111 protein-coding genes and 2 tRNA genes are annotated in these 112283 nt (G+C 73.7%); 52 read left to right on the plus strand and 61 right to left on the minus strand.

Going from position 1 to position 112283, the window contains the following annotated elements; all coding sequences use genetic code 11:
• Window positions 1–148: 148 nt before the first annotated feature.
• The 6 genes from ABT006_RS00005 to ABT006_RS00030 all read right to left on the minus strand — a co-directional run bounded on the left by ABT006_RS00005 (window position 149) and on the right by ABT006_RS00030 (window position 5668).
• The gene (locus tag ABT006_RS00005) at window positions 149–604 is read right to left on the minus strand and encodes a DUF4383 domain-containing protein (protein ID WP_350701388.1); all 456 of its coding nucleotides are present in this window, start codon (window positions 602–604) and stop codon (window positions 149–151) included.
• A 113-nt stretch (window positions 605–717) separates the two neighbouring features.
• Entirely contained in the window at window positions 718–2523 is a 1806-nt protein-coding gene (locus ABT006_RS00010; RefSeq protein WP_350701390.1) for an ABC-F family ATP-binding cassette domain-containing protein, read from the minus strand.
• Between the two features lie 172 nt (window positions 2524–2695).
• Entirely contained in the window at window positions 2696–3652 is a 957-nt protein-coding gene (locus ABT006_RS00015) for a 4-(cytidine 5'-diphospho)-2-C-methyl-D-erythritol kinase (protein WP_350701392.1), read from the minus strand.
• Complete coding sequence (locus tag ABT006_RS00020) at window positions 3649–3789, minus strand: hypothetical protein (protein ID WP_350701394.1); 141 nt, start codon at window positions 3787–3789, stop codon at window positions 3649–3651. Before ABT006_RS00020 ends, ABT006_RS00015 begins: the two co-directional genes overlap by 4 nt.
• 9 nt (window positions 3790–3798) lie before the next feature.
• Window positions 3799–4668 (minus strand): 16S rRNA (adenine(1518)-N(6)/adenine(1519)-N(6))-dimethyltransferase RsmA, encoded by an 870-nt coding sequence (rsmA, locus tag ABT006_RS00025; protein WP_350701396.1) that lies wholly within the window; start codon window positions 4666–4668, stop codon window positions 3799–3801.
• 64 nt (window positions 4669–4732) lie between these two features.
• Complete coding sequence (locus ABT006_RS00030) at window positions 4733–5668, minus strand: TatD family hydrolase (RefSeq protein ID WP_350701398.1); 936 nt, start codon at window positions 5666–5668, stop codon at window positions 4733–4735.
• 95 nt (window positions 5669–5763) lie between these two features.
• Between ABT006_RS00030 and ABT006_RS00035 the strand changes: the two genes are divergently transcribed.
• Complete coding sequence (locus ABT006_RS00035) at window positions 5764–6993, plus strand: hypothetical protein (protein WP_350701400.1); 1230 nt, start codon at window positions 5764–5766, stop codon at window positions 6991–6993.
• Window positions 6994–7080: 87 nt separating this feature from the next.
• The gene (locus tag ABT006_RS00040; protein ID WP_350701402.1) at window positions 7081–7932 is read left to right on the plus strand and encodes an alpha/beta fold hydrolase; all 852 of its coding nucleotides are present in this window, start codon (window positions 7081–7083) and stop codon (window positions 7930–7932) included.
• A gap of 88 nt (window positions 7933–8020) precedes the next feature.
• Here the strand turns inward: ABT006_RS00040 and metG are convergent, their stop codons facing one another.
• On the minus strand, window positions 8021–9823 hold the full coding sequence (gene metG, locus ABT006_RS00045) for a methionine--tRNA ligase (protein WP_350701404.1): 1803 nt from the start codon (window positions 9821–9823) through the stop codon (window positions 8021–8023).
• Window positions 9824–9972: 149 nt separating this feature from the next.
• Here metG and ABT006_RS00050 point away from each other — a divergent pair, with 149 nt between their 5' ends.
• On the plus strand, window positions 9973–10956 hold the full coding sequence (locus ABT006_RS00050) for a hypothetical protein (RefSeq protein WP_350701405.1): 984 nt from the start codon (window positions 9973–9975) through the stop codon (window positions 10954–10956).
• 13 nt (window positions 10957–10969) lie between these two features.
• Here ABT006_RS00050 and rsmI read toward each other — a convergent pair whose 3' ends face one another.
• Window positions 10970–11809, minus strand: coding sequence for a 16S rRNA (cytidine(1402)-2'-O)-methyltransferase (gene rsmI, locus ABT006_RS00055; RefSeq protein WP_502890840.1), 840 nt, complete (start codon window positions 11807–11809; stop codon window positions 10970–10972).
• A gap of 92 nt (window positions 11810–11901) precedes the next feature.
• Between rsmI and ABT006_RS00060 the strand changes: the two genes are divergently transcribed.
• The 6 genes from ABT006_RS00060 to ABT006_RS00085 all read left to right on the plus strand — a co-directional run bounded on the left by ABT006_RS00060 (window position 11902) and on the right by ABT006_RS00085 (window position 22492).
• Window positions 11902–13587, plus strand: a complete 1686-nt coding sequence (locus tag ABT006_RS00060) for a dolichyl-phosphate-mannose--protein mannosyltransferase (protein ID WP_350701409.1) — start codon at window positions 11902–11904, stop codon at window positions 13585–13587.
• Between the two features lie 1017 nt (window positions 13588–14604).
• The gene (locus ABT006_RS00065) at window positions 14605–18690 is read left to right on the plus strand and encodes a Pls/PosA family non-ribosomal peptide synthetase (protein WP_350701411.1); all 4086 of its coding nucleotides are present in this window, start codon (window positions 14605–14607) and stop codon (window positions 18688–18690) included.
• Window positions 18691–18773: 83 nt separating this feature from the next.
• Window positions 18774–19583: a dimethylarginine dimethylaminohydrolase family protein gene (locus ABT006_RS00070; RefSeq protein WP_350701412.1), complete on the plus strand. Its 810-nt coding sequence runs from the start codon at window positions 18774–18776 to the stop codon at window positions 19581–19583.
• Window positions 19583–20344: a BPL-N domain-containing protein gene (locus ABT006_RS00075; protein ID WP_350701414.1), complete on the plus strand. Its 762-nt coding sequence runs from the start codon at window positions 19583–19585 to the stop codon at window positions 20342–20344. The genes ABT006_RS00070 and ABT006_RS00075 overlap by 1 nt, the downstream gene beginning before the upstream one ends.
• A complete protein-coding gene (locus tag ABT006_RS00080) occupies window positions 20341–21651 on the plus strand; it encodes a heparan-alpha-glucosaminide N-acetyltransferase domain-containing protein (protein ID WP_350701416.1) in 1311 nt (436 codons plus the stop codon). Before ABT006_RS00075 ends, ABT006_RS00080 begins: the two co-directional genes overlap by 4 nt.
• A gap of 16 nt (window positions 21652–21667) precedes the next feature.
• A complete protein-coding gene (locus ABT006_RS00085) occupies window positions 21668–22492 on the plus strand; it encodes a BPL-N domain-containing protein (protein ID WP_350701418.1) in 825 nt (274 codons plus the stop codon).
• Window positions 22493–22505: 13 nt separating this feature from the next.
• Here the strand turns inward: ABT006_RS00085 and ABT006_RS00090 are convergent, their stop codons facing one another.
• Window positions 22506–22742 carry a hypothetical protein gene (locus tag ABT006_RS00090; RefSeq protein WP_350701420.1) on the minus strand — a complete coding sequence of 79 codons (237 nt, stop codon included), beginning with the start codon at window positions 22740–22742 and terminating at the stop codon, window positions 22506–22508.
• Window positions 22743–22917: 175 nt separating this feature from the next.
• On the opposite strand from ABT006_RS00090, the gene ABT006_RS00095 reads away from it, so the two are divergent.
• From ABT006_RS00095 to ABT006_RS00105, 3 genes are all read left to right on the plus strand, one after another.
• Window positions 22918–24030: a DNA glycosylase AlkZ-like family protein gene (locus ABT006_RS00095; protein ID WP_350701422.1), complete on the plus strand. Its 1113-nt coding sequence runs from the start codon at window positions 22918–22920 to the stop codon at window positions 24028–24030.
• Entirely contained in the window at window positions 24023–24679 is a 657-nt protein-coding gene (locus ABT006_RS00100) for a 4'-phosphopantetheinyl transferase family protein (protein WP_350701424.1), read from the plus strand. The genes ABT006_RS00095 and ABT006_RS00100 overlap by 8 nt, the downstream gene beginning before the upstream one ends.
• A 148-nt stretch (window positions 24680–24827) precedes the next feature.
• Entirely contained in the window at window positions 24828–25889 is a 1062-nt protein-coding gene (locus tag ABT006_RS00105) for a DUF4352 domain-containing protein (RefSeq protein WP_350701425.1), read from the plus strand.
• A gap of 90 nt (window positions 25890–25979) precedes the next feature.
• On the opposite strand, the gene ABT006_RS00110 is transcribed toward ABT006_RS00105, so the two are convergent.
• Window positions 25980–26657, minus strand: a complete 678-nt coding sequence (locus ABT006_RS00110; protein WP_350701426.1) for a hypothetical protein — start codon at window positions 26655–26657, stop codon at window positions 25980–25982.
• 244 nt (window positions 26658–26901) lie between these two features.
• Between ABT006_RS00110 and ABT006_RS00115 the strand changes: the two genes are divergently transcribed.
• Window positions 26902–27456, plus strand: coding sequence for a M23 family metallopeptidase (locus tag ABT006_RS00115; protein ID WP_350701427.1), 555 nt, complete (start codon window positions 26902–26904; stop codon window positions 27454–27456).
• Between the two features lie 89 nt (window positions 27457–27545).
• On the opposite strand, the gene ABT006_RS00120 is transcribed toward ABT006_RS00115, so the two are convergent.
• Window positions 27546–28469, minus strand: a complete 924-nt coding sequence (locus tag ABT006_RS00120; RefSeq protein ID WP_350701429.1) for a CPBP family intramembrane glutamic endopeptidase — start codon at window positions 28467–28469, stop codon at window positions 27546–27548.
• A gap of 350 nt (window positions 28470–28819) precedes the next feature.
• Here ABT006_RS00120 and ABT006_RS00125 point away from each other — a divergent pair, with 350 nt between their 5' ends.
• On the plus strand, window positions 28820–29011 hold the full coding sequence (locus ABT006_RS00125; RefSeq protein WP_350701431.1) for a general stress protein CsbD: 192 nt from the start codon (window positions 28820–28822) through the stop codon (window positions 29009–29011).
• 57 nt (window positions 29012–29068) lie between these two features.
• Here the strand turns inward: ABT006_RS00125 and solA are convergent, their stop codons facing one another.
• From solA to ABT006_RS00160, 7 genes are all read right to left on the minus strand, one after another.
• Window positions 29069–30214, minus strand: coding sequence for an N-methyl-L-tryptophan oxidase (solA, locus tag ABT006_RS00130; protein ID WP_350701433.1), 1146 nt, complete (start codon window positions 30212–30214; stop codon window positions 29069–29071).
• Between the two features lie 205 nt (window positions 30215–30419).
• A tRNA-Ala gene (locus ABT006_RS00135) sits at window positions 30420–30493 on the minus strand.
• Window positions 30494–30680: 187 nt separating this feature from the next.
• Window positions 30681–31475: a divisome protein SepX/GlpR gene (gene sepX, locus ABT006_RS00140; RefSeq protein WP_350701435.1), complete on the minus strand. Its 795-nt coding sequence runs from the start codon at window positions 31473–31475 to the stop codon at window positions 30681–30683.
• Between the two features lie 178 nt (window positions 31476–31653).
• On the minus strand, window positions 31654–32262 hold the full coding sequence (locus ABT006_RS00145; protein ID WP_466021992.1) for a GNAT family N-acetyltransferase: 609 nt from the start codon (window positions 32260–32262) through the stop codon (window positions 31654–31656).
• A gap of 131 nt (window positions 32263–32393) precedes the next feature.
• Complete coding sequence (locus ABT006_RS00150) at window positions 32394–33707, minus strand: molybdopterin molybdotransferase MoeA (protein ID WP_350701438.1); 1314 nt, start codon at window positions 33705–33707, stop codon at window positions 32394–32396.
• On the minus strand, window positions 33704–34666 hold the full coding sequence (locus ABT006_RS00155; RefSeq protein ID WP_350701440.1) for a UTP--glucose-1-phosphate uridylyltransferase: 963 nt from the start codon (window positions 34664–34666) through the stop codon (window positions 33704–33706). The genes ABT006_RS00150 and ABT006_RS00155 overlap by 4 nt, the downstream gene beginning before the upstream one ends.
• Window positions 34667–34675: 9 nt before the next feature.
• Window positions 34676–37108 (minus strand): diguanylate cyclase, encoded by a 2433-nt coding sequence (locus ABT006_RS00160; protein WP_350701442.1) that lies wholly within the window; start codon window positions 37106–37108, stop codon window positions 34676–34678.
• 85 nt (window positions 37109–37193) lie between these two features.
• Here ABT006_RS00160 and ABT006_RS00165 point away from each other — a divergent pair, with 85 nt between their 5' ends.
• A complete protein-coding gene (locus ABT006_RS00165; protein ID WP_350701444.1) occupies window positions 37194–37829 on the plus strand; it encodes a 5-formyltetrahydrofolate cyclo-ligase in 636 nt (211 codons plus the stop codon).
• 268 nt (window positions 37830–38097) lie between these two features.
• Here the strand turns inward: ABT006_RS00165 and ABT006_RS00175 are convergent, their stop codons facing one another.
• Together ABT006_RS00175 and ABT006_RS00180 are read right to left on the minus strand one after the other, a co-directional pair.
• On the minus strand, window positions 38098–38325 hold the full coding sequence (locus tag ABT006_RS00175) for a hypothetical protein (RefSeq protein WP_350702739.1): 228 nt from the start codon (window positions 38323–38325) through the stop codon (window positions 38098–38100).
• A gap of 368 nt (window positions 38326–38693) precedes the next feature.
• Window positions 38694–38876 (minus strand): hypothetical protein, encoded by a 183-nt coding sequence (locus ABT006_RS00180; protein ID WP_350701446.1) that lies wholly within the window; start codon window positions 38874–38876, stop codon window positions 38694–38696.
• Between the two features lie 241 nt (window positions 38877–39117).
• On the opposite strand from ABT006_RS00180, the gene ABT006_RS00185 reads away from it, so the two are divergent.
• Entirely contained in the window at window positions 39118–39444 is a 327-nt protein-coding gene (locus ABT006_RS00185; protein WP_350701448.1) for a hypothetical protein, read from the plus strand.
• Window positions 39445–39559: 115 nt separating this feature from the next.
• On the opposite strand, the gene ABT006_RS00190 is transcribed toward ABT006_RS00185, so the two are convergent.
• Window positions 39560–40042 carry a DUF2231 domain-containing protein gene (locus tag ABT006_RS00190; protein WP_350701449.1) on the minus strand — a complete coding sequence of 161 codons (483 nt, stop codon included), beginning with the start codon at window positions 40040–40042 and terminating at the stop codon, window positions 39560–39562.
• 194 nt (window positions 40043–40236) lie between these two features.
• Between ABT006_RS00190 and ABT006_RS00195 the strand changes: the two genes are divergently transcribed.
• Together ABT006_RS00195 and ABT006_RS00200 are read left to right on the plus strand one after the other, a co-directional pair.
• A complete protein-coding gene (locus ABT006_RS00195; protein ID WP_350701451.1) occupies window positions 40237–40665 on the plus strand; it encodes a Fur family transcriptional regulator in 429 nt (142 codons plus the stop codon).
• A gap of 164 nt (window positions 40666–40829) precedes the next feature.
• Window positions 40830–41687 carry an oxygenase MpaB family protein gene (locus ABT006_RS00200; RefSeq protein ID WP_350701452.1) on the plus strand — a complete coding sequence of 286 codons (858 nt, stop codon included), beginning with the start codon at window positions 40830–40832 and terminating at the stop codon, window positions 41685–41687.
• A 5-nt stretch (window positions 41688–41692) separates the two neighbouring features.
• Here ABT006_RS00200 and ABT006_RS00205 read toward each other — a convergent pair whose 3' ends face one another.
• The 11 genes from ABT006_RS00205 to ABT006_RS00255 all read right to left on the minus strand — a co-directional run bounded on the left by ABT006_RS00205 (window position 41693) and on the right by ABT006_RS00255 (window position 50374).
• Entirely contained in the window at window positions 41693–42535 is an 843-nt protein-coding gene (locus ABT006_RS00205) for a RecB family exonuclease (protein ID WP_466021993.1), read from the minus strand.
• A 135-nt stretch (window positions 42536–42670) separates the two neighbouring features.
• Window positions 42671–43285 (minus strand): MarC family protein, encoded by a 615-nt coding sequence (locus ABT006_RS00210; RefSeq protein ID WP_350701455.1) that lies wholly within the window; start codon window positions 43283–43285, stop codon window positions 42671–42673.
• 40 nt (window positions 43286–43325) lie between these two features.
• Window positions 43326–44192, minus strand: coding sequence for a PHP domain-containing protein (locus tag ABT006_RS00215; protein WP_350701456.1), 867 nt, complete (start codon window positions 44190–44192; stop codon window positions 43326–43328).
• Window positions 44193–44239: 47 nt separating this feature from the next.
• On the minus strand, window positions 44240–45466 hold the full coding sequence (locus ABT006_RS00220; RefSeq protein WP_350701458.1) for a hypothetical protein: 1227 nt from the start codon (window positions 45464–45466) through the stop codon (window positions 44240–44242).
• A 56-nt stretch (window positions 45467–45522) separates the two neighbouring features.
• A complete protein-coding gene (locus ABT006_RS00225) occupies window positions 45523–46452 on the minus strand; it encodes a SigE family RNA polymerase sigma factor (protein ID WP_350701460.1) in 930 nt (309 codons plus the stop codon).
• Window positions 46453–46554: 102 nt separating this feature from the next.
• A complete protein-coding gene (locus ABT006_RS00230; RefSeq protein ID WP_350701461.1) occupies window positions 46555–47427 on the minus strand; it encodes a PH domain-containing protein in 873 nt (290 codons plus the stop codon).
• A gap of 6 nt (window positions 47428–47433) precedes the next feature.
• Window positions 47434–47592 (minus strand): hypothetical protein, encoded by a 159-nt coding sequence (locus ABT006_RS00235; RefSeq protein WP_007455302.1) that lies wholly within the window; start codon window positions 47590–47592, stop codon window positions 47434–47436.
• A gap of 133 nt (window positions 47593–47725) precedes the next feature.
• Window positions 47726–48424, minus strand: a complete 699-nt coding sequence (locus tag ABT006_RS00240) for a DUF6758 family protein (protein ID WP_350701463.1) — start codon at window positions 48422–48424, stop codon at window positions 47726–47728.
• A gap of 83 nt (window positions 48425–48507) precedes the next feature.
• Window positions 48508–49131 (minus strand): TrmH family RNA methyltransferase, encoded by a 624-nt coding sequence (locus tag ABT006_RS00245; RefSeq protein WP_350701465.1) that lies wholly within the window; start codon window positions 49129–49131, stop codon window positions 48508–48510.
• Between the two features lie 144 nt (window positions 49132–49275).
• Window positions 49276–49797: a hypothetical protein gene (locus ABT006_RS00250; protein ID WP_350701467.1), complete on the minus strand. Its 522-nt coding sequence runs from the start codon at window positions 49795–49797 to the stop codon at window positions 49276–49278.
• A gap of 61 nt (window positions 49798–49858) precedes the next feature.
• Window positions 49859–50374: a MaoC family dehydratase gene (locus ABT006_RS00255; RefSeq protein WP_091098336.1), complete on the minus strand. Its 516-nt coding sequence runs from the start codon at window positions 50372–50374 to the stop codon at window positions 49859–49861.
• Between the two features lie 548 nt (window positions 50375–50922).
• Here ABT006_RS00255 and trxA point away from each other — a divergent pair.
• The 3 genes from trxA to ABT006_RS00270 all read left to right on the plus strand — a co-directional run bounded on the left by trxA (window position 50923) and on the right by ABT006_RS00270 (window position 52775).
• Window positions 50923–51285, plus strand: a complete 363-nt coding sequence (gene trxA / locus ABT006_RS00260) for a thioredoxin (RefSeq protein ID WP_091098340.1) — start codon at window positions 50923–50925, stop codon at window positions 51283–51285.
• A gap of 135 nt (window positions 51286–51420) precedes the next feature.
• The gene (locus ABT006_RS00265; RefSeq protein ID WP_350701469.1) at window positions 51421–51861 is read left to right on the plus strand and encodes a hypothetical protein; all 441 of its coding nucleotides are present in this window, start codon (window positions 51421–51423) and stop codon (window positions 51859–51861) included.
• Window positions 51858–52775 (plus strand): HTTM domain-containing protein, encoded by a 918-nt coding sequence (locus ABT006_RS00270; protein WP_350701471.1) that lies wholly within the window; start codon window positions 51858–51860, stop codon window positions 52773–52775. Before ABT006_RS00265 ends, ABT006_RS00270 begins: the two co-directional genes overlap by 4 nt.
• Here ABT006_RS00270 and ABT006_RS00275 read toward each other — a convergent pair.
• The gene (locus ABT006_RS00275; RefSeq protein WP_350701473.1) at window positions 52739–53158 is read right to left on the minus strand and encodes a thiol-disulfide oxidoreductase DCC family protein; all 420 of its coding nucleotides are present in this window, start codon (window positions 53156–53158) and stop codon (window positions 52739–52741) included. The two genes, ABT006_RS00270 and ABT006_RS00275, sit on opposite strands and share 37 nt — an antisense overlap.
• A 101-nt stretch (window positions 53159–53259) precedes the next feature.
• Here ABT006_RS00275 and ABT006_RS00280 point away from each other — a divergent pair, with 101 nt between their 5' ends.
• From ABT006_RS00280 to ABT006_RS00295, 4 genes are all read left to right on the plus strand, one after another.
• Window positions 53260–55329, plus strand: a complete 2070-nt coding sequence (locus ABT006_RS00280) for an intein-containing Rv2578c family radical SAM protein (RefSeq protein ID WP_350702654.1) — start codon at window positions 53260–53262, stop codon at window positions 55327–55329.
• Between the two features lie 23 nt (window positions 55330–55352).
• Complete coding sequence (locus ABT006_RS00285; RefSeq protein WP_350701474.1) at window positions 55353–56081, plus strand: hypothetical protein; 729 nt, start codon at window positions 55353–55355, stop codon at window positions 56079–56081.
• Window positions 56082–56103: 22 nt separating this feature from the next.
• Window positions 56104–56511, plus strand: coding sequence for a CoA-binding protein (locus ABT006_RS00290; RefSeq protein ID WP_350701476.1), 408 nt, complete (start codon window positions 56104–56106; stop codon window positions 56509–56511).
• Window positions 56512–56591: 80 nt separating this feature from the next.
• Window positions 56592–57341, plus strand: coding sequence for a hypothetical protein (locus tag ABT006_RS00295; protein ID WP_350701477.1), 750 nt, complete (start codon window positions 56592–56594; stop codon window positions 57339–57341).
• 12 nt (window positions 57342–57353) lie between these two features.
• On the opposite strand, the gene ABT006_RS00300 is transcribed toward ABT006_RS00295, so the two are convergent.
• The gene (locus tag ABT006_RS00300; RefSeq protein WP_350701479.1) at window positions 57354–58550 is read right to left on the minus strand and encodes an acyl-CoA dehydrogenase family protein; all 1197 of its coding nucleotides are present in this window, start codon (window positions 58548–58550) and stop codon (window positions 57354–57356) included.
• A 174-nt stretch (window positions 58551–58724) separates the two neighbouring features.
• Here ABT006_RS00300 and ABT006_RS00305 point away from each other — a divergent pair, with 174 nt between their 5' ends.
• The gene (locus ABT006_RS00305; RefSeq protein WP_350701480.1) at window positions 58725–59306 is read left to right on the plus strand and encodes a DUF4190 domain-containing protein; all 582 of its coding nucleotides are present in this window, start codon (window positions 58725–58727) and stop codon (window positions 59304–59306) included.
• A gap of 19 nt (window positions 59307–59325) precedes the next feature.
• Here ABT006_RS00305 and ABT006_RS00310 read toward each other — a convergent pair whose 3' ends face one another.
• Window positions 59326–60231: an SDR family NAD(P)-dependent oxidoreductase gene (locus ABT006_RS00310; protein ID WP_350701482.1), complete on the minus strand. Its 906-nt coding sequence runs from the start codon at window positions 60229–60231 to the stop codon at window positions 59326–59328.
• Between the two features lie 120 nt (window positions 60232–60351).
• On the opposite strand from ABT006_RS00310, the gene ABT006_RS00315 reads away from it, so the two are divergent.
• A complete protein-coding gene (locus tag ABT006_RS00315) occupies window positions 60352–60855 on the plus strand; it encodes a DUF4190 domain-containing protein (RefSeq protein ID WP_350701484.1) in 504 nt (167 codons plus the stop codon).
• Between the two features lie 55 nt (window positions 60856–60910).
• Here ABT006_RS00315 and ABT006_RS00320 read toward each other — a convergent pair whose 3' ends face one another.
• A complete protein-coding gene (locus tag ABT006_RS00320) occupies window positions 60911–61867 on the minus strand; it encodes an HpcH/HpaI aldolase/citrate lyase family protein (RefSeq protein ID WP_350701486.1) in 957 nt (318 codons plus the stop codon).
• Between the two features lie 129 nt (window positions 61868–61996).
• Between ABT006_RS00320 and ABT006_RS00325 the strand changes: the two genes are divergently transcribed.
• The 6 genes from ABT006_RS00325 to ABT006_RS00350 all read left to right on the plus strand — a co-directional run bounded on the left by ABT006_RS00325 (window position 61997) and on the right by ABT006_RS00350 (window position 67466).
• Entirely contained in the window at window positions 61997–62821 is an 825-nt protein-coding gene (locus ABT006_RS00325; RefSeq protein ID WP_350701487.1) for an SDR family NAD(P)-dependent oxidoreductase, read from the plus strand.
• A gap of 230 nt (window positions 62822–63051) precedes the next feature.
• Window positions 63052–63183 carry a hypothetical protein gene (locus ABT006_RS00330; RefSeq protein WP_350701488.1) on the plus strand — a complete coding sequence of 44 codons (132 nt, stop codon included), beginning with the start codon at window positions 63052–63054 and terminating at the stop codon, window positions 63181–63183.
• Between the two features lie 213 nt (window positions 63184–63396).
• Window positions 63397–64479 (plus strand): SagB/ThcOx family dehydrogenase, encoded by a 1083-nt coding sequence (locus tag ABT006_RS00335; RefSeq protein ID WP_350701490.1) that lies wholly within the window; start codon window positions 63397–63399, stop codon window positions 64477–64479.
• Window positions 64476–65495: an alanine racemase gene (locus tag ABT006_RS00340; RefSeq protein ID WP_350701492.1), complete on the plus strand. Its 1020-nt coding sequence runs from the start codon at window positions 64476–64478 to the stop codon at window positions 65493–65495. The genes ABT006_RS00335 and ABT006_RS00340 overlap by 4 nt, the downstream gene beginning before the upstream one ends.
• Window positions 65492–66739: an MFS transporter gene (locus ABT006_RS00345; protein WP_350701494.1), complete on the plus strand. Its 1248-nt coding sequence runs from the start codon at window positions 65492–65494 to the stop codon at window positions 66737–66739. Before ABT006_RS00340 ends, ABT006_RS00345 begins: the two co-directional genes overlap by 4 nt.
• Window positions 66723–67466 (plus strand): class I SAM-dependent DNA methyltransferase, encoded by a 744-nt coding sequence (locus ABT006_RS00350; RefSeq protein WP_350701496.1) that lies wholly within the window; start codon window positions 66723–66725, stop codon window positions 67464–67466. The genes ABT006_RS00345 and ABT006_RS00350 overlap by 17 nt, the downstream gene beginning before the upstream one ends.
• A 39-nt stretch (window positions 67467–67505) precedes the next feature.
• Here the strand turns inward: ABT006_RS00350 and ABT006_RS00355 are convergent, their stop codons facing one another.
• Both ABT006_RS00355 and ABT006_RS00360 read right to left on the minus strand, forming a co-directional pair.
• Window positions 67506–69707 (minus strand): APC family permease, encoded by a 2202-nt coding sequence (locus ABT006_RS00355; RefSeq protein ID WP_350701498.1) that lies wholly within the window; start codon window positions 69705–69707, stop codon window positions 67506–67508.
• Between the two features lie 137 nt (window positions 69708–69844).
• A complete protein-coding gene (locus tag ABT006_RS00360) occupies window positions 69845–70804 on the minus strand; it encodes a DMT family transporter (protein WP_350701500.1) in 960 nt (319 codons plus the stop codon).
• A gap of 105 nt (window positions 70805–70909) precedes the next feature.
• On the opposite strand from ABT006_RS00360, the gene ABT006_RS00365 reads away from it, so the two are divergent.
• Window positions 70910–71656, plus strand: coding sequence for an HAD family hydrolase (locus tag ABT006_RS00365; protein ID WP_350701501.1), 747 nt, complete (start codon window positions 70910–70912; stop codon window positions 71654–71656).
• A 40-nt stretch (window positions 71657–71696) separates the two neighbouring features.
• Here the strand turns inward: ABT006_RS00365 and ABT006_RS00370 are convergent, their stop codons facing one another.
• Both ABT006_RS00370 and ABT006_RS00375 read right to left on the minus strand, forming a co-directional pair.
• Window positions 71697–72206 carry a hypothetical protein gene (locus ABT006_RS00370; RefSeq protein ID WP_350701503.1) on the minus strand — a complete coding sequence of 170 codons (510 nt, stop codon included), beginning with the start codon at window positions 72204–72206 and terminating at the stop codon, window positions 71697–71699.
• A 92-nt stretch (window positions 72207–72298) separates the two neighbouring features.
• The gene (locus ABT006_RS00375; RefSeq protein WP_350701505.1) at window positions 72299–73168 is read right to left on the minus strand and encodes a PhzF family phenazine biosynthesis protein; all 870 of its coding nucleotides are present in this window, start codon (window positions 73166–73168) and stop codon (window positions 72299–72301) included.
• Between the two features lie 33 nt (window positions 73169–73201).
• Between ABT006_RS00375 and ABT006_RS00380 the strand changes: the two genes are divergently transcribed.
• The 3 genes from ABT006_RS00380 to ABT006_RS00390 all read left to right on the plus strand — a co-directional run bounded on the left by ABT006_RS00380 (window position 73202) and on the right by ABT006_RS00390 (window position 76402).
• Window positions 73202–74485, plus strand: a complete 1284-nt coding sequence (locus ABT006_RS00380) for a magnesium transporter MgtE N-terminal domain-containing protein (RefSeq protein WP_350701507.1) — start codon at window positions 73202–73204, stop codon at window positions 74483–74485.
• On the plus strand, window positions 74478–75095 hold the full coding sequence (locus ABT006_RS00385; protein WP_350701509.1) for a DUF1003 domain-containing protein: 618 nt from the start codon (window positions 74478–74480) through the stop codon (window positions 75093–75095). Before ABT006_RS00380 ends, ABT006_RS00385 begins: the two co-directional genes overlap by 8 nt.
• 158 nt (window positions 75096–75253) lie before the next feature.
• Window positions 75254–76402, plus strand: a complete 1149-nt coding sequence (locus ABT006_RS00390) for an Mrp/NBP35 family ATP-binding protein (protein WP_350701510.1) — start codon at window positions 75254–75256, stop codon at window positions 76400–76402.
• Window positions 76403–76603: 201 nt separating this feature from the next.
• On the opposite strand, the gene ABT006_RS00395 is transcribed toward ABT006_RS00390, so the two are convergent.
• Both ABT006_RS00395 and ABT006_RS00400 read right to left on the minus strand, forming a co-directional pair.
• Window positions 76604–77026 carry a twin-arginine translocase TatA/TatE family subunit gene (locus ABT006_RS00395; RefSeq protein WP_350701512.1) on the minus strand — a complete coding sequence of 141 codons (423 nt, stop codon included), beginning with the start codon at window positions 77024–77026 and terminating at the stop codon, window positions 76604–76606.
• A 75-nt stretch (window positions 77027–77101) separates the two neighbouring features.
• Window positions 77102–78427, minus strand: coding sequence for a S1C family serine protease (locus ABT006_RS00400; RefSeq protein WP_466021973.1), 1326 nt, complete (start codon window positions 78425–78427; stop codon window positions 77102–77104).
• A 299-nt stretch (window positions 78428–78726) separates the two neighbouring features.
• Between ABT006_RS00400 and ABT006_RS00405 the strand changes: the two genes are divergently transcribed.
• Window positions 78727–79314 (plus strand): O-methyltransferase, encoded by a 588-nt coding sequence (locus ABT006_RS00405; RefSeq protein WP_350701514.1) that lies wholly within the window; start codon window positions 78727–78729, stop codon window positions 79312–79314.
• 39 nt (window positions 79315–79353) lie between these two features.
• Here ABT006_RS00405 and ABT006_RS00410 read toward each other — a convergent pair whose 3' ends face one another.
• Complete coding sequence (locus tag ABT006_RS00410) at window positions 79354–80826, minus strand: leucyl aminopeptidase family protein (protein WP_350701516.1); 1473 nt, start codon at window positions 80824–80826, stop codon at window positions 79354–79356.
• A gap of 129 nt (window positions 80827–80955) precedes the next feature.
• The gene (locus ABT006_RS00415; RefSeq protein WP_007455245.1) at window positions 80956–81123 is read right to left on the minus strand and encodes a DUF3117 domain-containing protein; all 168 of its coding nucleotides are present in this window, start codon (window positions 81121–81123) and stop codon (window positions 80956–80958) included.
• A 190-nt stretch (window positions 81124–81313) separates the two neighbouring features.
• On the opposite strand from ABT006_RS00415, the gene ABT006_RS00420 reads away from it, so the two are divergent.
• Together ABT006_RS00420 and ABT006_RS00425 are read left to right on the plus strand one after the other, a co-directional pair.
• Entirely contained in the window at window positions 81314–82138 is an 825-nt protein-coding gene (locus ABT006_RS00420; protein WP_350701518.1) for a PaaX family transcriptional regulator, read from the plus strand.
• Window positions 82135–82926 (plus strand): enoyl-CoA hydratase-related protein, encoded by a 792-nt coding sequence (locus ABT006_RS00425; protein ID WP_350701520.1) that lies wholly within the window; start codon window positions 82135–82137, stop codon window positions 82924–82926. The genes ABT006_RS00420 and ABT006_RS00425 overlap by 4 nt, the downstream gene beginning before the upstream one ends.
• A 96-nt stretch (window positions 82927–83022) precedes the next feature.
• Here the strand turns inward: ABT006_RS00425 and ABT006_RS00430 are convergent, their stop codons facing one another.
• The 4 genes from ABT006_RS00430 to ABT006_RS00445 all read right to left on the minus strand — a co-directional run bounded on the left by ABT006_RS00430 (window position 83023) and on the right by ABT006_RS00445 (window position 85691).
• Window positions 83023–83646 carry a hypothetical protein gene (locus tag ABT006_RS00430; RefSeq protein ID WP_350701522.1) on the minus strand — a complete coding sequence of 208 codons (624 nt, stop codon included), beginning with the start codon at window positions 83644–83646 and terminating at the stop codon, window positions 83023–83025.
• Window positions 83647–83659: 13 nt separating this feature from the next.
• Window positions 83660–84241: a DNA-3-methyladenine glycosylase I gene (locus ABT006_RS00435; protein WP_350701523.1), complete on the minus strand. Its 582-nt coding sequence runs from the start codon at window positions 84239–84241 to the stop codon at window positions 83660–83662.
• A 176-nt stretch (window positions 84242–84417) separates the two neighbouring features.
• Window positions 84418–84915 carry an SRPBCC family protein gene (locus ABT006_RS00440; protein WP_350701525.1) on the minus strand — a complete coding sequence of 166 codons (498 nt, stop codon included), beginning with the start codon at window positions 84913–84915 and terminating at the stop codon, window positions 84418–84420.
• Window positions 84912–85691, minus strand: coding sequence for a DivIVA domain-containing protein (locus tag ABT006_RS00445; RefSeq protein ID WP_350701526.1), 780 nt, complete (start codon window positions 85689–85691; stop codon window positions 84912–84914). Before ABT006_RS00445 ends, ABT006_RS00440 begins: the two co-directional genes overlap by 4 nt.
• A gap of 336 nt (window positions 85692–86027) precedes the next feature.
• On the opposite strand from ABT006_RS00445, the gene folP reads away from it, so the two are divergent.
• A complete protein-coding gene (gene folP / locus ABT006_RS00450) occupies window positions 86028–86897 on the plus strand; it encodes a dihydropteroate synthase (protein ID WP_350701528.1) in 870 nt (289 codons plus the stop codon).
• Window positions 86898–87031: 134 nt separating this feature from the next.
• Here folP and ndhC read toward each other — a convergent pair whose 3' ends face one another.
• A complete protein-coding gene (ndhC, locus tag ABT006_RS00455) occupies window positions 87032–87409 on the minus strand; it encodes an NADH-quinone oxidoreductase subunit A (protein ID WP_350678128.1) in 378 nt (125 codons plus the stop codon).
• 124 nt (window positions 87410–87533) lie between these two features.
• Between ndhC and ABT006_RS00460 the strand changes: the two genes are divergently transcribed.
• From ABT006_RS00460 to ABT006_RS00470, 3 genes are all read left to right on the plus strand, one after another.
• The gene (locus ABT006_RS00460; protein ID WP_350701529.1) at window positions 87534–88946 is read left to right on the plus strand and encodes a hypothetical protein; all 1413 of its coding nucleotides are present in this window, start codon (window positions 87534–87536) and stop codon (window positions 88944–88946) included.
• Between the two features lie 303 nt (window positions 88947–89249).
• Window positions 89250–91097, plus strand: coding sequence for a 2-oxoacid:acceptor oxidoreductase subunit alpha (locus ABT006_RS00465; protein ID WP_350701531.1), 1848 nt, complete (start codon window positions 89250–89252; stop codon window positions 91095–91097).
• Complete coding sequence (locus ABT006_RS00470; protein WP_350701533.1) at window positions 91090–92124, plus strand: 2-oxoacid:ferredoxin oxidoreductase subunit beta; 1035 nt, start codon at window positions 91090–91092, stop codon at window positions 92122–92124. The genes ABT006_RS00465 and ABT006_RS00470 overlap by 8 nt, the downstream gene beginning before the upstream one ends.
• A gap of 124 nt (window positions 92125–92248) precedes the next feature.
• Here the strand turns inward: ABT006_RS00470 and ABT006_RS00475 are convergent, their stop codons facing one another.
• Both ABT006_RS00475 and ABT006_RS00480 read right to left on the minus strand, forming a co-directional pair.
• Window positions 92249–94048 carry a trypsin-like serine protease gene (locus ABT006_RS00475; RefSeq protein ID WP_350701534.1) on the minus strand — a complete coding sequence of 600 codons (1800 nt, stop codon included), beginning with the start codon at window positions 94046–94048 and terminating at the stop codon, window positions 92249–92251.
• A gap of 351 nt (window positions 94049–94399) precedes the next feature.
• Complete coding sequence (locus ABT006_RS00480) at window positions 94400–95413, minus strand: potassium channel family protein (RefSeq protein ID WP_350701536.1); 1014 nt, start codon at window positions 95411–95413, stop codon at window positions 94400–94402.
• A 259-nt stretch (window positions 95414–95672) separates the two neighbouring features.
• Here ABT006_RS00480 and ABT006_RS00485 point away from each other — a divergent pair, with 259 nt between their 5' ends.
• Window positions 95673–96197 carry a helix-turn-helix domain-containing protein gene (locus ABT006_RS00485; RefSeq protein WP_350701537.1) on the plus strand — a complete coding sequence of 175 codons (525 nt, stop codon included), beginning with the start codon at window positions 95673–95675 and terminating at the stop codon, window positions 96195–96197.
• A 135-nt stretch (window positions 96198–96332) separates the two neighbouring features.
• Entirely contained in the window at window positions 96333–96932 is a 600-nt protein-coding gene (locus ABT006_RS00490) for a ClpP family protease (protein WP_350701539.1), read from the plus strand.
• A gap of 164 nt (window positions 96933–97096) precedes the next feature.
• Here ABT006_RS00490 and ABT006_RS00495 read toward each other — a convergent pair whose 3' ends face one another.
• Window positions 97097–97978, minus strand: coding sequence for a trypsin-like serine protease (locus ABT006_RS00495; protein WP_350701541.1), 882 nt, complete (start codon window positions 97976–97978; stop codon window positions 97097–97099).
• A gap of 328 nt (window positions 97979–98306) precedes the next feature.
• Window positions 98307–98666 (minus strand): winged helix-turn-helix transcriptional regulator, encoded by a 360-nt coding sequence (locus tag ABT006_RS00500; RefSeq protein WP_502890814.1) that lies wholly within the window; start codon window positions 98664–98666, stop codon window positions 98307–98309.
• Window positions 98667–98787: 121 nt separating this feature from the next.
• On the opposite strand from ABT006_RS00500, the gene ABT006_RS00505 reads away from it, so the two are divergent.
• A complete protein-coding gene (locus ABT006_RS00505; RefSeq protein WP_350701545.1) occupies window positions 98788–99636 on the plus strand; it encodes an SDR family oxidoreductase in 849 nt (282 codons plus the stop codon).
• Window positions 99637–99690: 54 nt separating this feature from the next.
• Here ABT006_RS00505 and ABT006_RS00510 read toward each other — a convergent pair whose 3' ends face one another.
• Window positions 99691–100668 carry a zinc-binding dehydrogenase gene (locus tag ABT006_RS00510; protein ID WP_350701547.1) on the minus strand — a complete coding sequence of 326 codons (978 nt, stop codon included), beginning with the start codon at window positions 100666–100668 and terminating at the stop codon, window positions 99691–99693.
• A 149-nt stretch (window positions 100669–100817) separates the two neighbouring features.
• Window positions 100818–101180, minus strand: a complete 363-nt coding sequence (locus tag ABT006_RS00515) for a hypothetical protein (RefSeq protein WP_350701548.1) — start codon at window positions 101178–101180, stop codon at window positions 100818–100820.
• Here ABT006_RS00515 and ABT006_RS00520 point away from each other — a divergent pair.
• Window positions 101164–101610, plus strand: coding sequence for a hypothetical protein (locus ABT006_RS00520; protein WP_350701550.1), 447 nt, complete (start codon window positions 101164–101166; stop codon window positions 101608–101610). The genes ABT006_RS00515 and ABT006_RS00520 overlap by 17 nt on opposite strands.
• Before the next feature lie 172 nt (window positions 101611–101782).
• On the opposite strand, the gene ABT006_RS00525 is transcribed toward ABT006_RS00520, so the two are convergent.
• A complete protein-coding gene (locus tag ABT006_RS00525; RefSeq protein ID WP_350701551.1) occupies window positions 101783–102286 on the minus strand; it encodes a GNAT family N-acetyltransferase in 504 nt (167 codons plus the stop codon).
• A 545-nt stretch (window positions 102287–102831) separates the two neighbouring features.
• Here ABT006_RS00525 and ABT006_RS00530 point away from each other — a divergent pair.
• The 3 genes from ABT006_RS00530 to ABT006_RS00540 all read left to right on the plus strand — a co-directional run bounded on the left by ABT006_RS00530 (window position 102832) and on the right by ABT006_RS00540 (window position 104295).
• Entirely contained in the window at window positions 102832–103314 is a 483-nt protein-coding gene (locus ABT006_RS00530) for a hypothetical protein (protein WP_350701553.1), read from the plus strand.
• A 177-nt stretch (window positions 103315–103491) separates the two neighbouring features.
• A complete protein-coding gene (locus ABT006_RS00535) occupies window positions 103492–103968 on the plus strand; it encodes a hypothetical protein (RefSeq protein WP_350701555.1) in 477 nt (158 codons plus the stop codon).
• Between the two features lie 180 nt (window positions 103969–104148).
• Window positions 104149–104295: a site-specific integrase gene (locus tag ABT006_RS00540; protein WP_350701557.1), complete on the plus strand. Its 147-nt coding sequence runs from the start codon at window positions 104149–104151 to the stop codon at window positions 104293–104295.
• Window positions 104296–104518: 223 nt separating this feature from the next.
• Here ABT006_RS00540 and ABT006_RS00545 read toward each other — a convergent pair.
• From ABT006_RS00545 to ABT006_RS00565, 5 genes are all read right to left on the minus strand, one after another.
• Window positions 104519–104594, minus strand: a tRNA-Arg gene (locus tag ABT006_RS00545).
• A 430-nt stretch (window positions 104595–105024) separates the two neighbouring features.
• A complete protein-coding gene (locus ABT006_RS00550; protein ID WP_350701559.1) occupies window positions 105025–105573 on the minus strand; it encodes a hypothetical protein in 549 nt (182 codons plus the stop codon).
• 23 nt (window positions 105574–105596) lie between these two features.
• Entirely contained in the window at window positions 105597–106094 is a 498-nt protein-coding gene (locus ABT006_RS00555; RefSeq protein ID WP_350701561.1) for a sigma-70 family RNA polymerase sigma factor, read from the minus strand.
• A gap of 556 nt (window positions 106095–106650) precedes the next feature.
• On the minus strand, window positions 106651–109143 hold the full coding sequence (locus ABT006_RS00560) for an ABC transporter permease (protein WP_350701562.1): 2493 nt from the start codon (window positions 109141–109143) through the stop codon (window positions 106651–106653).
• Entirely contained in the window at window positions 109137–109865 is a 729-nt protein-coding gene (locus ABT006_RS00565) for an ABC transporter ATP-binding protein (RefSeq protein ID WP_350701564.1), read from the minus strand. The genes ABT006_RS00560 and ABT006_RS00565 overlap by 7 nt, the downstream gene beginning before the upstream one ends.
• A gap of 292 nt (window positions 109866–110157) precedes the next feature.
• On the opposite strand from ABT006_RS00565, the gene ABT006_RS00570 reads away from it, so the two are divergent.
• The gene (locus ABT006_RS00570; protein WP_350701566.1) at window positions 110158–112164 is read left to right on the plus strand and encodes an FG-GAP-like repeat-containing protein; all 2007 of its coding nucleotides are present in this window, start codon (window positions 110158–110160) and stop codon (window positions 112162–112164) included.
• Window positions 112165–112283: the final 119 nt, after the last annotated feature.

Here is a 112283-nt window from a genome sequence, read left to right on the forward strand (position 1 = left end):
CAGGTCAACACGGCTCCCTGCCGGCAAACCGACGGTGAGCGGGTACTGGTTCAACCGGCGTATCGATGGTGTTGCGCGGAGGGATCAAGCCTGACCGCCCGGAGCGGGTCGGGCTCCGGCGACAACCCGGAGAGCAACCAGCAACGACTCAGAGCACGAGGCGGGCCTTCTGCCAGGCCTCCTGCTCCTCTTCGGTGCCGACCTTGCCGTACATGCCGGCCGTCAGCAGGACCAGGCTGACCACCATCAGCACGATGACGGTGATGATGCTGAGGTTGAAGATGTTGGCCTCGGTCTGGAGGAAGGCGAGACCGGCGAGGCTGATCACCATGATGGCGTACGCCAGCCACTGGTTGATCATGACGTCGATGTTGCGACCGATCACGGTGCCGGCCAGCACCGCCGCCCCGAGCAGGGCGACGAGCAGCGAGAAGCCGAGGTTCGTGCCCTGGCCGAGGACCTGGGTGTCATCCTGGGCGAGGACCTCGTTGCCGGCGCTCGCGATGATGCCGAGCACGCCGAAGGCCACCAGGTACAGACCGGTCAGCCCGCCGATCGCCCGGTAGACCGGCCGCGCGGGGTGGTTGACGGGGGTGTGGGCCATGTCTGTGTCTCCAACGCCGTTCGGGTGAGGGGTCGCGGACGATTGTCCCGCACGTGGCGGTGTGACGCCGCACACGGGGGTCCTCCCACGTGCGACGCCACGACGAGGCCCGCTCAGATCGCCGGGATCTCGTCCGCCAGGGCCAGCCAGGTCTCCTCGGTCCGCTCCCGCTCGGCCCGCAGCTCCTTGAGTTGCGCGTCGAGTTCCGCGACCTTGGCGTAGTCGGTGGCGTGCGCGGCGAGCTGGTCGAGCAGGGCGGCCTCCTTCTGCTCCAGCTTGGCGATCTGCCGTTCCAGCCGGGCCAGTTCCTTGCGGGCCTGGCGCGCCTCGGCGGCGGACATGCCGACCTCGGCCGGCGCGTCGGTGCTGACCGCGGCGGCCGGCTCGGTCGGGACCGGTCCGGGTCGGCCGGCGGCCCGGGCGAGGTACTCGTCGACGCCGCCGGGCAGGTGCACCAGCCGCCCGTCGCCGAACATCCCGTACGCGACGTCCGTGACCCGCTCGATGAGGTAGCGGTCGTGGCTGGCCACGACGATGGTGCCGGGCCAGGAGTCGAGCAGGTCCTCCAACGCGGCGAGGGTGTCGGTGTCGAGGTCGTTGGTGGGCTCGTCGAACAGGAGCACGTTGGGCTCCCCGGCGAGCAGCCGGAGCATCTGCAACCGGCGGCGCTCGCCGCCGGAGAGGTCGCTGACCGGGGTCCAGAGCCGCCGGTCGTCGAAGCCGAACACCTCGGCGAGCTGGGCGGCGGAGACCTCCCGGTCGCCGAGCTGCACCCGGCGGGCGACCTCCTCGACGGCTTCGAGGACCCGCAGGTGACCGGGCAGCTCGGCCAACTCCTGGGAGAGGAAGGCCGGCCGGACGGTCGAGCCGGTGGCGAGGCGCCCGCCGTCGGGGCGGGTGACGCCGGCCAGCATCCGCAGCAGGGTGGTCTTGCCGGCGCCGTTGCGGCCGAGGATCGCGATGCGGTCGCCGGGGCCGACCTGCCAGGTGACGTCGTGCAGGATCTCCTTCGGGCCGGCGTGCAGGGTCACCTGCTCCAGGTCGTACACCTGCTTGCCGAGCCGGGCGGTGGCGAGCCGTTGCAGCGACATGGTGTCGCGCGGCGGCGGGACGTCGGCGATGAGCGCGTTGGCCGCGTCGATGCGGAACCGTGGCTTGGAGGTGCGGGCGGGCGGGCCGCGGCGCAGCCAGGCGATCTCCTTGCGGAGCAGGTTCTGCCGGCGGGCCTCGGTGGCCGCGGCGACCCGCTCGCGCTCCGCGCGGGCGAGGGTCCAGGCGGCGAAGCCGCCCTCGTACGCCCGGACGGTCTGGTCGGCGACCTCCCAGGTGGTGGTGCAGACGGCGTCGAGGAACCACCGGTCGTGGGTGACCACGACGAGCGCGCCCTTGCGGCCGACGAGGTGGCGGGCCAGCCAGTCGACGCCGCCGACGTCGAGGTGGTTGGTGGGCTCGTCGAGGATGAGCAGGTCGGACTCGCGGACCAGCAGCGCGGCCAGGGCCACGCGCCGCCGCTCGCCGCCGGACATCGGGCCGACCGGCTGGTCGAGCCCGAGATGGGGCATGCCGAGGCCGTCGAGGATGGCGCGGACGCCGGCGTCGCCGGCCCACTCGTGCTCGGCGCCCATGCTCTCGCCGAGCCAGGCCGTGCCGAGCACCACGTCCCGGACGGTGGCGTCGGGGGCGAGCGTCAGGCTCTGCGGCAGCCACGCGACCCGCAGGTCACGGCGGTGGGTGACCCGCCCGTCGTCCGGTTCCTCCTGTTTGGTGAGCAGCCGCAGCAGGGTGGACTTGCCGGCGCCGTTGAGGCCGACCACGCCGATCCGGTCGGCGTCGTCGAGGCCGAGCGAGACGTCGGTGAGCAGTGGCCCGGCGGCGCCGTAGCCCTTGGACACCCGGTCCAGGTTGACGATGTTGGCCACGACCTCACCTCCCATGATCAAGGCGTCCCCATGCCGGTCGGCACCTGGGACGCCTGAGCCTCCCAGGGTACGCGGGCGCCGGGGCCCGCCCCGGCCGGAGCCGCCCCCGCCGCGGGTCAACCAGCGGGGCGGCCGGCTTGTTCCAGGTCAGCGGGCGCCGGAGCGTCGGCGGTCAGATGATGCGGGCGCCGGCGACCGGGCCGTGGGCGGTCCGTGCCTCGCGGCACACCCCGGCCGACGCCATCTCGGCGGCGATCCGCTCGGCGTCGGCGGCGTCCACCGCGAGGAAGACGCAGGTCGGCCCCGAGCCGGAGACGATGCCGGCGAGCGCGCCGGCCGCCTCGCCGGCCTTCAGCGTCGCCGCCAGCGACGGGCGCATGGCCAGGGCGGCGTCCTGGAGGTCGTTGCCGAGGGTCGCGGCGAGCACCCGCGGGTCCCGCTGGCGCAGCGCCGCGAGCAGCGCGTCGGTGCTGCCCAGCGGCGCACCGGCGGTGCCGGCGTCGCGGAGCCGGTCCAGTTCGCGGTAGGCGGCCGGGGTGGAGAGGCCACCGTCGGCGACGGCGACCACCCAGTGCCAGGACGTGGGGCGGGCCAGCACGGGGCTGACCGCCTCTCCCCGGCCGGTGCCGAGCGCCGTGCCGCCGTGGATCAGGAACGGCACGTCGGAGCCCAGGTCGGCGGCGATCCCGGCCAGCTCGTCGCGGGACAGCCCGGTGCCCCAGAGCGCGTCGCAGGCGACCAGTGCGGCGGCGGCGTCGGCGCTGCCCCCGGCCAGCCCGCCGGCCAGCGGGATCTGCTTGCGCAGGTGCAGCCGGGCGTGCGGCGTCACCCCGGCGTACCCGGCGAGGGCGCGGGCCGCCCGGATGACCAGGTTGGAGTCGTCCAGGGCCAGCTCGCCGGCGCCCTCGCCCTCCATGGTGAGGGTGAGCGTGTCGCCCCGGCGGGCGGTCAGCTCGTCGTGGATGGAGATGGCGTGGTAGACGGTGTTCAGCTCGTGGTAGCCGTCCCGGCGCAGCGGCCCCACCCCGAGGTGCAGGTTGACCTTGGCGGGCACCCGGACCCGCACCGGTCCGCTGGCGCCGCGCCGCCGCTGCTCGTCCTCGTCGTCCGGTCCCCAGGCCTCGGTCACGGGGCGGTGTCCCGCAGGCGCAGGCGGATGTCGAACGGCTTCTCCACGATCAGCTCCTCGGCGGCGTCGGCGGCCGGCACGCACCGGCCGTCGACCAGGTCGTACGCGTACACGTGCGGATGGCCCGGGGCGGGCACGGCGTCAGCCTACTGTGCGGCGGACGGGGCGGCCGGGGCCGACGCGGCGATGGCGGCGAACTGCTCGACGGAGAGTGACTCGCCGCGCGCGCCGGGGTCGACGCCGGCGGCGACGAGCGCGGCGGCGGCCCGGTCCGCGCCGCCGGCCCAGCCGGCCAGCGCGGCGCGCAGGGTCTTGCGGCGCTGCGCGAACGCCGCGTCCACCACGGCGAAGACCCGTTCCCGGGGTACGTCGTCGCGGGGCGGCTCGCGGCGGGTGAAGGCGACCAGTCCGGAGTCGACGTTCGGCACCGGCCAGAACACGTTCGGCGGCACCTTCCCGGCGGCGCGGGCGTGCGAGTACCAGGCGAGCTTGACCGACGGGACGCCGTACACCTTGGAGCCGGGACCGGCGACGAGCCGGTCGGCGACCTCCTTCTGCACCATCACCAGGCCGTGCCGCAGGCTGGGCAGCTCGGCGAGCAGGTGCAGCACCACCGGCACGGCCACGTTGTAGGGCAGGTTCGCCACCAGCGCGGTCGGCGCCGGGTCGGCCAGGTCGGCGGCGCGTACGCGCAGCGCGTCGGCGTGGTGCACGGTGAGCCGGGCGGCGTCCGGGCCGGCGTGCCGGGCGGCGGTCTCCGGCAGCGCGCCGGCCAGCGTCGGGTCGATCTCCACGGCGTGCACGTGGGCGGCGGCGGGGAGCAGGGCCAGGGTGAGCGAGCCGAGGCCGGGGCCGACCTCCAGCGCCACGTCGTCCGGGGTCAGCCCGGCGGCGGTGACGATGCGCCGCACCGTGTTGGGGTCGTGCACGAAGTTCTGGCCGAGCCTCTTGGTGGGGGCGACACCCAGCCGGGCGGCCAGTTCCCGGATCTCCGCCGGGCCGAGGAGACCGGTCACGCCCCGTAGCCTATGCGGGCCGCTGCGGCCGTGCGGAGGGGGCCCGTGGCGGGGGGCCTGCCGGTCACCACGGGCCGAAGACGCGGTCGCCGGTGGCGGAGATGGCGGCGCAGAGGTCGTCCAGGTCCGCGCCGGTCGTCTCGGCCAGCGCCCGGACCGTCAGCGGGATCAGGTACGACGCGTTGGGCCGGCCGCGGTGCGGCATCGGGGTCAGGTACGGCGCGTCGGTCTCCACCAGGATCTGGTCGAGCGGGGTCAGCGCGGCGGCCTCGCGCAGCGCGCCGGCGCTGCCGAAGGTGACGGTGCCGGCGAAGCTGAGCAGGTAACCGCGGCGCACGCACTCGGCGGCGAAGTCGGCGTCGCCGGAGAAGCAGTGCAGCACCACGGTGTCGGGCGCGCCCTCGTCGTCGAGGATCCGCAGCACGTCGGCGTGCGCGTCCCGGTCGTGGATGACCAGCGCCTTGCCGTACCGCTTGGCGATGGCGATGTGCGCGCGGAAGCTCTCCTCCTGCACGACCCGCCCCTCCTCCCCGGTGCGGAAGAAGTCCATCCCGGTCTCGCCGATGCCGCGTACCCGGTCGCGGGCGGCGAGCGCCTCGATCTCGCGCAGCGCCTCGTCGAGGTCGGCCAGGCGGGGCGCCTCGTTCGGGTGCAGCGCCACGGTGGCCAGCACGGCCGGGTGGGCGTCGGCGGCGTCGGCGCCCCAACGGGACGACGCCACGTCCACCCCGACCTGCACCAGCCGGTCGACGCCCACGGAGGCGGCGACGGCGACGACCGCGGCGACGGGGTCCGCGGCGGGGCCGCCGCTGGCGTCGGCAGCTACCCGCGCCCCCGGCTCGCCCGGCGCTGCCTGTGGGGGCACGCCGGCCTCGCTGACGGTGATGTCGAGGTGGGTGTGGCTGTCCAGCACGGGGCGGGGCAGCGGCTCGGGGGCGGGCGGGAACTCCCCGGCCCGGCGGGCGGCGCGCTGCTTGCGGGTTTCGGTGGGCTCGCTCATCGCAGGCCAGCATCACACACCGTCGGCGGCCCGCGTCGCGGGGACGCCACCGGCCGTTCACCGACTCGGCACATGTCGGGCCTAGCGTCAGCGGGGTGACCGTCACCCCTCAGACCAGCGGAAACGGCCTCAGCGTCACCTACGAGGGCGCGGTGTACCCGGCGGAGGAGATCGCCCGGGGCGCGGCGTACGAGTTGTCCAGCGCGGCCGAGGCGCCCGGCTTCGAGTGGTCCCGGCCCGGCACGCCCCGGCCGTGGCGCAGGTTCGTGCACGCCACCGAGGTCAGCGACGTGTATCCGGCGACGGAGCCGGCCGAGGAGCCGGAGGCGCCGCTGCTGGTGCCGCTGCACCGGGAGCGGGGCTGGTCGTACGTGCAGCAGCTCAGCCAGCAGCCGACGGCGGCCGGCGACCCGACGCTGGCGGCGGTGCGCGCCTCGGCGGTGGTCCGGCGCGGCACCCGGATGGTGAAGGTGCTCTCCGCCCGGCAGCTCGCCGGGTACGTGCGCGGGTGGCTGCCGCACGGCTTCTGTTACCGGGAGCACGACGTGGCGCACCTGCGTACCCCGGGGGCGACGACGGTGCTGCGCACCGACGGCTCGGACGCCCGGGACGGCGCGGACGTGACGTACGCGCTGCGCTGGCGGGCCGCCGACCCGGCCGACTACGACGTGCCGGTCGGCGAGGCGCACCGCGGCCTGACGGCGCTGGCGCCCCGCGACCGGCTCGGCGCGGCGGTCCTCGGCACGGGGTTCGTGCCGAGCAGCGGCCAACTCGTCCCGGAGTTCGTCACGCGGGACTTCGCGGACCTGCCGATGCCGGCGAACGCCACCCTGCTCGCCTACCCGGCCGACGGCGTGGAGGTGGTGCTCTACAGCTACCAGGCCGAGCAGCGCGGCTGGCTGCGGATGGCCGGCCCGCAGTGGCGGCACCTGCTCGCGGCGGTGCCGGGGCTCTCCCCCGACCAGGAGTACGTGCCGACTGGCGAGGCGCCCCGCTCCACCCGGCTGGTCGGCGGCTACGCCGGCGGCGACTACGAGGCGGTGGCCGACCTGCCCGGCGGGTTCCGGGTGCTGGCGATGACCCGCGCCGCCCGGTACCCGGTCGAGTGGGCGGCCCGCCGGCTGCGGCTGGCCGACTGGCGGGGCGTGCCCTGCCTGGTGCTGCGGGAGGAGACCGGCTGGCTCCGCCTGCGGCTGCGCCGACCGGATCCGGACGCGGTGGCGGAGACCGGGGCGCAGTGCCAGGAGCGGGGCGTCTACGAGGCGTGGGCGCCGGCCGCCGAGGTCACCGAGGACCGGGTGGTGGACCTGCCGTACCGGCTCTGACCCGGCCCGTGCCGGATCTCGCCGGCATAACCGGGGACGGGGTGGGAACCCGCACGCGTCCGGCCGTCACGTGACCAGGAGACGCGCATGCCTTTCATCACCGTGGGGACGGAGAACTCCGCCCCCATCGACCTGTACTACGAGGACCACGGCTCCGGTCAGCCGATCGTGCTGATCCACGGCTTCCCGTTCAACGGGGCGACCTGGGAGAAGCAGACCGGGCCGCTGCTGGCCGCCGGGTACCGAACGATCACGTACGACCGGCGGGGTTTCGGCGCTTCGGCCCAACCGGCGTTCGGGTACGACTACGACACGTTCGCCGCCGACCTCGACGTGCTGATGAGCGAGCTGGACCTGCGCGACGCGATCCTGGTCGGCCACTCGATGGGCACCGGCGAGGTGACCCGCTACCTGGGCGTGTACGGCTCGCAGCGGGTCGACCGGGCGGTGCTGCTGGCCCCGCTCGCGCCGTTCCTGTTGAAGACCTCGGACAACCCGGAGGGGGTCGAGAAGAGCCTCTTCCAGGGCTTCCAGCAGGCCATCCTCGACGACCGCTTCGCCTACCTCACCACCTTCTGCGAGGCGTTCTTCAACTACCAGGAGAACAGGGGCAAGCTGGTCAGCGAGGAGGCGTTCCGGGCGCACTGGGAGATCGGCGCCCGGGCCTCGGCGAAGGGCACCCACGACAGCGTGGACGCCTGGCAGACCGACTTCCGGGGCGACGTGTCCCGCATCGACGTGCCGGTGCTGATCGTGCAGGGCGACTCCGACGCGGTGCTGCCATACCCGAAGACCGGGCAGCGGCTGCAACCGCTGCTGGCCGGCAGCCAGTTGGTCACCCTGAAGGGCGCGCCGCACGGCATTCCGTGGACGAACGCGCCCGAGGTGAACCGCAGCATCATGGACTTCATCGGCGCGCCGGCGATGGCGCGGGCCTGACCGCCCGGCCGGGGCGCGGCCGCACGGCCTGGCGCGGCGACGACGGGCGCGACCCCCTCGGGGGCCGCGCCCGTCGGCACGCGCGGGATCAGCCGGCCAGGCGGGCCAGCTCCTCGTCGACGATCGACGGGTCGAGCTTGCGGAAGACCGGCTTCGGTGCGGCCAACGCCCGGCCCACCTCCAGGGGCACGGACTCCCAGCGCGCGCCGACCGAGTAGTCACCGGTCAGCACCGGGTACGCGGGCCCGCCGTCGAGGTCGTCGACCTCCTCGATGACCGGCATCGGGGCGTGCACGCCGGTGCCGCCGAGCAGTTCGTGCACCTTCTGCGCGGAGTGCGGCAGGAACGGGGTGAGCAGCGTGTTGGCGTCGCTGACCACCTGGAGGGCGACGTGCAGGATGGTGCCCATCCGGGGCTTGTCGGCCTCGCCCTTGAGCTTCCACGGGGCCTGCTCGGAGAGGTACTTGTTGGCCTCGGCGACCACCCGCATCGCCTCGCCGATGGCCTGCTTCTGCCGGTGCCGGGCGATCAGGTCACCGACCGTCGCGAAGCCGGCCCGGGCGACCGCGAGCAACGCCTCGTCGGCCTCGGTGAGCCCGGCCGGGTCGACGGGCGGAATCGCGCCGAAGTTCTTCGCCGCCATCGAGATGGAGCGGTTGACCAGGTTGCCCCAGCCGGCGACCAGCTCGTCGTTGTTGCGGCGGAGGAATTCGGCCCAGGTGAAGTCGGTGTCGTTGCTCTCCGGGCCGGCGGCGGCGATGAAGTAGCGCAGCGCGTCGGCGTCGTACCGCTCCAGGAAGTCCCGGACGTAGATGACGACCCGCCGGGAGGAGGAGAACTTGCGCCCCTCCATGGTCAGGTATTCGCTGGAGACCACCTCGGTGGGCAGGCTGAGCCGGCCCAGCTCGCCCGGCTGGCCGTCGCGGTCACCCTCGCCCGAGTAGCCGGAGAGCAGCGCCGGCCAGATCACCGAGTGGAAGACGATGTTGTCCTTGCCCATGAAGTAGTAGGCGCGGGCGTCCTTGCCCTCGGCGTCGGCGGACCACCACCTGCGCCACGCCTCCGGGTCGCCGGAGCGGCGGGCCCACTCGATCGAGGCGGAGAGGTAGCCGATCACCGCGTCGAACCAGACGTAGATGCGCTTGTCGGGGCGGTCCCGCCAGCCGTCGAGCGGGATCGGCACGCCCCACTCCAGGTCCCGGGTGATGGCCCGGGGCTGGAGGTCGTCGAGCAGGTTCCGCGAGAAGCGCAGCACGTTGGGCCGCCAGCCCTCGCGGGTGTCCAGCCACTGCCGCAGCACCTCGGCCAGGGCGGGCAGGTCCAGGAAGAAGTGCTCGGTCTCGACGAACTTCGGGGTCTCCCCGTTGATCCGCGACTTCGGGTCGATCAGGTCGATCGGGTCGAGCTGGTTGCCGCAGTTGTCGCACTGGTCGCCGCGGGCGCTGTCGTAGCCGCAGATCGGGCAGGTGCCCTCGATGTAGCGGTCGGGCAGGGTCCGGCCGGTGGACGGGGAGATCGCGCCCATGGTGGTCTTCGGGACGATGTAGCCGTTGCGGTACATCCCCTCGAACAGCTCCTGCACCACCGCGTAGTGGTTGCGGGTGGTGGTGCGGGTGAACAGGTCGTAGGAGAGCCCGAGGCCGTGCAGGTCCTCGACGATCACCCGGTTGTAGCGGTCGGCCAGCTCGCGCGGGGTGACGCCGTCGGCGTCCGCCTGCACCTGGATGGGGGTGCCGTGCTCGTCGGTGCCCGACACCATGAGCACGTCGTGGCCGGCCATCCGCATGTACCGGCTGAAGACGTCGGAGGGAACGCCGAAACCGGAGACGTGGCCGATGTGGCGCGGGCCGTTGGCGTACGGCCAGGCAACCGCCGCGAGAACGTGACTCATGACCAGCAAGCCTAGTGACCCGCTTCGGGTGACCGCGAATCAATAGGGCTCGCGGGTCGGCGGACCGGCCGGATCGGGTCGGCCATTTGTCCGATTTGTCGTCGACACGCGGCCTGAGCTGCCCGTTCGTGTGCGGGTGACGGGGTGCAATGAACGTCGTGACTCGCAGACGAGTGGCCCGGGATCACGACGACCGCCCCTCCGGCCCGCCGGACGGCGGTGCGGCCGGTGCGTCGCGCGGCACCGTCGCGCCGCATCCGCGGGTGGTCCCGCCCGCCGCGCCGCCGGAGCCGCCCGCCGGGTCCGCCCGGCCGCCCACCGGGGCGCCCGCCGACCCCACCGGGGCGCCCGCCGAACCGGCCGAGGCCGCCGAGGTCGAGCCCACGACCGGGGCGCCGGTCGACGCCGTGCCGCGCCGGGTCCCGGTCCGCCAGCCCCACCACGCCCGCCGGGGACGTCCCGCCGGCGGGCGTACGCCGGACGGCGACGACCCCGGCGGCACGCCCGACGGCGACGACGGCGCGTACTGGCCGCCGATCGAGCAGGTGCACTGGGACGGCACGCCGATCAGAGAGGAGCCGCCGCACGAACGGCAGCGGTCGTCCCGGGACGGGGACCGGCAGGCCCGGCGCGCCCCGCGCCCGCCCGATCCGCTGCCGGGGCTGGCCGTGCTGCTGGCGTTGAGCCTGGTCGCGGCCTTCTTCGCCTGGGTCAGCGCGGGGCCGTTCTGGCTGGCGGTGGGGCACGCCACGCGGGGCACGGCGGTGATCGTCGACTGCACCGGGGGCGGGCTCGCCCAGCGCTGCCGGGGCAACTTCGCCCCCGCCGACGAGCGGTGGATCGCGCACGGCGTACGGGTCAGCGGGGTGGCCGCGGAACGGACCGCGACCGGCGCGACCCTGCCGGCCCGGATGACCGGCCCGGACGGCGGCACCGCGTACGCGGACGCCGGGGCGGCCGGGCACCTGCGCTGGCTGCTCGGCCTGCTGGTGGTGCTGGGCTGCTGCGCCGGGATCGCCAGGTGGACCGGGGCCACCCGGCTCGCCGACCCCCGGACCCGCCGCTGGGCGGTCACCGGCGCCGTGGCCGGCCCGCTGGTGATCAGCCTCGGCTTCCTCGTCGCCGCCTGGTGAGTCGCCCCGCGCGTCAGGCGTGCACGACGCCGTAGACGTCGCGCCGGCGCAGGCCGTAATCCGTGGCGACCTCGGTGATCGCGTCCCGCCGGGACAGGCCGGCGGCCTCCCGGGCGGCGACGGCGGACCGCAGAGTGTCGTCGTCGGGGCGTTCCGGGGCCCTCTCGGGCGCGCCCGCCACCACGAGGGTGATCTCGCCGCGCGGCTCCCCCGCGGCGGCCCAGTCGGCCAGCTCGCCGAGCGGGCGGCGGACGATCTCCTCGTACGTCTTGGTCAGCTCGCGGCACAGCGCGGCGGGCCGGTCGGCGCCGAACGCGGCGGCCAGGTCGGCGAGCGCGCCGGCGATCCGGTGCGGCGCCTCGAAGAAGACCAGCGTCCGTTCCTCGGCGGCGAGCGCCCGCAGCCGGGACCGGCGGGCGCCGGGGGTGCGCGGCAGGAAGCCCTCGAAGCAGAACCGGTCGCAGGGCAGCCCGGACAGCGCCAGCGCGGTGGTGACGGCGCTCGGGCCGGGCGCGGCGGTGACCGGCACGCCGGCGTCCAGGGCGGCCCGCACCAGCCGGTAGCCGGGGTCGGAGACGCTCGGCATGCCGCCGTCGGTGACCAGGGCGACCACGTAGCCGGCGGTCAACACGTCGGCCAGCTCGGGGGTGCGCCGCTCCTCGTTGCCCTCGAAGTAGGAGACGATCCGGCCCGCCACGGTGACGTCCAGGTCGCGGGCCAGGCGGGTGAGCCGGCGGGTGTCCTCGGCGGCCACCACGTCGGCGGTGGCGAGCACCTCGCGGAAGCGGGCCGAGGCGTCGGCCGGGTTGCCGAGCGGCGCGCCGAGGAGGATCAGGCGCCCGGTGTCGGACATTTCACCCACGGGAACGGCTCCTTCATCGACAGGGGTGCCGGTATCGGAGGCGACGGGCGCCACCGGGCACCTTGGCAGCCTACGATCGCCGGGTGACGAGTGCGTCGACAGCACAGAGCGCGGACCAGGCGGGACCCGATCCCACGGCGGGGGCGCCGGCGGAAGGATCGTCCCCGGCTCCCGGCGGCGGCGTTCCCGGCATCGTCCGGCGCCGGCTGGCGACCGTGGAGGCCCGGCTGGACGGGCGCTCCTGGCTGGCCACCGGCGTGGTCGTCGCGATCGCGGCGATCCTGCGGTTCGTCGGCCTGAGCCATCCGCCCGGGAAGATCTTCGACGAGATCTACTACGCCCGTGAGGGCTGGGCCCTGGTCGACAAGGGCGTCGAGTGGAACTACCAGGACAACGGCCCCTCGTACGTGGTCCACCCGCCGCTCGGCAAGTGGCTGATCGGGCTCGGCGAGTGGGCCTTCGGCTACTCGGACGCCGAGCACGGCATCTCCGTGCCGGGGCACCTGATGACCACCGCCCCGGAGTTCGGCTGGCGGTTCTCGGCGGCGGTCGTCGGCACCCTGTCGGTGCTGATGCTGGTCCGCATCGGCCGGCGGATGTTCCGCTCGACCGCGCTCGGCTGCGCGGCCGGCCTGCTGCTCGCGCTGGACGGCTTCCACCTGGTGCTGTCCCGCACGGCGCTGCTCGACATCTTCCTGCTGTTCTTCGTGCTGGCCACGTTCGGCGCCCTGGTGCTGGACCGGGACGCCCGGCGCCGCCGGTGGGCCCGGGCACTGGAGGCGGGCCTCGACCCGGGCCGGCCGGGGCGGGTCGGGCGGCCGGCGGGCGGCTGGCGGAGCTGGCCGTGGTGGCGGCTGGCCGCCGGGGTGCTGTTCGGCTGTGCCTGCGCGGTGAAGTGGAGCGCGCTCTACTTCCTGCCCGTGTTCGCGCTGCTGGTGATCCTCTGGGAGGTCGGGGTCCGCCGCTCCGCGGGCGCCCGCCGGCCGTGGCGGGACACCGTCCTCGACGAGCTGCCCTGGCTGGTGCTGGCCGGGGTGCTGATGGTGGTCACCTACGTCGCCACCTGGTCCGGCTGGCTGCTCGGCGACGACGGCTACTACCGGCTCGCGGAGCGGTACCCGAACGCGCCGCTGAGCGACACCCCGGTCATCGGCGCGCTGCACAACCTCGTCGAGTACCACAAGGCGGCGTACGGCTTCCACACCGGCCTGGACGACCCGCACAAGTACCAGTCGTGGCCGTGGCAGTGGCTGCTGCTGGGCCGGCCGGTCGCCTTCTACTGGTCGGGCAACGGGCCCTGCGGCGCGCCGAGCTGCGCCTCGGAGGTCCTGCTGCTCGGCACGCCCCTGCTCTGGTGGTCGTTCCTGCCCGCCCTGGTGGCGCTGGCGTGGCTGGGCCTGGCCCGGCGGGACTGGCGGGCCGGCGCGATCCTGCTCGTCGTGGCGGCCGGCATGCTGCCCTGGTTCTGGTTCGCGCTGGACGGCCGGACGATGTTCTCCTTCTACACCGCGCCGGTGCTGCCGTTCCTGGTGCTGGCGGTGGTCTACGTGCTCGGCGCGATCGTCACCCCCGCCGGCCCGCCCGGGGGCGGCACCGTCGCGCCGCTCGACGCCGGCCAGGACCGCCGGCTCGTGGGCGGGGTGATCGCCGGGGCGTACGTCCTGTTGGTCGCGCTCTGCTTCGCGTACTTCCATCCGATCTTCGTCGGCAAGCTGCTCCCGTACGCCGAGTGGTCGGCGCGGATGTGGCTGGACGGCCGCTGGATCTGACCGACGGCGCGCGACCCGCCGCGGCTCCGGGGCCACCCGGGGCACGGCGGGCGCACGGGAAACGGGCCCGCACGCGTGGCGTGCGGGCCCGTCGACGTAGAAGCGCGCCCCGATCGCCTGCCACGGGGGAAGCGGGCGATTGGGGCGCGCATGAAGAGCTTAGCCACCCCACACCACTGGCACAACGGGTCGACTTCGGTCAGATTTCCGACCTACGCGACACCGAACAGATGGTTTACATCCGGCATCTTACGGTCCGTCATCCTGCGCAAACGGTGCGGATCGACGGCCACCGCAGGCCGGCAGCCGACCGAACTTCCCGGTCGGCCACCCCCTGACCCACGCGCGGTTCCTGCCTCGTCGTTCCATATTCGACCGCCTGCGCCGATCGTCATCGACGTCGCCCGACAGGCCGTTCATCCGGATGTTCACCTTCTGGAGACCGGGCGTCACGCAACAACGCATAACCCGACATAAACCTCCAATTGCCTCCCTACTCTCGTCGGAGTGGTCGTCTACATTCACGACGGTGGGTCGCCCGCCGTCCTCAAGGGACTTTCCGTCGCCGCCCGCTCCGTCGCCGCACTGGCCCTCGTCGACGCCGCCGGGCGGCGGCATCGACCGGCACGGCGCAGCGGCGTCCACGCCGCGGCAGGTCCCCTGACGCACCTCCCGGTCGTCGCGACCACTGTCCGGTCGGGACCGGCGCTCCCGACCCGCGGCCCTCGGGACGTCGACGCCCGCCCCGTCGGCGCGACCGATCAGCCCCGGCCGGTAGCAGGCACCGGCTGATCCCGGCGACGGTCGGCGGTTCGGCCGACAACCGTCACGACGATGTGCCATTTCCGTGACGCCTAGCGGGCTTCACGGCGATCTCGGTGTCCATCGCACCTGCCCTGCGGGTGGCTTCTGTCGGGCATCCCTGCCACCGGTCCGGTGACGACGGGGGTCCGCACAGGCGTCCGCCGCACGGCACCGGTTGCTTGCTCGTAATCGACGCAGGAGGTTTGCGGTTCCGTGGAACAGGTAGGTCTCACCGGTACGCCCACGTCTCCCCCGGTGCCGGAGCGTCTTCCGGACGCGGAGGCGCACGTCGCGGTCGGCTCGCTGGTCGTCGATGCCGTACGGGGGCCGTGGGACGAGGGCGGCGTCAGGCGCACGCGACGCCTGCACCACGTGTTCGAGTCCGCGTGCGACCGGAACCCGTCGGCCATCGCGCTCGAGTGCGGCGGTGCGCGGTTGACCTACCGCGAGCTGGACGAACGCGCCAACCGGTTGGCCCACCACCTGCGCGCGCTGGGTGTCGGCGACGGCTCGCGGGTGGCCATCCTGCTGCGGCGCTCCGTCGAGACGTACGTGGCGTTGCTGGGCGTGGGGAAGGCCGGCGCGGCATTCGTGCCGATCGACCCCGAGTCCCCGGCCGACCGGGTCGCCTACATCGCCGAGGATTCCGCCGTCGACCTGGTGTTGACGTCCTCGGCGCTCGCCGACCGGGTGGGCGACCGGCCGGCCCTCGTCGTCGACGAGTGCGCTGCCGAACTCGCCGCCGCGCCCGGCGACCGGCCGGAACTCGGCGGCGACGGCAGCCGGGACCCCGGCGCCTACGTGATCTACACCTCCGGGTCGAGCGGTCGACCCAAGGGCGTCGACGTCGCGCAGTCGAGCATCTGCAACTTCCTGGACGTGGTGCCCGGCGTGTACGACGTGCGCCCGACGGACCGGGTCTACCAGGGCATGACGATCGCGTTCGACTTCGCGATCGAGGAGATCTGGCCGACGTGGTCGGTCGGTGCCACCCTGGTGGCCGGTCCGAACGACTCGCGCCGCCTCGGCGCGGAGCTGGCGGATTTCCTGGACGAGGCACGCATCACCGTCCTCTACTGCGTGCCCACCCTGCTGGCCACCGTTCCGCGCGACCTGCCCCGGATCCGCAACCTGCTCGTCGGCGGGGAGGCCTGCCCGGGGCAGCTGGTCGAGCGGTGGAGCCGGCCCGGCCGGCGAATCCTCAACACCTACGGGCCGACCGAGGCCACGGTCACCGCGACCTGGGGCGAGCTGCTCCCCGGGCGGCCGGTCACCATCGGGCGGCCCCTGCCGACCTACTCCGTGGTGCTGCTGGACGAGCGGCGGCAGCCGGTCGCCGACGGCGAGGTGGGTGAGATCTGCATCGGCGGCCCGGGGGTGGCGCGCGGGTACGTGGGGCGCCCGGACCTGACCGCCGACCGGTTCATCGCGCACGCCCTGGCGCCGCCCGACGGTCGGCTGTACCGCACCGGGGACCTCGGTCGGATCACCGCGGACGGCGAGATCGAGTACCTGGGCCGGGCGGACTCCGAGGTCAAGATCCGTGGCCATCGGGTGGACCTCGGTGAGATCGAGAGCGTGCTGCTGGAGGACCCGGGGGTGGCCGAGGCCGTGGCGGCGCTGGTCCCGGTCGCCGACGCCCCGGACGCCCCCCACGAGCTGGCCGCCTACCTCGTCGCGCACGACAGCGACGAGGACGGGCACGAGGAACTGGTCGCCCGGCTGTGCCAGACCCTGCAGACCCGGCTGCCCGGTTACATGGTGCCCTCCTTCCTGGACCTCGTCACCGCACTGCCGACCATGCCCAGCGGCAAGGTCGACCGGAAACGGCTGCCCCCGCCGAACCGCCGGCTCACCCTCGCCACCGGCCCCGTCGTGGCCGCCGAGGGCGAGCTGGAGGAGCAGGTACGCGCGGCGTGGGCGGAGGCGTTCGGCGTCGAGTCCGAGGCGCTGTCGGTCGAGGCGGACTTCTTCGCCGACCTCGGGGGGCACTCGTTGCTCGCGGCGCGGGTGGTGTCGCTGCTGCGCGCCCGCAAGGTCGGCGTGAGCCCGGCGGTCCGCGACCTGTACGCCCACCCGACCGTACGGGGCATGGCGGCTCATCTCGGCGCCGCCGATCGGACCGTCGCGCCCAGCGCTCCGCCCCGTACCGCCCCGGTGCGGCACAGCAGCCGGCGGATCGCGTTGGCCGGGTCCGGCCAGGCGGCGGTGATCTACCTGCTGCTGCTGGCGGTCACGCTCCCCGTCTCCTACGTCTACACCCGCAACGACGGTTTCGTGTCCGTCCGCGTCCTCGTGGAGCTGATGGTCGCGATCCTGCTCAGCTACCTCGGCGTGCGGTGGCTGCTGCCGGTTCTGCTGGCCCGGCCGTTGGCCGCGGGCATCCGGCCCGGCCGGTACCGCCTGTGGGGCCCCACCTACGTCCGGCTCTGGGCGCTGAACACGCTGCTGGCGGTCGGGCCGCTGCCCGTGCTCAGCGGTTCTCCGCTGATGGCGACCTACCTGCGGCTGCTCGGTGCCCGGATCGGCCGCCGGACCACGATCGCGACCGCCGCGATCAGCCTGCCGACCCTGATCTCCGTCGGGCGGGACGCCTCGGTCGGCTACGGAGTCTCGCTGCGGCCGTGGCGGGCGGAGGACGGCTGGGTCGTCGTCGGGCCGGTCACGATCGGGGCGGACGCCTTCGTCGGCGCGAACGCGGTCCTCGAGCCCGGCGCCTCGGTCGGGGCGAACGCCGGCCTCGGCGAACAGTCCGTCCTCGTGCACGGCGAGACGGTGCCGCCCGGGGAGCGTTGGGCGGGCTCGCCGCCGGCACCGACCCCCCGGCTGTCTCCCACCGCGGAATCGCTGCTCAGCTACCGCCGCCTGCGGCGTGGCTGGCGCGTGCACCACATCGCCGCCGCGCTGGTCGGCCTGGTCGGGCTGGAACTCATGGCGATCGCGATGGTCCTGCCCAGCGTGGCGCTGGTGTGGTGGGTGCTGCTGAACCGTGGTCTGCTCGCCGGCCTGGTCGCGACCCTACCGGCCGGGATCGTCTACGTGCTCACCGTCTGCGCGTTGGTCGCCGCCGGCAAGCGGCTCGTGCTGCCGCGGGCGCCGGTCGGCATCCACCATCGCGTCCACTCGATGCTCGGCGTGCGCAAGTGGATCACCGACAAGCTGCTCGAGTCCAGCCTCATGTTCACCAACTCGCTCTACGCGACCCTCTACACCGGGCCCTGGCTGCGGCTGCTCGGTGCCCGGGTCGGCCGCGGCGCCGAGGTCTCCACCGCCGCGCACCTGGACCCGGACCTGCTCGCCCTGGGATCGGAGAGCTTCGTCGCCGACATGGCCAGCCTCGGCGCCGCGACGTTCGCCAACGGCCGGATGGCGTTCCTGCCCACCACGGTCGGTGACCGAGCCTTCGTCGGCAACGCCGCGTTCGTACCGGCCGGCACGGTGCTGGGCGAGGGGTCCCTGATCGGCGTCGGCACGCTCCCGCCCGACGACGGCGTCCCGCAGGGCACGTCCTGGTTGGGTTCACCGGCGATGCACCTGCCGGCGCGCCAGAGCAGCGGCTCCTTCTCAGAGGAGGTGACGTACCGCCCGCCGCGCCCCGTGGTGGCCCGCCGGCTGTTCGTCGAGTTCTTCCGCGCGACCCTGCCCGCATCGGTGCTCGGCGCCAGCTTCTACCTCTACCTCCTGGCGCTGTCCCAACTCGCCAACGGTCGGGACCTGCTCGTGCCGGCGCTGGTGTCGCCCTTCGTCGCGATGACGTCGAGCGTCGCCGTGATCGCCTTCTGCGCGGCGACCAAGCGCAACGTCGTCGGCACCTACCGGCCCCGGGTGGAACCGCTGTGGAGCGGCTTCGTCCGGCGCACCGAGTTCGTCACCGGCCTCTACGAGGCCGCGGCGGTCCCCGCCGGCATCGGGCTCCTGGTCGGCACGCCGTTCCTGCCGCCGCTGCTGCGCTGGTTCGGGGTCCGCGTCGGCAGACGCACCTGGATCGGCACGACGTACCTCACCGAGTTCGACCTCGTCGAGATCGGCGACGACGCGACCGTGGGCACCGAGGTGTCGCTGCAGACCCACCTGTTCGAGGACCGGGTGATGAAGATGTCCGTCGTCACGGTCGGCGCCGGCGCCACGATCGGCACCCGCGCCATCGTGCTCTACGACGCGGTCGTCGGCGACGACGTCATGTTGGGCTCGCTCTCGCTGCTGATGAAGGGCGAACACCTGGTTCCCGGGACCCGATGGCGCGGGATCCCCGCCCAGGGCGTACTCACCCACGACACCACCGGCCAACGGGCGGCCTGATGCCGCGCGGTACGGCCGCGGCTCGCACCGCGCCGCAGCCCGATCCCGTCCACCATCCACTCACCGAAAGGGAAGAACGCTCGATGAACAAGGCACTGCTGGTTTCCGACGCGGTCCACTTCCGCGTCGACTACGAGATCAACCCGTACATGCACACCGCGATCCAGCCCGACCACGCGGTGGCGATCCTCGAACACGAGCGCATCGTCGCCGCGCACCGCGCGGCGGGGCGCCGCATCGAGTACGTGACGTCGGCGCCGGAGTGCCCGGACATGGTCTTCACCGCCAACGCCGCCCTGGTGCGGGGCCGTCGGGCCGTGCTGGGCGCACCACCACCGGAGCGCAAGGCGGAGCTGCCGTACTTCCAGGAGTGGCTGATCGACCACGACTTCGAGGTCCTGGAGGCGCCGTACCCGTTCAGCGGGCAGGGCGACGCCCTGGCCTGCGGCGACCTGCTGCTCGCCGGCTACGGCCAGCGGACCGACCGGCGGATGCATGCCGTGCTCGCGGGGGAGTTGGGCTACGAGATCGTGCCGCTGCGAACGGTGAGCCACCAGTGGTACGACCTCGACCTGGCGGTCGGGGTCGTCGAGCCGGGGCGAACGCTCGCCTACTGCCCGGAGGCCCTCGACGAGCCGAGCCGCCACCGGCTGCGCGGCCTCGGCATGGACCTGATCGAGGTCTGCGTCGAGGAGGCGACGCGCTTCGCGCTCAACCTGATCAGTGACGGCACCACCGTGACCATGACCAGGGGGGCGCCGCGGCTGGCGACCGCGCTGCGTGAGCGCGGCCTGCGGGTCGTCGAACTCGACACGACCGAGCTAGCCAAGGGCGGAGGCGGGGTCCGCTGCACCGCGCTGACCCTCGACAACCCGCTGCCGACGAGGCCGTGATGGCGATGGGGAACGTCGGTCGGCTGCTCGCCGCCGGCGGGCGGGCACTCGCCGGTCGTGGCCTGACGGTCCGCTCGCCACTGTCCGGGTCGCCGGAGCCGCCGGTGGCGCTGGTCTACCGGGGGCCGGCGACGCTGCCCGGCTGCCCGGAGGCGGTGGCGGCGCTGCTCAAGTCCAGCCGTTGGGGCTTCGACGTCCGGTACGTCGGCCCGGACGCGGACGACCTGCCGCTGACCCGGCGGGCCCTGGCCGGGGCGACGCTCTACGCCCAGCCCGGTGGCGGCACCCTCAAACGCGGCTACCGCCACCTGAAGCACCACCGCGACGAGATCAGGCAGTTCGTCCACTCCGGCGGGAGGTACTTCGGCATCTGCCTCGGCGGATACCTCGCGGGGGCCACGCCCGGCTTCGGCCTCCTGCCCGGGGACACCGACCAGTACATCGCCTCGTCCGCCGCCACGGTCGACTCGGAGCGGAACACCGTCGTCCAGGTCTCCTGGCGCGGCCGGCGGCGGACGCTCTTCTTCCAGGACGGCCCGTACTTCTGGCTGCGCCCGAAGGCCGAGGCCGACGTCCTCGCGACCTACCCGAACGGCACCGTCGCCGCGATGGTCGCCCCCTTCGGCGCGGGCCGGGTCGCAGTCGTCGGCCCCCACCCCGAAGCCACCGACGACTGGTACGTCGACGCCGGGTTGCCGATCGCCGACCGGCTCGGCACGGATCTCGGCTGCGACCTGATCGACACCGTGATGAGGCCATGACACCGACCGTTTACCTCAGCCGCGCCGCCCTGGACCGGGCCGCCGACGCTCCGCCCGCGACGTCCGGGCGCTCCCGACTGCTCGGCGTGGACGCCGCGCGTGGCGTCGCGCTGTTCGGGATGATCGCCGTGCATTCGCTGTACCAGTCCGACGCCCTGGGGCGACCGACCTGGTCGTTCACCATCTTCGGCGGTCGGGCGGCCGCCCTGTTCGCGGTGCTGGCCGGGGTCGGCATCGCGTTCATGACCGGTCGACGGCGGGTCCGCCTGACCGCCGGCGCGGGTCCGGTGGCGGCGCTCGTCGTCCGGGCCCTGGCCATCGGCGCGATCGGCTTGGCACTGGGCTACGCCGACGCGTCCCTGGCGTCGGTGATCCTGCCGTACTACGCGGTGATGTTCGTGCTGGCCATCCCGCTGGTGTTCCTGCCGACCTGGTTGGTGGCGTTCACCGGCCTGGCCGTGGCCGCCGGCAGTCCCGTGCTCCGCCAGCTCCTGCTGCCGCAGCTGCCGGAGCCGACCTACGACAACCCGGGGTTCGCGCATCTCGTCGACGCTCCCGGCGCGCTGCTCACCGAGCTGTCGATGACGGGGGAGTTCCCCGCGGTGACGTGGCTGGCGTACCTCTGCGCCGGGCTGGTGGTCGGGCGGTTGACCCTCACCCGGATGTCGGTGATCCTCGGCCTGCTCTACACCGGGGTCGCGCTCGCCTCGGCGGCGCCGGTGGTGTCGTGGGTCCTGCTGAACCGGTACGAGGGCCTGCAGCAGATCTGGTTGACGCAGCCGAAGAGCGGGTTGACCGTGGCCGAGACGAGCGGGCTCCTCGCGCTCGGCGGGGACGGCAGCACGCCGACCTCGACGTGGTGGTGGCTCGCGGTCGACGCGCCGCACACCAGCACCCCGCTCGATCTGCTCGGCACGATCGGGAGCGCGATCGCCGTGCTCGCCGCCATGCTGCTCCTCGGCCACGTCGCGCGGCGGGCGACCTCCGTGCTGCTGGTGCCCCTCGCCGCGGCCGGCAGCATGACGCTGACGCTCTACACCGCGCACATCGTGTTCATCAATTCCGACCTCGACACCCTCGAGCCCACGGCCGGATACGTCGCGCAGGTCGTGGCCATCACGCTGATCGCGACCGCCTGGTGGGCAACCGCGGGCCGCGGCCCGCTGGAAGGGCTCGTGACGCTGCTCTCGCGCGGCGCGGGTCGACTGGTCGCCCGGCCGGGCCGAGCATCGCGGGGCCGGGGCGGCATGTCGATGTACGCACCGCCTTCCGCCGACCGGCACGCGACCGCCTGGCGGCGCGGCTGAACGGCAGGGGTGCGACATGGGACGGACCATCTCGGGCCTGCTGCGGGAAGAGACCGGGCGGATCAGCCGGCGACGCCTCGTCGTCGGTGCCGGCGCCGCCGGCACCCTGGCCGCCCTCGCGTGGGCCGGCGTGTCGGCGGTCACCGGGAACGGCGACCGGCCGCTGGCACTGGTCTACCGGGGGCCGGCCGCCTGTTCCGGCTGCGCCGAGGCCGTGGCCGCCCTCCTGCGCAGCGCACCGGTCGGGTTCCGCACCGAATACTGCGGCCCGGGCGAGCAGCGGCAGGTCTCGCGGAGCACGCTGACCGACGCGGCGGTCTACGCCCAACCCGGCGGCGGCAACGTCGGCCCGGCCTGGCGCAGGCTGCGTGACCACGCCGAGGACGTCCGTGGCTTCGTCCGCGACGGCGGCCACTACCTCGGTTTCTGCCTGGGGGCGTACCTCGCCGCCGCCCGGCCCGGCTTCGGGCTGCTCGACGGGAAGGTCGACCAGTACATCAGGACGGCCGGGGCGAGCGTCGACAGCGTCGACGACGCGGTGATCCCCGTTCGGTGGCGCGGCAGGGCCCGGCACATGTTCTTCCAGGACGGGCCGACGCTCGAGCTGCGACCCGGGGCGCCGGGCATGGTGCTCGCCACCTACGACACCGGCGCACCCGCCGCCGTCGTCACCGCCTTCGGCGCCGGGCGGGTCGGACTCGTGGGACCGCACCCCGAAGCCGACCGGTCGTGGTACGCCGACGCCGAGCTGACCAACCCGGACGGCATCCGCCTCGACCTGGGCCACGACCTGGTGCGGAGCACGGTGGACGGGTGGGCCCCGACGTCCGGTGGGAGCTGATCGGCCCGCGCCGTCACTCGCGCCGGTGCTGCCGGGGCAGCCAGCCCATGAACCGGTCCTGGAGGGTGGTCCCGGGCGCCGGCGTCAGGTCCTGGGCGGCGGCCGCGAGGCAGGAGCCCAGGTAGACGCTGAGCATGGCGCGGTCGACCCGGTACTCCTCCAGCAACCGGGCGCGCTTGGTGGCGCACGGCCAGTCGGCGCCGCAGGTGCCGCAGGTCCAGCCCGGCGCCACCGGGGCGTGATCGTCCATGGGGGACTTTGAGCCTTCCACACCACCGGTCATCGCACTCCCTCTCCGGTTCACGTGGCGGCCCGCCCCCCGGCGGACCAGAGTCGACAATGGATGAGAGCCGTCCCCCCTGCGACGCCCCATTCAGCGCCACGGAACGCTACGGCGTTACGCGGTTGCGGTACGTTCACCAACCATGGCCATCGCGACGCTGACCGTGGACCAGGTGCTGGCCTGGCGGGCCGGCCGGCACCTGCTGCACCGACCGACGGGCGTGGACCCCGTCGACGTGGTCGGCCGGCTCGTCGGCGTGCAGGCGCAGGTGGCCTCCGCCGCCGAGCAGGCCGTCGCCGCCCGGCAGGCCGATCCCCGGCCCGGGGCGGTCGCGGCCGCGCTCGCGGGGCGTCGGCTGCTGCGCACCTGGGCGATGCGCGGCACCCTGCACGTGCTGCGCGTCGAGGACGCGCCCGCCTGCCTGTCCCTGCTGGCCGCCGGCCGGTTCTGGGAGAAGGGCTCGTGGCAGCGCACCTTCGTGACCGTGGACCGGCTCGCGGCGATCGCCGAGTCGGCCGCCGCCGCGCTGGACGGCCGGACGCTGACCCGGGAGCAGCTCACCGCCGAGATCGTGGAACGCACCGGCGACCGGACGGTCGCCGCACACCTCGACTCCGGGTGGGGGGCAGTGCTCAAGCCGCTGGCCTGGCAGGGCCTGCTGGTGCAGGGGCCGACCGAGGGAAACCGGGTCACCTTCACCCGGCCGGAGACGCTGCTGCCCGACTGGCCCGGCCTGCCCGACCCTGAGGAGGCCGCGTCCCGGGTGGTGCCGGCCTGGCTGGGCGCGTACGGGCCGGCGAGCGCGGAGACCTTCGACCAGTGGCTGAGCCGGGGCGGCTCGAAGCGGGCCGCGCTGCGCGGATGGTTCGCCCGGCTCGTCGACGCGGGCGTACTGGTGCCGGTGACCGTCGACGAGCGGCCGGCGTACGCCCGGGCAGTCGACGTGGACGAGATCGCCGCCGCCCGCCCCGACGACGCCGTACGCCTGCTGCCCGCCTTCGACCAGTGGGTGCTCGGGCCGGGCACGAAGGACACCACGATCGTCCCGGCCGACCGACGCGCCTCCGTCAGCCGGGCCGCCGGCTGGATCTCGCCGGTGGTGGTGCACCGGGGGCGGGTGGTGGGCACCTGGGAGGCCCGCGACGGCGAGCCGGTGGTGGACCTGTGGCCGGAGTCGCCGCCGGTGCCGGCCGGCGGGCTCGACGCCGAGCGGGCGCGCGTGGGGGCGTACCTCTCGGGGAGCGGCGATGCGTGACCTGCTGCCGCCGTCGGTGGCGGTGGCGGTGGCCGGGCCGGCGGACTGGACGGGCGAGTTGCTGCCGGCCGAGCGGGCGTGCCTCAGCGAGCGGGCGGTGGAGAGCCGCCGCCGCGACTTCACCGCCGGGCGGGTGTGCGCCCGCCGCGCGATGGCGGCGCTCGGCGTGTCCCCGGCCCCGGTGCCGGCGGCGGCCGACCGCTCGCCGGTCTGGCCCGCGGGCGTGGTCGGTGCCATCACCCACACCCGGGACTACTGCGCGGCCGTCGCCGCCCGCGGCGCCGAGGTCCGGTCGGTCGGCATCGACGCCGAGCGGCACAAGGAGCTCAACCCGGGCGTACGCCGGCTGATCTGCCTGCCCGAGGAGGAGGACCGGTTCGCCCGCCTGCCGGCGGGGACCTCCTGGCCGGCGGTGGTGTTCAGCGCCAAGGAGACGATCTACAAGGTGTGGCATCCGGTCGTCGGCACCTGGCTGGACTTCCACGACGCCCTGGTGGAACTCGACCCGGACGCCGGCACGTTCACCGCCCGCATCACGCCGGCCCGGATCGACGCCGCCCCGGTGGCCGACCCGCCGACCCTGGTCACCGGCCGGTTCAGCGTCGACGACGCCCTGGTGCGCACCGCCGCCGTGCTGCTCCCCCGCTGACCCGCCACGGGAGCCATGGCCCCTTCGACCCGGCACGGGACCCGTTCAGAGGACGACGCCGGGCCGCCGGAGACGCGAAGATGTTCCGTTGTCCGCGCACGGTAGCGTCAGCCGCGTTTGCCGTCGTCGTCAGGTGCCTAGGAGTACGGTGAGTCACCCCCAGCCCCCATACGGGCCGCAGGATCCCTACCAGCCGAGCCCGGAGCAGCAGCCGTACCCGCCGGCACCGCAGTTCCCCGCCAACCAGGGCGGTTACCCGCCCCAGCCGCCGGTCTCCGGCGGCCCCCAGCCCGCGGGCGACCCGTGGGCCCCGCTCCCGCCCGTGCCGCAGCAGCCGGCCAACGACCCGTGGGCCGCGCCCCAGCCGCCGGTCTCCGGCGCCCCGCAGCCGCCGGTGTCGGGCGTGCCCGGCGAGCCGTGGGCGCAGCCGCCCGTCTCCGGCGCGCCGCAGCCGCCGGTGTCCGGGACGCCGGGCGAGCCGTGGGCCCCACCGCACCAGCCGACGTCCGGGATGCCGCAGCCGCCGATCTCCGGCACGCCGTACCCGCAGGTGACGTCCGGCGCGCCCGGCTACCCGCTCGGCCCGCCGCAGCCGGTCGCGCCGCCGAACAACAAGAAGAAGACCGTCCTGATCATCGCGATCGTGGCGGTCGTGCTGACCCTGCTCTGCTGCGTCGGCGGCATCGCGGCGGTCGTCGCCGGCGCCGACAAGGCGAAGGACGACCTGGAGAAGGCCCTGCCCACCCCGGCGACCACCAACGCCGCGCCGGGCGGGGCGCCCGCCACCAGCGCCGCCCCGGGCAAGGACGACGAGACCTACAACATGAAGCCCGGCGACACGCTGGTCCTCTCCGACGACGAGGGGACCCTCGAGGTCACGGTCACCCGGTTCACCACCTCCACCAAGGGCTGCCGGGAGTACGCTCCGGACCCGGACAAGGGTATGTACCTGATCGCCCACGTCACCGCCACGGTGACCAAGGGCAAGGGCTCGATCAACCCGTTCTACTTCGAGTGGGTGGCCTCGGACGGCACCACGACCAACGGCCTGGCGAGCGCGCTCTCCGGCTGCGGCGACACGCTGAGCTCCGGCAACAACCTGCGCGAGGGCAGCAAGCGCACGGGCACCGTGGTGTTCGACGTCCGCGACAAGAACGGCGCACTGGAGTACAAGCACAGGTTCGAGAGCGCCGGCTCCTGGAAGCCGTAGTCCGCACCCGCTGACGGGAGGCCGGTCCCCTCGGGGGCCGGCCTCCCGCGCTGTCCGGAGCCGTTCCCCGCCGGCGTGCCCGGTGCGCGGTCAGCGGCCCTGCTCCAGCAGGTCGGCGACCGTGATCAGCGGAGTCACCAGGGACGGCACCAGGGCCGGGTCGTTCAGCCGGCCGCGCCGGTAGGTGATCAGCTCCGCGCCGCGCACGCTCCAGGCCGGCACCGCCCCCGCCAGGTGCGCGCCGATCAGGGTCGGCCCGACCAGGGCCTGCTGACCCGGGGCCGCCGCGCCCACCCGCCACTGCCGGTCGAACTCCTCGTGCCCGGTGGCGTAGCTGTCGCTGCCGAACAGCGCGCGTCCCAGCTTCGAGAACACGTGGCGCGGCGCGACCGCCAGCGGCGGGAACTGCCGCCGCAGCCACACCGAACAGACGACGTACGTGTGGGTCTGCGAGTTGGTCGTCTGGTTGCCGTCCGCCCCGGTCGAGGTGTGCGTCTCCGTGTACGCGTACTCGGCCACCCCCACCGGGCGACCGTGCAGCATCCCGGCCAGCGCGAACCGCACGCCCCGGCGGCTGCGGCCCGGCACCCGGTCGGTCCAGGCGACCTGCGGTCTCTCGGCGTACGTCCAGCCGTACCGGGCGGCCCACTGCCGCCACCGGTCCCGCCGTTCCCGCTCCTGACGGTGGGTCGTCACGACCAGCGCGGTGAGCCCGACCCCGAGGAGGACGGCGAACGCCCCGCAGCCGGCAAACAGGAAAACGCTCATCAATCGATCCACGGGCGGCAGCGTAGTGACCGCCCGCACGAGCGCCGGCCGTCGGGACGCCGGGTGGGGTTCGTCTCGACGCGATGCCTCGCCCTCGTCACCCGTAGTCGCGGCGACCCCTGATCCCACCCCTGTCGTCCACCCGGTTCGTTGAACCACCCTCCGGCGTGTTGTTCAGTTCCCACCGGTGCGGTCGACGATGACGGTGCTGAATCTCTGCTGGCACACCGAAGAGGGATCCACAGTGAACAGAGGGAAGACGGTCCTGCGCCGGATCGGCGCGACCGTGAGCGCGATGCTGCTGGTCGCCGGGGCCGTGGTCGTCGGGGCCACCCCGGCCTCGGCCGCGAACTACTACTACGAGCTGCCGTACCCGGCCGGCGAGTCCTACCGGGTCACCCAGGGGCCGGAGGGCACGTACTCGCACGTCGGCGCGTACAACGAGTACGCCTGGGACTTCGGGCTGCCGGCGAACTACGAGGTCTCCGCCTCCCAGGCGGGCACCATCATCATGTCGAACTGGTCGCCGTACTGGCAGAACGGCATCGAGGTGATCATCCGGCACTCGAACGGCCAGTGCACCCACTACGCGCACCTGAACCGGGCGATCTACAACGCCGGCACCTGGGTCCCGCAGGGCCGGGTCATCGGCTGGTCGGGCAGCACCGGCGCGTCCACCGCGCCGCACCTGCACTTCCAGGTCATCAACTGCAGCACCCGCGTGGGCATCCCCGCCACGCTCCAGGGCTGGACGCCGTGGACCGGCACCTGGCCGGTCAGCGTCAACTACTACGCCTGACCGACGACGCCCTCCCACGTGTCCTGCTCGCCCGATGACAGCGAGCAGGACACGTGGGATTCGGTGGCTTCACCGGACGACATGGACCGTCACACGGCGCGCCGGCCGGCCGCCGTCCCGGGCGACCGGTCCACGGGCGAGGCGTCGGTCCCGGCGTCGCCGGGGTCGTCTCCCCCGGCGAGGATCGTGGTCACCGCCGCACCGCGGTCGAGCATGGCCTTGCGGCTCACCGCGGCCACCAGGACGGCCGCCGCGACGAACAGCCACATGTCCCACGGCTGGGCGTCGGGCCAGACCGGGTTGTTCATCTGCGCGTGGAACAGGAACGGCACAAGCAGGCTCCCCCGTGCGGCGTTGAACATCGGCGTGAGGATGACGCTGATCGCCACGACCCCGAAGAAGAACGGCCAGAACGCCCACGCGGACTGCTTCGTCCCGCTCACCAAGAACGACGGCGTGTGCCAGACCGCCACCACCAGGCCGAGCAGGAGCCCGGCCCACAGCGGCGAGAACCGCCGCTGGAGCAGCGGCAGCGCCACGCCCCGCCAGCCGAGTTCCTCGATGGGGCCGATGAGGAACATCGCCAGCAGGGCCGGCAGCACGGCGTGCCACGGCGAGAAGGGAAACGGGTCGGTGAGGTTGCCCCTGACCGCGGCTCCGGCATAGAACACCGCGGGCATGCCGACGATCAGCACCAGCCACCACGACCGCGACATCCGCCACAACGCGAAGCGACGGAAGAAGGCGCCCAGGCCCGACATGCCGTAGTGGCGCCACACCATCAACACGCCCACGATGCCGGGTGCGTAGACCATGAAAATGAAGACCGGGTTGGTGTAGCCCATGGGCCCGAAGATGGCCTCGACCTTCGCCTGGAGCAGCACGTACAGCATGCCCGCACCCCAGGACAGGCCGAAAGTGGCGAGGAAGAAGGTGCGCAGCGACCGGAAGGTGAGGCCTGCCGCCCCCAGCTCGGTGGTGTTGCGACTGCTTATGGGTGTTCGGGCGGTCACGGTAGCCCCTCTATGACGAATCGGACACAGACGACCTGCCAGCCGTCTGGATCCAGCATTCCGACGCGGGCGGCGCGGGGGCATCGGGACCAACCCTGGTCGATCCCTGACCAGCCCCTGGTTCCGGCCGGACAAGGATTCGCGCGACGACCTGCGCGAACGCGGACCCCGTCCACGGAGGCACCGGCGTCGGAAAAAGGCCCGTTCCGGCCGAGGGCACTCAGCCGGCGCTCAACCGCCTCGGTGACCGGCCCCAGCCGCTGATCGGGGTTTTCACCGAGGGGCGGGCGGGGACGCAGGTCGGGAGACGCGGACAGCACCCTGGTCCGCCGAAGCGACAGGGAGGCGACATGAGCCTGGAGAGGGCGAAGGACAAGGTCGAGCGGGTCGCCGGCGCCGCCAGGGCGCGGATGGGCGACATGGCACAGGGCGAGCGGGCGCAGGCGGAGCGGGTGGCGAAGCGGGACGAGATACGGGGCAACCAGCCCGGCGAGCACGTTCAGGAGGACGCTCGGGACGCGCGGGACAACTTCACCACCTGACCCGGCACGTCGCCACGCCCCCGGCCGCGCGCCGGGGGCGGTGCTCCATGTCGGGGGCTAGCCGGAGAAGTCGCGTCGCGGGTCGAAGCGCCCGATGGGGTGTGCGGTCGCGCCGCTCGTCGCCAGGTCGGCGAGGATCTCCCCGACCACCGGGACGAACTTGAAGCCGTGCCCGGAGAACCCGCACGCGACGGTGACCTGCGGGTGCCACGGGTGCGTCGCGATCACGAAGTGCTGGTCCGGCGTGTTGGTGTACATGCAGGTCGCGGCCCGCAGGAACCGGCCCGGAAGGGTCGGCAGGACCCCGGCGAGATGCTGCTGCATGTCCTGCACCTCCTCCGGGTGCACCTGCCGGTCGATGGTGTCCGGCGTGCAGAGCGCACCGCCACGGAAGAAGGCCACCTTGGCACCGCCGTCGGGCCCGTCGATGGCCGGGAAGCCGTACACCTGCGTGCCGGCGGCGTCCTCGTGGATGTAGATGGGTTGCCGCCCGGGCTCGAAGGGGCCGACCCCGGTCTCCGGCTGGAACCAGTACATGATCTGCCGCTCGACCGTCAACGGCACGCCGAGGTCGGCGAGGAGTTCGGGCGCCCAGGCACCCGGGCAGACGACGAGCCGGCCGGCGGTGTAGGAACCCTTCTCGGTCGTCACGCGTACGCCGCCCTCGGGCAGCGCCTCCCAGCGCGCCACCGGCTCGCCGTAGCGCAGGTCGGCGCCGTGCCCGGCGGCGAGGTCGAGGTGAGCGGCGACGGTCGCCTCGGGGCGTACGAAGCCCGCCTTGGCCTCGAAGAGCGCCAACTCGTCGTCCCGTGGACTGAACGTCGGAAAGCGGCGGCGCAGCTCACCCGCGTCGAGGATCTCGTGCGGCAGGTCCCACTCGCGCGACGCGCGCAGGCTGCCGGCGAAGGTGAGGCTCTCCGGTCGGCCGACGAACACCCCGCCGGTGAGCGAGATGATCTCCCGCCCGGCGTCGTGTTCCAGCCTCTCCCACAGCTCGTACGCCCGGAGCAGGAGCGGCACGTAGGCCGGGTCCTCGAAGTACGACTGCCGGATGATGCGCGAGCCGCCGTGGCTGGACCCCCGGTCGTGCGCCCGCCCGAACCTCTCCAGACCGAGCACGCGCTGCCCCCGCGCGGCCAGGTGGTAGGCGGCGCTGCTGCCCATCCCACCGAGCCCCACGACGATGACGTCGTAGACCGACATGTCCGCTTCCTCCCGCCTTCGGGCATCATCGGCAAACGGCGCAGATGAGCAGGGGCTGATCTACCTCACGATGCATCCCACGCCGCTGCCGGACTAGCTCGCGGCCAGCCCCATCGACCCTGCGGTCGCCGACTGCCTGCACTTCGCTGCTGCACAAGATCCAAAAAGGCCGTCTCCCGCGATGGGAAACGGCCTTCGAACTGGGTGGAGCTGAGGGGATTTGAACCCCTGACCCCCTCGATGCGAACGAGGTGCGCTACCGGTCTGCGCCACAGCCCCTCCGCCGGCGAACCGGCGTCGGTCCCACCCGGCTTTCACCGGGCGGGCCGGCGACAAGGCTAACAGGTCGACCGCCCCCGCCGCGAATCCACCCCCGGCGCGGCGGGATCTTGGCGAGAACCGGCCCACGGAGGACCGGATCGGCGACGCCGGAAGCGGACATCCCGGCCACGCCGGAAACGGACATTCAGGCCGAGTGGGTGCCGCGACCGGACTGGTACGGGCGGCCGCGCAGGCCGCCCGTGCGCCGGTAGGACACGGAGCCGCCGTTGGCCGCCGCGGGCAGGTCGGCCGGCCGGTCCAGGCCCATCGCCGCGCGGCGCACCACCTCACGCTGGGCCGCCAGCCGGCGCTGGGCCTCCCGGCGGGCCGCCGCCCGACGGGCCTGCTCCCGCCGCACCTCGGCCTGCCGGGCGGCCAGCCAGGCCGCCTCCCGGGCCTGCGCCCGCCGCCGCCGGCGATCCGCCACCGCCCGCGCCCGCAGGTGTACGACGTACGCGACCAGCAGGGTGGCGGTGACCCCGAAGCTGATCCAGAAGCCGGGGCCGACCACGATCACGCCGATCAGCTCGACGAAGTTGAGCAGCAGCAGCGCGGCGAGCACCCGGCGCCGGCGGTAGACGGCGGGGGTGTGCTGCCGGCGGGGCGGCGGCCGGCGGCGGGTCTTCCTCTTCCCGGCGGGCGGCACGGCGCGCAGCCGGCTCGACCGGCGGGCGGCGGGCGGCGCGGAGACCGGGGCCGCGAGACCCCCCGCGTCCTTGCTCTCGCTCAGTGTGACGACGAGGGACCGGGGCGGGTGGACCGGCCGCCGCCCCGGGACAGTACGGCGCCGCCGGCGGCGCTGGAGCACCCGCGCCGTCGACTGCGCCCGCTCCGCCACCAGCCGCTCGGTGGCGTCGTACCGGCGGACCAGCGCCGGCGCGAGGGCGAGCAGGCCGGCGGCGGCGAGGACGGCGAGGAGCACCGAGGTCGGCACCCTCACCCCTCCCGTCACCGAATTCGGAGCAACCGCCGCCCGACCGCAGGATCTTCCACCGAGCGTGGTCGGGTGCGTGGATCGTACGGGTGGAGCAGCGCTTGCCACAGCTTGCAGTCACTTGAGGTTACGGGCCGCCGACGCGGATGGTGACGCGCCGCGCCGATCCCGTCCGTGGGACGACTCACCCCGCGATGGCGCGGATCCGGTGCCAGCGGCCCAGCAGGCCGCCCTCGGCGGCGACCTCCTCACTGGTCATCGCGTATCCGATGTGGTCCCGCCACGCACCGTCGATGTGCATGTAGCGCACGTGGTACGACTCCTCGCGGAAGCCCAGCTTCTCCACCACCCGGCGGGACGGCCGGTTCTCGGGGCGGATGTTCACCTCGACCCGGTGCAGTCCGCCCGGGCCGAAGGCATGGTCGACGGCGAGCGCCAACGCGGTCGGGATGATGCCGCGACCGGCCACCCGGGAGTCGACCCAGTAGCCGACGTACCCGGAGCAGAACGCCCGCCGGACGATGCTGCCCACGTTGAGGTGGCCGACCAGCCGCTCCCGGCCGTCCTCGCGCAGGCAGACCGCGAACGGCATCCCCTCGCCGCTGCGCGCCGACCGGCGCTGGTCGCGGTGCACCCAGCGGAACGCGGCCGGCGAGTTCAGCTCGTGCCAGCTTCCCGGCAGGGACGACTCCCACGGCGCGAGCCACTCCCGGTTGGCACGGCGCACCTCCGACCAGGCGGCGGCGTCCGCCCGCCGGTAGGGCCGCAGCACCACCGGGCCGTCGGCCAGCACCGCCGGCCACCCCGGCGCCCGCCCACCCCCGAACAGATTCACCGCGTCAGCTTCCGCTCACGACCGCGTCACCGCAAGCGCACTCCCGCCCGCACCGCACCGTCCGTCCAGCCGCGCCCGGGAGGCCACGCTCACCGGCGCCGGTCCAGCAGGAGGACGTCCACGGTGGACCCGGCCGCCGCGGTGGTCACCCGCTCGCCGAGCACCAACAGGCCGTTCGCCTCGGCCAGCCCGGAGAGGGTGTACGGCCCGCCGTTGAGCGGCTGGACCGTGTATCCGCCGCCGCGCCGCTCGGCGACGTGCGCGGGGCGGAACTCGCGCAGCCCGACCGGCGACGAGATCGTCTCCAGCAGGTGCGCGCGAACGCTGGGCCGGAACACCGGTTCCGCCCCGGCGAGCAGGTTTATCGCCGGGCGGGCCAGCACCTCGAAGCCGATCAGGGCGGCGCCCGTGTCGCCGGGCAGGCACACGACCGGCACCTCCTCGGCGCCGACCGTGCCGAAGCCGAGGGAGGTGCCGGGATAGAGCGCCACCTCGGTGAAGGTGACCGGCCCGGCCCGGGCGCCCTCCCGGCGGGAGAGGATCCGCCGCACCATGTCACCCGGCCCGGTGCCGGTGCCCCCCGTGGTGATGATCAGGTCGGCGCGCAGCGTCTGGTCCTCCAGCAGCCCGCGCAGCCCCTCCGGGTCGTCGTCGCAGATGCCCACCCGGTACGCCAAGGCGCCCACCTCGGCCGCCGCCGCGGTGAGCGCGTGCGAGTTGGCGTCGACCGTCTGGCCGGGCTGGCTGCCCCGGCCCACGTCGACCAGCTCGTCGCCGGTGGCCACGATGACCACCCGGGGGCTGGGCCGGACCACCAGGTGCCCGATGCCGGTGGCGGCGAACACCGCGACCAGCGCCGGGGAGACATAGGTGCCGGCCCGGGCCAGCAGGGTCCCGGCGGGCAGCTCCTCGCCGGCCCGGCGCACCCCGTACCCGCGTTTGGGGACGCGGAAGATCTCCACCGCGGCCATGCCCTGGTCGGTCCACTCGACGGGGACCACCACGTCCGCGGCGAGCGGCAGCGGCGCCCCGGCGGCGACGGAGAAGCACGCGCCGGGGGTGAGCCGCACCGGGCGCCAACTCGCCGCGCCGAGGTCGCCGACGACGTTGAGCCGGACGTTGCGCCCGCCCGGCCCGCCGGACTGGGTCGGGACGTAGCCCACGCCCCGACCGCCTCCGGAGATGTCCTCCCAGCGGGCCGCGTACCCGTCCACGGCCGCCTGGTCGAAGGCCGGGAAGGAGTGCGGCGCGACGACGTCCTCGGCGAGGACGTTGCCGTGCGCCTGGGTGAGGTCGAGGTCGAGCGGAGGCAGCGCGCGTAACCTGCGCAGCACGCTGCCCAGGTAGTCGGCGAGCGGCGTCAACTCGTTCGCGGCCGCCTCGGCGTCGGCCGACGCTGTCATGTACCAGTCACGCCCGACACGTCGGAGTTGACGAACTCGGCCAGCCACTTGCGGAACTCGCCGCCGAGGTCGTCGCGCTCGGCGGCGATCTGCACCACGGTCTGGAGGTAGCCCAGCGGCATGCCGGTGTCGTAGCGGGTGCCCCGGTAGACGATCGCGTGCACCGGCGTGCCCTCGTTGCGCAGCAGCTCCATCGCGTCGGTCAACTGGATCTCCCCGCCGCTGCCCGGCTTCGTGCGCCGGATCGCGTCGAAGATGCTGGCGGGCAGCACGTAGCGGCCCAGCACCGCGAGGTTGCTCGGCGCGTCCTCCGGCTTCGGCTTCTCCACCATGCCGGTGACCCGGACGACCTCGCCGATGTCGGTCAGCTCCGCCTCCGCCGGCTCGACCGAGGCGATGCCGTAGCGCTTGGTCTCGGAGGGGTCGACCTCGAAGAAGGCCAGCACGACGCCGCCGGTGCGCGCCTGGAGCTCCAACATGGCCGGCAGCAGCGGCTCGGACTGCTTCACGAACTCGTCACCCAGCAGCACCGCGAAGGGCTGGTCGCCGACGTGCGACTCGGCGTACCCGACGGCGTGGCCGAGGCCGAGCTGCTCGGGCTGCCGGCAGGTGTAGATCTCGGCCAGCTCGCTGGGGCGGCGCACGGCGGCCAGCCGCTCGGCGTCGCCCTTCTCCTCCAGCCGGGCCTCCAGGTCGGGGCGGCGGTCGAAGTGGTCCACCATCGACGTCTTGCCCCGCCCGGTGATCAGCAGGACGTCGCCGATGCCGGCCTGGGTGGCCTCCTCGACGATGTACTGCAGCACCGGCCGGTCGACCACCGGGAGCAGCTCCTTGGGCACCGCCTTCGTGGCCGGCAGGAACCGGGTGGCCAGTCCGGCGGCCGGGATGACTGCTTTGACCGCACGGGAGCGACCGGTTGCGGCGGTCGCCGTTGAGGGGTTCGCTGAGTGCTCCGACATGTCGCGAGACTATCGGCCACGGCTCTGCCGTGGAGGGTGAGGACCGGAAGACGCGCCGCCGCTCGTGCCGGGCCGCGCGGGACCGGGTCCGGCCGGCGCGGCCCGGGGCTCGGCCCCAGGCCCGGCCGGCGCGCCGCGCGGCTCGGCGTCGACCGGATCGGCCGGTTCGGGGCGGGTCCGGGCCGGCTGGCGCGGGGCGCCGGCGCGCGGCATCCCGTCCTCGGGGCTGACCGCGCCCGCCGGGACGGGGATCTCCCGGGCCGGCTGGTCGGCCCGGCCGTGGGCGACCGGCTCCTCGCCGGCCCGGCCGCCGCCCGCCCGCTCCCCGCCGGCCCGAGCGGCGTCCGCCCGCTCGTCGTCCGCCCGGCCCGGGTCCGCCCGCTCGTCGTCGTCGGCCCGGTCGTCGGCGATCCGCCAGGTGTCCCGGCCGGCCGCCTTGGCGGCGTAGAGCGCGTCGTCGGCGGCGTCCAGCACCTCCTGGCCCGTGCTGGCGTGGCCGGGATAGACGGCGATGCCGATGGAGACGGTCACCGCGATGGCCACGGGCGCGCCGCCGCCGTGCCCGTCGGCCGCGATCGGGGCCTCCCTGATCGCCGCGCCGAGCCGCTCCGCGACGATCGCCGCCCCCCGGGCGTCGGTCTCCGGCAGCAGCACCACGAACTCCTCGCCGCCCTGCCGGAAGGCCAGGTCGACCTCGCGGATCTCGCCCCGCACCCGGCGGGCGAACTCGGCCAGCACGGCGTCGCCGGCCGCGTGCCCGTGCGTGTCGTTGACGTCCTTGAACCGGTCCAGGTCGAGGGCGAGGACGCTGAGCATCCGGCCGAACCGGTTCGCCCGCTCGACCTCCCGGCGGATCGACTCCCGCAGGTAGCGGTAGTTCCAGAGCCCGGTCAGCGGGTCGGTCAGCGAGAGCCGCTGCGCCTCCTCGTGCACCCGCACGTTGTCCACCGCCACGGCGGCGTGGCCGGCGAAGGTCCGCAGGGTGACCAGGTCGTCGTCGTCGAACTCGTCCGCGCCGAGCCGGTCGTAGAGGGCCAGCACACCGAGCGCCCCGGGCGAGGAGACCGGCTCCGACGACCCGGGCCGGGCGGGCGGGGCGTCCGCGCGGGCGGCGTCGACCGGGCCCGTAGCGCCCGGGGCGGCGAATGGCACCGCGACGTACGTCCGGCAGCGCGGCTCGCCCGGCGGCACGGCGGAGGGCTCCGCCCGGCCGCGCTGCGGCTCGCCGGTCGCCGCGACGGCCCCGAGCACGCCGCTGCCCAGCGGCACCCGCAGCGGCCCGGCCCGCTCGTCGGGCGGGCAGCGGCCGTCCAGCCCCTCCGCGCACTGCGCCACGAGCACCCCGCCGTCGTCGACCAGCAGCACCGCGCCGGCCCGGGCGCCCGTCGCCGCGATCGCGCTGTGCAGGATCACCCGCAGGATGCGTTGCAGGTCGTGCGTGCTGGCCAGGGTGTCCCCCAGCACCGCGAGGTGCCCGCGCAACTGGTCACGGCTGCTGGTCAGCGCCGCCACGTAGGTGCCGGTCTCCCGGGTCATCCGGTTGAACGCGCCGGCCAGCCGGCCGATCTCGTCGCGGCTGCGCACCGGCACCCGGACGGTCAGGTCGCCGAGGGCCACCCGGTCCACCGCGCCCGCCAGTTCCACCAGCGGCCGGGTGGTCACCCGGGCCAGCCGCCCGGCGGCCACCACGGCCAGCAGGGCCGCCACGAGCACCGCCGCGACCAGAGCGGCGTACAGGCCGGGCGGCTGGTCGCTGGGGACCGAGAGCACGAGCGGCAGGGGCTGCCCGGCGGACGGGCCGACCCGACGGACGTACCGGCCGTCGGCGGTCTCGGTGACCCGCTCGCCGTCGACGGTGCCGGCGGCGGCGAGCACGGCGTCGCGTACCCCGGTCGACTCGGTGGAGTGGGCGAGCCGGACGGGCACCTCGGCGTCGTCGAGCAGGGTGACCGCCACGCCGGTCACGGCCGCGAGCCGCGCCACGAAGGCCGGGTCGACCGGATGCGCCGCGGCGACCGTGCCCAGCGACCCGCCGGACCGGTCGCGCAGGTCGACCCGGACGGCGAGCGCCCGCACCGGACCGGCGGCCGGCGCGGCGGTGGAGCAGTCCCGCCAGGGCTCCGGCGGCCCGCCCGGCGAGGCGTAGGTGACCCGGCCGGCCACGTCGGTGACCCGCACGGCGGCCGCCAGGCCGCGGCTGACCACCTGGCCCGCGGCGCCGGGCCGGTCGCCGGTCAGGGCCACCGCGTCGGCGGCGGCCCGCAACTGCTGGCAGAGGGCGTCGACCGACGTGCGCACGGTCGCGGCGGCCACCGCCAGCCGCTCGGTGGACCGACTCCGGTCGACGGCCACCACGGTCGAACCGACGAAGAACGCCCCGAGCAGGACCGGGCCGAGCACCACCGCCAGGAAGGCTGTGGTCAACCGCCCGCGTAGCGTCACTCGGTCCCCCCGGAAGTTCCGCCGCCGTCGCTTGCGATGCTGACACAGAGCAACCAGGTGGCAAACGTTGCGTCAGGAGTGTTGCGTGCCCGATTTTTCTCATGAAGCGGAAGCGGCGAAGCGGGACGTGCGCGCCGCCGTGCTCGCCGCCCGCCGGGCGCTGACCGCGCCGACGCGGGCCGAGGCCGCCGGGCGCGTCCAGGCCGAGCTGGTGGCTCTCGTACGCCGGCTGCGCCCGCGCCGGATGACGGCGTACGTGCCGGTCGGCTCCGAGCCCGGCGGGCCCGACCTGCCGGCGGTGCTGCACGCGGCGCTGCCGCCGGGGGCCGAGCTGCTGCTGCCGGTGCTCTGTGCCGACCTCGACCTGGACTGGGCGGCCTGGGCCGGGGCGGACGCGCTGGTGGCCGCCGGCCGGGGCATGCGCGAGCCGGCGGGGCCACGGCTGGGCCGGGACGCGGTGACGGCGGCCGAGCTGGTGGTGGTGCCGGCGCTGGCGGTGGACCGCCGGGGGCTGCGGCTGGGCCGGGGCGGCGGCTCGTACGACCGGGCGCTGGCCCGGGTGCCCGCGACCGCGCTGACCGTGGTGCCGCTGCACGACGGGGAACTGGTCGGGTCGCTGCCCGCCGAGCCGCACGACCGCCCGGTGCGCGCGGTGGTCACTCCCGCCGACGGCCTGCGTACGCTTGACGCCGCCCCCCGGGACGCGGCGGGTCGCGCCTGAGGGCGGCGGTGTCGCGCCCCACACTTCCGCTGGACGAATCCGGGGGCGATGACGCACCATTGGCACTCGAAGACGTCGAGTGCCAACCGGCCGTGCCAGATCCGGAGGAGAACGTGCCCACGTACCAGTACGCCTGCACCGCGTGCGGCCACCAGCTCGAGGCGGTGCAGTCCTTCTCTGACGAGCCGCTGACCGAGTGCCCCGCGTGTGAGGGGCGGCTGCGCAAGCTCTTCAACTCGGTCGGCATCGTGTTCAAGGGCTCGGGCTTCTACCGCACGGACTCCCGCACCTCGGGCAGCGACACCGGCAGCGGCGGCGCCAAGCCGGCGAAGTCCGACTCGTCCTCCTCCGGCGGCGACTCCGGCTCGTCGAGCGGCTCGACCGCCGCCTCGTCCTCGTCGTCCTCGGCGCCCTCGTCGTCGTCCAGCTCGAACGGCTCCGGCGGCGGAGCGAGCAAGACCCCGGCCGCCAGCACCGCCAGCGCCTCCTGACGCACGCCGCATCCTGTCCCGGGGCCGGCCCCGCCCGCCCCGGGCACGTCCCGCCGTGCAGGCCACCGGTGTAGGGCCACGACCCCCGCCTCCTGGCTCGCCGTCTCAGGTCCCTGGTCGACCGCGGCGGCATATCGGACCCGCCTGGTCGCACCCGGTCGGCGCGACGGGTGATCGCGGTCGCCGGCAGGCGGTTGTCCACAGGGCCGCCCGCGTCATCCACAGGTCCGGGGGGCGTTGTCCACAGGCCGCCGGGTTTCTCCACAGGCGCGGAAGCGGGCCCGGGTGCCTGCGGGTCGCGCGGAAGCGGCCCGGAATACCGGCAGGTGCGCGGAAGCGGCCCGGGGTGCCGGCGGATCGCCTGGCAGCCGGTTCAGTCCCAGTGCGGCGGGCGCTCCGCGAGCAGCCAGTCGTCGTTGCCGCCGGAACGCTCGCCCCAGCCCCGGTCGGTGTCGTCGGCGGTCTGCTCGGGCAGCACCACGAAGTCGTCGCTCAGGTCGACCGTACGGTCGTCGTCGCCGCGTACCGCCGGCGTCGGAGGAAACTCGGTGCTCACGAGCGGCAAGACTAGCGCAGCCGCGACCGGGTCACCGCGTCGAACCAGGTCCGCCACGGTGCCCCGGTGCCCCGCCGACACCGCTGGCCGGGGGGCGTCCGGCCACGGCTGACCAGACTGTCCGGCCACAGCTCGCCAGGCTGTCCGGCCACGGCTGACCGGGGTGTCCGGCGCCGACCCGCCGGTGGGCCGGCCGCGTCCGACCGGTCACCGGGGCGGAGCGTTGGTAGCGTCGGACGGCGTGACGACCCCCACCTCCGGCAGCGCCCCGGACGAGTACTGGCGGCGGCCCGACACCACGCCGGAGCAGTCCGGGACCCGGGCCGCGTCGACGCCGGCGCCCGGGGGCGGCTACGTGGGCCCGCCGGCCACCACCCCGCCCCCGGCCGGGTGGCGACCGCCGGTGCACCTGCGACCGCCACCGCCCCGGCGGCTGCCCCCGCAGGACATGGCCGGGCTCGACACGGCGGAACAGCGGGCGCAGCGGCTCACGTACGGCGTCGGCGCGCTGGCCGGCGCGGTGCTGGTAGTCCTGATCTGCCTGCTCTGCTCACGCCTGATCTTCTGACCCACCCCACCCTCACTCCCCTAGCGCGATCTTGCGGTTACCGCAGTGGCGAAGCGCGCGAACGGGGACGGAAGGCGGGCCGAGAGCGCAGGATCGCGGAGGCCAGGGGCGGGTGTCAGAGGGTGTTGCCCCAGACCGCCTCGGCGCCGGAGTGGCCGGTCAGGTAGGTGTAGACCAGGCTCACGACGCCGAGCGCGACCACCACGACCGACAGCACCGGCGTGAGCCAGGACGGCAGCCTCGGCACGCGCGGGTGCCCGCTCGTCACCACGAGCAGCAGCAGCGACGCCACGGCCAGCGGCAGGGCGTACCAGAACAGGATGTCGCCGTAGCGCGAGTGCTCGAGGATCTGGTCCACGATCGGGCCCTGCATGCCCCGGGCCAGGAACGCGTCGTTCAGCTCCTCGCCGGACTCGACCGCGACGAAGGCCGTCACCGGCGCCGCCACGGCGAGGATCGCCACCGCCCAGTCCAGCCGGGGCCGGAACCGGGGCAGCGCCACGTACGCGGCGGAGAGCAGGGCCAGCAGCGGCACGAGCACGACGACCGCGTGCACCACCAGCACGTGGGCCGGCAGACCCAGGATCTCCTTGAACATCCACACCTCCGGCGTACGTGGTCGCGGGTTGCCAGCGTACGGTGCGCCGGCCGCCCCGCCCAGAACTCTCGATCCGCTACACGCGCCCCGGACCGGTCCGGTTCACCGCCCGGACGGGCAGGCCGGCTGTGGCCGGGGCCACCCTCTGCCGGAGGCCGGTTGTCGACCCGGTCACCGCGTGCTGTCATTGACAGATGTCCGGCGGGGAGGAGCTGCTCCGGTCGAGGGGCCTGCGGGTCACCCGGCCGCGCCTCGCCGTGCTCGACGTACTGGCCGCCGGCGGCCACCTCGAGGTGGACGAGATCACCCGGCGGGTCCGCGAGCGCCTCGACTCCGTCTCCACCCAGGCCGTCTACGACGTGCTCGGCGCGCTGTCCCGGGCCGGGCTGTCCCGCCGGATCGAGCCGGCCGGCAGCCCCGCCCGCTACGAGGCGCGGGCCGGGGACAACCACCACCACGTGGTCTGCCGGGGCTGCGGCGAGATCGCCGACATCGACTGCGCGGTCGGCAGGGCCCCCTGCCTGGACCCGGACATCGCCCACGGGTTCGAGGTCGACGAGGCGGAAGTGACCTTCTGGGGCCTCTGCCCCACCTGCCAGGCCCGCCGCTCCGCTGACGACTGACCCGGCCGCGCCGGATCCGCCGCGCCACCGACGCCTGACCGCCCCGCAGGCCCTGGCTCTGCCGCTGCGCCGACAACCGACCGTTCCCGCCGACGACGGGACGGCCGACGGGCTGACGTCCGTTGCCCGGGGCGGAGGGTCGCGGGGCATGGCACGCTTGGTCGGTGGACTCCGATGACCTCGGTCTGTTCGGTCCGGGTTCGGTCACGTGGAAGGTGCACGAGGAGCCGATCCTGATCGTCGCCGGCCTGCGTTCGCTCTACCTCCAGGCACTGCATCCCCGCGCGATGGCCGGGGTCGCCCAGAACAGCGACTACCGCTCCGACGCCTGGGGTCGCCTGGTCCGCACCGCCACCTACGTGGCGACCACCATCTACGGCACCACCGCGGAGGCGGAGGCCGCCGGGCGGCGGGTACGCCGGCGGCACGCCCGCCTGCGGGCGGCCGACCCGTCCACCGGGGAGGAGTTCCGCGTCGACGACCCCGACCTGCTGCGCTGGGTGCACGTCACCGAGATCGAGTCGTTCCTCGACACGGCCCGCCGGGCGGGGCTGCCGCTGACCGCCGACGAGATCGACGGCTACTACACCGAGCAGCGGCGCGCCGCCGCGCTGGTGGGCCTCGACCCGCAGACGGTCCCCGGCACCGCCGCCGAGGTGGCCGACTACTACCGGCGGATCCGCCCGGAGCTGCGGATCACCCGCGAGGCGGCCGAGACGGCGCTCTTCCTCACCGCCCCGCCGATCCCGTGGAAGCTCAGCCTGCCCGCCCGGATCGGGCTCAACCTGGGGCCGGCCCGCTGGGCGTACTTCGGCATCGCCGGCACCGCGTTCGCGCTGCTGCCGGCCTGGGCCCGGCGGCTGTACGGCGGCCTGGGCCTGCCGACCACCGCGCTCTCGGCCGACCTGACGGTGCGGGCGCTGCGGCTGACCCTCGCCGCGGTGCCCCGCCGCTGGCGGGAGGGGCCGTTGCAGCAGGCCGCGAAGGAACGCGCCGCCCGCCTCGCCCGCACCCCCGCCTGAACCGTTCAGTCCCGGCCGGGCAGCCGGTCGGCGGGCTGCTCGACGGCCGCCCACGGCTCCTTGCCGGGCGTCTGCGCCCCCGCCGGGCAGGTGCGCCGGTAGTCGCACCAGCCGCAGCGGGGACCCGGCGTGGTGGGGAAGGCGTCGTCGGGGTCGTCCCCGTCGACGACCGCCCGCTCGGCGGCCATGATGTCGCGCGCGGTCTCCTCGGCCCGGGTGAGCTGCCGGGCCAGCGACTCGACGGTGTGCTCGTGCGCCGCGACCGTGCCGGTGGGCAGGTGGTGCAGCTCCACCCGGCGGCACGGCCGGCGGAACACCCGCTCGGCGGCGTACGCGTAGAGCGCCAGTGCCTGGGAGCCGCGCGCGTCGTCGGCGTCCAGCCCGGTGCGGCCCGTCTTGTAGTCCACGATGACCAGCTCGGGACCCTCGGGCCCGGGGCGGGAGTCGATCCGGTCGGCCCGGCCGTTGAAGGCCAGCACCCCGGTCTTGACCGCCACCACCCGCTCCACGCCGAGCGGGTCGACCCCCGGCTCCAGGGTCTCGACGTAGGACTCCAGCCAGCCCAGCGCCCGCCGGTAGGCCGCCCGCTCCTGCTCCTCGTCGCGGTAGCCCTCGCGCACCCAGGTGCCCTTGAGCAGCGCGGCGAGCGCCTCGGGGCGGCGCCGCTCGGGGCTGAGGGCATACCAGTTCTTCAGGGCCGTGTGCACGCTCGCGCCGAGGGAGTTGTGCGCCCACGGCGGGCCCTTGGGCGGGGCCGGGCGGTCGACGTAGGAGTAGCGGTAGCGCCGGGGGCAGTCCGCGTAGGCGCCGAGCTTGCTGGGGGTGCAGACGAAGAGCCGTTCCGGCATGCCCTCGAAGCCGAGCTGCTCGGGCTGGTCGCCGCGGGGACGGGGCGCCCGGCCCGCGGCGGAGGACCGTCCGGCTGAAGAGGCTCGTCGCACACCTGGATCCTGCCATCCGGCCCCGACAAACCCGGGCGCCGGTCAGGCCATGTTGGCGTACTGGGTCACGAAGGCGGCCACCGCGTCCGCGATGAGCTGCACCGCGATCGCCGCGAGCAGCAGGCCGGCGATCCGGGTCAGCACCTCGATCCCGCCCGGGCGCAGGATCTTGACGATCCCACCGGAGAACCGGAGCACCACCCAGACCGCGACCATCACCGCGACGATCGCGGCGGCGATGGCGGTGTAGTCCGACCCGCCGTCGGCCTGCTGGACGAAGAGCATGGTGGCGACGATGGCGCCGGGACCCGCCAGCAGCGGCGTGCCCAGCGGCACCAGCGCGATGTTCGAGGTGACCTGCTGGCTCGGGTCGTCGGCCTTGCCGGTCAGCAGCTCCAACGCCACCAGGATGAGCAGCAGGCCGCCGGCGGCCTGCAACGCCGGCAGGTCGACATGCAGGTAGTCGAGCAGCGTCTGGCCGGCCACCGCGAAGATGACGATCACGCCAAGCGCCAGGGCGACGGCCTGCCAGGCCGCCCGGTTGCGGTCCCGGGCCGTGAGCGGGCCGGTCAGCGCCAGGAAGATGGGCATCATGCCCGGCGGGTCGACGATCACCAGCAGGGTCACGAAGACCTCACCGAACAGCTTGGCATCCACGTGATCAACGTAGCCGCGCCGACGGAGACTGAAACGCGGATCAGCCGGAAGCGATCCCGGTCACCCCGCTCGCTTCGGCGAGGATCCGTTCGTACGCCTCCGGGTCGGTGGTGAACGCGCCGAGCCGGACGGTCTTGTGCGTGCCGTGGAAGTCCGACGAGCCGGTCACCAGCAGGCCCAGCTCGCCGGCGAGGGCGCGGACGTGCGCCCGCTCGGCCGGGGAGTGGTCCTCGTGGTCGGCCTCCAGCCCCGCCAGGCCCACCGCGGCCAGGTCGGCGATCAGCGCGTCCGGCACGATCCGCCCCCGCCGGGTCGCCCGGGGGTGGGCGAAGACCGGCACGCCGCCCGCCGCGCGGATGAGCCGGACCGCGTGGAAGACGTCGATGTCCTCCTTCGGCAGCCGGTAGCGCTCGCCCAGCCAGTCCGGCCCGAACGCCTCCGTCGTGGTGGCCACCAGGCCGGCCCGGATCAGCGCCTGGGCGATGTGCGGCCGGCCCACCGAGCCGCCCGCCGCGCCGGCCAGGATCTCCGGCCAGTTCACGTCGATCCCGTCGGCCCGCAGCAGCGCCACGATCCGCTCGCCCCGCTCCTCCCGCGCGGCTCGCACCCGGGCCAGCTCGGCGACCAGCTCCGGGGCGTCCGGATCGAAGAGGTACGCCAGCAGGTGCAGCGCCACCGCCGGCTCCTCGCCGTACCAGCGGCAGGAGATCTCCGCCCCACGGACGAGGCTGAGCCCGGCCGGCAGCGCCCGCAGCGCGGGCTCCCAGCCGGCGGTGGTGTCGTGGTCGGTGATCGCCACGACGTCCAGCCCCGACTCCGCCGCCGCCCGCACCAGCTCGGCGGGGCTGAGCGTGCCGTCGCTGGCGGTGGAGTGGGTGTGCAGGTCGATCCGCGGGCGCGCGCTCACCGCCCCGACGCTACCGGCCACCGCCGACGCCCGGCGCGCGGGCGTGGTCAGGAACCGTCGCGGCCGACCGGGATCGGGCGCTGCCCGTCGCCCAGGCCGCTGACCGGGGCGCCCGACGACTCCTCGCCCGCGAGCACCCGGCTCACGTCGACGCGCACCAGGCCGGCGCGGGCGTCGGAGTAGTACGCCGTCCCCTCGGGCGTCCACGCCACCGGCCCGTGCACGGGCGGCCCGGCCGGGCGGACCGCCCGGGTGGCGCCCAGTCGGTCCAGGTCGACCAGCAGCGCCCGCTCCTCGCCACCCACCCGCCCGTTGACCAGCAGCCACCGGCCGTCGGCCGAGACGCCGCCGCGCCCGTCGTCGCCGAGGGTGGGCCCGCAGCCGGTCCGGGCGGGCGCGAGGTCCCGGGTCGGGTCGAGCAGGGCGAGACAGAGCCGGCGCGGCGTGCCCGCGGACACCTGCGCGACCACCACGCCGTCGGGGCGGGTGCCGTAGACCCGCAGGGTCGCACGGTCGCCACCGCTCTTCAGCGGGCCCTGCGCCGGACGCCACAGGGTGTGGCCGGGCTGGTCCGCGTCGAGGCGCACCAGGACGGCGGCGCCGGCGAAGCCGACCGGCACCGCCCCGGCCGGCACCGGCGTGCGGGCGGCGGCGACGACCTGGGTGCCCACGATCCCCGCGGCGACCAGCTCGGCGCCCTCCCGCCAGGCGACCTGACGCCCGTCGCGGCTGAGGGCGATGTCCCGCGCCCCGGCCAGGAGCAGGTGCACCGCGCCGTGTGGCTGCACCACCCACAGCGCCTGGCCGGCCGCCGTCGGGGCGCCGACCACGGCCCAGCCGGTGCCGTCCGGCAGCCGCTGGGCGCGCTCGGCCGGGCCCACGTCGGGCAGCGTCAGCCGCTGCCCGCTCGTGGTGGCGAGCACCGCGCCGAGGATCAGGTCCACTTCGCCCCGGCCCGCGCCCTGCGCCGGGTCGGTCGGTGGGGCGACCGGCAGCGTCGGGGTCAGGTTCGGCAGGGGCGAGGCGTACGGGTCGCCGAGCACGACGGTGGGATGGGTCGGCCGGCCGGGCTGCTGCCCCACCTGGGCGATCCCGGTGCTGATTCCCACGGTGGTGACCGCGGCCAACGCCAGCCCGGCCACGGTGCGCCGGCGCCGGGCCCGGTCGGCCCGGCGGATCGCCAGGCCCGCCGGGTCGGCGGCGAGCGGGTGAGCGACGGCGACCCGGCGGGCGAACGTCTCCCGCACCGCCTGCTCCAGCTCGTCCTCGGTCACGCCGTATGAACGCCTCGGGCTGCCGGTCCGGTTGTCAGCAGGGCCCGCCGGGCGGCTCACCGACGCTCTCCGGCACCGCTGCCGGCCGGTACGACCGGCAGGCCTCGCGCCTCGTCGTGGTCGGCGCCCGCCGGGCCGGCCGGGGTTCCCGGGGCAGATCCTTCCTCACGGCCCGCCCGCGCCGCCCCCGACGACACGGGAACGGGCTCCGCCGCCGGCTCGCCGACGGGCGGCGTGAGCCCGGCGTCCGGCCCGGGCAGCCCGGCGTCGGAGGCGGGCAGCCCGGGCGCGGGCCCGACGTCCGGTGCGTCGACGCGCGGCGGGGCGTTGGTCGCCGCGACCACAGCCGCCGCGTCCGCGCCCACCACCATCCTCGGCGCGCCGTACGCCGGCGACCGTCCGGCATCGGCGGGTGCGGGTGCCGGCCGGCCGGCCGGAGCGCGCCGGGGCCGGGGCGGGGTCGGCGCGGCCCCGCTCGACAGGTCGAGGGCGGCCTCGGCGCCCATCCGGCGGCGCAGCGTGCCCAGGGCACGCGAGGTCTGGCTCTTGACGGTGCCCGGGGAGATGCCGAGCAGGGCGGCGGTCTGCGCCTCGGACATGTCCTCGTAGTAGCGCAGCACGAGCACCGCCCGCTGCCGGGTGGGCAGCGCGCTCAGGTGGCGCCAGAGCAGGTCACGGTCGAGCTGGTGCTCGATCTCGTCGACCGCGGCACGCTCCGGCAGCACCTCGGTGGGGCGTTCACCGTGCCAGCGCCGACGCCACCAACTCGTCGAGGTGTTGACCATGACCCGGCGGGCGTACGGCTCGATCGCCTCGATCCCGCCGAGCCGCTTCCAGGCCAGGTAGGTCTTGGTCAACGCGGTCTGCAGCAGGTCCTCCGCGGTCGCCCAGTCCCCGCTGAGCAGGTACGCGGTGCGCAGCAGGGCGCCGGAGCGGGCCGCGACGAAGTCGCGGAACTCCTCCTCCAAGGGATCCCTGCTCGCCATCAGCCACCTCCGCGCCCCGTTCCCCTGGCAGGTTGCCACGGCCGGGCAGGTCGGGTCGACGGCGAATGGTGCGCAGTTCCTCCGATGTTCGGACGAAAAGTTTCACGCCCCGTCGTCGGCCTTGGCCTCGTCGGCCTCCTTGCCCAGCCGCGCCTCGACCGCCTGCGGCTCGTACATCTCTTCGACGACGCGCAGGTAGAGCTCGTTCGGGTTGGGCAGATTCTTGATCTCGCGGAGCGCCTGCTCCTGACCGGCGGACTCCAGCACGAACGTGCCGTAGTTGAGCGCCCGGCCGGCCGGGGTCTGCTCGTACTTCATGTCGGTGACCCGGGTCAACGGCATCATCGCGACCTTCCGGGTGATGATTCCGTTGACCACCATCACCCGCTTGTTGGTCAGGATGAAGCGGTCGTACCACCAGTCGGCGACCTTCCACGCCACCCAGCCCATCACCGCGAACCAGAGCAGCACGGCGATCGTGGTGAGGGCGCCGACGTCCTGCCCGGCGAGGAAGCCGGAGAGGTAGCCGAGGACGAAGGTCGCGGCGATGCCGACGAGCAGCGGGGTGGTGAGGTGGACCCAGTGCCGCTTCCACTCGCCGCGGTAGCGCTCGGTGGGGAAGAGGTAGCGGGCGACCAGCGAGCTGGGCTCGTCCTCCAACGGCAGGACCCGGCGTGGGGCCGTGCCGGCGGCGTCGGCCCGCAGGCCGGCCAGCTCGTCCTCCGAGATCTGCGGCGGCTGGTAGCCGGCCTCGGGGTCACGGATCCAAGCCCGGCCCGACCGGCCTTCCCCGGCGTACGGGCCGTCACCGTAGCCGACGTCGTCCGAAAAGGAGGGGCCGTCGCCGAGACCCGGGCCGGTGCCGTAGCCCGGCCCGTCGTCGGGCCCGAGCCGGGGGATCGGCTCCGTGTCTCGCTCCCGGCGCTCCCGGTCGGGGTCGTCGGGGTCGAAGGGTGGACCGGAGGGGTTACCCATCGGTGGCTAGGCGACGAGGCTGGTGAAAAAGTCGCCGAAGCCCTGTGCGATGTCCATGATGCCGCCGCCCAGAGACTTGAACACGTCCGCGGCGGAATTTGGCCGATAGGCGACGAAGAAGATCAAGAATGCGATTCCGGCCCAGGTGAGGACCTTCTTGACCATGGCGGGCCATCCTCTCGCGCGGCGCCGGGTCCCATTACCGCAGCGGCACCCAGAGTATCAGTGTGGTGTCGTACAGTGAATATCTGCGTCCGTTCTCCGTCATTCCGGGAGCCCTGTCAAGCCCTGGAGCTTGTCAAGCCTTCCCGTGCAGATACGGAGACGGTGCGCCGTACACGAGTTCGGGCGGTGTCCACTCGGTCAGGTCGTGCAGCACGACGTCTTCCGCGAGCAGGTGACCCGCACTCGCCGGCCAGGCTATCGCATGGAGCCACAAACCCCGAGCCTCGCCGGCGTACGCGCTTCGATCCGTAGGCGAGTTCACAAGCCACAGTGGAGTCGGGTGACCGGCCACCCTGATCCTGGCCTGCCCGACGTGCTCCGGGTGGCCGGGCCCGGGGTCGGTCAACGCCTCGGCCAGTTCCGGTCCCGGGTCCGGGCCGGCCATCCCGGCGAACCGGGTGCCCAGGCCGACGCCCGGCTCCTCGGCCACGAAGACCAGGTCGGCGGGGCCCTCGCCGAGCGGCGCGGGCCCGGAGCAGGCGACCGCCGTGGCGCGCACGCCGGTCCGGTCGTCCCCGGCGTACGCCACCCCGGTCATGGTCCAGCCCGGCGGCAGCGGCCACGGGCACCAGAGCGGCGTCGCCGGCCGGCGCGGCAGGTCGGCGGCGGCGGTGATGCGGTCCACCACGCTGGCGACGATCTCCGCGCCGATGTGCTCGGGCACGTGCAGCGGGGGGACGGGCCCGCAGTCCAGGCAGCGCGATTCGGTGTGCATCAGGTCCGGCGCCCGCACGGGCCCGCCACATCTCGGACAACTCACCGCGACACTCACCTTCCCACCGTCACCCCGCGCCGCCGCCCCGTCAAGCGGAGCGCCGGTTTCGGTGCCGCCGGCCGGCGCCGGGAACGACCCCCTCAGGCGGGCGGCGGGCCGGCGTGCGAGCGGATCCAGGCGTGCATCGCGATGCCGCTGGCCACGCCGGCGTTGATCGACCGGGTGGAGCCGTACTGTGCGATGGAGAAGAGCTGGTCGCAGGCGGTGCGGGCCGGGTCGGACAGGCCCGGTCCCTCCTGCCCGAAGAGCAGCACGCAGCGCCGCGGCAGGGTGGTGGTCTCCAGCGGGCGCGACCCGGGCAGGTTGTCGATGCCGACGACCGGCAACTCCCGCGCGACCGCCCAGCCGACGAACTCCTCGATGGTCTCGTGGTGCCGCACGTGCTGGTAGCGGTCGGTCACCATCGCGCCACGCCGGTTCCACCGGCGGCGGCCGACGATGTGCACCTCGGCGGCGAGGAAGGCGTTGGCGTTGCGGACGACCGTGCCGATGTTGAAGTCGTGCTGCCAGTTCTCGATCGCCACGTGGAAGTCGTGCCGGCGCCGGTCCAGGTCGGCCACCACGGCCTCGCGCCGCCAGTAGCGGTACCGGTCGACCACGTTGCGCCGGTCGCCCTCGGCGAGCAGCTCGGGGTCGTACCGCGGGTCGTCCGGCGGGTCCCCCGCCCACGGTCCCACGCCGACGTCGAGCTGGTCTCCGGTCACGGTCACGCAGGGTACGGCCCCCGAGCCCCGCCCCGGGCCGCACCCCCGGCGGCGGCCCGGTCCGGCGGCGGCGGGCCACCGGGCGCGGGACGGCCGGCAGCGGACGGATCGGCGGTTCGCCGGGCGCGGGGCGCCGACGGCGGCTCAGCCCAGCCCCAGCGCGCCGCCGAGCCGGTCGAGGAAGCGGCGGTCGGCGGGCGCCGGCGGCAGCGCCTCGGCCCCGGGTGTCGCCCGGCAGACCCGGGCCGCCACGGACTGCACCCACTGCCGGTACGCCGCCGAGTCGGCGGGATCGGCCCGCCGCAGCACCCGGGTCGCCGCGCGGCAGGCGGCCAGCAGGTCCACCAGGTCGGCGAGCCGGTCGACCGACGGGGAGGCCCCGTCGTGGCGGGCGTAGATGGCGGCGACCACCGCGCGGACGAGATCGCTGTCGAAGGCCCGACCCGCCGCGACCGCGTCCAGGCCGGCGAGCCCGGCGGCGACTCCCCGGCGGGGCCGGCCTGGGCCGGGCGCGGCGGCGGCCACGATCACCCGGCCGGGCAGGCTGGTCAGCAGATCCCACTCGGTGGCGGAGTAGACGGCGGTGGTCAGCGGTGCGGCGCGGCGGCCGGCAGAGGGCGGCTCTCCGGCGACGGAGTGGCTCATGGGGACCTCCGGCGCCAGCATATGCCCCGGAAGGGGAAAAGGGCCCCTTCCACACGAACCCGGCGGGAAGGGGCCGTCGACGTCAGCGCGGCTCGGGGAAGCTCGGCCGCTCCGGGTCCACGCCCTCGGGCACGGTCGTGGCCGCGTACTCCTTCTTGGGGACCATCACCCGGCGGCGGAAGACGCAGACCATGGTGCCGTCCTGGTTGTAACCCCGGGTCTCCACCGAGACCACGCCCCGGTCGGGCTTGGAGGACGACTCGCGCTTGTCCAGCACCGTGGTCTCGCCGTAGATCGTGTCGCCGTGGAAGGTCGGCGCCACGTGCCGCAGCGACTCGACCTCGAGGTTCGCGATGGCCTTGCCGCTGACGTCGGGCACCGACATGCCCAGCAGCAGGGAGTAGATGTAGTTGCCGACCACCACGTTGCGCTTGAACTGGCTCGCGGACTCGGCGTAGTGCGCGTCCATGTGCAGTGGGTGGTGGTTCATGGTGAGCAGGCAGAAGAGGTGGTCGTCGTACTCGGTGACCGTCTTGCCGGGCCAGTGCCGGTAGACCGCGCCGACCTCGAACTCCTCGTAGTAGCGGCCGAACTGCATCCTTGTCCCCTTCGACGGGCGGCGATGGAGTTCGGCACAGCATGCCTTATGGAGTGTTAAGTCGATGGGTGGGGCGCGGGCCGTGCGGAAATGTCACACCGGCGCTACCGAGGGGAGACGCAATGAGCGGCGGGGCCCTCCCCGGCACCCGCCGCCCACGCTCTGATGCGGAAGATTCTGCCGCACGACAACGAGGACCGAACAGAGACAGAGGTCACATTTATCTTTTTGTAACACTACTCTGCGTCATCGCGCCGGGAGCCTTCGGCGATCTCCGCACACCGGATAGCCGCTTGTCAACCGCCAGATTGCTGAATTACGCCGATCCGTTGAGTCGATCTTAATGGAAGCGCTCCCATCACCACTGGTCACGCAAATGCGTCGTGCACTTGCGATCGGCACCCCGGGGCAAAGCCAACTCCGTCGATGGGAGCGGGACCACCATCGCGGGCCGTGAGCGCGCGTTTCGGCGCGCAACTGTCGGGAATTCCACGCGGTACGCCCTGGTTCCACCAGACGTAGCTATTCCGCGCCGATCGGAGACTTTCATGGCAACCGTAGAGCTGACCACGGCAAACTTCGACGAGGTGGCCGGCAGCGACGGCATCGTGCTCGTCGACTTCTGGGCCGAGTGGTGCGGCCCGTGCAAGCGGTTCGCCCCGGTCTACGAACGTTCCTCGGAGAAGCACCCCGACATCGTCTTCGGCAAGGTCGACACCGAGGCGCAGCAGGAGCTGGGTGCCAAGTTCGACATCCGCTCCATCCCGACCATCATGGCGATCCGCGACGGCGTCATCGTCTTCGCCCAGCCGGGCGCCCTCCCCGAGTCCGCCCTGGAGAACCTGATCGAGCAGGTCCAGGCGCTCGACATGGACGACGTCCGGCAGAAGCTGGCCGGTCACCAGCACTGAGCCGACCCGATCCGCGACGGCCGGGCCCCCACGGGCCCGGCCGTCGTCGCGTCCGCGACCCCGTCCGCCCGGCGGCGACAAGTGGCCGTCGGAGGGACCCGGAGCGGGCGGTACATCCCGTATCGTCACGACCCGATGGAGACCTTGACCAGCCGTGGACGCGCGATCCGGCTCGCCGCCACCGCCCTCGGCCTGGCCGTCCTGCTCGCCGGCACCGTCTGGGGCACCGACGACCACTTCCCGTTCGGCCCGTTCCGGATGTACTCGACCTCCAACCCGCCGAACTCCCCCGCCCCGGACACCCGGGTCGAGGGCGTCGACAGCACCGGCGCGGTCGTCGACCTGGGCGAGCGCGCGACCGGCATCCGCCGGGCCGAGATCGAGGGCCAGCAGGACCGCTACGCCGCCGACCCCGAACTGCTCACCGAGGTCGCCGACGCGTACGCCGAACGCCACCCCGACGCGGCCGAGCTGGTGGAGGTCCGCATCGTGATCCGCTGGCACGGCATCCGCGACGGCCGGCCCACCGGCCGCTGGACCGACGAGACGGTGGTCTCCTGGAAGGCGGACCGATGAGCCGCTGGTTGACCGAGCCGGTGCCCCGCGGCCGGGTGGCCGCCTTCCGGACGCTGATCTACCTCTTCGTCGCCGCCGATCTGGTCGTGTTCACCCCGTGGATCCGCACCCGGGTCGCCGTGCCCGGGGAGCTCTACCAGCCGCTGTTCGTCGGGCGGGTGCTGCCGCTGCCCACGCCCACCCCAGCACTGGTCGCCGTGATCTTCTGGGCCCTGCTGCTGCTCGCCCTGCTCGCCGCGACCGGCCGGGCGCCCCGGCTGCTCGGCTGGGCCGTCTTCGCGCTCTACTTCGAGTGGATGATCGTCGCGATGAGCTACGGCAAGGTCGACCACGACCGGTTCGGCCTGCTCGTCGCGCTGGCCGTGCTGCCCACCGCCGGCCGGGCCCGGCACGGCGACGCCACCCGCACCGAGGCCGGCGGCTGGGCCCTGCGGGTCACCCAGATCGCCGTCATCTGCACCTACTTCCTGGCCGCCTGGGCCAAGCTGCGCTTCGGCGGGCTGGACTGGCTGACCGGCTCGGTGCTGGCCCGGGCGATCCTCCGGCGCGGCACCGAACTGGCCGACCTGATCGCCTCGGTGCCGTACCTGCTGATCGTGGCGCAGTTCGGCATCGTCGCGTTCGAGCTGCTCAGCCCGGTGGTCTTCCTGCTGCGGGAACGCTGGCGACTGGCGACGGTCGGCTTCTTCTACTCCTTCCACCTCGTCACCGTCGCGACCATCACCATCTCGTTCGCCCCGCACCTGGCCGCGATGACCAGCTTCCTGCCGCTGGAACGGGTCCGGCCGGTCGTCTGGGCGCGCCGGCTGCTCACCCGCCGCGAGGGGACCAGCGGACGGCCCGTCGACGCGGGCGGCCCGGCGCCGTCACTCGCCGGTCAGGCGTCCGCCGCCGGCCGACCGGACGGGCCGTAGAGGCGCTCCCGCGCCTCCTGGGGCAGCGCGCAGGCGGCCGTTCCGCCCGGGAGCCGGTGCCGGTTGCGGGCGACCCAGCGGTACGCGGGCCAGGCGGCGGCGCGTACCGGCGGGAACCGGAGGCCGGTGCCGGCCACCCGCCAGAGCGGGCCACTGTCGCCGAGCAGCTTCGCGATCGCGTCGGGGCCGGCCGCGCGGGAGCCGTCCGCGCCGACCCACTGCACCGCCTCCTCGCACTCCGCCTCGGTCAGGCCGAGCGCGTCGAGGTCGGCGAACTGCCACGGCACGACGTGCACGCCCGTGGGGATCCGCCGGTCGATGAACTCGGCGCACCGGGTGCAGAACGCGCAGTCCCCGTCGTAGACGAACGTCGACCTCTCCATGCCTCCATCCTCCACCCGCCGGCCACAGACCGAACGCCGAGGTGGGCGGGAACACGGCGGGTCGCTTGCGCTCCGCTCGTACGCGTGTTCGAATGAAGGTCATGCGCTGGGACAACCTCTCCGCTCCCCCGGACGAGGGGGTCCCCGATCGGGCAGCGCCAGCGACGCCACCCCTGCCGCTGGCGCTGCCCGGCGCGATCGTCCGCACCTTCGACACCCCGGGCTTCGCCGGCATGACGTTCTACGAGATCCGGGCCAAGTCGATCATCAACAAGGTGCCCGGCGCGTCCCGCGTCCCCTTCGAGTGGACGATCAACCCGTACCGGGGATGCAGTCATGCATGCGTCTACTGCCTGTCGGGTGACACCCCGATCCTGATGGCCGACGGGCGTACGAAGCCCATCAGCGAGTTGGAGATCGGTGACCGGATCTACGGGACGGAGCGCCGTGGCGCCTACCGGCGCTACGTCGTCACCACGGTCCTGCGCAAGTGGTCCACCGTGAAGCCCGCCTACCGCGTCACCCTGCAGGACGGCACGACGTTGGTCGCCAGCGGTGACCACCGTTTCCTCTCGGAGCGGGGTTGGAAACACGTCACCGGCGCGATGAACGGTGCTGGCCAGCGTCCCTACCTGACCACGAACAACCGCCTGATCGGCACCGGCCGGTTCGCCACGGGCCCCAAGGACTCGGTCGACTACCGGCGGGGCTACCTCTGCGGGATGATCCGCGGTGACGCGAACCCCGGTACGTACCGCTATTCGTACGGAGTGGTACACCGGTTCCGCCTCGCACTCGCCGACGAGGAGGCGCTGCGTCGTACGGAGCGCTACCTCGCCGACTTCGGCGTGGAGACCGACCGCTTCTCGTTCACCCCGCCCAGCGGAGCCCGGCGCGCCATCCAGGCGATCCGTACGTCCCGGCGACGTTCGATCGAGGCGATCACCACTCTGGTGCGGTGGCCCGACTCTCTCACCGACGACTGGCGGCTGGGCTACCTCGCCGGGATCTTCGACGCCGAGGGCAGTTGCAGCCAGGGCGTCTTCCGGATCAGCAACGGCGACGACGAGATCCTCGACCACGCGTCGGATGCTCTGCGCCACTTCGGCTTCACGACCGTGTTGGAGGACGGAGGCCACGCGAACCGGGTGCGACAGATCCGTCTGACCGGAGGGCTGCCCGAACGACTGCGCTTCTTCCACCTGACTGACCCGGCGATCACCCGGAAGCGGTCGATCGCGGGCGCCGCGCTGAAGTGCCAGGCCGCGCTCCAGGTGGTCAGCACCGAGCCCCTCGGGCTGGAGTTGCCGCTCTGGGACATCACGACCGGCACCGGCGACTTCATCGCCGACGGCGTCGTGAGCCACAACTGCTTTGCACGGAACACCCACACCTATCTCGACCTGGACGCCGGCGCGGACTTCGACCGGAAGGTGATCGTCAAGGTAAACGCGGGTGAGCTGGTCCGGCGGGAGCTGGCCGCGCCGCGCTGGCGGGGCGCGCACGTCGCGATGGGCACGAACGTGGACTGCTACCAGCGGGCCGAGGGGCGCTACCAGCTCATGCCGCAGATCATCGCGGCGCTGCGCGACTTCGCCAACCCGTTCTCGATCCTCACCAAGGGCACGCTGATCCTGCGGGACCTGCCGCTGCTGCGCCAGGCCGCCGAGGTGACCCGGGTCGGCGTCTCCTTCTCGGTGGGTTTCGTCGACGAGCGGCTCTGGCGCGCGGTCGAGCCGGGCACGCCCAGCCCGCGGCGACGGCTGGACGCGGTGCGGGCGCTGACCGACGCCGGCTTCGACGTCGGGGTGCTGATGGCGCCGATCCTGCCCGGGCTCAGCGACGACGACGCCTCGATCGACGCCACGGTGGCGGCGATCGCGGCGGCCGGGGCGACCAGCGTGACCCCGCTGGCGCTGCACCTGCGCCCCGGAGCCCGGGAGTGGTACGCGCGCTGGCTCGGCCGCGAGTTCCCCCATCTGGTCCCCCGCTACCGCGAGCTCTACCGCTCCGGCGCGTACGCCCCGCAGTCCTACCAGCGGGAGTTGACGGCGCGGGTGCGGATCGCGTCGCGCCGGCACGGGCTGCACCGGGGCGAGCGCGGGGACAACCGTCGCCTGCCCGACCCGACACCCGCGCCGCCGGCCGCCGAGCAGCTCAGTCTGCTGTAGACGCCGGGCGATACCCTGCCGCCGTGCGGGAGACGATCGACCGGGCACTGCGCCGGCAACGGATCGCGGTGACGGTCGCGCTGACCGTCGGGCTGCTGTGGGGCACGGCCGCCGGATGGGCGGTGCGCGCGGACGGCTCCGCCCCCGTCCTCACGCTGCTGCCGCTGCTCCTGCTGATCTGGAGCCTGGTCCGGGTCTTCGGCCGACCCGGCGACGCCGCGCTGCGGGTGGACGAGCGGGAGCGCGCCTTCTTCGGGCCGCCCGAGACCCGGACGAGCTACCGCTGCGTCCTGCTCGCCTTCCTCGCCTACCAGCTGACCTACCAGTCCCTCTCCGATCAGGACGGACTGTCGTGGTTCTTCGCGGGCCTCTCCGGCGCGTTCGCCGTGATCCTGTCGGTCGCCCTCTGGCGACAGGTCCCGGAGGTCGCGCTCACCCCGGCCGGGATCACCGCAGGCGACCCGCTGCGGCACACCTTCGTACCTTGGGAGGCCCTCGACCCGGCGGCTCCGCTCGGTTCGCCACGTCAGTCCGGCTTCCTCCGGCTACCGGTGCGGAGCCCGGAGTTGGTCCGCCACCGGGGGATGGTTCCGCGCCGACGTGCAATCGTCGAGACCGGTGAGCTGGACGTCGCGCCGGAGCTGCTGGTCGGGGCGATCCGGCACTACGCCGCCCATCCGGAGCATCGCGCGGCGATCGGCACGCCCGAGGAGCACGCCCGGCTGCGCCGCGTACTCGGGGGCGGCGGCTGAGCGGCGGGGTTAGAGTCGGCGGGTGCGCTCCGCTCAGCAGATCCTCGCCGACTCCGCCGTGATCGCCGTCGTGGGCGCGTCCCGCGACCCGCGCAAGGCCGCGCACAGCGTGCCGTTGCAGATGCAGCGGTACGGCTGGCGGATCATCCCGGTCAACCCGACCGCCGACGAGCTGTTCGGCGAGCGGGTCTACCGGTCGCTGGCCGACATCCCGCACCCCGTCGACCTGGTCGACGTGTTCCGGCCGGCGCAGGACGCGGTCGAGGTGGTGCGCGAGGCGGTGGCGATCGGCGCCCCGGCTGTCTGGTTGCAGCTCGGCATCGTCTCGGCCGAGGCGCGGCGGATCGCCACCGAGGCGGGCATCGACTACGTCGAGGACCGCTGCCTGATCGTCGAACGCGCCGCTGGCGGCCTCACCCGACTGAGCTGACCCGGCTCGGGGAAAGGGTCTCGCCGCAACGGCAAGGGCCGCCCGCCGTGGCGGTTGTCCGCGGGTCGTACCCTGCGGCCGTGTCTCCCCGGCGGCCCGGTCGACGGCCGAAGCGCGACGACGGGCTCTGGTCCCGCAGGCTGCTGGCCGCGACGGTGGCCGCGGCGGTGACGGTGCTGGTGGCCGCGGCACTGTCCCGGGTTCCCCGGTTCGAGGCCGACGGGACCGTCTGCGTCTTCTGGCTGTTCGTCGCTCTGACCGCGCTGCTGCGGCGGTGGCGGCCACGGCGGGACGCCCGGCTGGTCTGGCGGGAACGGGTGGCCGGCCTGGACGGGATCGAGCCAGGTCTGGTCGCTCGGCGGTCCCTGGCCGGCCGGGTCGACCTGGCCGCCGACCTGGTCCGGGCGACGGCGGCGACGCTGGTGGTGACCATGCTGCTGCCCGCCGACCCGCAGTGGGCCCGGGTCGTACGGCTGGTGCTCCTGGTCGCGGCGGCGGCGGCGACCGGAGTCGTCGCCTATTCCGGCGTGCGGTTCACCGGGCGGTTGGCGCTGACCGCGAGCGGGATCCGGCACGGCAGCCGACGGTACGACTGGTCCACCATCGACCAGGTGAGCCTGCACCGGGAGGACGGCCGCGTCGCCGGGGTGCGGCTGCGGCCGAGGGTGTGGCGGTCGTTGGAGCCGGCGCCGCTGGTCGGCGGCCGGGACGTGGCGGTGCCGGAGCAGCGCCTGGCGGCCGCGATCGAGGCGTACCGGGAACGGCCGCAGGTGCTGGCGGTGGGGCCGGTCACCGCACCGGAACCGGCCGTCGAGCCGGCCGGTGGGTGACCGGCGTGACCGTCAGAGCTTGTACTCCTTGAGCAGGCCGCGGGAGATGATGGTCTTCTGGATCTCCGAGGTGCCCTCGCCGATGAGCAGGAACGGGGCCTCCCGCATCAGCCGCTCGATCTCGTACTCCTTGGAGTAGCCGTAGCCGCCGTGGATGCGGAACGCCTCCTGGACGACCTCGGCGCAGTATTCCGAGGCGAGCAGCTTGGCCATGCCGGCCTCGACGTCGTTGCGCTGGCCGGCGTCCTTGAGGCGGGCGGCGTTGACCATGAGGGCGTGCGCGGCCTCGATCTTGGTGCCCATCTCGGCGAGCTTGAAGGCGACCGCCTGGTGCTTCGCGAGCGGCTGGCCGAAGGTGCGGCGCTGCTGGGCGTACGCGACAGCGAGTTCGAAGGCGCGGATGGAGATGCCGCAGGCGCGGGCGGCGACGTTGACCCGGCCGACCTCGATGCCGTCCATCATCTGGTAGAAGCCGCGGCCGACCTTCTCCGCGCCGCCGAGGACGGCGGTCTCGGGGACGGTGACGCCGTCGAGCACCATCTCGGTGGTCTCGACGCCCTTGTAGCCCATCTTGTCGATCTTGCCGGGGATGGTCAGGCCGGGCGCGGTCTCGCCGAAGCCGGGTTCCTTCTCCAGCAGGAAGGTGCTCATGTTGCCGTAGACCGAGTCCGCGCCGGTGTCGGTCCTGACCAGGGTCGCCACGACCGAGGAGTACGCCCCGTTGGTCAGCCACATCTTCTGGCCGTTGATGACGAACCGGTCGCCGTCGCGGACCGCCTTCGACTTGATCGCCGAGACGTCGGAGCCGCACTCCGGTTCCGACATCGAGAACGCGCCGCGCACCTCGCCGGTCGCCATCTGCGGCAGCAGCCGGGCCTTCTGCTCGGCGGAGCCGTGCTGGGAGATCAGGTACGCCACGATGAAGTGGGTGTTGACGATGCCGGAGATCGACATCCAGCCCCGCGACAGCTCCTCGACCACCAGGGCGTAGGTGAGCAGGGACTCGCCGAGCCCGCCGTACTCCTCGTCGATGGTGAGGCCGAAGAGGCCCATCTCGCGCATCCCGTCGAGGATGTCGGTCGGGTACTCGTCGGCGTGCTCCAGCCGCTGCGCGTGCGGGATGATCTCCTTGTCGGCGAACTCCCGGACCGTTTCCAGGATCGACCGCTGCACATCGGTCAGGCCGGGCGTCTGGGCGAGTCGGGCCATCTCAGCCTCCGGGGGTCGGCGCCTTACTCATGGGTAACTGAACGCTCGGTCAGTATCAGCCGCCTGGCGGGCGAGGCCAAGGTGACCAGTCCACACAACCGCTGTGAAAAGGTTCACCGCTGCGGGTAGCGTCCGGCAAGAGGGGACGTGATCAGCCACCGGCAGGAGGAGACCGTGAGCCAGCCACCGCCGCCGGGCCCGCCCGATCCGGACCGGCCGCCGTCGCCCTGGGAGCCCCCGCCGGGCCACGACCCGTCGCGGTCCGAGCCACCACCGTCGTGGTCCGAGCCGCCGCCGTCGCCCGGGCAGCCGCACGCCCTTGAGCAGCCCACCTCCGGTTCGCTCCCCTACGAACAGCCGGAGTACAGGCAGCCCGGCCACGAGCAGCCCGCGTACGGGCAGCCCTCCTACGAGCGGCCCGGCGAGCCGCCGCACGGCCAGCAGTGGGCGCACCAGCCGCCGTACGCCCCGCAGGTGCCCTACGGGCAGTACGGCCCGCCGTCCGGCCCCCGCCCTGGCGGCGGCACCAACGTGCTGGCCATCCTGTCGCTGGTGCTCGCGTTCGTGTTCGCCCCGGCCGGCATCGTGCTCGGGCACCTGGCCAAGCGGCAGATCCGCACCACGGGCGAGGAGGGCGACCAGCTCGCCACCTGGGGCCTCGTCCTCAGCTACGTCTTCACCGGGCTGGGCCTGGTCGCCTGCTGCGGCTGGATCGCCCTGGTCATCGCCGCCGGCGACCACGGCACCACCTACTGACGCCCGCCGTCGGCCCGGCTCAGCGGAACTGTGCCTCGCGGACGCTGTTGCCGCCGTCCACCACCAGCATCTGCCCGGTGATGTACGACGCGGCCGGTGAACAGAGGAAGGTGATCGCCGCGGCCACCTCGTCCGGCGTGCCGGGGCGGCCGACCGGGGTGCCGAGGCCCTGCTTGATCTCGGCGACGGTCGAGGCCGCGGTGTGGATGGTGCCCGGGGCGACCGAGTTGACGGTCACCCCGTCGGCGATCATCTCCATCGCCAGTGCCCGGGTCAGCCCGACCACGCCCGCCTTGGCCGCCGCGTACGCCGCCTCGGTCGGCAGGGCGTTGACCGGCCCGGCGGTGGCCGCGAGATTGACGATCCGGCCCCAGCCCCGTTCGGCCATGCCGCCGATGAAGGCCCGGCTGCACAGGAACGCGGTGGTGAGGTTCCGGTCGATCTCGCCGCGCCACTCGTCGTAGCTGAGCTGGGCGACCGGGCGCAGCACCTCGGGGCTCGCCCGGCTGGCCAGCCCGGCGTTGTTCACCAGCACCTCCACGTCGCCGAGCTGCTCGGTGACCGCGTCGGCGAGCGCTCCGACCTCCGACTCGTCGGTGAGGTCGGCGACGAAACCGGTGACGCCCAGCTCGCTGGCCCGCTCGTGGATGCGTCGGGTGGTGGAGACGATGGCCACCCGGGCGCCGAGATCGGTCAGCCGGCGCGCCGTCGCGTACCCGATGCCGTCCGGGCTGCCCGCCCCGGTGACCAGGGCGACCTTCCCGTCGAGCCGCATCGTCACCGGGTCCGGCAGCGGCGCCGGCTCGTCGGTGCCGGCGGGGCTCGCCGCGGCGGCGGCCCGGGTGCGCCGGGCCAGGCCGGGGCGGCTCACGTCCCGTCTCGGTCGGCTTCCGGAGCGGTCCGCGGCTCGCGCGTCAATCACCATGCCAGGATCCTGCCCGCTTCCCGGGGCCCGGGCAACGCGGCACACCCGGTGGCGACCCCCCAGGGTTTGCGCCGGCGTGACTACCCTGACGGGCGCACCCGCACCCAACGGAGTAGACGAATGACATATCCCCCGCCGTCCGGCGGCTGGAACGACCCGGCGTGGTCGGGCCAGCAGTCGAGCCCGCCCGCCGACCCGGCGAGCGGCCAACCCATCCCCACCCAACCCACCGCCGACCCGTACGCCCCGGCGGACCCGTACGCGGGCGGCGACCCGTACGCCGGCATGAAGCAGGCGGACCCGTCCGCGCCCGCCGGATACCCGCCGCCGGCCTACCCGACCTACGGCTACGGCGCCCCGCAGAAGACCAACGGCATGGCGATCGCCGCCCTGGTGCTCTCCCTGGTCGGCTTCACGTCCTGCATCACCGCGCCGGTCGGTGCGATCCTCGGTCACGTCGCGGCCAAGCAGATCCGGCAGACCGGCGAGGGCGGCGAGGGCATGGCGAAGGCCGCCATCATCATCGGCTGGATCCTCACCGGCCTGCTCGTGCTGCTGATCCTCTTCTACGTGGGGATCTTCGTCCTGGCGATCACCCAGAGCAGCTCCAGCAGCAGTTACTGACGCAACCGTGCCGCCCCGGCGCGGGCCGGGGCGGCACGGATCGTACGGTGCGGCCTCACTCCGCCGGCGGGGTGAAGGTGGAGGTCCGGGTCATCCCGGCCGCCCGGCCCTTCGCCGCGACGACCAGCGCCATCTTGCGCGACGCCTCGTCGATCATCTCGTCACCGAGCATCACGGCGCCGAGCCGCCCGCCCGCCTCCGAGGTGTAGTGCTCGTACGCGTCGAGGATCAGCTCGGCGTGGTCGTAGTCGGCCTGGGCCGGCGAGTAGACCTCGTTGGCGGCGTCGATCTGGCCCGGGTGCAGCACCCACTTGCCGTCGAAGCCGAGCGCCGCCGAGCGCTTCGCCACCTCGCGGAACGCGTCCACGTCGCGGATCTGCAGGAACGGGCCGTCGATGGCCTGCTTGTCGTGCATCCGCGCGGCCATCAGGATGCGCATGAGGATGTAGTGGTAGGGGTCGCCCGGGTAGTCCGGGATGAGGGCGCCGACCACCAGGGACTTCATGTTGATGGAGGCCATGAAGTCGGCCGGGCCGAAGATGATCGTCTCGACGCGGGGCGAGGCGGCGGCGATGGCGTCCACGTTGACCAGGCCGGCGGCGTTCTCGATCTGCGCCTCGATGCCGATGCGGCCGACCTCCAGGCCGAGCGTCTTCTCCAGCTGGGTCAGCGTCATGTCGAGCCACTGCACCTGGGCCGCGTTCTGCACCTTCGGCAGCATGATGCAGTCGAGGTTCGCGCCGGCCCCCTCGACCACGTCGATGACGTCCCGGTAGGTCCACGGGGTGGTCAGGTCGTTGACGCGCACGACCCGGGTCTTGCCCGACCAGTCGCCCTCGTTGAGCGCCGCGACGATGTTCTTCCGGGCGTCGGGCTTGGCCAGCGGGGCGACCGCGTCCTCCAGGTCCAGGAAGACCTGGTCGGCGGGGAGGCCCTGGGCCTTGCCGAGCATCTTGACGCTGGAGCCGGGTACCGCGAGGCAGGACCGGCGGGGGTGACCGACTGCGGCCATGGATGCGCTCCTTCCAGCGTGCGGCGGGCACGCCGACGCCACCTGACGAGAAAGGCGAGAACTTAACGATCCCAAAGGGGCTTTGTGACGCCACGGTAACCTCGTGCCGTGACCGGGGTGAATGGACCTGTGGAAGATTTCACTGGGCGTCGGCTGGTGGTGGTGACCGGGGCCAGCTCGGGCATCGGGCTGGCGGCCGCCGTCGACCTGGCGCGCCGCGGTGACCAGGTGGTACTGGTCGGCCGGGACCCGGCCCGGCTCCAGGCCGCGGCGGAGCAGGTGCGCGAGGCGTCCGGCGAGCGGCCCGAGCTGTTCCGGGCCGACTTCGCGGTGCTGGACGACGTCCGCCGGCTGGCGGAGAAGCTGCGGGCCGCGTACGACCGGATCGACGTGCTGGCCAACAACGCCGGCGCGATCGTCCTCCAGCCGCTCACCACCGTCGACGGTTTCGAGCTGACGGTCCAGGCCAACCACCTGGCCCCGTTCCTGCTCAGCAGCCTGCTGCGGGACCGGATCGGCCGGATGGTGGTGACCGCCTCCGCCGCGCACCGCAGCGGCGCGCTCGACCCGGACGACCTGAACGCCCCGCTGCGCCGCTACCGGCCGATGCAGGCGTACGGCACCAGCAAGCAGGCGAACATCCTCTTCACGGCCGAGGCGGCCCGGCGCTGGCCGGAGATCCCGGCGTACTGCCTCCACCCCGGGGTGGTGCGCACCCGGTTCGGCAACGACAGCCGGCTGGTCGCCCTGGGCATGCGGCTGCTGCCGTTCCGCAGCCCCGAGAAGGGGGCCGAGACGCTGGTCTGGCTCGCCAACCAGGACCCGTCCCGGCTGCGTACCGGCGGCTACTACGCCGACCGGCAGCCGCGCCGGCCGCTGCGCAAGGCGGCCGACCCGCAGCTCGCCGCCCGGCTCTGGGCGGCCAGCGCCGAGGCGGTCGGCGTCGCGGGATAGCGGTGTAGGCCGGGGCGGCCGGCTGCTGCGCGCCGCCGAGGAGGCCCGCCGTCGCGGCTGTACCCAGATGTCCGGCGCCTCGTTCTCGTTCCAGGCGCCGGAGTTCTACCGCCGCAACGGCTACCTCGACACCGGGCGTCGGGAGGGCATCCCGGGCCGCCACGTCGACCACCACTTCTGGAAGTCGCTGGTCACCGATCCGGCTGCGGCGTTGCGCGTGGTCGCCCTGGGTGCACCTGATCCGGTTCGACACCCGCGACGGTTACGACGCCTTCCTGGCCGACCCGGAGCGGGTGGCCCTGCGGGCCGCGCTGGGTGACGCCGCCCCGGCCGCCCGGGTGCTGGAGGTCCACGAGGTCTGACACGTGCCCCCTACGGGCCGATCCGCCGGAGGGCTGTGTTCACTGTGGACTTGCTGATACGGTGCGTTGCAGTGATCGACGCCGATCAGTGGAGGGAGAGCGCACATGACCGAGCAGGTTGAGGCCTTCGAGCCGGTGGTGTCCGACGACTACGACCAGGAACTGACGTGCCTGGAGCCGCCGGTTGATGCCTGATCAGTCATGCGTGTCCGTGTGTCGCGGCTGGTCGTCTTCCTGTGGCGTGATGGTCAGTTGGTCTGCGACGATCCGCTGAGGCACCGGCAGTTCGCGTTGACTGTTGAGGCTGAGAGGCTGCTGCGCGACTACGCCGACTGGGCCGAGCTCGACGGCCGGCTCGCGCAGCAGCTCCTCAACGCCCACGTTCTCATCGCCGAGGGTTCACCGGAGCACGCTCAGGAGGAACGCCTCGGTGCCTGGCGCGACCTCGGGCCTGCGGCCACCTACTACCACCTGGCCAGCCGCACGCTCGGCAGCGACGTCTTCCGCTCCGCGGCCGAGGACGCCGCGGTGCTTCGCGCCAAGGCCGGTCAGCCGGACCCGGTCAAGGAGTATGACGGGCCGCGAGTCGCCCTACCCCATGCCGACCCGCCTGTGGTCGACTTCACCAGGGTCCTTGCGGCCCGGCGGTCGACGCGATGGTTCGACCCGGAACGTCCGGTGCCGCTGTCGGCATTCGCCGCCCTGCTGCGTTGGACGGCCGGTGTCCGTCGCGAGGTGGAGGTTTCGGGAGTCGGGACGACGTTGCTCAAGACCGTTCCGTCCGGCGGGGCCCGTCATCCGGTCGAGGTCTATCCGGTGATCCGCGATGTAGAGGGGCTGGAGCCCGGCGTCTACCACTATTCGGTGCGCCACCACGAACTGGTGCGGCTCGCGGCCGCGAGTGGCGAGGACCGGCTGCGCGAGTGGTGCGGTGGGCAGCCACACGCAGCCCAGGCCGGCTTCCTGCTGATGTACGCGGCGATCCTCGATCGGACCGTGTGGAAGTACCCGGCCGCGCGCGCGTACCGTGCGCTCCTGCTCGACGTCGGCCACCTGAGTCAGACCGTGTACCTCACCGCGACCGCGCTCGGTCTCGGGACGTTCTTCACCGCCGCCACCCGCGACGCGCTTGTCGAGGACGCCCTCGGACTGTCCTGGTCGGATGAAATCTTCCTCGGCGTGTCCGGCGTCGGCGTTCCGCATCCCGCTGAGCGGGAACGTCAGGCGGCGATGCTCGCCGGCGGCGAGGCGGCCTTCTCCTTTCCCCCCGACGCCTGGCACGGACTCGGCGAATGACGCCGAGGGTAACCGTCGACCTGGCCAGGCTGGACGCGAACATCTCGCGATACGGCAAGCTCGTGGGCGAAGCCGGTGTCGCCGTGCGCGCACACGTCAAGGGGCACCGAAGTCCCGAGATCGCCGCCCGGCAGGTGGCCGCGGGCGCGGTGGGCATCGCGGTCCACTCCGCAGCCGAGGCCATGGCCTACCTGGAGGTGGGCGTGACGGACGTGGCGGTAGCGTGGCCGTGGCGTGATCCGTGGCGTTGGACCAGGTTCGCCCAGCTCGCGCGACACTGCGCGGTGACGGTGCACGTGGACCACCCGGACGCGGTGACCGGGCTCGGCGCGGCGGCCGTGGCCCACGGTGTCGAACTCGACGTACGGATCGAGGTCGACACCGGTCTGCACCGGGTCGGCGTCAGCCCCGACGCGGCCGGGGAACTGGCCGCGTCGATCGCGGAAACCCGCGGGCTGCGCCTGGCGGGCGTGACCGGGTACGTGGGGATCACCGACTCCGCCACCGTGCGCGACAGGGTTGGTCTCGGCCGCCGCCAGGCGCAACTGCTGGTGTCGGTCGCGAAGCGGATCCGCGCGGCCGGACCACCCTGTCCGGCGGTGAGCGTCGGCGGCACGCCGACCCTCGTCGGCGCGCTGGACGTCGCTGGCGTGACCGAGGTCTGCGCCGGCGCGTACGCGCTGCTCGACGGGGGGCTGGCCCGGTTGGGCGAGTGCGACCCCGATGCGGTCGCGATCGCCGTCATCACAACCGTCACCGGGAACGACGGGTCGGTGCTGCACACCGACGCCGACGCGCTGCTCGCAGGCGCCGACCAGACCTGGATGACCGGTGTCGTGATGACCGGGCTCGACGGCACACCGGTCGCCCCGGAGTCGGCGTCCGTCGGCGACGAGTTGCGGGTGCTGCCCGGGCACGTGTGCCCCGTGGTGGCTCGCCAGCCGCTGCTGCACGTGCTCGACTCGGGCGAGCCGGTGGCGCGGTGGCAGTCGTTGGTCCGCCCGGATCGGGCATGACCGACGCCGTCGCGTCCGTGGAACGACCGGTGAACCCGCTGCGCCAGCGCCGGTTCGTCCTGTTCGCCACCGCCAGGACGATCTCCGTCTTCGGCAACGCGATCGGCCCGCTCGCGCTGACCTTCGCCGTACTCGATCTTCCCGACGGATCGCCTCCGGCGCTGTCGCTCGTCCTCGCCGCGATCTCGGTGCCCAGAATCGCGCTGATGCTGCTCGGCGGCGTCATCGGCGACCGGCTGCCGCGCCACCGCGTGCTCGTGGCCGCAGAACTGATGTGCGGCACTGCCTACGGCGGGATGACCCTCCTCGTACTGACCGGGCGGGCAAGCGTCGCCGCCCTCGCCATCTGCGCGGCCGTCGCCGGCACCGCCTCGGCACTCCTGCTGCCCTCGCTGAACGGACTGACCGCCGAACTGGTCGCGCCACAGGCGCGGCAGCGCGGCAACGCCGTGCTGCGGCTGGGTACGAACACCGCCACGGTGGCGGGCTTCACCGTGGGCGGCGCGCTGATCACCTGGCTGGGGCCGGGTTGGGCACTGGCCCTCGACGCCGCGACGTTCGCCGTCGCCGCCGGACTTCTCGCGCGGCTGCGCCTCGCCACGGCGCCCCGGACAACCAGGCGAGATCTGCCAGCCGAGCTCGGCGACGGTTGGCGTGAGTTCGTCGGGCGGCCCTGGCTGTGGCGGATCGTGCTCTCCGCGGCCGTGATCAACGCCGCCGTCGGGGTCACCTTCGGGCTCGCGGGGCCGTTGCTCGCCAGAGCGCACCTGGGTGGCGCGGGCGTGTGGTCCGGCGTCCTCGCCGGGTACGCGGTGGGCATGTTCGCCGGTGTGCTGGTCGCGATGCACATCAGGACGACCCGTCCCCTGCGCACGGCCGTACTCGCCGTCTCGCTGCTGGGACTGCCGGCGTTACTGCTCGGCTCCGGCGCCGCGCTGCCGTTCGTGATCCTCGCTGCCGTGCTGGCAGGCGTGGCCTTCGATGTCTTCGGCGTGCTGTGGGAGACGACCGTCCAGTCCGAGGTGCCGACGGAGGCGATGTCCCGCGTGAGCGCGTACGAGTGGCTGGGGGCGGTGGGACTGGGACCGCCGGTCATGGTCGCCGCCGGTTTCGTCGTACCCGGAATCGGCGTACGGACGGCCCTGCTCGGCCTGGCCACGGTGATCTTCGTCGCGGCGCTCGTCCCGTTGGCCAGCTCCCCCGTCCGGCACTACGAAAGGCAACTTGATGGCCGAGTACGTTGACGCCTTCGCCACGGCGTATGACCGCTTCTGGGCGCCGTACCCGGAGCGGATGGGCGACGCGTGGCTGCGGCTGCACGCGCACGTGGCACCCGGGTCTGAGCGGAGCCTGCTCGATGTCGGTTGCGGTACCGGCATCGTGGCCGCCCGGTTCGCCTCCGCCGGCTATCGGATCGTCGGGGTCGACGTCTCCGAGGCGATGATCGCCCGCGCCCGCGAACGGCTGGCCGGCACCGACACGGTGCTGATCGCCGCGGACGCCGCGGCCTTCGAGGTGCCGCGACCCTGCGCGTTCGCGGTCTCCACGTACGACATCCTCAACCACGTCGGCGGAATCGACCGGATCCGTGCCTACCTGCGCTGCGTCCACAGGGCAGTCACCCCGGGCGGATGGTTCGGCTTCGACATGTCCACGATCAAGGGACTCCTCGCCGATGTACCGTCGGTCACCCGCCAGGATGAGACAGCCTCGGTCGTGGTGGCGCGGGGCCCGCTCGACGGCGATCGCCGCCCGCTGCACATCACCGGTGAGCTACGCACCGGCGACGGCCGCGCGACCCCGTTCGCCACGACGATCAACAACACCGCTCACCCCGTGGCAGACGTGCTCTCCGCCCTGGCGGATGCCGGCTGGGTGCCGAGCCACGTCGCCGCCATTGACGACCTGCTCACGCCGGTACCGGACCCGGAGGCGCTGCCCAGGGTCGCGGTGCTCGCCCGACGCGACTGACGACCACGCCGCAGCCGTCCCTCGACGCCGCCCGGGCGGCTACCCGTCCAGGTGCACCGGCAGGCTGGTGACCACCACCCCGGGCAGCCGGCGCAGCGCCGCGCGGAGCCGGTGCTCGGTACGGCTGTGCAGCGGCCGGTGCCAGCGGCTGCGTACCACCACCTCCGGCACGACGACGGTCAGCACCAGGTCGGCGCGGGAGGCGTGCAGCGCCTCCAGATAGTGCGCGAGCGGCCCGATCACCGCCCGGTACGGGGACACGATCGTCTCCAGCCGCAGGTGGTCGCCCCATGCCTGCCACTGCTCCCGGAACCGGTCCGCCTCCGGCTCCTCGGGGGCGATGTGCACGGCCAGCGTCGGCTGCCCGAGCGAGGCCGCGTACGCCAGGGCCCGCAGCGAGGACCGGTTCAGCCGGGCGACCGGCACCACCACGAGGTGGCGTACCTGCTCGGGCAGTTCCTCGTCCTCGGGCGCGGCGGGCCCGGCGGCGGGCGGCCGCGCCGGCACCACCGGCGGCCCGGGCGCCGTGCCGGCCGGCGGCGGGTGCAGCGCGAGGGACCGGTGCAGCATCCGGTAGTGCCGCTGGATGGCCCGGAACAACAGGATCAGCAGCGGCACGGCGACGACCACCACCCAGGCGCCCTCGGTGAACTTGGCGACCGCCGCGGTGACCAGGACCAGCCCCGAGAAGACGGCGCCGACCGCGTTGATCGTCGCCCGGCGTCGCCAGCCGGGCCCGCGCCGGCGGCGCCAGTGCACCACCATGCCCGTCTGGGACAGGGTGAAGGCCAGGAACACCCCGACCGCGTAGAGCGGGATCAGCGCCTCGGTGCGCCCCCGGAAGGCCACCAGGATCACCGCCGCCGCGGCGGTCAGCGCGACCAGCCCGTTGCTGAAGGCGAGCCGATCCCCCATGTGCAGGAACCGGCGCGGCGCGTGACCCTCCCGGGCCATGAAGAACAGCAGGCGGGGAAAGTCGTTGAAGGCGGTGTTCGCGGCCAGCAGCAGGATCATCGCCGTCGCGGCCTGGACCAGCCCGTACCAGGGACCGCTGGGAAACGTGACCCGGGCCAACTGGGAGAGCATCGACTGCTCGGCGGTGGGCACCAGCCCGGACAGGTGGATCAGCCCGATGAGCCCGAGAAAGAACAGCACCAGCATCGCGACCATCCAGGTCAGCGTGGTGCGCGCGTTGCGCCACTCCGGCCGCCGGAACGCGGGCACCGCGTTCGAGACCGCCTCGATGCCGGTCATCGACACCGCCCCGGAGGAGAACGCGCGGAGCACCAGCAGCAGCCCCAGCCCCTCGACGGCCGGCACCGGCGGCGGGTCGACCGGGACGAACCCCCGCTCGGCCACGCGGAACCAGCCGACCGCGAGCAGCGCCAGCAGCGCGACGACGAAGGCGTACGTGGGCAGCACGAAGAGGTTGCCGGCGGTGCGGACGCCCCGCAGGTTGCCGGCGAGCAGCACGCCGACCACGGCCAGCCCGAGGGGCACCGTCCAGCCGGTCAGCCCCGGGACCGCCGAGGTGACCGCCTTGACGCCGGCGGAGACGGACACCGCCACGGTCAGCACGTAGTCCATCATCAGACCCGCCGCCGCGGCGAGGCCCGCCCCCGCGCCCAGGTTGTCGCCGGCCACGATGTACGAGCCGGCCCCGTGCGGGTAGGCGGCCACGGTCTGCCGGTAGGAGACGCCGACCGCGACCATGAGCAGCGCCAGCCCGGCGGCCAGCGGCAGGGACAGCCCGAGCGCGCCGCTGCCGGCGAGCAGCAGCACGGCGAGCATCGCCTCCGGCCCGTACGCCACCGAGCTGAGCAGGTCGGAGGAGAGCACCGGCAGGGCGACCAGCTTGCGCATCCGCTCGTAGAGCACGGCGGCGCTGCTCAGCGGCGGCCCGAACAGCACCCGCCGCAACCGGGTGCCCGCCCGGCCGAGGCGGGTGCCGGGCAGGTTCGCCGGCTCGGCGGCGACCAGCTCGTCCGGCTCCCCGACCCGGAACATCGCGATCGGGGCGAGCCGGCCGAACCGGGTCGGGGCCGGCTGGCCGGGATGACGACGCAGCGCCGGATCGACGGGCAGGGTGTCCCCGCCGGGTGGTCGGCCCGGCCGGGCGGTCCGCCAGCGGTCGCCGATCCGGCGCAGCGCACGCAGCTCGTCGGGGTCGAGTGGCGGGAACTCGGCCGACGGCGTGACGACCGTGCCACGATCGCCCTTGCTGCCGTCCCGCTTCGCCATCCGCCGTCCCGTCCCGTGTCTTCCCTCCCCCGCACTCTCACGGACGCGGCCGCCTCCGGCGGGCGGAACGGCGGTTCTCGCGGCAAAGAGTGGTTGGCGACAGGCCGACCGGGCCCGGGGCACGGGGTGGCGGGCGGTCAGTCGCGTAGCGGGCCCATGTCGGCCGGGACGGCGGCGGACGCCGGGACGCGGCGGGCGGCGCGGGCTCCGCCGAGCACCACCACCGCGACGCCGGCCAGCAGCAGCGCCAGCCCGGACAGTGCGGTGACTCGGGGCAGTTGCCCCAGCCAGGCCCAGCCGATCAGGGCCGCGCCCGGGGCCTCCAGCAGGACCAGCACGCTGATCGTGGTCGCCGAGACCCGGCGCAGCGCGTAGTTGAACATCGAGTGCCCGAGCAGTTGGGCGCCGGCCACCAGGGCCAGCACGGCGGCCCAGGTGCCGGTGTCGAAGCCGGTCAGCGGCACCCCGCCGACCAGGCAGACCACCAGCAGGAGCAGCGCGCAGACCCCGTAGCAGATGGTGGTGTACGTGGTCGTGCTGATCGTCGTGCGGGCCCGCTCGCCGAACGCGGTGTAGACCGCCGCGAACATCCCGCCGACCACCGCCAGCAGGTCGCCCGCGAAGGCCCGGCCCGAGACGCCGAAGTCGGCCCCGGTGGCGAGGGCCGCCCCGGCGACCGCCACCCCGATGCCGACCCACACCGCGACCGGCAGGCGGCGGCCCTGGCCGCGGGCGATCAGGCCCTGCCAGACCGGCTGGGTGGCGCCCAGCGCGGTCGCCGCGGCGACCGAGGTGAGCTGGGCGCTCGGCATCCAGGTGGCGAAGTGGGCGGCGAGGGCGACCCCGGACAGGACGCAGTAGAGGCCCTCGCGCCGCCCGGCGCCGACCGTCAGCGACCGGAACTCGGCGCGCCGCCGGCCCAGCGCGTACGGGACGAGCACGGCGACCGAGAGCGTGTTGCGCCAGAACGCGACAGCCAGGGCGGGCGCCGCCGCGAACGCCACCAGCGGGGCGGACGACGAGACGGCGGCGACGGCCAGGACGAGCGCCCCGGTGGTCACCGGGTCGAGCGTCGGGCGGTGTGGTGCGGTGGGCACGGGGAGCAATCCTCACACGGCACGGGCCACCACGGACGGTCAACGCTCGGTTACGATCATGCCTGTCCGCGCCGGCGACCCCCTCGACCGCCCGGAGGCGCTCCCATGCCCACCTACCAGGCGGTGCTGTTCGACTTCTTCGGCACGCTGACCTGTTCCGTGCAGCGGGGCGCGGCGCACCGGTCGACCGCCGAGCTGCTCGGCTGCCCGCCCCACACGCTCGTCGACGTGCTCGACCGCACCTTCTACGAGCGGGCCTGCGGCCGGTACGGCAACGCCGAGGCGACGCTGCGCTGGGTCTGCGAGCAGGCCGGCGTGCACCCCTCGGACGACGCGGTCCGGTCGGCGGTGGCCTCCCGCCACCGGGCCGTACGCGCCGACACGCGGCTGCGCGACGAGGCGGTGCCCACGCTGGCCGCGCTGCGCCGGCGCGGCCTGCGGACCGGGGTGATCAGCGACTGCACCCACGAGTTGCCGGCGTTCCTGCCGCAGTTGCCGGTCGCTCCGCTGCTCGACGTGCGGGTCTTCTCGGTGCAGGTCGGGCGCTGCAAGCCGGACCTGGCGCTCTACCAGGCGGCGTGCGGGCGGCTCGGCGTGGCCGCGGCGGACTGCCTCTACGTGGGCGACGGCGGCAGCCAGGAGCTGACCGGGGCGGAGCGGGCCGGCATGACCGCGGTGCGGCTGGCCGCGCCGGACCTGGCCGAGCACATGGTGTTCAACGCCGACGCGGCCTGGCGCGGGCCGGTGCTGCGCTCACTCGACGAGGTGGTCGACCTGGTCGACCGGTCGCCGATGCCGGCGGGCACGCCGGCATCGGCGGGGGCACCCGTGCCGGCGGGCTGCCTCTCGTGACCCGGCCGTGCCCGCGGCCCACGACGTGACCGGCCCGGTCTCAGCGGCGGCGGACCCGGTGCAGGCGGAACGGCTTGCGGATCGCCCGGACCACCGGCGCCTCCCGGGGCACCTCGGCCAGCGAGCCCGCGGGCAGCGCGGCGCCGGCGAGCGGCTCCCCGGCCGGGGCCAACCGGTTCACCGCGCAGCCGTCGGCCGCCCAGCGGTCAACCAGCTCGGTGGTCGGCCCGGGCGCGTTGAGCCGCTTCGCGGCCACCAGCGGCGCCGTGGTCTCCCAGTGCTCGGTGCCCGGCACGAGGCGGCTCACCCGGGCCGGCCAGGTGACGATCCGCCCGCCGTGGTCGCCGCGCAGGGTGACCTGGGCGTCGGTGGCGTCGGCCAGCCCCGGCGCGGACTGCTCCCCCGGGCCGCTGACCACGAAGAGCGCCCCTTCCAGGGGGACGCACCAGAGGGCGAGCGACGGCCCACCGGGCACGCTCACCCAGGCCACGGCGGCCTTCTTCATCGCCTCGTCGACCAGCGGCGTGCTGGTCCGGTCCGCGTCGGTCACACCGGCATCCTCCCGCACCTGCCCCCGTCCCGTCAGCGCCGCCCGGCGTCCGGCCGCGTGGCCGGTGGGCGTGGCGGCACGGATCGCCCAGGTCAGCCGACGAACGGGGGGACCATGATCTCGCCCCGGGCCACCGGCATGACGTGGCCGGCCACGGTGGCGCCCACCGCCTGGCCGCCGGCGGCGGTCACCGTGCAGGCCAGCACGGACGGGCGGTTGATCTCGATGCCCTGGTGGACGGTGTACGCCGCGCGCCCGTCGGCGGGAAGCAGGCCGCTGGCGACCAGCCACACCCCGAGGCCCAGGGCGGCCGAGCCGGTGGCCGGGTCCTCCGGCACGCCCAGTCCGGGAACGAAGACCCGCGCGTGCGCGGTTTGCGCGGCGGCGTCCCAGGAGAAGACGCTGACATGCTCCACTCCGTACCGCTGTGCCGCCGCCGCGTTCACCGTGGCGCGGGCCACCGCGTCCGGGCGGACCGGGAGGTACGGGAACTCCAGCCCGCAGCCGGCCACCCGGGGCGCCGGGCCGACGTGGTCGTCCACGGTCAGGCCGGCCACCTCCAGCAGCGGCTCCGGGTCCAGCTCGGGGCCGAGGGTGGGAACGCCGCCGGTCAGCGTGGCCCCGGTCGCGGTCACCTCGATCGGAAGCACGCCCGCGCCGCACTCCTGGGTGACCTGCCCCGCCGGGAAGAGTCCCCGGCGGCTGGCGGTCACCGCCGCGCCGACGCTGGGATGCCCGGCGAAGGGCAGCTCCTCGGCCGGGGTGAAGATGCGGGCCCGGTAGGTGGCGCCGACCTGGGTGGGCGGAAGTACGAACACCGTCTCGGAGAGGTTGAACTCACACGCGAGCGCCTGCATCTGCTCGGTGGCCAGCGCTTCGGCGCCGAACACCACGGCCAGCGGGTTGCCGGCGAACGGGCGGTCGGTGAAGACGTCCACGATCTCGTAGGCCAAGGTCGACATGTTGATAAACACTAGGCGCTTAGGCTGGTGCCCGTGAGCACGCCGACCCGGATCTACATCGCCCGGCTCGCCGGGGTCGCCGTCTTCGACCCCAACGGTGACCAGGTGGGCCGGGTCCGCGACGCGGTGGCCCGGCTGCGGCCGACGCAGCGCCCGCCGGAGGTGGTCGGGCTGGTCGCCGAGATGCCGATGCGGCGGCGCATCTTCCTCTCCATCAACCGGATCACCTCCATCGACGCCGACGCGGTCGTGCTCGGCAGCGGCACGCTCAACCTGCGGCGCTTCGAGAAGCGCCCGAACGAGCTGCTCGTGCTCCAGGAGCTGCTCGACCGGCGGGTGCAGGTCGAGCCGGGCGGGCAGCCGGGCTCGGTGGTCGACGTGGCGATGGAGTGCAGCCGGGGCGGCGAGTGGTCGCTGACCCGGGTGGCCGTACGCGAGCAGACGGGCCGGCTGAGCCGCCGGGGTCACCTGCACCAGGTCGAGTGGGAGCGGGTACGCGGGCTCAGCGGCATCGCCGACAGCCGGGGCACCGCCAACCTGCTCGCGGTGCTGGAGGACATGCGCCCGGCCGACCTCGCCAACGCCCTCCAGGACCTGCCCGACGCCCGGCGCAACGAGGTCGCCGCCGCGCTGGACGACGAGCGCCTGGCGGACGTGCTGAGCGAGCTGCCGGAGCACGACCAGGTGGAGATCCTGGCCGCGCTGGACCGGGAGCGGGCCGCCGACGTCCTGGAGGAGATGGACCCGGACGACGCGGCCGACCTGCTCAGCGAGTTGCCGCCCCCGGAGCAGGACGTGCTGCTCGACCTGATGCAGCCGGACGAGGCCGACCCGGTGCGTCAGCTGCTCAAGTACACGCCCGGCACGGCGGGCAGCGTGATGACCTCCGAGCCGGTGATCCTGCCCCCCGACGCCACGGTCGCCGAGGCCCTGGCCCGGATCCGGGAGCCGCAGCTCTCGCCCGCGATCGCCGCGCAGGTCTTCGTGTCCCGGGCGCCGATGACCACCCCGACCGGCCGCTACCTCGGCATGGTGCACTTCCAGCGGCTGCTCCGCGAACCGCCGGCCGACCTGCTCGGCGGGGTGGTGGTCAACGACATCGACCCGCTGCGGGCCACCACCCCGCTGCCGGAGATCACCCGCCGGATGGCCACGTACGACCTGGTGGCCATGCCGGTGGTCGACCGCAACAACCGGCTGGTGGGCGCGGTCACGGTCGACGACGTGCTGGACCACCTGCTCCCCCGGGACTGGCGGGACCGGGACGCCGCCGCGAGCCCGGCCGCCACCGAGCCGGTGGGCGGCGCGGATGGCTGACCAGCGACGGGCGCCGCGGCTCGACCAGCCGCGCGAGCCCCGGGGCGTCAAGCTGCCCCGGTTCGACCCGGAGGCGTTCGGGCGGTGGTCGGAGGGCATCGCCCGGGGCATGGGGACCGCGAACTTCATCGTCTACATGACGGTCGTGATCGCGCTCTGGTTCGGCTGGAACACCCTGGCCCCGGCGCACCTGCGCTTCGACCCGTACACCTTCACGTTCCTGACCCTGGTGCTGTCCCTCCAGGCCAGCTACGCGGCCCCGCTGATCCTGCTGGCGCAGAACCGCCAGGCGGACCGGGACCGGGTGGCGCTGGAGGAGGACCGCCGGCGGGCGACCATGCAGAAGGCCGACACGGAGTACCTGGCGCGGGAGATCGCCGCGCTGCGCAACGCGATGGGCGAGGTGGCGACCCGGGACTTCCTCCGCTCGGAGCTGGCCCGGCTGGCCGAGGAGCTGGACGAGGCGAGCCACCGTCGGCAGCGGTTGGAGCGCCGCCAGCAGGAGCGGTCCGCGCAGCGCGAGCAGGGCGGGGACGGGCTCGACGAGCCCCGCGACGAACTGGACGGCGACTGGGCCCGGGACGGCCGGCCGGAGGCCCGGGAAGCCTGAAAAACGCCGCTCGCCCCAAGGGGTCGGGCGAGCGGCGTTCGCCTTTATCGTCCCACTTCGCACCGTAGGCGGTCCACCCCCAACCGCCGTCATCGATTCGCTCACACCGGGCCCCGCTGGCGGCGGCGCGGGGTCACCCCCGACGTAGCATTGCGGGCATGTCAGCACCCGTCAGCACCGTCTCCGACGCGATCCAGGCCGCGCTGGCCACCGTCAACGACCCGGAGATCCGCCGGCCCATCACCGAGCTGGGCATGGTCCGCTCCGCCGAGGTCGGCGACGACGGCGTCGTACGGGTCGAACTGCTGCTCACCGTCGCCGGCTGCCCGCTGAAGGACAAGCTGCGCGCGGACATCACGGCGGCGGTCGGCGCGGTGCCCGGGGTGGCCGGCGTGGAGATCGAGTTCGGTGTGATGAGCCCCGAGCAGCGCCAGGAGCTCCAGGCGAAGCTGCGTGGCGGCGGCGCCTCCCAGGAGCCGGTCATCCCGTTCGCCCAGCCGGGCTCCCGCACCCGGGTGTACGCGGTCGCCAGCGGCAAGGGCGGCGTCGGCAAGTCCAGCGTGACGGTCAACCTGGCCGCGGCGCTGGCCGCCCGCGGGCTCTCCGTCGGCGTGGTCGACGCGGACATCTACGGCCACTCGGTGCCCCGGATGCTCGGCGCGGACGGCCGCCCGACCCGCGTCGAGGACATGATCATGCCGCCGCAGTCGCACGGCGTGAAGGTCATCTCGATCGGCATGTTCACCGCCGGCAACGCCGCCGTGGTGTGGCGCGGCCCGATGCTGCACCGGGCGTTGCAGCAGTTCCTCGCCGACGTCTACTGGGGCGACCTGGACGTGCTCCTGCTCGACCTGCCGCCGGGCACCGGCGACGTGGCCATCTCGCTGGCCCAGCTCCTGCCCAACTCCGAGATCCTGGTCGTCACGACGCCGCAGGCCGCCGCCGCCGAGGTGGCGGAGCGGGCCGGCGCGATCGCCCTGCAGACGCACCAGCGCGTCGTCGGCGTCATCGAGAACATGTCCTGGCTGGAGCTGCCGGACGGCTCGCGGATGGAGGTCTTCGGCGCGGGCGGCGGCCAGACGGTCGCCGAGTCGCTGACGAAGACCATCGGCGCGCAGGTGCCGCTGCTCGGGCAGGTGCCGCTCGACACCCGGGTCCGCGAGGCCGGTGACGAGGGCACGCCGATCGTGCTGGCCGAGCCGGAGTCGCCGGCCGCGAAGGCGCTGGGCCAGGTCGCCGACCGGCTCGCCCTGCGGCGGGAGTCGCTGCTCGGCAAGCCGCTGGGTCTCAAGCCCGCCGGCCGCTGATCCGCCCGCCGGCGCTGTCGCCACCCGACCGGGGCGGCGTTCCCCAGGGAGCGCCGCCCCGTCGCCGTTCCCACGAGGCGTACGGCGCGGCGCCGGCCCGGCGACCTGCGGGCGTCGGCCGGTCCGCCCGGCCCGGCGCCCCGTCGCGAACGATGCCGGGCAGGCCGGGGCGCTGGTCAGGCCGAAGCGGTGGGCGCGGGGTCAGGTGGCGTCGTCGTAGCTGACGCGGGGGGCGGGGGCCGGCGCGCCGCCGGTGGCGGTGCTCGGGCTGGTGCCCTTCGACCGCAGGTCCGCGGCGGAGGCGACGTCCTTCAGCTCGTTGTGCACGCCGGTGACGTCCGCGCGCAGGTTGTCGTAGACGCCCTGCAGCGGCTTCCGGATCGCCTGCTCGTCCTCCTCGCTGAGCAGGTGCTTGCGGATGAACGCCTTGGGGTGCAGATCCTCCAGCTGGATGTCGGTGCCCAGCTCCCGGCTGAGGTCGGTGGTGGCACTGCGGGCCATGTTGCGCAGGTTGCGCACCATCCGCAGGCCGTCACTGATCACGGCGGGCAGCCGGTCGCCGAAGATCAGCAGCGCCAGGAGCAGCAGCCCACCGATCTCCCACCAGTTCAGGTTGTCGAACACTGCACGGGCCTCCTCTCCGCGTCAGCAGCAAGACTACGCACGTCGGACGCCGCGCGGGGAGGGGGTGACCGGCTGCTACTTGGCGTCTGCGGCCAGCGTCACGGAGGCGTTCTGCCGGTCGGAGCCCCGGCGGTACTCCACCGTCACCACCGAACCCGGCGCGAACTTCCGCACCAGGGCGATCAGGTCGGTCGGCTCGGTCATCGGCCGCCCGGCGAGCTTGAGGATCACGTCGCCGGCCCTCAGCCCCGCGCCGGCCGCCGGCCCGGACGGCTCGACGGCCGCCAGGCGTACGCCGGCCCCGCCGGTGCCCGCGCCCTGCCCGCCCACCTGGGCGCCGATCACCGTCCGCCGGGCCTTGCCGGTGCCGATGATGTCCTGGGTGACCCGCTTGGCCTGGTTGATCGGGATGGCGAAGGCGAGGCCGATGTTGCCCGCCTCCTGCCCGTCCGAGACCAGCGACTTGATCGTCGAGTTGACGCCGATCACCCGGCCGGCCCCGTCGACCAGCGGGCCGCCGGAGTTGCCGTGGTTGACCGCCGCGTCGGTCTGGATCGCCGCGTAGTAGCGCGTGGGGCCGCCCGGCTCGCCGGCCTGCATCGTCCGGTCCAGCGCGCTGACGATGCCGGCGGTGACCGTGTTGGCCAGCGAGAGGGGCGACCCGATGGCCAGCACCGGGTCGCCCACGGCCAGCGCGTCCGAGTCACCGAACTCGACCGGGCGCAGGCCCGTCCGGGAGACCTTGATCACCGCGATGTCGGACTCCGGATCCTGCCCGACCACGGTGGCCGGGGCCGAGCTGCCGTCGTTGAAGATCACCGACGCCTTGCCGCCGGTCGCCCCCGCCACCACGTGGTCGTTGGTGATCACGTGCCCGTCGGCGCTGGCGACGAAGCCGGAGCCCTCGCTGGTGCCGCCGAGGCTGGCCACCCGGACGGTCACCACGCTGGGCAGCACCCGCTCGGCGACCCCGGCGAGCGACTCGGGCCGACGCTGGGCCAGGCCGGGGGCCTGGGGGTCGGCGCCGAGCACCGGCCCGCCCCCGGCGCCGCCGCGCACCGCGAAGGCGTACCCGAGGGCGCCGCCCAGGCTGCCCGCGAGCAGCGCGGTGATCAGCGGGATGAGCAGCAGTTGGCGTAGCGTCGGCCGGCCCGGTGCGTCCGGGTCGCTGACCGGCTCGGGCTCGGTGCCGGGGCTCGGGGCGGCAGGCACCACCACCGCGGCCGGCGCGGCCGGGTCGCGCCACGGGTCGGCGAGCGCGTCGGACCACCAGGGCGATGTCGTGCCGCCCGCGGCGCCCTGGAGCGCCGGTGGCGGCCCCGCCGGCGGGTACCCGGGCCCCGGCGGTCGCGCCGGTGCCGGAGTCCCCCCGGGCTGGCGCCAGTCCCAGCCGTCGGTCACGTCGGTGCCTCCCAGTCCTTCCCCGGATCCCGCGCACCACGGAACCGGCGAGGGGGCCGCCCGGTCGCGATCGACGGAATACCGCTTCCAGGATTACACGGATGCCACGTACTCAGTCACCGGTTGCCGGCCGTGATCGTCGGGTGGCGGACGCGCGGCTGCGTCCGTTCGACGTCGCCTCTAGGCTCACAGTGCCCACCCGCCCCCGCACCACTCGCGCCGCCCGGAGGTGTCCCATCGCCACGGTCGCCGGTTCCGGCAGTTCGACGACCCAGGCCCTGCAGTTCGCCGAGTCCTACGTGACCGAGGACCTCGTACTGCGCACCGCCCGCAGCCTGGCCCGGGAGGTCGGCCTCGACGCGGTCACCCCCGGCGCCGGGGCGGCGCTGCGGCTGCTCGCCGCCGCCGGCAGCGCCCGCGCCGTGGTGGAGATCGGCACCGGCACCGGGGTCAGCGGGGTCTGGCTGCTCCGCGGCATGCGCGCCGACGGTGTACTCACCACGATCGACGTGGAGGTGGAGCACCAGCGCATCGCCCGCCGGATCTTCGCCGAGGCGGGCTTCGCCGCCGGCCGGACCCGGATCATCACCGGTCGGGCGCTGGACGTGCTCCCCCGCCTCGCCGACGGCGCGTACGACCTGGTCTTCGTGGACGCCGAGTCGACCGGGTTCGCCGCCTGCGTGGACGCGGCGCTGCGCCTGCTGCGGCCCGGCGGCGTGCTGGCGCTCAACGGCATGCTGGCCGACGGCCGGATCGGCGACCCCGCCGCCCGGGACGTCGAGACGGTCACCATCCGCGAGACGATCAAGGCGGTCCGGGAGTCGGAACACTGGACCCCGGCGCTGCTACCGGTCGGCCACGGGCTGCTCGCCGCCGTCAAGTGCTGACCGGGCGCCGGCCCGCCGGGGGCCGGCGCCGCCCGGCGGTCAGCCCAGCGTGCCCAGCCAGCGCAGCAGCGAGCGTACGCCCCAGCCGGTCGCGCCCTTGGTCAGCTCGGCGTCGTCGCCCTCGGCCCACGACGGCGCGGACATGTCCACGTGCAGCCACCGGTCGCGCAGCTCGCCGGTGAACTCGCGCAGGTAGAGGGCGGCCATCACCGAGCCCGCGCCGCGGTCCGGCGAACTGTGCAGGTCGGCCAGCTCGCTGCCGAGGTGCTCGGTGTAGTCGGCGGGCAGCGGCATCCGCCAGGCCGCCTCGCCGGCGGCCGCGATCGCGGCCAGCACGTCGGCGGCGAGCCCGTCGTTCTCGCTGTAGAGCGCGCCCATCCGCTTGCCCAGCGCGACCGCGTTCGCCCCGGTCAGCGTGGCGAGGTCCACCAGCAGGTCGGGCTTGAGCTGGGCGACGGCGTAGGCGAGCGCGTCGGCGAGGACCAGCCGCCCCTCGGCGTCGGAGTTGGTGGTCTCGCTGGTCGTGCCGCCGTAGTGGCGGACGATGTCGCCGGGGCGGAACGCCGAGCCGCTGAGCATGTTCTCCGCCAGCGGCGCGAGCGTGGTGACCCGGACGGGCAGGCGCAGCGCCGCCGCGCCGAGGGTGGCCGCGACCACCGCCGCCGCGCCGGCCATGTCCTTGCGCATCAGCTTCATCGCCGGCACCGGCTTGATCGAGATGCCGCCGGTGTCGAAGGTGATCCCCTTGCCCACCAGCACCACGTGCGTACGCGCGTCGGCCGGTCGCCAGTCCAGCTCGACCAGGCGCGGAGTGCTGGCCGAGCCGCCGCCGACCGCGAGGATGCCGCCGAAGCCCTCCGCCGCCAGCTCCTCCGGGCCGCGTACCCGCAGGTGCAGGTCCGGCACGTCGACCTCGGCCGCGGCGAGCGCGACCTGGCCGGCGAACCACTCCGGGTTCTTGACCGACGACGGGGTGTTGGTGAGGTCGCGGGCGAACCTGGTCATCCGGGCGGTCGTGCCGGCAGCCTCCACGGCCGACGCGTGCGCGTCCGGGTCGGCCACCACGACGTCGACCCCCGCCAGCGCCGCGGCGGCGCCCGCCTCGGTCAGCCGGAACCGGTACGACGCCAGCAGCAGTCCCTCGACCAGCCCGCGTACGGCCGCCGGGCTGACCCCGGCCGGCATGGCCAGAGTGACGCGCGTCTCATCCCTGGCGGCCCGGGCGAGTGCCGCGCCGGCCGTCCGCCATTCCGCCTCGTCGCCCTCGCCGATCCCGAGCAGCAGCAGCCGGCCGGGGTCGCGCCCGGGCCGGAGGTGCGCCTGGACCTCGCCGGGCCGCCCGGTCGCGCGCGCGGCCGGGACCAGGGCGGCGGCCTCCTCGGTCACGCCGTCGGGCAGCGCCACGTCGGTCGGGACCGGCCGGGCCGGGGCGTCGTCGGCCGAGGCGGGCCGCACGGGCAGTACGAGGACGTCGGGCCGTTCCGGCTCGACGAGCAGACGGATGGCGAGCACGCGGAGCCGTACCTCCAGGAAAGCTCGCGGAGCCGGGCTCCGCGGGAAATGAAGACCCTGAGCCACCGGCCGGGCCGGTGGCTCAGGGGTTGACGAAACGCCCGCGCGGGCGCGCGGACCGCTCCTCGGTCAGCCGGCAGCCGCCTTGAGCGCGTCACCGAGCGCGTTGGCCTCGTCGGGAGTCATCTCGACGACGAGCCGCCCACCGCCCTCCAGCGGGACCCGCATGACGATGCCCCGGCCCTCCTTGGTGACTTCCAGCGGACCGTCGCCCGTCCGCGGCTTCATCGCCGCCATGTTGTCTCCCCTCAGACCTACACCAGGGTCGGTGGGTTGCCCCACAGCCACTTCGTCTTGACCACCCGCAACGTACGCGGGGGTGTCGACCAACGATTTTCCCTGATGAACACCGCCGGACCCAAACCGAAGCAGCATTGATGTAACAGCATCTAGCTTATCCTGAGAATGCCTGTCACAATGTGCGGTCATGCAGGCACGGTCGGCACTCTTCGACCTGTACGGCGACCACCTCCGGGCGAGGGGCGGCCGGGCACCCGTCGCCGCCCTGGTCAAGCTGCTGGCGCCGCTCGGGATCGCCCCGCCCGCCGTGCGTACGGCGGTCTCCCGGATGGTCCGCCAGGGGTGGCTGGACCCGTGCCGGCTCACCTCCGGCCCGGGATATTCGATCACACCGAAAGCCGCCCGCCGACTGGACGAGGCAGCAGCCCGGATCTACCGGACCGGCCGGATCACCTGGGACGGCCGGTTCGACCTGCTGGTGCTGGAGGCGCCCGCCGCGCGGCGGGAACGCCAACGCCTCGCCGCCAACCTGACCTTCCTCGGCTACGGAACCCTGGACGACTGCACCTGGGTGGCCACCCGCCCCGGCGAGGACGTGGACGTGCTGCTCGACGAGGCGGGCGTGCGCTACGAACGGTTCACCGCCGCGCACACCTCCGGCACCCCCGGCGCGATGGGCGTCGTGCGCCGCGCCTGGAACCTGACCGAGATCGGCCAGGCGTACGAGCAGTTCGTCGCCGAGCAGCGGCCACTCCTGGCCGGCGTCACCGTACGCAGCCAGGACGAGGAGGCGTACGCGGCCCGGTTCCGGCTCGTGCACGCGTGGCGTACCTTCCTCTTCCGGGACCCGCAGCTGCCGCCGGCGCTGCTCCCCGAGCGCTGGCCCGGCACCGCTGCGGCCAGTTTCTTCGACCGACACGCGGCCCGGCTGCGGCCGGCCGCCGACCGGTACGTCGAGCAGTGCCTCGACGCCGGCAACCGCCTCGCCCGACAGAAGGGTCGTGAGACGTGACCGAGCCCCTGCTCGTCGACCGCACCGACGCCGTCGTCACCCTGACGCTGAACCGCCCGACGGCGATGAACGCGCTCGACGTGGCGCTCAAGGAGGCGCTGCGGGACACCCTGGCGGAGCTGGAGACCGACCGCTCCTGCCGGGCCGTGGTGCTCGCTGGCGCGGGCCAGTCGTTCAGCGCCGGCCAGGACCTGCGCGAGCACGTGCAGACGCTGGAGTCCACCGACGGCAACCCGCTGGACACCGTCCGGGCGCACTACAACCCGATCGCCGCCCGGCTGGCCAACCTGCCGAAGCCGGTGGTCGCGGCGGTGCGGGGGATGGCCGCCGGGGCGGGCGCGTCGCTCGCCTTCCTGGCCGACATCCGCATCGGCGGGCCGTCGACGAGCTTCCTGATGGCCTTCGCCAGGGTCGGGCTCGCCGCCGACACCGGCGCCTCCTGGACGCTGCCCCGGCTGGTCGGCCACGCCAAGGCGGTCGAGCTGCTGATGCTGGCCGAGCCGGTGCACGCGGCGGAGGCCTGCCAGATCGGGCTGCTCAACCGCCTGGTGGTGGACGACGAGCAGGTGCTGCCGACCGCACAGGAGCTGGCCGCCCGGCTGGCCGCCGGCCCGACCGTCGCGTACGGGGCGATCAAGCGGCAGCTCTCCATCGCCGACGCGGGCACCCTCGCCGACGCCCTCGCGGCCGAGGCACAGGCGCAGTCGATCTGCGGGGGCACCGCCGACCACCGGGCCGCCACCGTCGCCTTCGTCAACAAGCAGAAGCCGGTCTTCGAGGGCCGCTGACGCCTCCGGCTCCGCCCGGGCGTCGCGTCGCCACCGCCCGGGCGGCCAGGCATCGGCGCAACCGCCCCGGCCCGGCTTCGTCTGACCCCGGTCAGGTCAGTCGTCCTCCTCCGGATCCTGGTTGGCCTCCGCGCCGAGCACGAACGCCTGCATGGCCAGCTCGTCGCCGGAGGGCGAGACGAAGGCGGGCAGCTCGCGCGGCCCCAGCTCCTGCACGTACGCCCAGAACAGCCGGACCGCCTCGGCGGGCGAGGCGGCCTCGATCGGCAGGTCGAGGCTGACCAGCCAGGAACGCCGCTGCGGCGGTGGGCCGAGCTTGTCGGCCAACTCCCGGAACACCGTGGGGTCGAGCGCGGTCACCGGCCCGTCGAGCGTCACCGCCCCGGCCGGCACCGGCTCGTCGAAGGCCCGCCGGGTGTACGCCACCACCAGCGGCGCCTCGCCCCGGTCGGAGAGCGGATCCTCCGGGTCCTCCCGCTCCTGTCCGCTGGCCGCGGCGACCCGACCCAGCGCCACCAGCCGTGGCGGCTCGTCGGCCAGCACCGCCACCCGGTCACCGGGGCGGGGCCGGTCGGCGTCGGCCAGACCGGTCAGTTCGAGCGTGTCGTGGTGGACGAGCCGCTCGGCCTCGTAGCGCCCGCCGGGCAGCAGCACGGCCCAGGCGCCCGTGCCGTCGGCGTGGGCCGCCCCGTCCACCCGGGGCGCGGTGTCGGTCGTCATGGCCTCCATCCCATCACGCCGCCCGCGCCGCCACGACGTGGCAGCCCGCAAGGTGGTCGTCGACCATCCCGGTGGCCTGCATCAGCGCGTAGGCCGTGGTGGGGCCGACGAACCGGAAGCCGCGCTTCTTGAGCGCCTTGGCCATCGTGGTGGACTCCGCGGTCAGGGCGGGCACCTGCGCGAAGGACGTGGGCCGGGTCGGGCGGGGCGGTGGGGCGAAGGACCAGAGCAGCGCGGAGAGCCCCTCGGGCAGTTCCAGCGCCGCCCGGGCGTTGGCGATCGCCGCCTCGATCTTGGCCCGGTTGCGGACGATGCCGGCGTCGGCGAGCAGCCGGGCCACGTCGGCCTCGCCGTAGCCGGCCACCGTCTCGATCCGGAACTCGTCGAAGGCCAGCCGGAACGCCGGGCGCTTGCGGAGGATGGTCAGCCAGGACAGCCCCGACTGGAACGCCTCCAGCGTGATCCGTTCGTAGAGCGCGTCGTCGCCGTGCAGGGGGCGGCCCCACTCGGTGTCGTGGTAGGCGGCGTAGTCCGGGGTGCTGGTCCCCCAGCCGCAGCGCGGCAGCCCGTCGGCGCCGATCACCAGGTCAGTCACGCGTCCACGCTAGGGCACGGGCCCGACGGCCCCGTCGCCTGCGGCCGCCCTCCGGCGCCGTACGCGCGCCGCGGGCACGGCTCGGTCAGCCCGAGGTCAATGAGATCGGGGCATCCCGGTCGGGTCGACACCCCGACTGTCAGGGATGTCGAGTCGATCACGCAACCGTCCGGCGGTCAGGGCAGCCGGCCCTGCTCGACCAGCCGGCCGAACTTCTTCAGTGCCCGGGTCAGGCCGAACTTCGAGCCGGGCCACAGCACCGGCCAGGTCACCCGCCCGGCCGGGCCGCCGGGCAGGTGGAACCACTCGTGCCAGACCACCTGGGTGCGGTCCCGGGCCAGCGGCGTGCAGCGCAGCACGCCAGGGCCGCGCAGCAGCTTCCCGCAGTGCACCACCCGGACCTCGTAGGGCGCGTCCACCCGGACCACTCGCATCTCGTCGCGCAGCACGGCCGGGCCGAGCGCGGTGACCGCCTCGACGAGGCTGCCCTCGCCGCCGTCCCCCTCGACCACCCGGACGGTGGTGAACGGGATCCAGTCCGACTGCCGCTCCCAGGCCGTCAGCGCCGCGAAGACCCGCTCCGCCGGCGCGTCGACGATCACCGTGGCAGTGACCTCGCCCGCGCCGGGCTGTGCCGCCTCGCGCAGGTCGTCGCCGCCCACGGGCCCGGTCACGCCGACTCCGACCGGACCACCGGCCCCTGCCGCCCGGCGTCGCCCGCCGGCGCCGTCGTGTCGCCGTCGCCCGACGGTGACATCGCCCGGTCGTCGCCGGTCAGGTCCTCGCGCCGGGGCTCGCGTGGTTCTCCCCCGGCGGCGACGCGGCCGGTCCGGTCCCCGGTGCCGTCGCCGCCCGCCGGGGCGGCGGGCGCGTCGTCGGGGCGCCCGGTGGAGTGCTCGCCCGGAGCCGACGCCGCCCACCCGGTCGTCGTCCCGGCCGGCGTCGCGTCACCCGTCGCCGGTCCGGTGCCCGGGTCCGCGAACGCCGGGATCGGCTCGACGACCAGGTCCCGGTCTCCGGCGGCGTCCGGCCGGTCGGCCCCGACCGGCGCCGTCGCCCGGGCCTGCGGCGACGCCTCGGCGGCGGTCGTCCCGGCCGCCTGCTCCCGGGCGCGGCGCAGGGCGTCGGCGTCCGCGGTCCGCCCCTCGCGCAGCGCGGCGACCTCCGCCTCCAGCACGCCGACGAGCTCGGACTTGTAGCCGATGTCGTAGGCCGCCCGGCGCATCGCCTGGTCGACCTGGTCCATCCGGTAGCCGCGCAGCGCCGTGTCGAACCGGACCTCGCCCACGTCGGCCTCGCGGAGCGGGCGGGTGGCGGGCAGCGGCACGGCGCGCCCGTCCGGCTCGGCCGGCGTCAGGCCGGGATCCCGGCCGGTGACCAGCACGGTCACACCGAACACCACGGCCCCGACGGTCAGCGCGACGACAAGCAGGAGCAGAACCTGATCCATGCACAGATCGTGGCATGTCGAAGGGGCCGGAGCGACCCCACCACCCCACCGGCGCACCGGAACGGGCAGCGGGACCTGGGCCGAGGTCGGGGTCGACGCCCGCCGGGACCACCGGGGGCGCGGGCCCGCCGCTCGACGGGGCGTGACGACGGGCGGAAACGCGACGACACGCGCGGCGTGACGACGGGCGGAACCCCACCCCGGTCGGTGACCGTGCCGTCGACGCTGACGACTCGGCGACGGCCGACCGGCCGGGCCCGGCGACGGCGGACCGGATAGCGTCGTGATCGGCCGGCGACGGGGACGGGACGACGGCGCGGACCTTCAGGAGGCGGTATGGCCGGGGCGCTTCGGCTCGGTGGGCGGACGTTCGGCCCGGGCGAGCTGGTGGTGATGGCGATCGTCAACCGGACGCCGGACTCGTTCTTCGACCGGGGCGCGACCTTCGCCCAGGACAGCGCGCTGCGCGCCGTGGAGCGGGCGGTCGAGGAGGGCGCCGAGATCATCGACATCGGCGGGGTCAAGGCCGGCCCGGGCGCCGAGGTCGACGTCGCCGAGGAGATCCGACGCACGGTGGCGACCATCGCCGCCGTCCGGGCCGCCTTCCCCGACGTGGTGATCTCGATCGACACCTGGCGGGCCGAGGTCGCGGTGGAGGCGGTGGCCGCGGGCGCCGACCTGCTCAACGACACCTGGTCCGGCGCCGACCCGGCCCTGGCCCGGGTGGCGGCGGAGACCGGTGCCGGGCTGGTCTGCTCGCACGCCGGTGGTCTGGCGCCCCGGACCCGGCCGCACCGGGCGGCCTTCCCCGACGTGGTCGCCGACGTGGTCGCGACGGTGACCGGGCTCGCCGAACGCGCGGTCGGGCTGGGCGTACGGGCCGACGGGATCCTGATCGACCCGGCGCACGACTTCGGCAAGAACACCCGTCACTCGCTGGAGATCACCCGTCGGCTCGACGAGCTCACCGGCACCGGCTGGCCGCTGCTGGTCGCCCTGTCGAACAAGGACTTCGTCGGCGAGACGCTGGACCTGCCGGTGGCCGAGCGGCTGGAGGGGACACTGGCGGCCACCGCCGTCTCCGCCTGGCTGGGCGCCCGGGTGTTCCGGGCGCACCAGGTGCGCCCCACCCGCCGGGTGCTCGACATGGTCGCGTCGATCCGCGGTGACCGCCCGCCCGCGGCGACCCGGCGCGGCCTGGCCTGACCACGGCGACCTCGCGCGGCCCGACCTGACCACGGCGACCTCGCGCGGCCCGACCTGACCACGGCGGCCGGCGCGGGCGGTGGGAGCCGGACGATCGCTGGCGCCCGGGCCGGTCGGGCTCGGGTCAGGTCAGGTCAGGTCCAGCGCAGGATGTTCTTCCGCCAGGCGTAGAGGATGCCCAGCGCCAGCACCGCGACGAAGACCGCCATCTCCACGACCGTCACCATCCCGAACCCCGGCCGGTCGAAGACCACCGCCCAGGGGAAGAGGAACACGGACTCCACGGCGAACAACACGTAGAGATACGCGTACACGTAGTAACGGATCTGCATCTGGGCCCAGTCGGCGCCAACGGGGTCGAGGCCGCACTCGTAGCTGGCCCGCTTGCCGTAGGGATCGGCCGGACGGGCAGGACGTAACACCCGATTGGCCGAGAACGCCGTAACGAAGAAGAGGACGCTGGCGAGCAGCAGGAGCCCGAGCGTCGCGTACGAGCCCAGGTAACCGGTCACGGTCGATCAGCCTACCGCCCCACGCGGCCGGCCGAGCGTTACGGACTTGTTTCCGGGCGGGACTAGTGCCAGTGGACAACAGTTGCCGAATATTGGAACCCTCACTCATCGTCACGGAGGACAGATGGCCCGCGTGGACGTACGGCCCGGCCGACGGGCGTGTGACCGGCGTACCGTTCCCCTGCTGGCGATCTCCCTCGCGGTCGGGCTCACGGTCGCCGCGGTGCCGGGCTGGGCGGCTGCGGCCCCCACCGCCGCCCGGTTCGCCGCCACCACCACGGACCCGGTCGGCGAGCCCGGCACGGAGCCGTCGACGGCGGACCCGACGGACACCGGGCCGGTGCCCAGCGAGGCGCCGTCGACCACCTCTCCGCCGCCGCAGTCCACGCCGCCGGCCGGGACGACCGAGCCGACCCCGACGACCACGGCCCCGGAGGAACCGGCGCCGACCACCGCCGCACCGACCCTCAGCGTGCCGCCGACGACGCCGTCGGTGCCGCCGGTGCGCCCGAGCGCGCCCGCACCGGGCAGCCCGGCGGCTTCCCCGGCCGGCGTCCACGTCACCACCGGCGACATCACCCTGACCCCCGCCTACTGGAACGGGCCGAGCACCGTGACCGCGCTGCGGGTGACCGTCACCAACACCGGGGCGGCGCCCGCCCGGATCCGGCTCGCCTACACGCTCCCGGCCGGGCTGACCGACGCCGGCACCCGGGGCTGTGCCCACGTCGGCGGCGGGGCACACCGCTGCGGCGAGTGGACGAGCGCGCCGGGCGCCCGGTTCAGCACCCTGCTCCGCGTACGCGTGGCCGGCGACGCCTGGCGGCAGATGCCCCTCAGCGGCTCCGTCCAGGTCACCGCGACCGCCCCCGGCGCGGAGCCGGCGCGCGACGACGAGGGTTTCGCCGTGCTCTTCCCGCCCGGCCCGCCGGTGCCCGGGATCAGGCTGGAGGCCGGCGAGGTCGCCTTCGACATCAGCGGCGGGGCGAGCGGGCTCGACGTACGCCTGGGCAACACCGGCCGGGTCGACGCCGACGGCCGGGTCGAGGTGGTCCTGCCGGCCGGGGTGACCGTGCCGGCGCCTCCGCCGGGCTGCACCGCCGCCGGCCCGACGCGGACCCGCTGCGACCTGGGCACGGTCCCCGCCGGCCGCGCCGCCCACCTGCGGCTGCCGGTGTCCGCGACGCCCGAGGCCCAGCGGACGGCCCCGCTGGCCGGCGCGGTGCTCGGCAAGCTCGACCCGCGCAGCGGCCGGGCCCGGCAGGTGCAGATGAGCTTCCGGATCACCGCTGCCGCCGCCCTGGCCACCCCGGTGGTCTCGCCGCCCGCCCCGACCGGGTCGCAGGGCGTGCTGGCCGCCGATTCCCCCACCCTGCGCGCCGGCGGGGGCGGCTCGGTGCGGCAGACCGCGATCATCCTGATTGCCGTCTCCACGCTGCTGGTGGCGCTGGCCCTCACGCTGGCGACCATCTCCCTGCGGCGGCGGCTGGGCACCCCGGTGCCGGAGCCGACGACGGCACCCGCGCCGACGGACTGACCCGGGAAGCCGATCACCCGACCCGGATCGCGGGCACCCCGGTGATCTGGATTACGGCGGGCGGGCGGAAACACCGCAAACCGGTGTGGAACCCCGCCCGATCGGATCCCACAAGGCGGCCTACGAGAAAGTTGGAAGGGTGATCCGACGTAGGCTCTCAGGTGAGGAACTACGGCGGACCGGGCCTGCCCCACGCGGGTCCGGTGCAGCGGTGCGTCAAGGAGGTCACGTGGCCGGGCTAGGCGAGGTCACCATCATGTTCAGCCGCCCGCGCGACCGCGCACAGCGAAGCGAGGTGCAGGCGTGACCAAGCAGATCCGTCAACTGGACCGGGTGGTGATCCGGTTCGCCGGCGACTCCGGCGACGGCATGCAGCTCACCGGCGACCGGTTCACCTCGGAGACCGCGCAGCTGGGCAACGACATCTCCACGTTGCCGAACTTCCCGGCGGAGATCCGGGCCCCCGCCGGCACCCTGCCGGGCGTGTCGAGCTTCCAGGTGCACTTCGCCGACTACGACATCCTGACCCCCGGCGACGCGCCGAACGTGCTGGTGGCGATGAACCCGGCGGCGCTCAAGGCCAACCTCGTCGACCTGCCGCGCGGGGCGGACATCATCGTCAACACCGACGAGTTCACCAAGCGCAACCTGGCCAAGGTCGGTTACCAGGCGAACCCGCTCGAGGACGACACGCTCGCCGGCTACGTGGTGCACCCGGTGGCGCTGACGTCGATGACGGTCGGCGCGCTCGCCGAGCACGACGTGTCCAAGAAGGACGCCGAGCGGGCCAAGAACATGTTCGCCCTCGGCCTGCTCTCCTGGATGTACAACCGGCCCTACGAGTCGACGCTGCGCTTCCTGGAGCGCAAGTTCGCCGCCCGCCCGGAGCTGGTCGCGGCGAACGTCGCGGCGTTCCGCGCCGGCTGGAACTTCGGCGAGACGACCGAGGACTTCGCGGTCCGCTACGAGGTCAAGCCGGCGAAGATGCAGCCGGGCACCTACCGCAACATCACCGGCAACGCGGCCCTGTCGCTCGGGCTGGTGGCCGCCGGCGTGCGCTCCGGACTGCCGGTCTTCCTGGGCGCCTACCCGATCACCCCGGCCTCGGACATCCTGCACGAGCTGAGCAAGCACAAGCGCTTCGGCGTGCTCACCATGCAGGCCGAGGACGAGATCGCCGCGGTCGGCGCGGCGCTGGGCGCCTCCTACGGCGGTTCGCTCGGCGTCACCACCACCAGCGGCCCGGGCGTGGCGCTCAAGAGCGAGACGATCTCCCTCGCGGTGGCGCTGGAGCTGCCGCTGGTCATCGTCGACGTGCAGCGGGCCGGCCCCTCCACGGGCATGCCCACGAAGACCGAGCAGGCCGACCTCAACATGGCGCTCTACGGCCGCCACGGCGAGGCCCCGGTGGCGGTCATCGCGCCGCGGTCGCCGGCGGACTGCTTCCACGCGGCCATCGAGGCGGCCCGGATCGCGCTGACCTACCGCACCCCGGTCATCCTGCTGTCCGACAACTACGTCGCCAACGGGTCCGAGCCGTGGCTGCTGCCCGACGTCGAGTCGCTGCCCGACCTGCGGGTCGAGTTCGCCACGAAGCCCAACGGCGAGGACGGCGCGACCTTCCTGCCGTACCTGCGCGACCCGGAGACCCTGGCCCGGCCGTGGGCCGTCCCGGGCACCGCCGGGCTCGAGCACCGCATCGGCGGCCTGGAGAAGGCCGACAAGACCGGCGACATCTCGTACGACCCGGCGAACCACGACTTCATGGTGCGTACCCGGGCGGCCCGGATCGAGACGATCCCCGTGCCGGACGTCGAGGTCGAGGACCCGAACGGCGACGCCCGGGTGCTGGTGCTCGGCTGGGGCTCGACGTACGGGCCGATCGGCGCGGCCTGCCGGGGCCTGCGCCAGCGCGGCCACTCCATCGCCCAGGCGCACCTGCGGCACCTCGCCCCGATGCCGGCCAACCTCGGCACGGTGCTGAGCTCCTACGACCGCGTGGTCATCCCCGAGATGAACCTCGGCCAGCTCGCCCACGTGATCCGGGCCAAGTACCTGGTCGACGCGATCGGCTACAACCAGGTCCGCGGCCTGCCGTTCACGGCCAACGAGCTGGAGACGATGCTGGAAGAGGTCCTGAAGAATGTCTGAGCCCGTCGCCCTCAAGCTCACCGCCAAGGACTTCAAGTCCGACCAGGAGGTGCGCTGGTGCCCCGGCTGCGGCGACTACGCGATCCTCGCCGCGATCCAGCAGTTCATGCCGGAGCTGAACATCCCGCGCGAGCGGATCGTCTTCGTCTCCGGCATCGGCTGCTCGTCCCGCTTCCCGTACTACATGAACACCTACGGGATGCACTCGATCCACGGCCGTGCCCCGGCGATCGCCACCGGCCTGTCGGCCAGCCGCCCCGACCTGTCGGTCTGGGTGGTCACCGGCGACGGTGACGCCCTCTCCATCGGCGGCAACCACCTGATCCACGCGCTGCGCCGCAACGTCAACCTGAAGATCCTGCTGTTCAACAACCGGATCTACGGCCTGACCAAGGGGCAGTACTCGCCGACCTCCGAGGTCGGCAAGATCACCAAGTCGACGCCGGCCGGCTCGGCCGACGCGCCGTTCAACCCGCTCTCGCTCGCCCTCGGCGCCGAGGCCACCTTCGTGGGCCGCACCATCGACTCCGACCGCAAGCACCTCCAGTCCGTGCTGCGGGCCGCGGCGGAGCACCAGGGCTCGGCCTTCGTGGAGATCTACCAGAACTGCAACATCTTCAACGACGGCGCGTTCGACCAGCTCAAGGAGCCGGCCACCCGGGACGACTACCTGATCCGGCTGGAGCACGGGCAGCCCATCACGTTCGGCAAGGACGGGCAGTTCTGCGTCGTGCACCCGCCCGGCGGGTTCGGCCTGGAGGTCCGGGAGACCGCCTCGGTCAGCCCCGGGGAGATCGTCGTGCACGACGCGACGGTCACCGACCCGGCGTACGCCTTCGCGCTGTCCAGGCTGCCCGGCCTCGACCTGCGCAACACCCCGATCGGGGTGTTCCGTTCGGTCGACCGCCCGTCCTACGACAGCGTGGTGCAGGGGCAGCTCGCCGCGGCGAGGGCGACGGTGACCGAGACCCCGGAGCAGCAGCTCGCCGGTCTCCTTGCCAGCGGGGACACCTGGACCATCCTCTGACCGGCGCGGCCGGTCGCCGCCCCGCGAGGGGAGCGACCGGCCGCCGCAACGCCAGGACGAAGAAGGGGCCCGCAACCGGTCGGTTGCGGGCCCCTTCTCTACTGCGCGGGAGTGCCTCCCCTGGTCAGAAGATCAGGTTGTAGCTGCCCCAGCCGCTGGAGATCACCTTGCCGCTCGCGTCGATCCACTGGCCCTTGCCGTTGGTCGTGTAGAGCCGCATCTGGTTGCTGCTGTTGACGCCCAGCATGTCCATCATGTTGTCGCCGTTCCAGTCGCCCAGCGTCATGATGTTCTTGAAGCCACCCCAGCCGCTGCCGATCTGGGTGCCGGCCGGGTTGGTCCAGCCGCCCTTGCCGTCGGACTGGTACATCTTGAGGTAACCGGTCGAGGTGCGACCGATGATCACCTCAAGCCCATCGCCCTTCCAGGCGCCCGGCGTGAGGAACAGGTTGAACCCGTTCCAGCCGGTGCCGATCCGGGTGCCCGACGGGTTCTCCCAGCCGCCCGTACCGTTGCTGGTGTAGCGGATGAGGTCACCGTTGGACTTGCGGACCAGCAGGCTCGGGCGGTTGTTGCCCATCCAGTTGTTCGTCACCATGAGCGCGGTGAAGTTCGCCCAGCCGGTGCCGATCAGCTTGCCGCCACCGACGAAGTTGCCGGCCCCGTCGGTGTTGTAGATGTACAGCTCGCCGGTGGTCTTCATCGCCATGATGGACGGCCGCTTGTCGCCGTTCCAGTTGTAGACGCGGAAGACCCGCTTGAAGCTGCCCCAGCCCGAGTTGAGCTGCTTCGGCGCGTAGTAGAAGCCGCCGAACCCGTTGTTGGCGAACCCGGCGCCCTCGAAGAGCTTGAGGTTGCCGGCGGTGTCCCGGGCGATGAGGTCGGTGTGACCGTCGCCGGCCCAGTCGGCGTTGATCAGCGGCGGACGGGTCAGGTCCTCCTTGACCGTGTTCACGTAGTTGTTCAGCCGGACGTAGTAGCCCGGGCTCGTGCCGCACGGCTCGAAGCCCCAGCTGGTGACGCCGACCTGCTTGCCGCCGACCATCAGCGGACCGCCGGAGTCGCCGCCGCACGTGTCGGTGCTCGGCACGCTGGGCGTGCCCGCCCCGGCGCAGGTCATCGCGTTCGGGTCGTACCCGTAGGTGCTGCAGACCGAGTCGGACCGCATGGGAACGGTCCCCTTGCGCAGGCGGCTGTCCGGGTTCTCCTCGTCCGAGTCGGTCACGCCGTAGCCGGCGATGACCGCGCTCGTGCCCTCCTGGTACGGCGTCGAGTCGCCCTGCGTGCCCAGCGTCACCGGCGTGTACTCGCCGGGCAGGTTCTGCTTGAGCGTCAGCACCGAGACGTCGTGCTTGATCGGGATCGTCGGGTCGTTGTAGACCGCGCTGATGTTCCAGCTCTGGTGGGTCCAGGTGGAACCGACCTCGGCGACGAACCCGCTGCCGCCGAGGATGTTGCCGTTGCTGTCGAGCAGTTGGTCGTTACCGGCGATGACCCGGGTGGTGCCCGGGCCGTCGGCGGTGCAGTGCGCGGCCGTCAGCACCTTGTTGGGGGCGATGATCGTGCCGGTGCACCAGTACCAGTAGAAATCTCCGGCGTACTTGAAGCTGGTCACGACGCCGACGATGTAGGGGAACTCCGACGCGCTGGCGAACTCCCCCTTCACGATGCGCGGCGACGGACCCGTGCCGGTCTGGAACCGCGGTCCCTTGGCGCCCGGCGAGGGCAGCTCCAGCTTGCCCTTGTGCAGGTTCGGCAGCCTGTCCAGGTTCCTGGTCCCGGACTCGCTGGCCGCGTCGTACACGCCGTCCCCGGCGGGGGCGGCCTGAGCGACGGTAGCGGGCGCGACGAACGCCGCGCCGGCGAGGGCGAGGCCGACGACGCCGGCCGACCAACGCCGCCTGGCTCCTGCGGATGTTGCCACTTCAGCCACTGATTGATTTCCCGTCGTTCGATTAACGAGGTGCTCGGAACGGCTCAGCGGAGGTGTTCCCGACCGGACGGGAAGACGACGATCGACGCGCGGGGCGTCAGCCCACGTGCGAAAGATGAAGCCCCCGTCGTGCCTGTGCCATTGACGGCGCGTCGGCTGCGATCGATAACGCTCACCGGCGATTCCAAGCCGCCAAACGGTAGCAAACGAGCCGGCGCGGAAAAAGATCCGCGAAGACGATTCTTGGTCAGCCCAAAGGCTCGGACCGGGCGGCCGTCCAGGGACGACCGTCGGCGTGGCCGGCACCGCCGGCCCGCCCGGCGTCGGCCGGCGCGGGGCCGGTCAGGGCGTGGTGGTCGCCTGAGGGCGGTCGTCGCGGACGTGGACGAGCATGTCGCCGGTCTCGATGACCGCGCCGGCCTTGTCGGCCAGCGTCACCACCTTGCCGCGCCGGACCAGGGCGATGACCAGCGAGTCCAGCTCCCGGGGGGAGCGGCCCACCTCGGCCCGCTCGGCGGAGCGCATCGCCAGCGCCATGCCCTGGCCGGGGGTGAGCAGGTCCTCCACCACGTCGATCAGCGGCGGGGCCGAGGTGGACAGGCCCAGCAGTCGGCCGGCGGTGGCCGAGGAGACGATCACGTGGTGCGCGCCGCTCTGCTTGAGCAGCGGGGCGTTCTCCGCCTCGCGGGCGGCGGCGATGATCCGCACCTGGCCGGCGGTGAGCTGCCGTACGGTCAGCGCCACCAGGACCGAGGCGTCGTCGCTGTCGGTCGCGATGATCACCGCCTTGGCGTTGCGGACGTGCGCCTCGTTCAGCACGGACGAGCGGGTCGCCGATCCCTCGATCGCCACCAGGCCGGCCGAGGTGGCCTGCCGCAGGGCCGGGCCGCTGCGTTCCACCACCACGATCCGGGACTTGTCCAGCCCGTTCTCGAGCAGGGCGGAGACCGCGCTGCGGCCCTTCGTGCCGTAGCCGCAGATGATGACGTGGTCCTTCACGGCTCTCCTCCACCGCGACAGGCGGCGCCCGGTGCGGTACTGCTCGGTCAGCACTTCGAGGGTGGTGCCGACCAGGATGATCAGGAAGATCACCCGGGCCGGCGTGATGTAGACGACGTTGACCAGCCGGGCCGTCTGGCTGACCGGGGTGACGTCGCCGTAGCCGGTGGTCGAGAGGGTGACCACCGTGTAGTAGAAGCAGTCGAGGAGGGTCATGCCGTCCTCGTTGACGTCGCGGTAGCCGTCCCGGTCGAGGTAGACCACGGCGACGGTGGCGAAGACCAGGCCGATGGCGGCGGCAAGGCGGAGGCTCAGCGCGCTCAGTGGGCCCCGTCGCTGCGCGGGAAAGTGGATCACCTGATGACCTGCCCCGACTCCGTCGTCGCCTGCACGCCCACAACATAGCGGCCCGACGGGAATCCGCACGGCGGGGTCGCCGACGGGGCAACCGGTCGCGCCCGGACCCGGCTGCCGCGGTGGCGGCGGGCGGGCAACCTGGACGCGCTGGTCCGGGCGGCGGCTCCCGTACGGGCGGCGCGCCGACGGGCCGGTCCGCGGGGCCGGGACAGGGCATGATGGGGGTGTCCCCGACGGCGACCACGAGAGTGAGGCCCGCATGTCGTTGCTACGACGAGTGATCGGCGGGGTGCTGCGCCGGCTCCGCCTGCGGCAGGGCCGCACGCTGCGCGAGGTGGCCGAGGCCGCCGGGGTGTCGGTGCCCTACCTGTCCGAGGTCGAACGCGGTCGGAAGGAAGCTTCTTCGGAGGTGCTCGCGGCGATCTGCCGGGCGCTCGGCATCCACCTGTCGGACCTGCTGGAGGAGGCGCGCGACGACCTGCGCCGCGTCGAGCCGCGCATCCCGGCGGCGCCCCGGGCGGAGCTTGCCTCCGCCGCGGCCGTTCCGGCCGGCACCGCCCCGGTCGGGCCGGAGCGGGCGGACGCCCCCGACGTCACGCCGGTCGCCCGGGTCGGTCTCCGCACCGGCGGGCCGCTGCTCCACCTGGCTCCCCGGGCCGGCGGGCCGACCGTCCGGGTCGGACGCTCCGCCTCCGCGCGCGGGGGTCACCCCGGGCCGCGTACCCGTGCGGTGCTCGGCTGCGGACGGTGCCGGTCGGGCCAGCGGCGGCCGGCGGTCGTCTAGGCCCGGCCGCTTCCGCCCTCAGCGGATCTGCCGCCGGCAGAATTGTTACGGCGACGCGCCGTCCAGCGGGCAGTCTGAAGGGGCCGGTCCCCCGGGCGCCTCCGGTCGCCCGCCGGCACTGTGGGAGGGCGCGCGATGATCGCTACGGGCGTACGCATGTTGGACGGTGGGCATCCGTCCTTCGACGACCAGGTGTTCAACCGGCTGCTGAAGGAGCGGATCATCTTCCTCGGCACCGAGGTGACCGACGAGTCGGCGAACCGGATCTGCGCCCAGATCCTGCTGCTCGCCGCCGAGGACGCGGACCGGGACATCTTCCTCTACATCAACTCGCCGGGCGGCTCGGTGAGCGCGGGGATGGCCGTCTACGACACCATGCGCTACGTCAAGAACGACGTGGCCACCCTGGCGCTCGGCCTGGCCGGCTCGATGGGGCAGTTCCTGCTCTGCGCCGGGGCGGCCGGGAAGCGTTACGCGCTGCCCCACTCGCGGATCATGATGCACCAGCCGTCCGGCGGGATGGGCGGCACGGCCGCGGACATCACCATCCAGGCCGAGAACATGCTGCACGTGAAGCGGACCATGCAGGAGCTGATCGCCCGGCACAGCGGGCGCACCCTCGACGAGATCCAGCAGGACTGGGACCGGGACCGGTGGTTCACCGCCGAGCAGGCCCGCGAGTACGGCCTCATCGACAAGGTGCTCACCAAGGTCGCCCAGCTGCCCGAAAGCTGACCGGCCGGCCGGGTCGGGCGGCGGCCGGGCGCCCGGGGCCGAGCCGGCGCGGCAGCCGGACCGGCCGGCCCCGGCGGCCGGTACCGCGGCGACGGGGGGCGGCCCGGCGGTGACGCGCGGCGGCGGCCGGCGATGGTCCCGCCGGCCGCCGTCGCGTTCCGCCGTCAGGGCAGGTCGACGAAGTCGTCCAGGAAGTCGCGGGCGCTGTCGCTGTCCAACCGGTAGGTGACGTTGGTGGCGTAGCAGGGGGCGTCGCCGGTGATCGTCGTGGCGGCGAGGAGCCGCTGCCCGCCGATGGTGACGAAGTTCGGGCCGCCCGAGTCGCCGTAGCAGGCCCCGCCGTAGTCGCGGCTCTCGTTCATGGCGAGCCGCACCCAGGTGTTGTTGAGCGCGGTGAAGCCGACCTCCGCCTTCATCCGCACCCCGCCGCCCGGGTGGACGTGCCCGCCGGGCTCGCGCTGGGCCTCCGCCGTGCCGTACCCCATGACCTCCCAGCGGGCCGCGTCGAGCGCCCGGGAGCCGAGCGCGCCGAGCTGGCCGGCCGTCGGCAGGGTGGCCGGGGTGAAGTCCCAGCGCCGGTCCAGTTCGGCTGCCTGCGCGGTGTCGAGGGTGACCACCGAGATGTCGTGCGAGTCTGCGGAGTTGCCCGGATAGTCGGGGTGGACGTGCTCGGTGCCCTCGACGCCGACGGCGGCGGCCACCTGCGCCGGGCTGAGCCCGGCGGCCTTCGCGGCGGCCAGCTCCGCCTCCACGTCCTGGGCGAGCGAGACGTAGAAGCGGGCGCCCGGCGACCAGTCGGTGGTGCAGTGCGACGCGGTCAGGAAGACGTCGCGGTCGATCATGGTGCCGGAGCAGTACCAGTCCACGACGTCCGGCGTGCCGGGATCGCCGTCGCGGTCCCACTGCACGATCAGGGCGCCGACCTCGGTGCGCTCCGGGGCGGGCAGGGCGTTGTAGGTGTTGATCGCGGATGCCGGTGTGGCGGCGACGACGGCCGCGGCGAGCGCCGCGGTGGTCAGCGTGGCGAAGAGTGCGGTACGACGCACAGGGTCCTCCGGTGTGAAACGAGAAGCGGCACCGGCGCCGGACGCGCCCCCTCGATCCGCGTCCGACGCGCGGTACGCGATGGCCGCCGGTGGCGGCCGTCGATATGCGGAGCCTATTCCCGGAGCTGGGAATATTCGCGGGCTGCAAGCGCAGCGTCTTGCCAGCGAATCTCGTTACATCCGGAGGCCGCCCTTTCCGGTGGGCTGGCCTTCTCGCGGCGCCGTCTGGGCTGGCCTTCTCGCGGCGCCGTCGAAACACCGGCTCCGGCTGTCGCCCGCGCCGTCGGCCGCCGTCCCCGACACACGCCCGCGCCCCTGCTCCGGCGGCCTAGCGAGGCTCGGCGTCGTAGCGGGCGCGGGCGGCCTCCACCTCGTCGAGGTGGGTGGTGGCCCAGGACTCGAGCCCGGCCACCAGGTCGAGCAGGCTGCGGCCGAGGTCGGTCAACGCGTAGTCGACCCGCGGCGGGACGCTCGCGTGCACCGTCCGGGTCACGAGGCCGTCGCGTTCCAGCGCCCGCAGGGTCTGGGTGAGCATCTTCTGACTCACCCCCTCGATCCGCTGGGCCAGCTCGCCGTAGCGCTTCGTGCCGTCGGCGAGGGTGAGCACGACCAGGACGCTCCACCGGTCGCCGATCCGGTCCAGCACCTGCCGGCTGCCGCAGTTGCGGGCGTAGACGTTCGGGCGCACTGCACTCTCCATCGGTAAGTCACGCACTTCAAGGTGCCTACTCTCCAACGGGAAGTATCGCGCTCGCATTCCCGTTGCCGATGACGTCAGACGCCATCCCGCACGTACGCAAGGAGTCCCCATGTCCATCGTCGTCACCGGCGCCACCGGCCACCTCGGCCGCCTGATCGTCGACTCGCTGCTGCGCCGGGGCGTACCCGCCGGGCAGGTCGTGGCGCTCGGCCGGGACACCGACCGGCTGGCCGACCTCGCCGCGCGCGGCGTGACGGTGCGGCGGGCCGACTACAGCGACCCCGACTCGCTGCGCGCCGCCCTCGCCGGGGCCGAGAAGCTGATGTTCGTCTCCGGCAGCGAGGTCGGGCAGCGGGTGCAGCAGCACCGCAACGTCGTCGCCGCCGCCAAGGAAGCCGGCGTCGGACTGGTCGTCTACACCAGCATCGCCAAGGCCGACACCTCCAGCCTCATCCTCGCCACGGAGCACCGCGCGACGGAGCAGGAGATCCGCTCCTCCGGTCTGCCGTACGTCTTCCTGCGCAACAACTGGTACGTCGAGAACTACCTTCCGCAGCTCCCGACCTACCTGGCGCACGGTGTCGTGGGCGCCTCCGGCGACGGCCGGATCGGCGTCGCCACCCGCGCCGACTACGCGGAGGCCGCGGCGGCGGTGCTCACCACCGAGGGCCACGCCAACCGGGTGTACGAGTTGGCCGGCGCGCCGATCACCATGACCGAGCTGGCCGAGGAGCTGTCCCGGCAGAGCGGTCGCCAGGTCGGCTACACCGACCTCACCGTCGAGAAGTACGCCGAGGTGCTCGCCGGCGCCGGCGTGCCGCAGGCGTACGCGGAGATGCTCGCGGACGGCGACCGGGGCATCGCCCAGGGCGACCTGGACGTCGAGAGCGACGAACTCGCGAAGCTGATCGGCCGGCAGCCGACCACGCTGGCCGAGGCGATCCGCGCCGCGCTCTGACGACCGCCCACCCGGCCGCCCCGCCGACGACGCGCGGGGCGGCCGGGTGCCCGGTCAACGCTCCACGGTCAGCACCACCTTGCCCAGCGCCCGGCGCCCCTCCAGGTCGGCGTGCGCCGTGGCGGCGTCGGCCAGCGGATAGGTCGTGACCAACGGTCGCCACCAGCCCTTCCCGGCCAGCTCCAGCGACCGGGCGGCCAGCGCCGGGATGCCGCCGGGCAGGGTGCGCATCCGCTGCCCCAGCCAGCCCACGGTCAGGCCGCGCCCGATGACGTCGTCCGTCCCGATCCGCGTCGCCTCGCCGGCCGACCAGCCGAACATCATGAACCGGCCGCCCGGCCTCAACAGCTCCAGAGCCGCCCGACCCACCGCGCCGCCCACCCCGTCGTAGACCAGGCTCAGGCCGCCCACCTGTTCCCGCACCCGATCGGTCCAGTCCGGCAGCCCGTAGTCCACCACCATGTCCGCGCCGAGGTCGCGCAGCGCCGCCGTCCGGTCGGCGCCACGCGCCGCCGCCACCACGGTGGCGCCGGTCGTCCGCGCCGCCTGCACCAGCAGCCAGCCCACCCCACCGGCCGCCGACGGGACGAAGACGACGTCGTCCGCCGTCGGCGTCTCCAGGTCGAAGATCCCGAGCGCCGTCCGGCCCGTCCCGACCGCCGCCACCGCCTCGGCGCAGGTCAGATTCCGCGGTACGGCGTAGAGCGACTCGACCGAGGTGACTGCCTGCTCGGCGTACCCGCCCGGCACCATGCCCAGGTGCGCGACGACCCGCTTGCCGCGCCACGACCCGTCGACGCCCTCGCCCAGGTCGTCGACGACGCCGGCGACCTCCCGCCCGGGGACGGTGGGCAGGTCGGGCAGCGGCATCGGGCCGCCGGCCTCGCCCCGGCGCAGGCTCGTGTCGAGCAGGTGCACGCCGCTCGCCGACACCGCGATCCGGACCTGGCCGGGGCCGGGCGACAGGTCCGGCACGTCGTCGAGCACCAGGTTTCCGGGGGGACCGAACTCGTGAAGCTGAATCGCACGCATGCCCCCATCCGACTACCTCAACCTCGCTTGAGGTCAACCCCGGCCGGCGGCCCGGAACACCAAGGAAGTCGCGCAGCCGCGGCATCACTACACTGCTCGCGCCTACGCTGCGTGCTGCTGAAGATTCGAGGGTGCTGTGTCCGCGGCCGTCAAGGCTCACCGGGTATGGAAGCTGCCGACCGCGGATCTCTGGGCAGGGCGACGCCCGGCGCGACCACAATCAGCGATCGGTCGAGGTTGTCAGCGCCGAACTGGTCGGCGGGGCCTGGCGCGTGACCGACCGGCGCAAGGTGCGGGTGCCCGGCCGTGTTGTCCTGCACTGTGGTCAGGGCCGCGACGGCGGTCTCTGGCTTCGCGCTGGCAACGACTGGCTTCGGATTGAAGTCTGATGCAAGCAGAATATCTGTGCGCAGAGGGGTCGAGGGTTGCCGCAGACCGTCGCGGAGCGACGCGAAGCGCCCTTGATACCGGTTGAGCGACGCGGCGAGGGAGCGGATGCCGGATATCGACACGCTGCTTCCACACGTACGCACACCGCGGGACTATCTGGACCTCGTCTCGGACCCACGAATCGACCAGGACGGGCTGCACACCCTTGCCCGTAGCCCCTACTCGTTCGTGCGGCTGGCCGTCGCCAAGGACATCCGCACCGGCGCGGCAACCCTGACCGAGCTGCTCGGTGGGGAGTTCGACCGGTGGGATCGCCACCACCTGCTCCGGCTCGTCGCCCAACACCCACACGCGGACCGAGGCGTCCTGCTCAAGGTCCTACAGGAGATCGAAGTCCTGCTACGTCAACCCGATGCCAGGCCGTATGCCGCAGCGATCGCGCTAGCTGGTCGACGAGAGCTGAAGCCTCATGAGGTTCGCCGCCTGCATGGCCTACCGGGTGCATCGCAACGGATGCGCCGAGGCGTGGAGCGGGCACTCGCGCGACCATGAGATTGAGAGCAAGCCTGACTGGCGGACGGCAACAGGGCCTTCCCGTCGGTGTGACTGCGGCCCCTCCGCACTCCGAGCTGGGGAACAAGGCCGCCCAGGGCGCCCCGGGTCGTGGCACTTGTCCTGCGGAGGACTGCAAAACGGTACCCCTCATGGCCGCTGCCCCTCGCGGTCACCGGCCGGGGAAAGGCCCGGCGGATGCTCCAGCCCCAGCGCCGGAGGTCGACCGGAAGTCAATTTCGAACGTCGGGTAGTCGGGCTGAGGACATGGCTCGCCCTTGTATCCGAGGCGTTCGTAGAAGGGCGCTGCCCGTTCCCGGTGAGCCTGCCACTCCAGATACCGCACCCGTTGTCTCGCCCACCGCGACACCACCGTCATCAAGGCGCGTCCCACCCCGCCCAAACGAAGGTCGGGACGCACATAGAGATCGTGCAGTCGGGCGACCCGGTGATCGTCGCCCGATCGAAGGTGCGGACCGTGGTCCTGGACAGCCGCGTATCCCGCCAGTTCGCCGTCGGCATCCGCGCCAAGGATGACCCATCGGGGGTCCGCGACCAGTTGGACGTACCGCTCGCGTTGGGCGTCGGGGTGCTCACCGTTCACGCCCATGTCCTTCAACATCGGCCAGAGTCGGGGCCAGTCGTCGGCAATCAGGGAGCGAATCTCGATCCGCATGCGGCCCATGGTGTCGGCGACGTCGCACGGGAGGCAAGCTGTTTGACGGGACGCACCGCGGTGCGGTCGGCTGGGCTCTCGTCTTACGCGCGATCGACGGCCACGATGCTGAGGTGGCTCGGCACCTGGACGTGAGCACGTCGGAGCGGCGGGCGATCGGGCACGTAACGGGCACGCGCCCGAGGGCGGAACAGTGATCGGTGATCAAGGCTGTGACCTGGTGCCCCGGCAGGATTCGAACCTGCGACACACGGTTTAGGAAGTGTGGACACGAGCGAAAGCCGCTCGGCAGCGACCTGGCTTGACCTGCGCCGCCATGCTGGCTGCCACGTCCAGGAGCTGACCGCCATTGACCGCCGTCGCCCATCCCAACGGGCACGCAACGGGCACGCGAGCACAGGTCGACTGCCAGCTTGGGAATCGCACAAGATCGACTATAAGCATGCCTTACGCCTGATCGACGCGCTCTGACGTGGCCTGGCATGGCCCACCGTGACATCACCCTGTGGCCCGCTGATGGCCCGCCTGGGCCTACGATGCTGCGCATGAACGCGTGGCGGGTCCTCCTGCTTACCTGCCTTGTCACGCCGCTCCTGGCGGCCTGCGGCGCCGAGCCCTCCGGCCCGGTAGCGGCCGTGCCGGTGACTTACACCTGCTGCGAGGCCCAGGACGTCGACAGGCTGTACCTGCCAGGTCAAACCCTGACTGTGCACTGGACTGTCGAGTCACCGGGCGAGCCGGGCGCAACCCCACCGCAAGTCGAGCTGACCGCTCGCCTGACGGGTCCGTTCGCCACCGTAGGTGACCTCAAGGACGCGACAACAGGCACCCCAGCCGTTCCGGGGCTGGTCACCTTCGTGGCCGCACCGGTTCGACCATCCGGCACGCCCGACGAACGACCCGTCAGCACCATCGTGATCGGTCCCGACGCCAAGCCGGGTTACTACAACCTGGTCACCTCCGTGGTCGGCGACGACAACACGGCGAGCGGCGGGGGCAGCATCGTCCGGGTAGCGCCCAGGCCCTGAGCGTCGGGGCTCGCGTCCCCCGTATGCGCCGGGTGACCTGACCGGCCTGGGGATTAGAAGAAGATCGCGGATGGCTGGTCGGAGGGCTGTGCTCCTGGTCAGCCGTCTGTCGTTGTCGGGCAGCGTCGGCGTGAGCGGGCGGGCTTGGCTGTACGGGTGGCTGTACAGTCCCCGCGCATGAGCAACACCAACTCGCAAGACGTTCCTGACGGATCTGGTTCGGCAACCGCTGCGACGTTGGGTCTGGCTACCCGGTTGGCGCACGAGCTGGCCGGCGCAGCAGAGGTGAAGATCGAGCACCCCCAATGGGGCCTGACTGTGACGATCACACCGACGAATCCCGACGCTCGGGCCTTCGGATGGGCCGACTTCGGGGAGGAGATCGTCCTACAGGTTGGCGAGTACGGAGGCAGATCGGAACTTCGCCCGGTGCCCGAGGACCTGGCCTTCCTCGACGACATGGCCAATTCGGTCGTCGCGGGACGCGTCCGGGAGGTTCTTGCGCGGAAACGCTCCCTCGTCGAGGTGGTGATGCCCGATGGGTCGGCCGAGACCCATATCGGATACGAGGGCCTAGCTGGCTGCCTTCCGCTGCCCGCCTGGCGTCGCCGGTCCCGCAGCGTTCAATACGCGCCGTACAGTGCATCCTCCTGAGGCTGCCGCCTCGCACCTCTGCCTGAAGCCCATCTCCGCCGTGAGTCCGCACATCGTGGAACGGGCCTGCTCCCCGGTCATCGACACGCCGAAGAACCACCAGCGGCGGGAACTGGCCGTGCCGGCGTTCGTGGTGCAGCTGCCCCGGGAGCACCTGGCGACGCTGCCCAATGGCCGGACGTGTTCGTCTTCCCCGGCCGGCAACCGCACACCCGCGAGCGGCAGCAGAGCTACCACGGGTTCCGCCGCCGGTTCCTGGCCGCCGCACGGTCGGCCAGGCTCAGCGACGTGACGCCCCACGACCTGCGGGCCACGCACGCTACGTAGCTGGGTCGCGGATTCCCACGGCGTCCTGGTGGCCGCTCGTCGGCTCGGGCACGCCAATGCCAGCGTGACCACCCGCCACTACGCCCGTGCCGCCGACGGGCGGGACGCTGAGGTCGCTCAGCACTTGGATGCGAGCCGGGCGAAGGTGGCGAGGCGATCGGGCACGCAGCGGGCACGCAAGCCCCGGAAGGCGGAAGAATGATTGCTGATCAAGGCTGTGACCTGGTGCCCCCGGCAGGATTCGAACCTGCGACACACGGTTTAGGAAACCGTTGCTCTATCCCCTGAGCTACGAGGGCGCGACGGCCTAGTCTAGCGACCGGGGCGTTCACCTGGGGTGGCAGGGAGTGGCCCACGTTCACCCACGTTCTCCGCACCCCCGTTCTCCCAGCCCAGGGCCACACCCCGTGCACACGAACCCGGGTTTGCGACCGGCGGTCGGCTGCGGTGACCCGCGTTGGCACGGGTTGACCGGGCTTGGCATCCGCTGGAGAGCAATGGCCCTGCCGCAGGAGCCCCACTGTTTCGGTTCGGCGATGCGTGTTGATTCCTCGTTCCCGACGGAACACGCCGGATTTCGGGCGCGCAGAACTGGCGCGTGCGGTGCGGACCTGAGCGGTCCGCACCGCACGCCGATGAGCGTCTTCAGCGGTGGCGGGTGTGCGATCAACGTCGTGCGGCTCGCTGCCGCCGGAGCTGCTCAACGAGGGGATACGGCGGCCAGCATGATCACATGTTGCTGCAGGTCATCCGGTTCTTCCAGGCCAGGCCGAACGCGACCGGGCCGTGGGATTCCTTGTACCCGATGCTCACCACCGCGCCCTTCGGAATGGCCGACGGGTTGATCACCAGGAGAGTGTTCGCATCCGCCTCGCTATGCGAGGGGAAGGTTCGATCATCAAGTCGGGGCGCGGGCACGGAGTGGCAGATTGAGCCGACCCTGACTTCCGCCGGCACGCCGGCTTCGGACAGCGCCTTTCGAACCGCGTCCGGGTCGGCGACCTGCTTCTTCGACAGGGTGAGTAGCACCGTCCCGTTGGGCTTGCTGGCCACGGAGAAGGCGACCAACTGCGTCGGAGCCATGCTGGCCGGCCGCTCCGCGGACGGCGGCGAGGCGGGTCCCGAGCCGGTGAGCGCCGGCACGGCCAAGGCCAGCCCGGCGAGCATCACCCCGGCCGCGGTCACTGCGGCCAGCCGACGTCGGCGCCGCGTGTTGCCCGCGGCGATGATGACCTCCGCCGGCCGATCCATGTCCAGGCCGGACAGGCCGTCCGCCACCGCACGCAGTACGTCTTGGTCTCTCACTGCTTGATCTCCTGAGTCTCGGCGGGTACCAACTGGCCGCGCAGCGTCGCGACGGCCCGGGACAGGTGAGCGGTGACAGTTCCCGCAGCGATGCCGAGCACCTGAGCGGTGGTCTCGGTGTCCAGGTCCAGGAACGCCCGCAGCGCGATCACCTCTCGCTGGCGGGCGGGCAGCCGTCGCAGCGCCGCCATCAGCGCCGCGTCCACGCCCCCGGCGTCCTGGCCGACCGCCACGTCGTGCCCGTCAGCCAGGGCGACCTCGCGGCGGCGGCGCCGCCAGGCCGACACCCGCGCGTTCAGGGCGGTACGCACCACCCACGCCTGGGGAGCCGGGTGCCGGCTGACCTTCCGCCAGGACATCCAGGCCCTGGTGAACGCCTCTGCCACCAGGTCCTCAGCGCCCTCGCGGTCGCCCGTGCTGGCCACCACCGCCCGCGCGCAGGCGGCCCGGTGGACCCGATAGAACTCTGCGAACTGTGCTTGCTCGTGTCCCACGTCCCGTACACGCCTGAGCCCCTCGGCCCACTTACCCCCGGCCCGAACTCGCATGAAGAAAATCATCTGCACCGCCGTCACGGTTGCCTGGCACGCCGAGCATCCACGGCAGTGGCGCCGTCGGTACCGTAGCCAGCCTGCGCCACGCCAGGAGAAGGGTGTCCCTGGCGTGGTCGTCGATTTCGCGCTTGATCGTCGAGGCCGGCCGCCCGAGCGCGTTGAGCGACTCCTTGTCCAGCGCCGTCAGCTGACGGCGGCACGTCTATGCGAAGCCTGCTGGCGATCCGCTGGCTGGTGGAACACGGCTTCGACCCGGCCGCGCCGGGCCGCGAGGTCGACGTGTTGAAATCCCGGATGTGAGGCGCGCGAGCCCGCCTACCACGAGTGTGCGCGATCTGCCGCGCGCCGCGGTGCCGTGCCGTCCGATCATGGCTCTCCTGCGTCATCCATGAAGGAGCGGAGCCGGTCAAGGGTGGGGTTTGACCTGTTTACTTTGCCCGTCTTCTGGCAGGTCCGGACCCCGTCGGCCCAGGCCAGAACAGCTCGAACACCCGGTTCATTCTCGCGCTGCGGCGAGCCGGGCGGCCGGTGTCCGCAGCGCCAGCGCGGCGGGTGCCAAGCTGGCGAGGACGGCGACGCCGAGGCAGACGGCGGTGATCGCGCCGATGGTTGCCCATGGCACGACGATCTGCGGGTGCGGGGTCAGCGGGACCAGCGTGGCCCGCAGACCGACGAGCGTGCCGGCCGCCAGGGTCCCGGCCAGAGCGGTTGCCGCAACCGCGATCAGCGCCGCCTCGGTGGCGACAGTCCGCAGCAGTTGCCGCGGCGTGGCGCCGGCCAGCCGGAGCAGAGCGAACTCTCGCCTCCGATCGGCGGCCGCCATGATCAGTGTGTTCGCGATGGAGATCGTGGCGCAGAGCAGTGCCATGCCGAGCAGCGCCAGGAGGGCGAGGCGGTTCATCCGGTCCTGTTCGGCGTGGGCCGCCGACACGTGGTCGGCCACGGGGACGATCGTGGAGCCGCCTGCGGCGGCGACCCGGTCGAGCGCGGCGTCGCCGCGGGTCACTGTGGAGTCGCGGGCGAGATAGACCGCGTCTGCGCCACGGCGAGGGCCGTGCTGCCGGCCGAAGTCCCAGGGCAGTAGCAGCGTCCGGTCCAGATCGAGCGAATCGTCGAGCACCGCCGCCACCCGCAGCCGGACGGGTGTGCCGTCAGCCAGCCAGATCGAGACGACCTCGTCGAGCGACCACTTCGCGGACCGGCTCACCGCCACCGGCACGGGCTTGCCATCGGTGCCGCCGTACTGGTGGACGGCATCGACCGAGCCGGCGAGGGTGGGCAGGTTCAGCACTTCGGTCACGCCGGGGCCGACGTACATCACCGGAAAGCCCTCGATCAGGTCACCGCGTCGGACGTACGCCTCCCCGCTCCGGACCGGAACGGCGGCGCGTACCCCGGGCTGCTGCCCGAGGGCGACCACCGTGGCCTCCCCGATTCCGGCGGAGCTGGCGGGGGTGACCACCGTGGCGGCGGTGATGCGGTCCTGGGCCGACCGCTGCTGCGTCTCCCACAGGGTCGCGGTAGCCGCCAGGGTGGTGGCGGCGAGACCGATGGTGACCAGTATCGGGGTGGCCGTCGACGCCGTGCGCCGCTTGGCGGCGAGGGCGTTGCAGCGGGCGAGCTGCCCGGTGCTGCCGGCCAGCGGCCAACCGACCACCCGGACGAACAGTGGAACGAGCACCGGGGCCAGCAACGCCGCCGCGATCAGCGCGAGCTGCGCATCGACCAGGAGCAGGCCCAGCCCGTCGGGTCCGCTGGCGGGCACGGCCGCCAGCAGGGCTCCGGCACCGGCAAGGCTCAGCAGCCCGAAGATCCACCGTCCGACGGTCATCACCCGCCGATCGACTGCCGCCTCCCGCATCGCATCGAGGGGCCGCACCCGCGCCGCCCGCCGCGCGGCGACCATTGCCCCGGTCAGGGCGACGAGCAGCCCCACGCCCATCGCCGCAACCAGTGGCCACCACACGGGCCGCGCGGTGAAGCCGGGTGGCGCGAGGCCGACCCGGGCGAGCCAGGAGGCGAACGGTGCCGCCACGATGGTCCCCAGCGCGCCGCCGGTGGCCGACGCCAGCACGCCCACCGCCAGTGCCTCGCCGAGCACCAGCCGCCGCAGTTGCCGAGGCGTGGCCCCGGCGGTCCGCAGCAGGGCGAACTCCCGCCGGCGCTGCACGACTGCGAACGAGAACGTTCCGGCCACGACGAAGACCGAGACGAAAGCGGCCACGCCGGTGGTGGAGCCGAGGAGCGAGGAGGCGAAGGCGAGCTTGTCGCCGTCGCGGTCGGGTTCCGCGAGGGATCGGGCGTCTCCCGTCAGCACCCGCAGGCCGGGCCGGGAGATCCGCTGCGCCAGGTCAGCCGCCCTGGCGCCGTCGGCCACCCGGATCGCCACGGCCTCGATGCGACCGCCGGCCAACTCGTTGACCGTGTCGTCGCTGAGATAGATCGCGCCCGCGTCGTCGTCCACCACGCCCGCGACGGTCATCGCGCGGGGACCGGCGGGGGTCTGCACGACGATGGGTTCTCCGGGCGCCGCGGAGGCCGCGCTGCCCAGCACGACATGTTCGCCGCTTGTCGGTGGACCGCCGGCAAGGAGGGAGTACGGGTGCATCGCGGCGCTGGACCAGGGTCGGGCGTAGCCGTCCCAGCCGTCCACGTGCACCGGGACCCGACGGTCGACCACCACCTCGTCGACCCCGCTCATGGCGGCGATGCGCGCCGGGATGTCGGCCGGTACCGGGGCCGCGTCGGCTGTCGTTGTCGTCTCCTGGACCGCCGTGTCGCCGGCGCCGTAGGTGACCGTCACCGTGTTGCTGCCGGTGACGACCAGGTCGGCGTTGGCGTACCAGTCGGTTGCCTGATCGCGTCCGAGGGTCGCCGCCAGGCTGAGACCGGTGATGGTCAGCAGGCACACCCCGAGAGCGAGGGCCAGGAACGACCCGACGAACGTGGTCCACCTCGCCCTGAGCGTCTGAAGGGACAGGGTCAGCATGCGCCGGCCGTTTCCAGCCCGGCCATCCGCTCGACGACCGACCGGGCGTCGGGCTGCGCCAACTCGTCGGCGAGCCGGCCGTCCGCCAGAAAGACCACCCGGTCGGCGTACGCGGCGGCGATCGGGTCGTGGGTCACCATCACCATCGTCTGCCCGTCCCGATCGACCAGCTCCCGCAGCAGCCGCAGGACGTCCCGGCCGGCTGCCGAGTCCAGCGCGCCGGTCGGCTCGTCGGCGAACAGCACCTGCGGCCGGGTGACGATCGCCCGCGCGATCGCCACCCGCTGCTGCTGCCCGCCGGACAACTCGGCGGGTCGATGCCGGTGCCGGTCGGCCAGCCCGACGCCGGCCAGCACCGCCCGGATTTCCGACCGGCTCGGTCGACGGCCGGCCAGCCGCAGCGGCAGTGCCACGTTCTGCTCGACGGTCAACGACGGGAGCAGGTTGAAAGACTGGAAGACGAAGCCGATCCGATCGCGACGCAGCAGAGTCAGTTCGGTCTCGGACATCAGGCCGAGGTCGTTGTCCGCCAGCCAGACCCTGCCGGCCGTCGGCCGGTCCAGCCCGGCCGCGCACTGCAGCAACGTGCTCTTGCCCGAGCCGGACGGGCCCATGACGGCGGTGAGGGTGCCGCTGGCGAAACCCACCGTCACCTCGTCCAACGCTGTCACCTTGGCGTTACCCGACCCGTACCGCTTGCTGACGCCATCCAACCGGATCATGTCACCGCCGCCCGGGTTCCCCGCGACCCCGCGATCTTTCTGCATGGCTCCAGCAAAGCCCGCGTTTCAGCCCGCCGCAGTGAGGCTGCCCGGAGTCTTTCGAGGTACGGCCAGCCCCATCCCCGTCGCACGCCTGGCCGCCCGGCCACCTGACTGAGGTCCCGCGGATGCCGGCGGTGGACCCGCGTCGGCAGTGACGTTCTCGTATGCGTCAGCGCTGTTGCGTACGACGGAATCCCCGGGATCTGGAGGGTGCATGTTGTCGCAGAAGCGACGGCCAGGCCGTGTCGTGATGGTCCTGCTGACGGCTCTGCTCGCGGTGCCGGCGTCCACCACACCGGCGTTCGCGGCGGCCTTGACGCCGCCGGCCTCGGTCAGCGCGGCGGCGGTTTCCGCGTCCCGGGTCGAGGTGAGCTGGTCGGCCGCGGCCGGTGCCAGCAGCTACGAGGTACGGCGCGGAACCGTGTCGGGTGGCCCGTACGCACCGGTGGGAACGGCCACGGGGACGTCCTACGTCGACGACACCGTAGCGCCGGAGACGACGTACTACTACGTCGTGCGGTCCCGTTCCGACAAGCGGGCGTCGGGCGACTCGACCGAGGCGTCGGTGCTGACCTCGCTCCCGAAGCCCGTCAACGTGCGGGCGACCGCGGCGGAGACGAGCATGACCCTGCGTTGGCAGGCCGTGTCCGGCGCCGCGCGATACGAGATCGTCCGCCTGAGCAGCGCGGCACCGGTGGAGACGGTGGTCGGCACCACGACGTCGACCGAGTACGCGGACACCGGCCTCACGGTCGCCACCCGCTACGTCTACTGGATCCGGGCGGTCGCCGCGGGCGGCGCCACGGCCACGTCCGACGCCGTACGGGTCTACACCGGCCCGGCCACGACGACGACGGTCACCGTGTCACCGGGCTCGGTGGAGCAGGGGCAGCGGATCCTGCTCATCGCGAACGTGCGCTACGCGGACGGCCGGATTCCCGGCGGTGAGGTGGTGTTCATGTCCGCGGGCGGCGCGGTCGCGTTCGCCAACGTCCACGGCACCGACGGCACGGCGATCGCCATGGTCGACGGCAGCGGATGGACCCCGAAGCCGGTCTACGCGCAGTTCCAGGGGTACGACTGGCAACCGGCCGGGGCGAGCGCGTCCGGCGATGCCGCGCCCGTGGTCACCCAGCCGTACGGCTCGGTGCTCTTCGACGGCCTCTCGTGGCTGAAGCTCGGCTCCCGGGAGGAAGCCGTCGCCGCCGGCGACCTGACCGGCGACGGGCTCTCCGACGTGGTGGTCACGACGACCGAGTACTCCGACGACGCCCACGACCACTCCGCGTTCCTGTTCGTGCAGGAGGCGGAGAACCAGCTCGTGCTGAGGCAGCAGGTGGCGATGTCGACGCCCACCGGCGGCAGCATGTACCCGGTCATCGGCGACGTGGACGGCGACGGCGCCAACGAACTGGTCGTCGCGACGGGCGACGGGGTCGACGTGTTCCGCCGTACCGGAACCGGGCTCTCCACCGCCGAGCACCTGTCGTTCGTCGACGACCTGATCGACCTCAAGCTCTGCGACCTGGACGGCGACGGCCGCACGGACATCGTCGCGGTGAGCGACAACGGCGTCCTCGTGCGGTACGGCGACGACACCGGTGGCTTCGCGCCCGCGGCTCTCGTCTCGCCGCACCGCGGCTTCGTGCTGGACGTGGTCGACATGACCGGGGACGGCCGGCCGGACCTGGTGGTGCAGCTCGGGCAACTGATCCGGATCAGCACCCAGACGGCGCCTCGATCGTTCGCCGACCCGGTGGGGTACCAGGCTCCCGCCGGGTACCTGCGCGTGGTCGGTTCCATGGCCGTCGGCGACGTGACCGGGGACGGCAGGAAGGACGTCGTCGTCACCGTGTCCGGCAACGCGCCGGACGCCCAGGTGCAGGTGCTCACCCACGACGGCGCGGGCGTGCTCGGACGGTGGATCCGTTACCCGGTCTACGAGGTGCCGGACGCGATCGCGATCGCCGACGTGAACAACGACGGTCGTGACGACGTCGCCATCACCCACGGCGGCTGGAGCTCGGCGGGCGTCCTGCTGCAACGGCCGGACGGCTGGCTGGGCAACGAGTTCCGCGTCTCCCATCTGCCGCCCGCCAGCTCCTTCACCCCACGCGGTCTCGCGGTGGCCGACATCAACGACGACGGCCTGAAGGATCTGCTGATGGCCAACTACAACCACGGGCTCGTGGTGGTGCCGCAACGCCCCGCGGCGTCGGCGGCGACGTCGACGAAGGTCCAGGTGGGTCGGGCCTGAGCGACGACGGACAGCGCCGTTCCCGCCTGGCAGGCGCTGGGGCGTAGGGCCCGAGGATGCCGCCGGCCCGCCCTGACGGGCCGGCGGCGTCCTCGACGGTTGGTCAGCGGACGAAGGTG

Origin of the sequence: Micromonospora sp. NPDC002717 (genome assembly GCF_040295705.1) — a bacterium.
Classification (GTDB): Bacteria; Actinomycetota; Actinomycetes; order Mycobacteriales; family Micromonosporaceae; genus Micromonospora.

What these genes read in the sequence shown, in the direction of transcription:
- ABT006_RS00310 (WP_350701482.1), bottom strand. Translation starts at nt 60,231, where the DNA reads ATGGTGATTGACGCGCGAGCCGCGGACCGCTCCGGAAGCCGACCGAGA.
- ABT006_RS00420 (WP_350701518.1), top strand. Translation starts at nt 81,314, where the DNA reads ATGCAGGCACGGTCGGCACTCTTCGACCTGTACGGCGACCACCTCCGG.
- ABT006_RS00095 (WP_350701422.1), top strand. Translation starts at nt 22,918, where the DNA reads ATGGCCATCGCGACGCTGACCGTGGACCAGGTGCTGGCCTGGCGGGCC.
- ABT006_RS00505 (WP_350701545.1), top strand. Translation starts at nt 98,788, where the DNA reads ATGTCCATCGTCGTCACCGGCGCCACCGGCCACCTCGGCCGCCTGATC.
- ABT006_RS00265 (WP_350701469.1), top strand. Translation starts at nt 51,421, where the DNA reads ATGGAGACCTTGACCAGCCGTGGACGCGCGATCCGGCTCGCCGCCACC.
- ABT006_RS00155 (WP_350701440.1), bottom strand. Translation starts at nt 34,666, where the DNA reads ATGTCGGAGCACTCAGCGAACCCCTCAACGGCGACCGCCGCAACCGGT.
- ABT006_RS00375 (WP_350701505.1), bottom strand. Translation starts at nt 73,168, where the DNA reads ATGTCGACCTTGGCCTACGAGATCGTGGACGTCTTCACCGACCGCCCG.
- ABT006_RS00445 (WP_350701526.1), bottom strand. Translation starts at nt 85,691, where the DNA reads ATGGATCAGGTTCTGCTCCTGCTTGTCGTCGCGCTGACCGTCGGGGCC.
- ABT006_RS00320 (WP_350701486.1), bottom strand. Translation starts at nt 61,867, where the DNA reads ATGGCCGCAGTCGGTCACCCCCGCCGGTCCTGCCTCGCGGTACCCGGC.
- ABT006_RS00340 (WP_350701492.1), top strand. Translation starts at nt 64,476, where the DNA reads ATGACGCCGAGGGTAACCGTCGACCTGGCCAGGCTGGACGCGAACATC.
- ABT006_RS00565 (WP_350701564.1), bottom strand. Translation starts at nt 109,865, where the DNA reads ATGATCCGGTTGGATGGCGTCAGCAAGCGGTACGGGTCGGGTAACGCC.
- ABT006_RS00125 (WP_350701431.1), top strand. Translation starts at nt 28,820, where the DNA reads ATGAGCCTGGAGAGGGCGAAGGACAAGGTCGAGCGGGTCGCCGGCGCC.
- ABT006_RS00570 (WP_350701566.1), top strand. Translation starts at nt 110,158, where the DNA reads ATGGTCCTGCTGACGGCTCTGCTCGCGGTGCCGGCGTCCACCACACCG.
- ABT006_RS00470 (WP_350701533.1), top strand. Translation starts at nt 91,090, where the DNA reads ATGTCTGAGCCCGTCGCCCTCAAGCTCACCGCCAAGGACTTCAAGTCC.
- ABT006_RS00090 (WP_350701420.1), bottom strand. Translation starts at nt 22,742, where the DNA reads ATGGACGATCACGCCCCGGTGGCGCCGGGCTGGACCTGCGGCACCTGC.
- ABT006_RS00300 (WP_350701479.1), bottom strand. Translation starts at nt 58,550, where the DNA reads ATGGCCCGACTCGCCCAGACGCCCGGCCTGACCGATGTGCAGCGGTCG.
- ABT006_RS00150 (WP_350701438.1), bottom strand. Translation starts at nt 33,707, where the DNA reads ATGACAGCGTCGGCCGACGCCGAGGCGGCCGCGAACGAGTTGACGCCG.
- ABT006_RS00190 (WP_350701449.1), bottom strand. Translation starts at nt 40,042, where the DNA reads ATGTTCAAGGAGATCCTGGGTCTGCCGGCCCACGTGCTGGTGGTGCAC.
- ABT006_RS00345 (WP_350701494.1), top strand. Translation starts at nt 65,492, where the DNA reads ATGACCGACGCCGTCGCGTCCGTGGAACGACCGGTGAACCCGCTGCGC.
- ABT006_RS00075 (WP_350701414.1), top strand. Translation starts at nt 19,583, where the DNA reads ATGGCGATGGGGAACGTCGGTCGGCTGCTCGCCGCCGGCGGGCGGGCA.
- ABT006_RS00205 (WP_466021993.1), bottom strand. Translation starts at nt 42,535, where the DNA reads ATGCCGGAACGGCTCTTCGTCTGCACCCCCAGCAAGCTCGGCGCCTAC.
- ABT006_RS00230 (WP_350701461.1), bottom strand. Translation starts at nt 47,427, where the DNA reads ATGGGTAACCCCTCCGGTCCACCCTTCGACCCCGACGACCCCGACCGG.
- ABT006_RS00460 (WP_350701529.1), top strand. Translation starts at nt 87,534, where the DNA reads ATGGCCCGCGTGGACGTACGGCCCGGCCGACGGGCGTGTGACCGGCGT.
- ABT006_RS00250 (WP_350701467.1), bottom strand. Translation starts at nt 49,797, where the DNA reads ATGCTGGCGCCGGAGGTCCCCATGAGCCACTCCGTCGCCGGAGAGCCG.
- folP (WP_350701528.1), top strand. Translation starts at nt 86,028, where the DNA reads ATGGCCGGGGCGCTTCGGCTCGGTGGGCGGACGTTCGGCCCGGGCGAG.
- ABT006_RS00430 (WP_350701522.1), bottom strand. Translation starts at nt 83,646, where the DNA reads ATGACGACCGACACCGCGCCCCGGGTGGACGGGGCGGCCCACGCCGAC.
- ABT006_RS00280 (WP_350702654.1), top strand. Translation starts at nt 53,260, where the DNA reads ATGCGCTGGGACAACCTCTCCGCTCCCCCGGACGAGGGGGTCCCCGAT.
- ABT006_RS00525 (WP_350701551.1), bottom strand. Translation starts at nt 102,286, where the DNA reads ATGCGGATCGAGATTCGCTCCCTGATTGCCGACGACTGGCCCCGACTC.
- ABT006_RS00510 (WP_350701547.1), bottom strand. Translation starts at nt 100,668, where the DNA reads ATGCGTGCGATTCAGCTTCACGAGTTCGGTCCCCCCGGAAACCTGGTG.
- ABT006_RS00275 (WP_350701473.1), bottom strand. Translation starts at nt 53,158, where the DNA reads ATGGAGAGGTCGACGTTCGTCTACGACGGGGACTGCGCGTTCTGCACC.
- ABT006_RS00225 (WP_350701460.1), bottom strand. Translation starts at nt 46,452, where the DNA reads ATGGCGAGCAGGGATCCCTTGGAGGAGGAGTTCCGCGACTTCGTCGCG.
- ABT006_RS00030 (WP_350701398.1), bottom strand. Translation starts at nt 5,668, where the DNA reads ATGAGCGAGCCCACCGAAACCCGCAAGCAGCGCGCCGCCCGCCGGGCC.
- ABT006_RS00385 (WP_350701509.1), top strand. Translation starts at nt 74,478, where the DNA reads ATGGCTGACCAGCGACGGGCGCCGCGGCTCGACCAGCCGCGCGAGCCC.
- ABT006_RS00315 (WP_350701484.1), top strand. Translation starts at nt 60,352, where the DNA reads ATGACATATCCCCCGCCGTCCGGCGGCTGGAACGACCCGGCGTGGTCG.
- ABT006_RS00050 (WP_350701405.1), top strand. Translation starts at nt 9,973, where the DNA reads ATGAACGTCGTGACTCGCAGACGAGTGGCCCGGGATCACGACGACCGC.
- ABT006_RS00485 (WP_350701537.1), top strand. Translation starts at nt 95,673, where the DNA reads ATGTCGTTGCTACGACGAGTGATCGGCGGGGTGCTGCGCCGGCTCCGC.
- ABT006_RS00415 (WP_007455245.1), bottom strand. Translation starts at nt 81,123, where the DNA reads ATGGCGGCGATGAAGCCGCGGACGGGCGACGGTCCGCTGGAAGTCACC.
- ABT006_RS00070 (WP_350701412.1), top strand. Translation starts at nt 18,774, where the DNA reads ATGAACAAGGCACTGCTGGTTTCCGACGCGGTCCACTTCCGCGTCGAC.
- ABT006_RS00040 (WP_350701402.1), top strand. Translation starts at nt 7,081, where the DNA reads ATGCCTTTCATCACCGTGGGGACGGAGAACTCCGCCCCCATCGACCTG.
- solA (WP_350701433.1), bottom strand. Translation starts at nt 30,214, where the DNA reads ATGTCGGTCTACGACGTCATCGTCGTGGGGCTCGGTGGGATGGGCAGC.
- ABT006_RS00520 (WP_350701550.1), top strand. Translation starts at nt 101,164, where the DNA reads ATGCCGGATATCGACACGCTGCTTCCACACGTACGCACACCGCGGGAC.
- ABT006_RS00535 (WP_350701555.1), top strand. Translation starts at nt 103,492, where the DNA reads ATGAGCAACACCAACTCGCAAGACGTTCCTGACGGATCTGGTTCGGCA.
- ABT006_RS00390 (WP_350701510.1), top strand. Translation starts at nt 75,254, where the DNA reads ATGTCAGCACCCGTCAGCACCGTCTCCGACGCGATCCAGGCCGCGCTG.
- ABT006_RS00110 (WP_350701426.1), bottom strand. Translation starts at nt 26,657, where the DNA reads ATGAGCGTTTTCCTGTTTGCCGGCTGCGGGGCGTTCGCCGTCCTCCTC.
- ABT006_RS00235 (WP_007455302.1), bottom strand. Translation starts at nt 47,592, where the DNA reads ATGGTCAAGAAGGTCCTCACCTGGGCCGGAATCGCATTCTTGATCTTC.
- ABT006_RS00085 (WP_350701418.1), top strand. Translation starts at nt 21,668, where the DNA reads ATGGGACGGACCATCTCGGGCCTGCTGCGGGAAGAGACCGGGCGGATC.
- ABT006_RS00255 (WP_091098336.1), bottom strand. Translation starts at nt 50,374, where the DNA reads ATGCAGTTCGGCCGCTACTACGAGGAGTTCGAGGTCGGCGCGGTCTAC.
- rsmI (WP_502890840.1), bottom strand. Translation starts at nt 11,809, where the DNA reads ATGTCCGACACCGGGCGCCTGATCCTCCTCGGCGCGCCGCTCGGCAAC.
- ABT006_RS00100 (WP_350701424.1), top strand. Translation starts at nt 24,023, where the DNA reads ATGCGTGACCTGCTGCCGCCGTCGGTGGCGGTGGCGGTGGCCGGGCCG.
- ABT006_RS00270 (WP_350701471.1), top strand. Translation starts at nt 51,858, where the DNA reads ATGAGCCGCTGGTTGACCGAGCCGGTGCCCCGCGGCCGGGTGGCCGCC.
- trxA (WP_091098340.1), top strand. Translation starts at nt 50,923, where the DNA reads ATGGCAACCGTAGAGCTGACCACGGCAAACTTCGACGAGGTGGCCGGC.
- ABT006_RS00355 (WP_350701498.1), bottom strand. Translation starts at nt 69,707, where the DNA reads ATGGCGAAGCGGGACGGCAGCAAGGGCGATCGTGGCACGGTCGTCACG.
- ABT006_RS00560 (WP_350701562.1), bottom strand. Translation starts at nt 109,143, where the DNA reads ATGCTGACCCTGTCCCTTCAGACGCTCAGGGCGAGGTGGACCACGTTC.
- ABT006_RS00195 (WP_350701451.1), top strand. Translation starts at nt 40,237, where the DNA reads ATGTCCGGCGGGGAGGAGCTGCTCCGGTCGAGGGGCCTGCGGGTCACC.
- ABT006_RS00005 (WP_350701388.1), bottom strand. Translation starts at nt 604, where the DNA reads ATGGCCCACACCCCCGTCAACCACCCCGCGCGGCCGGTCTACCGGGCG.
- metG (WP_350701404.1), bottom strand. Translation starts at nt 9,823, where the DNA reads ATGAGTCACGTTCTCGCGGCGGTTGCCTGGCCGTACGCCAACGGCCCG.
- ABT006_RS00080 (WP_350701416.1), top strand. Translation starts at nt 20,341, where the DNA reads ATGACACCGACCGTTTACCTCAGCCGCGCCGCCCTGGACCGGGCCGCC.
- ABT006_RS00365 (WP_350701501.1), top strand. Translation starts at nt 70,910, where the DNA reads ATGCCCACCTACCAGGCGGTGCTGTTCGACTTCTTCGGCACGCTGACC.
- ABT006_RS00530 (WP_350701553.1), top strand. Translation starts at nt 102,832, where the DNA reads ATGAACGCGTGGCGGGTCCTCCTGCTTACCTGCCTTGTCACGCCGCTC.
- ABT006_RS00350 (WP_350701496.1), top strand. Translation starts at nt 66,723, where the DNA reads ATGGCCGAGTACGTTGACGCCTTCGCCACGGCGTATGACCGCTTCTGG.
- ABT006_RS00490 (WP_350701539.1), top strand. Translation starts at nt 96,333, where the DNA reads ATGATCGCTACGGGCGTACGCATGTTGGACGGTGGGCATCCGTCCTTC.